Here is a 115,343-nt window from a genome sequence, read left to right as displayed (position 1 = left end):
CGCCTGGTCTGCTAAAGATCAAAAAGTGAAAATCTATTATAAATGCTGTTAAGGTACTTTAGGAGAAGTATTTAAAAGAAAATCAAATAGGTTTACTTCTGGTTTTAAATTCAATTTTTTTCTTAGTCTGTATCTGCTCACTTCTACTGCTCTTGGCGTTATGTTTAATAATTGCGAGATTTCTTTTGAAGATAAATTGAGTTTTAAATAAGCACAAAGTTTTAAATCACTTGGGCTAAGATTTGGGTACTTTTCCTTTAAGTTGCTTAAAAAATTAGCGTGAACATGATCAAAATGTATTGAGAATTGCTCCCAATCGTTATCTAATTTTTTAGCCTCGTTTAATAATCTAATTACCTTTCTCAAGTCGTTAGCAGTGTCTTTGCTTGTGGTTTGTTGTACTAAAGGCAAAAGCTCATCTCCTATTTTAGATAGTAATTTACCACGTTGAACCAAGTGCATTGTTGCCGTTGCTAATTCTTTATTCTTGAATTCTACATCCGCCTCTAGTTGCTTCTTTTGAAGCTTAGTAATCTGTTGTTCGTTTCTTTCTATTTCTAATTGATGTTTTTGGGTTAGATTATCTTGTTGCTTTTTGTGTTCCTTTTCTTGAACCTTAATCAATAGGTACAGCATATAAATAAATAACACAAAGTAAAAAACATAAGCAACATTACTTCTATACCATGCTGGCGAAATCGTAAATGCATAACTTATCGAGTTGGATTCATTACCTAAATTATTTCTAGCTTTAACTAAAAAAACGTATTTACCGTGAGATAAATTAGTGTAATCTTTTTCGCTTTTACTACTCCAAGCAGACCAATCATCATCATATCCTTGTAGTTTATAGCTAAATTCTATATTCTCTTTTTGTTCAAACAAAGTTGATGCATATTCGAAATGAAGAGAATTGTACTCAAAAGATAGTTTATGTTTTGCCTTTCTTTCTCCAGTAAAATATCCTCCAAAAAAAACGCTATCAGTTTTACCAGCAATACGAATTTGTCCTAATAATATATTTGGCTTAAAAATGTTGGCTGCATATTTTTTATAATCTATGTGGATTAAACCTTTATTTGCTCCTATAAATATATTTCTATCATTATAAGGGTAAATATTTTCAAAACCTGCAACAATTTTAGAGGTTAATTCGGGAAATTCAACAATGGTAAAATTGCCATTTCGATTTTTATTAAAATCAACCACACCTACCTTTTTTGTGGTTACAAACCAGATATTTCCATTTGGATCTTCAGTTAATAATTGAATAGATAATTTTTTAAAAATAGGTCTAAAAAACTGGCTGGGTTTAAATCTTTTCTTAGCCGAATCATATTCATAAATCCCATCAGCTGTTGCTGCAACAATTCGATTTTTCACCTTAAATATGTAATTGTACAGGGTAAACGGCAAACCATCTTTTTGAGTAAGCAATGTCGTTTTAATCATCTTTTGTTTATCAGGCGATAAATCTATCTTAAAAATTCCTCGATAAGGATGTGAAGCCCAGATGCAATTTAATTTTTCGTCTACAGCCATAAACCTTAATGGCTCATTTAGTGCCGCAATTGTTCCTCTATTACTAAACTCGTTGTTCTTAAAACTAATGTATTGTAGCCCTGTGTAGGTTCCAGCAATAACATTACTATTATCTTTTGCTATTGAAGAAAACAACCAAGTTCCCAATCCTTTATATAATTGTTTAACATTATTGCCATCAATTACAGAAGTTCCATCTTCATTTGCTAATAAAAGATGTTTATTTATTTCTGCTAATCCCCAAGTTTGCCCTTTTGTGTTAATTACTTCAGAAAATTGAGATTGAGAATTGCTTAGATCTTCTTGTTTGGTATTTATTGGAGCAGAAAAAACACCGTTGGAGGTTCCTACATAAAGTTTATCGTCAAAAATTCTACTTGCATAACTAGAAACTTGTCTTTTTCTATCTGGATAAATATGTTTTATTGCACTATTAAAGGCAATAAATGAAATCCCATCGTCCAGTCCAAGCCATAAATTTTGGTGTTGATCTAATAATATATTTCTGATATTACTATTGTATAATCCTTCGGTATAAGAAAATTGTCTGATTAAAACACCTTTACGATTAATAATTAATAATCCAGAAGAAGTAGTTCCTAAGGCATACAGCTCTTTATTAATTTGAATAGCACCATTGATCCTATCATTATAGAAAATTTTATCCTCTGCAGTTTTTTTATTAATTAATTCTCTGCCTTTCAATAAAAAAAGACCATCATTTAAAGTAGTGATTAATAAAGTATCGCCATTGTACGGTAAAACGGAAGTAACGTTTCCACTTATAATTCTTTTATCATTGCAAATAATATCCCATTTGCCTTCATTAAATATTTTTAATCCAATATTTATTTCTTGAGCATATACTTTATGCTCAACTTTCCCCATGTAAACCCAAGCAATTGGGGTAGGATAAACATCAACTTTGTTATTATTAAAGCGAATTATCTTATTAACTGTCCTAAAATAAATCTCTTTGCCATTAAATACTATATCCCATACATCTGCAAACTGTCTATCTTTAGCAGGAATTTTGTTCTTTAAAGAGTGATAAGTTAATATACCAAACTCGTTTGGTGAAAAATATCCTATTTCATCTTGACCACCAATATAAATCTTGCCACTCCCATCAATTTTAACAGATCGAATAATAGTTTTATTTGGTGTTGGATAAATTTTCCAATACGCTCCGTTGTAAGTTAATAAGCCTTCATTATTTGCAAAATATAAAATGCCGTTTTTATCTTGAGCAATTCCCCAGTTCTGAGTACCCCCTTTATATTCCAAACTAGTGTAACTACTAACCTGTGGCAAGCCGATAGGATCTTGTGCTTTTAAATAAAATGGTAGCAAAATAGCCATCAAAAAGAGCAGAAAAAAATACCTCATTTCATCAAATCCTAATTGTTAATATTTGGTTGTAATTAATTATCGTTAATTATTGTTTAAGATACAAAATTTATCAATGTTGTAGTTCAATAATGCGTTTTCATATTAATTTAAAAGAAAAAAGTCACTCTTGTATGGGTATTGTTGTGGGTCAATTTTTCATTAATGGGCAATTCAAGATATATATTTGTTACAAGACGTTTGCTAAAATTGATGGAATTCACCTAAAGGTTAGCAAATAGAATTAACCAAAATATAAACTTAAATTATTTGTTATGAAAGGAAAATCTACGTTCATTCTTTTGTTCTTTTCCCTGTTTTTTTCGCTGAGCCTCCGAGCACAGGAAATTGATGTATCGGGAAAAGTAACTTCCAAAAGTGATGGGTTACCTATACCCGGGGTATCTGTAAAAATTCAGGGAACAAACATTGGAGTAGCAACCAGCGCTGATGGAGTATTTAGAATTAAAGTTCCTAAACTAGGTTCTGTTCTAGAGTTTTCTCAAATTGGTATGACTACGCAAACGTTTGTAGTAAATAACACACAAGCAATCAATATTTCAATGACTGATTCTCAAAGCAATTTGGAAGAAGTTGTTGTAGTTGGTTATGGTACTCAAAAGAAAAGTGTCGTGACAGGAGCAATTTCTCAGGTGAAAGCTTCAGATTTAGAGAACATGCCAGTTACACGTATTGAGCAATCATTACAAGGTAGAACAGCAGGTTTAACAATTACAACAAGTTCTGGTCAACCAGGTGATGGAGCCACCTTACGTATTAGAGGTACTACTTCAATTAATAATAGTGAAGCTTTATATATTGTGGATGGAGTTCAAGTTGGTGGAGGAATTGATTATCTTAATCAAGCTGATATCGAATCTATCGAGGTTTTAAAAGATGCGGCTTCTGCTGCTATTTATGGAGCTAGAGCAGCAAATGGTGTAGTTCTCGTTACGACTAAAAAAGGCAATAAAAACGGAAAAATGAGTGTTAATTATAATACTTATTTAGGCACTCAAGCTCCATCAAGAAAATTAGATTTATTAAATGCAACTCAATATGCTACATTATATAATGAAGCAGAGTTCGCAGCAAATCCTACAGTAGGTACACCACGTTTTCCTAATCCATCTCAGTACGGTGTAGGAACTGATTGGCAATCTGCTGTTTTTAATAACAAAGCTAAAATTCAAAATCATGAGTTAAGCTTAAGTGGTGGAAATGAAAAATCTACATATTATAGCTCTTTTGGTTATTTTGACCAAGATGGTATTGTAGCATCAGATAATTCTAAATATAAAAGATTTACTGCTCGTTTTAACTCAGAACACCAATTAACTAAAGCAATTAAATTTGGTCAAACCATTGGATATACTCGTACAAATTCAGTTGGTGTTTCCACAAACACAGAATATGGTTCTCCACTAAATAGAGCAATCAATATAGATCCGATTACTCCAATTGTAGAAACAGATCCTGCGAAATACAATTTACCTTTATATACAGGCAATCCTGTTGTAAGAAATGCACAAGGTTTTCCTTATGGAATTTCTAGTTATGCACAATCAGAAATCTTAAATCCACTAGCAGCTTTAGCAGTTGCACAAGGTAAAGGCTGGTCTGATAAAATTGTAGGTAATGCAATTGTTGAAGTAGAAATTATAAAAGGTCTAAAATTAAGATCACAAGGTGGTGTTGATTTGGCTTTTTGGGGTAGTGAAAGCTTCTCTCCTATATATTACCTTAACTCTATTAATCAAACTACAATCACCTCTTACAATAGAAACAACAATAGAGGTTTATTCTGGTCATTAGAAAATACAATTAGCTACAATAAAGCAATTGAAAAACATAATTTCACAATTCTATTAGGTTATTCGGCACAAAAAAATAAAGGAGAAACCAATGGTGGATCTAAAGATGGTATCCCAGTTAATAATATTAAAGATGCCTCTTTACAATTCCCAGTTTCTAGAGCTAACGATTTATTTTATGGTGGAGAGTACCTAAATACTTTGAATTCAATGTTTGCTCGTTTAACTTATAATTATAATGAGAAATATTTGTTTACTGGTATTGTTCGTAGAGATGGTTCATCTCGTTTCGGCCCAAATAATAAATATGGTTATTTCCCTTCTGGTTCTGTAGGATGGATTGCAAGTAATGAAGACTTCTTCCCTAAAAACAAGGCACTTACTTTCTTGAAATTTAGAGGTTCTTATGGTATTACAGGTAACGATAACATCGGAGATTTCAGATATTTATCAACTGTAAGTGGTGGAAGAAATTATACTTTAGGAACATCAGCTGGTTTAAATAATGGTGTAAGTCCTGATGCTCTGTCTAATCCAGATTTAAGATGGGAAGAAACTTCATCTACAGACATTGGTATGGATGCAACGTTATTTGGCAATTTTACAGTTACTGCAGATTGGTATCACAAAAAAACAACAGGTATGTTATTGCAAATCGCAGTTCCTGGTTATGTAGGCAACACTGGTCCTATTGGTAATATTGCGGATTTATCTAACAAAGGTTTCGAACTTGAATTAGGTTATAATAAAAAAATTGGTGATTTCTCTTTCAGAGTTGCTGCTAATGCTTCTTTCTTAACAAATAATATTGACTTCTTAGGTAATGATAAAGAGTTTATAACTAGGCAAACCGTAACGCCTCAGGGTTTGGAAGTTACGCGAATAATGATTGATCATCCAGCTGATTCATTCTATGGTTATAGAAGTGATGGATTATTTCAAACACAAGCAGATGTTAATAATTACAAAAATAGTGCAGGTGGCTTAATTCAACCTAATGCAAAACCTGGGGATATTAAATTCCGTGATTTAAATAATGATGGTTTAATTAGCGATGACGATAGGGAAATTATTGGAAATTCTAATCCAAATTTCACCTATGGTTTAACTTTTAATGCTGCTTATAAAGGTTTTGATTTAGTTGTTTTAGGACAAGGAGTTGCTGGTAACCAAATTTTTAATGCATTAAGAAGATTTGATTTACCAACTGCAAATTACACCACATCAATTTTAAACAGATGGACTGGACCAGGCACTAGCAACACAACACCTAGACTTACTTTGGCAGATGATAATAAAAACTATAGCCGTGTTTCTAGCTTATTTTTAGAAGACGGTTCATATTTTAGAATTAAAACTTTGCAAGTAGGTTATTCATTACCAACAAAATTAGTTAATAAAGCAGGATTAAACAAAGTTAGATTTTATCTAATGGCTAATAACTTGTTAACCTTAACTAAATACACAGGTTATGACCCAGAAATTGGTGGTGGAAGTTACGGTGTAGATCGTGGATTCTATCCTCAAGCTAGAACGTTCTTCGCTGGTTTAAATGTTGGATTTTAATTATTAGAAATGATGAACAAAAAATATATAAAATGTACCATCGCAATAGTTGCGGTAATGCAGATTTTCGTATCATGTAAAAAAGATTTTCTGGAGCTAACACCAAAAGGAACAGCATTAGAAGACAATTTTTACAAAAATGAAACTGAAGTGATGCAGGGAATTATCTCTGTTTATGATGTAACTCAATGGGGAACAACTGGCGGATATACAATGAAAATGCCTTTATTAAGTGCAGCTTCTGATGATTGTTGGGCTGGTGGAAGTAATGCTTCAGATCAACCTAATTGGGTAGCTTATGATAATTTCAAAATGGATCCCAGAATTGGTCCACAAGGTGGATTATGGAATAAAAATTACACAGGAATTAATCGTGCAAACTTAATATTAAGTAAAATTGAAAAAGCTACCACATTAAGTGCAGCTTTTAAAACTAGAGTAACCGCTGAAGCTAAATTCTTGAGAGCATACTTCTATTTTGATCTAGTGAGATTTTTTGGAAGAGTTCCTTTAATAACTTCGGTTTTACCAACTGATGAATTATATAAACAAGTTCAATCTACTCCTGCTCAAATTTACGCTCAAATAGAAAAGGATTTAAGAGAAGCTTATCCAGGTTTACCTCCTACTATTTCTCCTGCAGAGAAAGGCAGGATTTCTCAAGGTGCTGCTAAAGCTCAATTGGGTAAAGTATTATTGTACCAAAATGATAATGCCAAATTAGCTGAAGCCATTACCTTATTTGAAGATGTAAACAAAGTTGGAAATGTATATGGTTATGCTTTATTAGGAAATTATGCGGATATTTTTAACCCTGCTAATAAATTCAATTCAGAATCAATTTTAGAAATTCCTCATTCAAACAATGCTGCATGGTCAGATTGGGGTTGGATTAATGGTGGAGAAGGTAATGTTGGTACTCAATTTATTGGAATGGATAGTTACAATGGCGATACCTACTCAAGCGGATGGGGTTTTTGTCCAGTAACTTTAGACTTAGTAAATGCATTAAAAGCAGATCCACGTTTTGCTGCTACAATTATTGATGGCGCAGCATTGAAAGCTGCAGGTGCAACTTACAATGCTCGTTATCAAAACACAGATTATTTCATTAAAAAGTATGCGCCTTTAAAAGCTTTCCGTTCTGCGAGCGGTGTTGCTGAGCAAAATTGGCCTATTAATGAAATTGAAATAAGATTAGCAGATACTTATTTAATGCAAGCAGAAGCTTTGGTTAAAGTAGGTTCAAATCCTACAAGAGCTAAAGAATTATTAGATGCTGTGAGAGGTAGAGTTGGTTTAGGCTCAGTTCCAGCTACACTAGATAATATTTACAACGAACGTAGATTAGAATTAGCTACCGAAGGACACCGTTTCTTTGATTTGGTACGTACAGGTAAAGCGGTTACAGTTTTAGGTCCAGTAGGATTTAAAGCTAATAAAAGCGAATATTTACCAATTCCTCAAACAGAAATTGATGTTACTAAAGGAGTTATTAAACAAAATCCAGGTTATATTAATTAATCATTAAAAAAATGAAATCATTAAAAAACACGATAAAAACATCAATCTGGCTTAGTTTAGGTTTGATGTTAACAATATTGGGTTCTTGTAAGAAAGACGATACTATGAAAGAACTAGGCGCTGCACCTACATCAGCCCAAGTTCAATTTACTGCAACCCCAACCTCTACTAATGCCAATATTATTAATTTTAAAAGCACGAGCCCAGGTTTTAGAGCTATTTGGGATTTCGGAAATGGAGCAACTGCAGAAGGTACAGATGCACAGGCTTCCTATCCTTTAGCAGGAACATATACTGTTAAATTGACTATTGTAACCGATGGTGGATATGCATCGAGCACTAAAACAGTGGTAGTTGCAAATACAAACCCTGCTATGCTTACAGATCCAGCTTTTACAACTCTTTCTGGAGGTTTATCAAATGCAAATGGTAAAACATGGGTAATTGATCAAACGCAGCAAGGCCATTTAGGTGTTGGTCCAATTGGCTCTCAATTCCCAGATTGGTATCAAGCTGGTCCAAATGAAAAAAATGGAACAGGATTTTACGATGATGAAATGACATTTAACATGAATTCATTGAAATACACTTATGCTAACAATGGAACTACTTTTGCCAATGCATCTAATGCACCTGGCATTGGTGGACCAACTGGAAGTAACGATCCTACAGTAAACTATACTCCTGCCACAAATTTAACTTGGTTGGTTACAACAGTAAATGGCGTTAAATACATTACAATTAGCAATAATGGTTTTATCTCTTACTATTTAGGTGTTTCTCAATATCAAATTCTTTCCCTTACTGATGATGAGATGTGGTTGAGATGCTTAGATAAATCTAATGCTGGTAATGCTTGGTATTTGAAATTAATAAGAAAAGGATATGTAAGACCAGTTGTACCTCCAGTTCAAAAACCGATGCAAGCGGCTAACCTTACTGATGATTTCCAAAATACATCTGCAATTACATGGAATGCAGAAAATATGGATTATACAAGGTCTTACGATAATCCATCTAAATTCCCTGTAAACACTTCTACTAAAGTTGGTTATTACGAAAAAAGAACAGGTTCAGACGGGCAGTATGGAAATTTAAACGTTACTATGCCTTACCGTTTCGATTTAACCACGAAAAATAAAATAAAGCTAAAAGTATTTTTCCCTGGAGGAAATGATTTTACAAAAGTTGCATCAACTGTATCTATTAAATTGCAAAACTCATTATTGGGTGGCAATGCATGGACAACTCAATTGGAAGTTGTAAAAACAATTACTCCTGCACAATACAACACTTGGGTACAATTAGAATTTGATTACTCAGGTTGGTCAGCAGAAACATTATATGATAAAATTGTGGTACAATTAGGTGGCGAAGGTCATCCAAATCCAGGAATTTTCTATATTGATGATTTCGAATTTAAATAGAAACAAAAAAGCCTGGTTGAAAAATCAGGCTTTATAAAAGAAAGCTACTATGATTTATAAAAAAATTAAAAATACATATTTCTTAATTGCACTCTCAGCTGGATCCATATTTTCTTGTCAATCGTGCTCTTCTGGTAAAGAAGTAGAAGAACCAATTATTGTTCCACCAACACCTGTTGTTGTAGTAGATAAAAATTGGGCTTTCGAAACTACACCGTTTTGGGCAGATGAATTTGATTATACTGGTTTACCTGAAACTGCAAAATGGGATTATGATCTTGGTGGCTCTGGCTGGGGAAATAACGAGAAAGAATATTATACAAATTCATTAGCAAATGCTAGCGTAGCCGATGGAAAACTTAGCATAACTGCTAAAAAAGAAAGTATGAATGGTATGGCTTATACTTCTGCTCGTTTAGTAACCAGAAACAAACTAGATGTATTGTATGGTAGAATTGAAGTTAGCGCAAAATTACCTACTGGAAAAGGTACTTGGCCAGCAATTTGGATGTTACCTACTGATAGAGCTTATGGAGATTGGCCTAAATCTGGAGAAATAGATATCATGGAACATGTTGGCTACGATCAAAATAATGTGCATTTTACCACACATACAGAAGCATATTATTTCAAAATCAATACTCAAAAAACAAGTACCAAAACTATTGCTGATGCAAGTACAGCTTTTCATAAATACAGAGTAGATTGGACTCCCTACGCTATTCGTGGATATTATGATGATGCAATGGTATTTGAATTTGCCAATGAAGGTACTGGTTACAAAGTTTGGCCTTTCGATAAAAGATTTCACTTGTTGTTGAATTTAGCCATTGGAGGCGATTGGGGCGGCGCTCAAGGAATTGATGACACCATCTTCCCACAAAAAATGGAAATTGATTATGTACGCTATTATAAAATGATTGAAAAATAGCTTCGAACTATCTTTAATTAAATGTCCAGCATAGTCTGGACATTTTTTTTTGGAGCAATTTCGGTTACTCGCTCACTATCAATCAAATAATTTATTAAACATTTAACCACTCAAATCATATATTTTTGTAACTTTGTATCCCGTACAAAAACAATTAAAAAGGTTATAAAGCCTGCTTAATTTCACAAACTCACAAACATGACTAAGTATATTTTTGTTACGGGCGGTGTTACTTCCTCATTAGGTAAGGGCATCATCTCCGCTTCATTAGCCAAACTTTTACAAGCAAGAGGTTACAGAGTAACCATTCAAAAATTCGATCCTTATATCAACATTGATCCGGGAACATTAAATCCTTATGAACATGGCGAGTGTTATGTTACAGAAGATGGAGCAGAAACAGATTTGGACTTAGGACACTACGAACGTTTTTTGAACACTCCTACTTCTCAAGCAAATAATATTACAACTGGTCGTATTTACCAAAATGTTATAAATAAAGAAAGACAGGGTGATTATTTAGGAAAAACCGTTCAAGTAGTGCCTCATATTACCGACGAAATTAAGCGTAATATGCGTATTTTAGGTGAAAGTGGTAATTACGATATCGTGATTACCGAGATTGGCGGAACAGTTGGAGACATAGAATCTTTACCATTTGTAGAGGCAGTTCGTCAGTTTAAATGGGAAGAAGGCTCTAATAACGCAATTGTTATTCACTTAACTTTAGTACCATATTTAGCTGCAGCTGGCGAATTAAAAACAAAACCAACACAACACTCTGTAAAAGCATTATTAGAGTACGGTATCCAACCGGATATTTTGGTATGCCGTACAGAACACCATATTAGTGCAGATATTCGTAAAAAAATTGCACTTTTCTGTAATGTGAATGTGAATGCTGTAATCGAGTCTATAGATGCTTCTTCTATTTATAGCGTGCCTTTATTAATGATGAAAGAACAGTTGGATAAAACAGTTTTAGCAAAACTAAAATTGCCAACTAAAAACGAACCAGACATGGAAAGCTGGAAAGATTTCTTGGGTCGTTTAAAAAATCCAACAGCCGATGTTAGAATTGGTTTAGTTGGCAAATACGTAGAATTACCCGATGCCTACAAATCTATTACAGAAGCGTTTATCCACGCTGGCGCAAAAAATGAATGTAAAGTTCGTGTAGAATATATACCTTCTGAAAGTATTTATGCTGATAATGTAAAAGAGAAATTAAGTCATTTACAAGGTGTTTTAGTTGCTCCAGGATTTGGTAGTCGTGGTATAGAAGGAAAAATAGATGCAATTAAATTCGTAAGAGAAAATGAAATTCCATTCTTTGGTATCTGTTTAGGAATGCAATGTGCCGTAATTGAATACGGACGTAACGTTTTAGGCTTAAAAAACGCAAATACCACAGAAATTGATGAAAGTTCTGAACATCCAGTGATTAATATGATGGAAGAACAGAAAAACGTCACTTTAAAAGGTGGGACAATGCGATTAGGAGCCTACCCATGTGATGTTAAAAAAGGCACAAAAGCATACTCAGCTTATGGTAAACAACATATTACCGAAAGACATAGGCATCGTTATGAGTTTAATAATAAATATTTACAGCAATATGAAGATGCTGGAATGATTGCTTCAGGTGTTAATCCAGATAGCAATTTGGTGGAGATTGTTGAGTTAAAAAACCATCCTTTTTTCGTTGGTGGACAATTTCATCCAGAATTAAAGTCAACAGTTGCAAATCCTCACCCACTTTTTGTTAAATTTGTCGCCGCTGCAATGGAGCACGCCAAAAAGAAAACAATATAATACAAGTTTAAAACAACATAATGGATAGAAATACATTTACAGGTCTGTTCCTGATCATGGTTATTTTAGGAGCAGCTGTGTTTTTTATGAAGCCTAGCGAGGCTGATATCAAAAAAGAAAGAGCTAAAATTACCGCAGACTCATTAGCAAAAGCAGGAGTAAAACCTACACCAGCTGTAGCACAACCAACAACACCAACAAAACCAGATTCTGCAACTTTATCCGGTCCTTTTGGCGGTAATATTGCTGGTACAGCACAAACCTCAGTTTTAGAAAACGATAATTTAAAATTAACGTTCAGCAATTTAGGTGGTAAAATAGTTTCAGTTGAAGTTAAAAAAGAACATACTTATGGTGGTAAACCTTTAATTTTATTTAATGGACCAGATAATAAATTTGGTTTAAACTTAAACATTGATGGTAAGATTGTAAACACGAACAATTTATATTTTACGGCTACACAAACTGCGAGCAACATTAGTATGCGTGCTAACTATAGCGCAGATAAATACATCGAATTTGTATATGGTTTAAAATCAAATGGGAATAATGTTGATTTTAACATTAACCTAAATGGTTTAAACCAAGTTGTACAGGGAAATGCAATTACTTTAAATTGGGAAACAACTTTATTAGAGCAAGAAAAATCTGCTAAAAAAGAGCAAGAACACGCTGCTCCTTATTATAAATATACAGATAAAAACCCTGATCATTTAGGTGTTGGTAAAGATGCTAAAGAAGAACTTAAAGATGGTAAAATCGAATGGTTTTCGTTTAAACAACAGTTTTTCTCAGCCGTATTAATTCCTCAAGTTCCTTTTGAAAAAGGTGATTTAGAAGTTAAAATTAGTACAGAACCTGGAAAAATTAAATGGTATGGTGCTAACATGCAATTGCCATTTAAACAATTAGCTTCGGAAAGTTATGCAATGAAATTTTACTTCGGTAATAATAAATTTGACAACTTAAAAGCGCAAGGACAAAGCATTGAAAAACAAGTTGATATGGGTTATTGGCCTTTAAAATATATCAACCGTTTTATCGTGTTACCAGTATTTCAATTTTTAGAAAGCTTTGGTTGGGGATATGGTTTGATCATTTTAGTATTAACTATTTTGTTAAAATTAGCAATGTCCCCATTAACGTATAAATCGTACATCTCAATGGCTAAAATGAGGATTTTGAAGCCAGAAATGGATGAGATTAAAGCTAAGGTTGGTGAAGATAATGCTACACTTTTACAACAAGAATATTTAAAACTCTATAAAAAAGTAGGTGTAAATCCATTAGGAGGATGTTTACCAATGTTATTGCAATTACCTTTTGTAATGGCATTCTTCTTCTTCTTCCCTAATTTATTCGAATTAAGAGGTCAAACTTTCTTATGGATGCACGATTTATCAACCTATGATGATTTTATAAAATTTGGTTTCACTGTTCCATTTATTGGTGATCACTTAAGTTTAATGTGTGTGTTGATGACGATATCAACATTGATTTATACCTATTTTAACAACCAAATTTCTGGTGCTACTGGTCAAATGAAATACATTGGTTACATTATGCCAATCATTTTCTTAGGTGTGTTAAACAGCTATCCATCAGGTTTAAATTATTATTATTTCTTAGCAAATATGTTAACCTTCTTACAACAATATCTAATTAGAAGAATGGTTAATGATGATAAAATTCATGCTATTTTGCAAGAAAACAAAGCCAAACCACAAGGTGAAAAGAAAAAATCTAAATTCCAATCTCGTTTAGATGATTATATGCGTACACAAGCACAAGCTAAAACGCAAGAGAAAAAAGGAAAATAGGTAAGTATAGATTGTAATCTAGAAACAGAAATTACAAACAATAAAGCCGCAGATGCGCAGATTTAATCTGAACATCTGCGGCTTTTGCTTTATGCATTTAGTTATTTGCAATAGCTAATGTTATTTAAACTTGATTGAAGCAACATCCTTTTGTTATGCTGAGCGAAGTGGAAGCGCAAAAAAAATTAGCGTAAAGCCAGACTTAACGTTAATAAGACTTCTGCTGTTGCTTTTCAAAAATAAAACCTTCTACTTTTGTAAAATTTGATATACACATAGTGGAATTATGCGCAAAATTTGCAATTTTTAAGGTCAGATAAGATTAACTCTCATAACTATTTATAATCATGAAAAAAAAATTAACCTTACTTTTTTTATTATTTGCTAGTGTTGTTTATGCACAAAAGAAACCATTAGACCATTCTGTTTATGATAAATGGGAAGCTGTAGGAGCAAAACAGTTTTCAAACAATGGATTATGGGCTGCTTACGTAATCAATCAGCAAGAAGGAGATGCGAATTTGTACTTCCAAAATAGTTTAACTGCACAAAAAATAGTAGTTTCGAGAGGAACCCCGCCACAATTAGGTTTCGAAGTACGTTCAAATTCTACTTTATTTAGTGCCGATTCGAAATTTGCAGCTTTTACCATTAAACCTTGGTATAAAGATACTAGAATGGCTAAAATTAAAAAGAAAAAGGCCGACGAAATGACTAAGGATACATTAGGGATTGCTAATTTGACTACGTTAGCCATTACTAAAATACCTAGAGTTAAATCTTTCAGGTTTCCAGAAAATGGAGCTGCCATATTAGCTTATAATTTAGAAAAAGCTCCTGATACCAGTAAAAAAGCAAAATCTGCTACTCAAGGTACGGAGCAAAAAAACGATAGCGAAACTGATTATTTAGCTGATGACGAGCCTGCTGGTACTGCTGCAAAAGAAGGAACAGATTTAATTGTAAAAAACTTAACGACAGGTGTAGAAAGAATTTACAAGTTTGTAAGCGATTATGCCTTTAGCAAAGATGGTAAACAATTGGTTTTTGCTTCAACAGGATCTAAAAAAGACAAAACAGCTCAACAAGGTGTTTTCTTATTAAATACTGAATCTGGCGTATTAAAAACCTTAGTAAAAGGCAAAGGAAACTTTAAGAATTTTACGTTTGATGATGAAAGTGAGCATTTAGCATTTTTAGGAGAAACTAGTCCTGAGAAAACAGAAATTAAAGATTTTAATGTTTACTATAATTCCTTAACACTTGATACTGCACAGATTTTAGTTGATAATGATATGCCAGGAATGCCAGCTAAATTTGCAGTAAGTGGAGATGGAAAAATTACTTTTAGCAAAGATGGTAATCGATTATTTTTTGGCATTGCGCCAATAAAAAAACCAAAAGACACTACTTTAGTCGATTTCGAAAATGCTAAGTTGGACATTTGGGGGTATAAAGATGATTATTTGCAACCCATGCAATTGAAAAATGCAGATCGTGAATCTAAAAGAAGTTACTTAACTGCGATTGATATTTATGGTACTGATCCTAAAATTGTGCCCTTAACTGATGCAAAACTTCCTGATGCTAACTTGGTAAATGAAGGAAATGCTGCCTTTGTATTGGCATCAACCGATTATGGCAACCGTATTCCATCGCAATGGACTGGTGGTTCGGTACGTGATTATTATTTAGTTGATGTGAAGACTGGCGCTCGCAAAAAAATTCTAGAAAATTTAGATGGAAATGCTTCGGCATCGCCTGATGGCAATTATATTTTATATTACGATAAGAAAGTTAAGCTTTGGAAAACATACCAAGTAGCTACTGGAAAAACAAGCATCATTACGGCTAATATGACAGCTAAATTCTATGATGAAGAAAATGATGTTCCAGATGATCCAAATAGTTATGGTGTTGCTGGATGGTTAGAAGAGGATAAAGCGGTTTTATTGTATGACCGTTATGATATTTGGCAATTTTCTCCTGATGGAAGTTCAAGTAAAAACTTAACAAATGGCTTTGGAAGAGCAAATAACATTACCTTCCGTGTTGAAAGAATTAATCCTGATTTTAGATTTTTCACTAAAAAAGAAGTGTTATGGTTAGATGCATTTAATAACACTACAAAAGAAAATGGTTTTTATCGTAAGGCATTGAACGATAATAAAGCCCCTGAATTAGTGATTATGGCACCTTTTAAATATTCAAATTTAGTAAAAGCGAAAGATGCCGATGTTATTCTTTTTGATAAAGGGAATTACACTATCTCTCCAGATGTTTACTTATCTAAAGACAATTTAAAAACTGCTTTAAAATTAAGTAGTACAAACCCACAACAAGCTAATTACAATTGGGGAACTGCAGAATTGGTAAAATGGACTACTCCGAAAGGGTATAAATCTGAAGGTATTTTATATAAACCAGAAAATTTCGATCCGAACAAAAAATATCCAATGATTGTGTATTTCTATGAAAAACTTTCTGAAGGATTATATACTTATAATGCCCCTGCTCCTACACCATCACGTTTAAACATTCCGTTTTTTGTAAGCAATGGTTATTTAGTTTTTGCACCAGATATTAGTTATGAAACTGGTCATCCAGGAAAATCTGCAGAAGAATTTATTAATTCTGGTGTAGAAAGCCTAAAGAAAAATGCATGGATAGATGGTACTAAAATTGGTATTCAAGGTCAGAGTTGGGGTGGTTACCAAGTTGCACATTTAATTACTGCAACAGATATGTACGCCGCGGCTTGGGCTGGGGCACCAGTAGTAAACATGACATCCGCTTATGGTGGAATTCGTTGGGAAAGCGGAATGAACAGACAGTTTCAATATGAAAAAACACAAAGTAGAATTGGTGCTACTTTATGGGAAAAACCTGAATTATACATTGAAAACTCACCATTGTTTAATTTGCCTAAAGTAAAAACACCAGTAGTAATTATGTCTAACGATGCTGACGGAGCTGTGCCTTGGTATCAAGGTATTGAAATGTTTACAGGTTTAAAACGCTTAGGCAAACCAGTTTGGTTATTAAATTATAATAATGAAGCTCATAATTTAGTTCAACGTCAAAACAGAAAAGATATTCAAATTAGAGAACAACAGTTTTTTGATTATTATTTGAAAGGTGCCAAAGCTCCTGTATGGATGACAAGCGGAGTATCTGCAATAGATAAAGGCAAAACTTGGGGCTTTGAATTAACTGATGATAAACCTTAATTAGTTTTCAGTTGGCAGTTGACATTTCGTCATTGCGAGCAAAACGAAGCAATCTTTCCTGAAAGTTAGATTGCTTCGTTGCTTTACAACTCAATTAAATCAAAAAAAATCAATGAACATAAATTCTATCATTTCTAATCACGATAGTTTTAAAGAAAAAACTTTAACAAATCGCTTTTTTAAGCACAATACTATAGTTGACTTATTAAATCAATTACCTCCAGATTTTGATGTAAAAGAATTGGGCAAATCTGTAAAGGGAAAAAGCATCAACCTTGTTAAATGCGGCAAGGGCAAAATCAAAGTAATGCTCTGGAGCCAAATGCATGGCGATGAGGCTACTGGAACAATGGCTTTATTTGATCTGTTTAATTTTTTGCAAAGCGATGCTGAATTAGCAAAACTGATATTAGAAAGCTGTGAGCTCTACATTCTCCCCATGGTCAACCCAGATGGTGCAGAAGTTTTTACCAGAAGAAATGCACAACAAATAGATATTAATCGTGATTTTTTAAAGACTGTATCGTCAGAGGCTAGGCTATTGAAACAATGTAGGGATAATATAAAACCTGATTTTGGCTTTAATTTACATGACCAACAAACTTTATGGAGTGTAACAGGAACTTTAAAACCTGCCACATTATCTTTTTTAGCTCCAGCTTTTGATCAAGCATTAAATATTAACGAAACACGAAAAAATGCAATGTTAGTTATTGCAGATATGTTTAATGATCTAGATCAACTCTTACCAAAACATATTGGATTATTTGATGATGAGTTTGAACCACGTGCTTTTGGAGATAATTTTCAAAAAGCTGGTACATCAACCATTTTAATTGAAGCAGGAGGATACACTAACGATTACGAAAAACAAGAAATTAGAAGGTATTATTTCGCTGCAATTTTAGCTGGTTTAAATTCTATCGCTACAAAAAAATATCCTCAGCAAGATTTAAAAAACTACTTTGCTATTCCTAAAAACAATAAGCAGATTTTCCATATCCTAATTCAGGGGATTTTAATAGACGGTATTGAAGTAAGTATAGGTATTAATTATGATGAATGTCCAACTAGTGATGGGTGTAGTACTTTTAAAACGTATTCCATTCAAGATATTGGAGATTTAAGTTTTTGCGATGCTTATCAAATTTTTTCAGCTTCTTCCCTTTCATTAAATGGCAAAATCGTTTTATATCAAAATGCTAATTTTGAGTTACTTGATGGAGGTACACCTATTTTATCTTTTGAGAATGGAACCATCATCTTTAAAAAAGATTAAGTTGTAGCGAAAAATTATTCTAAAAAATACTACATTCAACATCAAAATTAAAAGCAAATGGCATTAAGTAGAATTTGGTCAGGTTTTATCATTGTAGCTATCATAGTAGCCTGTATTAAATGTTTCTTTTTCGGGCAAACAGATATTTTCAGTTGGATGGTTATTGGCAAAGCCGACGACCCAACAAATTTAACAAAGGTTGATGGTGTAATACAAACTTGTTTAAACGCTGTAAATATTTGTATTGGCTTAATTGGCGTAATGGCTTTATTCATGGGCTTTATGAGCATTGCAGAAAAAGCAGGTGGTATTCGTTTATTATCTAGAATAATTGGCCCTTTCTTTTCAAAAATATTTCCTGATGTACCAAAAGGACACCCTGCTACTGGCCATATGGTGATGAATTTCTCTGCTAATTTATTAGGATTAGATAATGCCGCTACTCCTTTTGGAATTAAAGCGATGGAGAGTTTGCAAGAACTTAATCCTGATAAGGAAACAGCTTCTAATGCGCAGATTATGTTTTTGTGTTTACATGCTTCTGGCTTAACCTTAATTCCGGTTAGTATCATTGCAATTAGAGCTTCGCTGAAGTCAGTAAACCCTACCGAAATATTTATTCCTTGCATGATAGCTACGTTTGTAGCCACTATTGCCGCTATGCTAATTGTTTCTTTTAAACAGAAAATAAATGTTTTTCAGCCTGTTATTTTAGCATGGGTGCTGGGTATTTCTGCATTAATTGCGGTGATGGTGCTTTACCTAGTTAATTTAAGTACTGAGGGTTTACAATCGTTTTCTGGTTTGTTGAGTAATGGTTTATTGCTACTTATTTTTCTATCTATTGTTTTAGGCGGATTGTATAAAAAGATTGACATTTTTGATGCTTTTGTAGAAGGTGCTAAAGGCGGTTTTGATACCGCTATTCGTATTATACCTTATTTAGTTGGGATGTTAATTGCAATTAGTTTATTACGTACCAGTGGTACTTTTGATTTAGTACTTGATGGTTTTAAAAGTATATTTTCTGCTTTAGGTACTGATACTCGTTTTATTGATGGTATACCTACCGCTTTAATTAAGCCTTTAAGTGGTAGTGGTGCCAGAGGCATGATGATTAGCACAATGGAAGCTCATGGTGTAGATTCTTTTGCAGGTAAATTGTCGGCCATTTTGCAGGGCTCTTCAGATACTACATTTTATGTAATTGCAGTTTACTTTGGTGCTGTTAATGTTAAAAATAGCCGCTATTCTGTTTGGGCTATGTTACTCGCTGATTTTGTTGGCATTTGTACAGCTATTGGATTGTGTTACTTATTTTTTGGTAGTACTTTGTAGTGATTATTAACCAATAGGAACATAGGTTAAATAGTTTTGTGTAATTCTATACTTTGAGGGCACATTCTAATGGTCTGAGTGAACATTTTAATGCTTTGAGTTAATGTTCCAATGCTCTGAGTGAACATTCCAATGCTCTGAGTGAACGTTCCAATGCTCTGAGTGAACGTTCCAATGTCTGAATTAATGTTCTAATGCTCTAAGTTAGCAGTTTAATACTTGCAGTTACCTGTTTATAGGTTAATATTTTAATTAATTAAGATTGCCGCGTCATGCCGCTTCGCAATGACGAACATGGAGAAGTTGGAATTGCTTCTAATTAAAAAGCCCCATTCTAATATAGACTGGGACTTTTTAATTATTTAATTATCCTTTTAAGAGTTTTGGATGATTTTTGCGGGATTATGGTTTATCCCACCATACTCTGGCATTTAAATCATCGGCACCGCCATAAGGGAAGCCTGCTACTGCTGCATTATAATTCGCAGTGTTTATAGAACGTTCTTGTGTTCCGTAGGCTTCTCGCCTTGGAATTGGAGCGCCATTATTTGCTGGAGCTGGTGCTAGGAAATTAGGAAAACCTGTTCTTCTCCACTCTGCCCAACCTTCATAACCGTGTAAAAACAAGTGTACCCAACGTTGTGTACCTATTTTCATTAAGGCGTTTGCAGGATCGTAGGCTACGTTTGGTTGCAACAAATAAGCTGCAGCTGTACTTGTTGATCCTGTCCATTGTCTGATTGATTCTGTAATTGCATTATCGTAGTTAAGTTTAGCGGTTACATCTGCTCCGGTAATCCAATTTAGTTTAGCTGCTTCTGCCATTCCAAATAATGATTGTGCATAGGTTACTAAGGCTACTGGCGAGTTTTGTAAACGCAAGTTACTTCCCAATAAACTATAATTTGCAATAGTTACGGTGGTTGAACCTGGCAAACCATATTCTAAGCCTACATAGTTTGTTATGGCTGTGTTAGTAGGTTTATTTGCAAAGAATGGTAAACGTGGATCGTTTAACGGTTGCATATAATCTACCACAGGTTTACTTACTGCAAACCAGTTTCTGCCTAAACGAGTAAATTGGTTGTACCAATAGTTTTCGTTGTTTTGATCGGCTAAATGCGGGTAAGAAAGGTTATCGTTATTTGAACTCATCATTCCATTAGCTACAGCTTTGTTAAATTCTGCAGCGCCTTTTGTCGCATCTACCTTACTTAATCTTAATGCCATTAAGGCGTGGATGGTATTACCTAATCTTTTCCATTTTGCAACATCGCCACCATAAACAATATCATTTTTAATGTTTCCTGTTACTATTGCTGCATTGGCTTCATCTAATAAAGTAAACAAACTGTTGTAAATGGCTTGTTGTTTATCGTATTTAGGCGTGAAGTTTAGATCGCCTTTTAAAGCTTCGCTATATGGAATATCTCCCCACCTATCTGTCATGTGCCAGAAGAAGTATGCTTTTAATATTTTAGCAACAGCTATTTGATTGGCTACTGGTCCTTCTATTGCATCTAAACTTGTATTGTTAATTACATTTTCGAGATTCATTAACGGACCGGTATATAAACCAGAAAAGTTAAAGTTTACGGTTACATACCTACTGTTATCTGTAAATGAGGTGTTAGATAAATATTGTGGATAATGTACACCATAAGGTGATGAACTTAAACCTGGTAAAAACAACTCGGCGTTTGCAATTAATTGCGTACCTGATGCTTTTGTTGGGTTATTTGGATCTGTGTTTATAGATTCATCAAATTTCTTGCAACTACCTAGCATTACTATGGCTAGCAAGCAGATGTAAATTGATTTATATGTATTTTTCATATGCTTAAAAATTAAAATGTTAGGCTTAAGTTAACACCATAAGAACGTACAGTTTGTAGCTCTCCTTTTTCTATCCAGCTTATTGAGGTACTACCTGATGAGAGTTCTGATGGATCTACTCCTTTTGGTGCTTTTTGCCAAATCATAACTGGATTACGAGCTATAACTGCAAGTTTTGCTGATTTAAATGGCGTTTTAGCTAGTAATTTAGGTTCGAAATTATAGCCTAAACTTACTTCACGTAATTTGATATATGATGCACTGTAAATCCATTCATCGTAAATACGTGTTCCTAAATTTGTCCTGTAATAAGTTCTAGCATCAACATAAGCTGTAACTTCTTGACCTGTTGCTTGTGAAATACCGTTTACTTTTACACCTCCGCCTGCTGAAATCGCATCGCGAACGTTAAAGCCTTTATCATTAATGGCAGCAGTTTCTGCAGCCTGTCCAGATTTAGCGGCTAGCATTTTAGACCAGCTCATGAATTGTCCACCTTTTTGAAAATCGATGTTTGCGGCTAAATCAAACTTCCATACTTTGAAAGTATTGCTAAGACCACCTGTAAAGTCTGGCAATACGGTTCCAAAATCTTTAAGAGTATCAAACAAAGGCATGTTATCTGTACCTAACAAAACTTTTCCAGTTGCTGGATCTTTTTTATAACCCGGCCCCATTAAGTTACCAAATGATTGGCCTTGTGTTGAGTTTAAGTACACCGTTTGACTTGAATAGGTATTTAAATCATTTTGTAATACTGTAATGCCTGGATATAATTCTTCAATTTTATTTTTGTTACGAGCAAAGTTTAAACTCATATCCCATGTAAATAATTTCGATTGAATTGGTCGACCTGTTAATGCGATTTCTATTCCTTTGTTACGGATTGAACCTGCATTAACTACAGTTTGGTCGTAACCGCTTGCTCCAGAAACGGAAAGACTAATGATTTGATCTTTGTTTTGTTGGTTGTAGTAGGTAAATTCTGTTCCTAAACGATTTTTAAAAAACTTTAAATCTACTCCAATCTCAAATGAATTGGCAAATGAAGGTTTAATATTAGGATTATTTAACTTATCTGGCACTAATAACGTGTTAATGGCTGGTGTTGTACCATAGTTTGCTCCAGATCCGTAGGTAAATGCTGTTTGATAAGGGCTTAAATCTGAACCTGCGATAGCATAACTGGATCTTAATTTACCAAATGACAGGGCTTTCCAATCTGTAAGTTGGCTAAATACAAAACTTCCAGAAACTGATGGGTACCAGTATGAATTATTATTATCTGGTAAAGCCGAAGAAATATCATTACGAATGGATGCGTCTAAAAAATAAGTGTCTTTATAACCGAACGAACCCATTGCATACATACTTCTTACTTGTTTAGTTCTTAAAAAAGATGTACTAGTTGGACGATCTATAGATGCTGCTGCAGAATACCATCCTGGACTTGATAAACCTCCTACTGTTCCTTGATATTGTTGTGTGTATCTATTAGTAAATAAATTGGCTCCTAAATTGAAATTAACAGAGATATCATTAAAGGTTTTGTTATACTGAGCTAAAAACTCATAGTTATTCTCTTCGTTCTGGTATTTGCCAATTTGATAACTATCTACTAAACGACCACCTAGTGGTTCTTTGTGGGTGATGGTCTGAGTAAACATATCTGAACGTACAAAACCGCTCAACTTTAATTCTGGTAATACTTGATAGCTTGCATTTACATCACCAAATAGACGATCGCGGCTATCGTTGTTTAATACTTCGTAGGCATCAAAAAACGGATTGTTCCAATCGCTTGGTTTGTTGTTAGTCACAATACCTGTACTTGTATTTGGATTTACATTCCAATTTAAAATGGTTCCGTCTGCATATTTATAATTACGTAATTCGTTAATATCTATATTACGTTGAAACCATTGTGTTGCTCCAGTAAAAGAACCTTGATAACCTTGCGTTGGGCGCTGACCATTGTTATTTGCATAATTTACATTTGCACCTACGGTTAATTTATCAGTCACTTTTAATGATGAACTTAAGCTTAAGTTATTACGTTTTAACCAAGTATTTGGAATTACTCCATTGATATAAGCGTTGTTATAGCTTATTCTGTAGTCCATATTTTCATTACCACCCGAAATTGAAATTCCATTATTGATGTTGTGGCCAGTTTCATAAAAGTCTTTAACGTTATCTGGATGTGCAACAAACGGGGTCAATTGTCCGAAGCGAGGATCTTGTGGGTAAAAACTATAAAACTGTCTTACAGGAGTTCCATCCATAGCTGGACCCCAGCTTTCATCGTTCCCGTTCACATATTTTTGTCCACCTGTAAGAGTTTGAAAAGTTTGATTGTTACCAACACCATAGGTATTTTGTAGCTCCAAAAAGTTACCTGTTTTTTCTATTGAGAAAGCAGAATTAACACTGATGTTTACTTTTTTAGCACCTTTAGATCCCTTTTTAGTGGTAATCATGATTACGCCATATTGTCCTCTAATACCGTAAAGTGCTGATGCTGCTGGCCCTTTTAAAACGCTAACATTATCTATGTCTTCTGGGTTAATATCTTGTGCAACGTTACCGTAATCGACACCATTTTCTGAACCACCAAAATTAGCGTTAGAAATTGGTGTACCATCAACTACCATTAAGGGTTGTCCACCACCAGTAATAGAGTTTACACTTCTTAATTTAATTTTTTGTGTACCCCCTAAACTTGCGCCAGATGATCCTGTAACTTGAACGCCTGCAACTTTACCTGCCAAAGAACCAATTACATTTTGTTCTTTAGTGAGGGTCAAATTGTCGCCGTTTACTTGTTGCGTTGCATAACCAATAGATTTTTCGCTACGCTTGATGCCAAGCGCAGTTACTACTACACCTTCTAAAGTTTGCGTACTTGAAGCTAAGGAAACGTTTATTTCGGTTCTATTTCCAATTGTAATTTCTTGGGTTTGGAAGCCTAAATAGGTAAATACTAATGTTGTACCATTTGCCGGTACACTAATGGTATAAGAACCATTTGGCTGGGTTGTTGCTCCAGCCGTTGTGCCTTTTACGAGTACACTTACTCCCGGAATTCCGGTTCCATCTGTTACATCGGTTACTTTGCCACTAATTGTTTTTTGGGCATAAGTAACCATAGAAAACAGCAAGAACCCGAATAGAATTAAGATAAATTTTCTGTTCATAGTTGTATAGGTTAAGTAAATATTAATTGGAAATTAAGAAATTTTACTTACTAAACATCAATAAAACCAGGATAATAATAAATTAGATGTTTAATTTATAACAGATTAGACAAATCTAGAAAAATACAAATGCAGGTATTTGCAAAGTTTTAGAGGCTAAAAATAAATTCGAGGAAAATGTATGCAAAAGCTTGCACTGTTATTTACCTATCTACATAGGTAATGATAGTGTACCGTAAAATCAATATTATTAAGCTATTATAAAAACTAAGCTAATGCTTGTTCTTGAACACCTAATCTATTTATAATTTGATCTAAAACGCTAGGATCCAAATTTGTAAACTTGGATGAATACCATTTAGATGTTTTATCATCTAGCCAGATGCAAAATGAATGGCAATCTTCTAATATTACAGCATAGGTGAGATGAAAATCATCTTGAATTTTCATACAGAACCCAGTAAAAGTTTTACCTTTTACATCAAATTGGAGGTTTAAATAATCATTCCACATGGTAATTTTGGTTTTAGGGTTATGATATAACAAAGCTCAAGTTAAAATGTTTAGTGAAAGTTAAATTAATAACAAGAAATCTTTCTTAACCTTTATCGACCCTCTACCCTATATTTAACATATTAGAATATCCTTTAGCTATAAGTCGCTTTTTTGTTGGTAAAAAGACTTCGCATTGCAGATTAATAATTGTTTTACCTTGCTTTACGACTGTTGTTTTTGCTGTAATTTCATCGCCTTCATTAGCTGGTGCAAAATAATCTATGGAATTATTTATAGTAGTAAAACGAGCATTTAGCCCTAAAATGTAAACGGTTGCTCCGATTAAATCATCAATAATACCTGCTGTGATACCACCGTGCAATATACCATAGGGATTTGTCATTTCTTTTCTAACGATGTAACTACAGTGCAATGTTCCTTTCTCTGCACTAATTAAAGTAGGTTTTAACCAATTCATAAAATGTGAGGGTGAGTTGGTTATTTCTTTTCCTGTAAAGGATTGAAATATAATTAATCGTTGTTGGAGTTTGTTTTGTTCTTCCATTTTATGGTATGTTTATGCTAAATTTAATGATTAAATTATATATATGAGTAGTTCGAAAATTACGGCCATTACCGAGTTAGACAAATCCAATTATAGAACCAAAATTTATTCGGGTGGTCATTTTATTTATGCTGATGAACCAGAGAGTTTAGGTGGTACTGATGAAGGAATGTCGCCAGGCGCATTACTTTTAGCAAGTTTGGGTAGTTGCACTGCAATTACGATACGCATGTATGCCGACCGCAAAGAGATTGCTTTAGATTCTGTTAAAATTGAGTTAGCCATTTGCAAAGAAGATCAAATCACAAAGGAGACAACCATTTCTCGTAAAATAGAATTTATTGGAAACTTAACAAGTGAGCAACTTGAACGCTTGGAGCAAATAGCCGATAAATGCCCTATTCATAAGTTGTTGAGTAATCCAATTAAAATTATAACGAGCTAGTTCATAGTTATAGACTCTTCATTATATCAGCAAAAAGCTGATAAGAATATAATCTCGCTTCGTGATCATATATATGAGAAGTCACCATTATTTCATCTATTTTAGTTTGGTCTCTAAATGATTGCAATTGTGCAGTTAGCTTTTTTGATCCACCAATAAAGGCAACAGATAACATTTGGTTTACTGCTGCTTCTTCCATATCATTCCAAATCTCATCCATATTGTTAATTGGTGGTTGCAATAATTTACGTTGACCGGTTACAATACCCATAAATAATTGCTTTAAGGAAGTCGCTAATCGTTCTGCTTCAGCATCTGTATCTGCTGCAACTACATTTACACAAGACATTACATATGGTTCTTTTAGTGTAGCTGATGGACGGAAGTTTTGTCGGTATATATTAATGGCCTCTAAAAAATAAGCTGGGGCGAAATGACTTGCAAAAGCATAAGGTAACCCGTAAGAGGCAGCTAAATGTGCACTTTCGGTACTTGAACCTAAAATCCATATGGGCACTTCAGTTCCTTCGCCAGGTATTGCCCTAACTTTACTTTGGCTATTATCATTTGATAAATACTTTTGTAGTTTTAACACATCTTGTGGAAAACTATGCGGATCAGAAAAGCGTCCACCTCTAATTTCCATAGCTGTAAGTTGATCTGTACCTGGCGCTCTGCCTAATCCTAAATCTATCCTATTAGGATATAATGTAGCTAATGTACCAAATTGCTCTGCTACAATTAAAGGCGAGTGATTAGGTAGCATAATGCCTCCCGAACCAACTCTAATCTTTTCTGTATTTCCTGCAATGTGACCAATTAATACGGATGTTGCTGAACTGGCAACGCTTACCATATTGTGATGTTCTGCAAACCAATATCGTGTATAACCTAATTTTTCTACATGCTGCGCAAGTGCTACACTATTTTTAAAGGTATCCGCAGGGGCTTTACCTTGTATTACTGTTGCTAAATCGAGTACCGAATATGGAATTTTCATGTGCAAATATAGAGAGGCATTTTTCGATTTTTCGAGAAAAGAAAAGAGTTGACAAGAATTTGATGTTAGGGAGTTTTATAAATTTCGCTATTATTTATTCAAGCTACGCTTATCTTTTGGTAAATCTTCACTGATAGGCCCATCTGTGGGAACCGATTTGGGTTCTTCGGTATATTTTCCATCGATAATCAGATTTCCGACTTCATCTTCATCTATTTCTTCATTCGTTTTTCTAGAAACTGGATTTATTTGTTCTACTGGCACTCTTTTCTGGTTTTCCATAACAATTGATTTTATATAAAAAGTCTTGCTTAATAGAAAAGGTTTTAAAAATTTAGCATTCTCCAAACATAATAGCTATATCTTAGGTTTTAGTTGAAAAATGTTTGAACATATGGAAATGATTTTCATTTTGGCTATACCGGTTGCTTGTATTGCATGGACTGTTACTAAAGAAGAAGTGTTTAGAGAAATAAGAGAGTTTTGTGTAGATAAATCTAGTAATTGCAAAAAGTTATACCAACGAAAATTCTTCTACTTATTTACCTGCGAGTATTGTTTTAGTCATTATGTGACAATTTTGATATTGTTAATGACGAGGTATACTTTAATTTACCCTGATTGGCGTGGTTATATACTTGCTGGTTTTTCTATTGTTTGGATAGCAAATGTATATATGAGTTTATACAATTTGATACGAATAGATTTGAAAAAGCAAAAGATAATAACCCAAAAAGAAGAAAAGGATTTGCCCTCTTAGTATCTATTGGGTTTAATGGTTAGTATTTTATTAATTATCTGCGAACGAATATTTAAAATAAGAATGCGATATATCTTATTTAGTAGTGATTTAGCTTAAAGTGAAACTTGTTTATATAAACCTATTTCTGAAATAGCAGGGTTTAACCTGGATGATAAAATTCTTAATCTTACTTGTGAGGCTGTAACTTGTGGAAAACGCAATAAACGTTTAAAGCCAATTGTTGTACCTTCAGTAATTACTTTCCAACTTGCACCATCTTTATATTCGAATACAAATTGTTCTACTCTTTGTCCAATTTTTAAGTTTTCTTGTAACAACAAAACATCAAAATTTTTAGCTTTGTTCATTTTAAATTCAATAATCACATTTCCATTCTTAGTTTTGGTTGGCCAAAAAGTATTAGGTTTATTGTCTAAAACTGTATTAATATCTCTATTGTTATTTTCATTCTTTACACCTTCGGCTAATAAATTTGTCCTAAAGGTTTTATTTAATTGATACCTAAATCCGTTTAAAGATTTTATATCACTCTCACTAATTAAGCCGTCTGTAGTTGGCGGAATATTAAGTAACAACACCCCATTTCTACCAACCGAACTGTAATAAATATCAGTTAGTTTCTCGGGAGTTTTTACTTTATTATCCTCAGAAGGATGATAAAACCAACCTGGTCTGATAGAAACATCAATTTCTGCAGGATACCAAACCAAGCTTTTTGCTTTTACAATTTTCGCTCTACTGCCTAAATCTTTAGACATTAAATCTCGAGGTGCAAACTCTACTTTTTTCTGTGAGTTATCTGCAATTTTCTCTGTGCTCAATTCATTAGCAGGCACAACACTCCATTCAGTTTCTCTGCCATATCCAGTTTCAGTTCCAACCCAACGCACATCTGGACCTGATACTGCAATGGTAGCCTTTGGTTGTAGTTTACGAATAAGTTCATACCAGCGATTATATTCATACACCTGTTTTTTACCAGATGGGCCTTCTCCATTTGCACCATCAAACCAAACTTCATCAATTTGTCCGTAATTAGTTAACAACTCAGTTAATTGATTAATAAAAAAATCGTTGTATTTCATACTTCCAAAATATTCAGAATTACGATCCCATGGTGAAAGATAAACACCAAAACCAATTCCAAATTCTTTACAAGCATTAGCCACTTCTTTCACGACATCACCTTTACCACCTTTCCAAGGACTATTTTTCACAGAATGTTCGGTATATTTACTTGGCCATAAACAAAATCCATCGTGATGTTTAGCAGTAAGAATAATTTGTTTAAATCCAGCTTCCTTACAAACTTTTACCCATTGCCTAGCATCTAATTTTTTCGGATTAAATAACGAAGGATTTTCAGTTCCATCTCCCCATTCTTTATTGGTAAACGTGTTCATTCCAAAATGGATAAAAGCAGTTAATTCCAACTCTTGCCACCTCAATTGCCTTGCTGATGGTGTAATACGAGCTGCTTTATGTACAATTGCTATAGAATCATCTGATGGTTTGATTTTTATATAATTATTTTTATCGAAGATTTGTGCTTGGCTTTTTAAGGATGAGCATGCACCTATCAAAATAATAATAATCATTACCAAATTTCTCACACAACTATTCATAATAAGTTAGTTAATTGTTGGTTCATATGTTTGTTAATAAAAAATATCAATTTGCTTTTTTGGCTATTAATAGACCGCCAAAAACCAATACAACTCCTATTAAAGTATATAAACTGATTACTTCATTTGCTAATATAGCAGCAATGATAAATCCAAATAAAGGACAAAGGAATAACCATAAACCAGCTTTAACCGCGTTTGTTTTTAGTAACCATAGCCAAAGTTGTACGGCTATAATTGAAACAGGTATGGCTAACCAAGTTACAGATGACCAAAATTTCAAATTAAAGTGATTGAGTTGACTGTTATAAAGAAAGATAACAAATGGTAGTAATAATAGTCCACCAATAAAGGTCTGCCACCCATTTATAGTTAAAAGACTTAACTCATTCCACTTCTTTGCAGAAAAATAAATTGCTGCTAAAGCATAAGATAGCATACTTACTAAAAGAATTAATAAACCTTCATAAGTTACAGATGCATTTTCAAGTAACGGCCATGCGGCAGATACCACGCCAATAGTGCATATTATCAATCCTAATATAAGGGTAAGTGTTAATTTTTTATTTAGAAATATAACTGAGAAAAAGCTAATTAACACTGGATTTATCGCAACTGCAAGAGCCCCAATTCCGGCAGTTACTTTTTGCATTGCAACAACATATAAACCTAAATAAATGCTAATATTTAATATTCCATAAATGCTGATTTGAAGCCATTCTCTTCCTTTTGGTAATCTATTTTTTTGTAAAATATGCGAAACAAATAGCATTATAATTGCTGCTATGCCAAAACGAGTAACTGCAATTAATAAAGGTTGTGCAACAGTTAACCCAATTTTTGTAGCTGTTGATGCGGAGGCCCAAAATATGGCAAAAGTTAACCCCGCAAATAACCAACTATATTGTTTTTTAATCATTAATATTTTCTAAAAATTCATTTATACTTTAAGGAAACACCATTCTTTTCACATTGAATCAACCTTCAAAAAATTATTTTATTTTCTCTACCTTCTAAAGTGAATGTATATAAGGTTCTCCTATTGACACAACAAATGCTTTAGTATATAAAAAATCAGACTGTAAAACTGCAGTTAAAAAATAATATTCCTTAGTGAATATCTAAGCCAACAAAAGCATGTGAATGAAATCTTTAAACTTATCAACGTTTAAAGGTTTTGCTAGTAAATAATCAATTCCTATATCTCTTTTTAATTCTTCCTCATTTATAATTGTGGTAGATATTACGATAATAGGAACAGTTTTAGATAAAGATCTTATAATTTTAGATGCCTCAAATCCATCCATTTTAGGCATATATAAATCCATAATAACCAAATCAAACTCTTCCGCTTTAAATTTTTCTACTGCATCTAAACCGTTTACTGCCACTACCAAATCAAAGGGAAAAGGTTTTAGTATTCGCTCAATCAATAAAACGCTAATGGGCTCATCTTCTACAATCAGAATTCTCTTCTTTCTGTCTGCATTTTTTTTATAGTTGAATATCACTTGACGTATGGTTTATCTAACAAATAAAATTTCTTACTAGGAATTGATTATGGTTTAATTATACTTAATTATTACGAGAACTAAGATAAAAAAAATATGCCGAAAATGTAACTTATTCTGCATCACACAAAAAATGTAAGTATCAAATTTGTTTCAATTCTAAAAAATGAAGTTTTTGAGTAAAATTTGAAAGGATAGATTATAAAATTAGAAAAATGTTGCTAAGAATTTAGCTGAGTAAGTAATAACATTTAATGAATTAAATACTTCGAATTTATTCAAAAAGATAAATAAATAACATACAAATATAGATTTACGATGTTTTGGTTAGCTGATGATTAATTTGGGCCATAAAATCATAAATATCGAAAGGTTTTGGGATAAAGCCATCTGCTGGACATTCTTCTATTACGAATTTGCTCTGTGCATGAGCTGACATGAGTATTAAAGGAATAGATTTTAATTTATTAGACTCCTTCAATTCCTTACATTCTTCTATGCCGTTTCCGTCTGGAAGCATAATATCCATTAAAATTAGATCTGGCAATTCTTTATCAAGTAGTTTGCGAAAATCTGATATGTTAGCACTTGTGCTCACTTGCAAATCCTCTTCAGTAAGCAGAATAGTAATCATTTCACTAATGTCATTATCGTCTTCTACAACATAAATTTTCTTCTTATCCATTCGGTTAGTTTGCTTTGGTAAAGCAAGAACACTTACATAGTAAGAATTGTTTGAATGTCATTTGTTTTTAAAGGAATAGTAAATCCAAATTCAGAACCAACTCCCACCTCACTTTTTACAATGAAAGAACCTTGGTGTCTATCGATAATTTCTTTGCTGATATAGAGACCAAGCCCTAATCCAGCAATATGAGCAACTCCTTCAGCTCTAAAAAACCGCTTGAATATTCCTTTTTGCTGTTGTTTAGATAATCCAATACCATTGTCCTTCACTATTACAATCGCTTGATCCTTATTAACTTCAAGGCTAACAAAAACCTGCTGTGCATGAGGTGAATATTTAATAGCATTATTAAATAAGTTAATAATGACCTGTTCAATTCTCTGTTGGTCTCCATAAACCATCAGTTGTTCCTCAACGCCAGTAAAAGAGATAATATGTGAAGTAGTATTATATCGGAAGGTTTCTAAAATGTCTTCTATGGTTTTGTGAAGATCAAAAAAATCAAAATTAAATTGAAGCTGACCAGCCTCAACTTTAGAAACATCCAGTAAATCTCCCACTAAAGAGCCTAGTCTATCTAATTGTTTTAATGATTTTTCTACAAAAAACTCGGATGTCTTACTCCCTTTTTCTTTCTGTAACATTTGTAAATAACCTTTCAGAGAAGTAAGTGGTGTTTTAAGTTCGTGACTAGCTAAAGCGATAAACTCATCTTTTTTTTCAGATAGCGCCATTACTTCTTCAAATAATTTTGAATTATCAAGTGCTACAGCAGCTTGAGAAGCTACACTTGCTAATATTTCTTCATGTTCAGCTTTAAAAATACCAGCCTCTGGGTGACCGAAAAACAATCCACCAATAACATCGCCTGAAGATGAAATAACAGGGACTGCAAGATAACTTACTACTGCAAGATGTCCTGCTGGCATGCCATAATGTGGCGCATTTTTACCGTATCTAGGATCTTTGGTTACATCATCTAAGCGAACTATGCCCTCTCCTGAAAATGTAGAGTGAAAAATGGCGGTATTGCGAGGCATTCCAAATTTTTCAAAAACTTCTCTAGGCGCACCAGAAAGGGTGAAAAGCATAAACGACTCCCCAGTTTCATCAAAAGTATTGTAAAAAAATGCGCCAAAGGCAGCTCCAGTAATTTCTGTTGTTGCATCTGTTACTTTTTGCAAAATTTCTTTCACATCTAATTTCTCGGAAATAGTAATTCCGATAGAATTCAATAATGTTTGCCTTTTTGCAAATTGATATGCAAGTCGTTCTGCTTTTTTAAGTTCAGATATATCCCTTGCTACTTTAGAAGCTCCAGTAATATTCCCAAAAGCATCTTTAATGGGAGAAACTGTAAGAGAAATTTCAATCTCATGCCCATCTTTATGTAGCCTAACTGTATGAAAATGATCGATTTTTTTTCCGGCTTTGATATTGGAAATAATAACTTCTTCTTCACTAATTAATGCAGGAGGAATGAGTATTGTAATATGCTTACCAAGTACTTCTTCCTCTGTATATCCAAATATTTTTTGGGCACCAGCATTCCAACTTTTGATAATACCATCTAAGCCTTTACTCAAAATCGCATCGTCTGATGATTCTACAATAGCGGATAAGATTTCATGTTTCTCATCATTTGATTTTTTATCAGTTATATCTACGAGTGTATTATAAGCGCCCAACAGTATTTTTTTTTCATCGAAAACAGGTGAAGGATAAACTAACAATGAACGCAATACACCATTAGGCTGTTGGATGACGATTTCTTCACCATTAAAAGGTTTGCCATTCTTCAGTGTAAGCGCCATTGGGCAACTATCTAGTTCCATAGGCCTACCGTCTGGGTAGAAAATTTTCCATGACCCGCACCAATAATCCTTTAAGAGATCTGGTTCCCTACCCCAAAGTGTTGCTGCCGCTGCATTAAAAAATGTTACTCTACCACTTGCATCACAAGTATATATTGCAAGAGGCGACTCTTTAACAAGCTGTTCAAAAATCATAATTCGTTTACAAAAATAAAGTGTGATTGGAAGAATAACGCTTTCAAATGTAATAAAATATTTATTTTTTATCTGGATTGTATATCACTACATCACACCAATAAATTGGATAAAAGAAAAACCAATCATAACACAATTTGTTAAGCAGAAACAAGCTATCGTGAATATAAATGAAGGAAAGTATCAAAAAAGTGGCTAAAATTTTAATTGAAAAAAAGCTCACTATCGCTTTTGCTGAAAGTGCAACTGCTGGACGACTCGCAGCTGAATTTTCTATGCCAAAAAATGCGGGCAAGTATTTAAAAGGAGGATTAGTTTGCTATGATGCTGCGCTCAAAAAGAATATTCTTGGAGTAAAAAGTAAAGTTATTGAAAAACATACTCCAGAATCTAAACAAGTAACAAAAGCAATTACAACTGGTTTACAAAAACTTATTGACGCTGATATTCATGTTGGAATAACTGGTCTTCCAGCACCTGGAGGTAGCGAGACTACTAAAAAACCTGTCGGAACAATGTTTATTCATGCCATAAAAAATGGGAAAACATTTTTCAACGAACGAAAAGTATTTTCTGGCAAGCCAGAAGAGATTATAATTGGTGCTGTTAACCATACTGCTCAACTTTTGTTAAAAAATCTACAGTAAACTTTGAAAATTCTAACCATGGAAAAACAAACAACAAGTCACTCCTATTTTTACAGAAATTCATTGACCATCGTCTTTACAACATTATTTCTAATTACCCTTTTTGCTCAAGCTATTACAGGATGGCACCAAAATAATACAGAAATGCAGGAACTCGGAGCGAGTGCTTTATCGTTTAAAACTTATCTTTTTAGCGGTCATTTTATCTCTGCTACTTTTGAAAATTTCGAATCAGAATTTCTGCAAATGGCGCTCTATGTTTTATTAACAATTGGCTTACGACAAAAAGGTTCTGCTGAGTCTAAGAAAATAGGTGAGCTTGAAGACGTTGATCGTGAACCAAAGCCTGGAAAAAATGCTCCTTGGCCTGTAAAAAAGGGCGGTTGGATTCTTAAATTATATAGCATGTCACTTTCAATTTGTTTTGCAATACTCTTCCTTTTCAGTTGGGCAATGCATTTTTATGGCAGTTTAGAATCTCATAATGCCGAGCAAGTCGCAAAACATTTACCATTGGATAATATGTTAAGTTACCTAGGACAAAGCGAATTCTGGTTTGAAACTTTTCAGAATTGGCAAAGCGAATTTCTATCGGTAGCTTCTATTGTATTTTTAACAATTTACCTACGTCAAAAAGGCTCACCTGAATCAAAACCTGTGGATGCACCCCACATGGAAACGGGCAAATAATAAGTATGAAAGAATTGAAAATTACCAAAACATTTTTTTATAGACCATGTTAATATTATCAAACGTCTAATAAACATTAAATAAATACCTAAAAAACAACAAAATATGGCAACTAAAAAGAAACCTACCGGAAAGACAGGTAAAATGGAAGATTCAGAATTCCATGAATTTTTTATCGATGAATTAAAAGATATTTATTGGGCAGAGAAACATTTAGCAAAAGCTCTCCCAAAAATGCAGAAAGCTTCTACTAGTCCAGACTTAGCAGCAGCATTTGAAAAGCACACTGCTGAAACAGAGCAACACATTTCAACTTTAGAACAAGTTTTTGAACTTTTAGGAGAAAAAGCAGCTGCAAAAAAATGTGATGCCATGGCTGGTCTTCTTGAAGAGGCTAATGGTATTATAGAAGATACAGACGCCGGAACTATGATTCGCGACGCAGGATTAATTCTTGCTGCACAAAAAGTAGAGCACTATGAAATTGCTACTTATGGAACACTTCGCGTGTTTGCAGAAAACATGGGTCATACAGATGTAGTAGGCTTACTATCACAAACTTTAGAAAATGAAAAAGCTACTGATGTAGCATTAACTACAATTGCTGAAGGCTTTGTAAATGAGCAAGCTGCAACTGAGTAAAAATCAAAGATCATACTAAAAAAAAGCTATGGAAATTCCATAGCTTTTTTTGTATAAAATAAACTCGCCATACTACTTTTTTGAATATTTATAATTTAATATAATCATTAATATGTCGCATATTGTAGAAAATCCATTGGTTAAAGTAATTGGCAAATCATTCAACATCACACCATACCAGCACCAAAGTAAATTTCCTACTAACAAAACAAAAAACATTAGTGGTGAAACTGCTTGCGCTTTCTTATCCTTTAATATTTTTATAATCTGAGGAATAGATGAAATAGCAGTCAATATGCCAGCGCTAAATCCAATAATGGTTTTTACGTCCATATTTTTAATTATTTACTCGATCATCAATTCCATAACCGATGTTTACCGATATGATTTTACCTATTTTATAAACAATTTAATTTCAATTGTTGTTCATTAAAACATGGATTTTAACATAAATAAGTTTAGTGATAAACTATATACCTGGATAATTGAAAAGGGCCCTAGCTTTATACTTGGCATTGCCGTTTTATTTATTGGATTTTGGTTAATAAAAATACTTTCTAGATGGTTAACATCCAGAATGCACCAAAAAGAGATAGACCCCTCCTTAAAGCCATTCTTATTGAGCTTAGTTATTGTGGTACTACGGGTGTTGCTTATACTTGGCGTAATGCAAATCATCGGTATTCAAATGACGGTATTTGCAGCTTTAATTGGAGCAATGGGTGTTGCTTTAGGTTTAGCATTATCGGGTACCTTACAAAATTTTGCAAGTGGCATAATTATATTATTACTTAAACCCTTTGCTGTTGGTGATAATATTATTGCATCTGGAATGGAAGGCACTGTTACTTCCATACAAATATTTTATACGGTGGTTACTACATTCGATAACAGAACTGTAATTTACCCTAATAGTAAACTTTCAAACGAAGTCATAGTGAACATTAGTAGAATAGGCAGTAGAAGATTGGATATTGAACTGAAATTTATGAATTCGATTGACTTCGAAACCGTTAAACATTTAATTAATGCGGTAATAGATGAAAACAAGGATATGCTTAAAAAACCAGAGCGAAGAATAGGGATTTCATCAATAGAGCCTGATGGATATAAAGTGAGTATTAGTGTTTGGGTAAAATCACATGGATTTATGGATACCAAATTCGCTTTTCAAGAAAAATTGATTGCTGATATTAAAAATGCAGGATTAAAATTACCAGGTATGTGATAATCACTAAATAAATAAGGCAATTAAAATATGAATTTTAATTGCCTTATATCATTGTTAGCTTCATTTGTTTACAAGGCCGATCCGCCGCTTCTTTCATCTCTATCTAAACTACTTTCTCCATTTTGATCATTACGATTTTCTGAATCTGCATTATTATTAGGATCTTCTCCATTTTGCTGACCATAATTTTGCGTTTGTTGACCGCCTGACATAGAGTTTTGGTTACCTGAAGCATTTGATGCATAATCAGCATCTGAACCTTGTTGTTGTTGATTCATGCCACTCATTCCCGATTGATTGTTATTCCTGTCTTGGTTCCATGAACTATCGCTAGTATTAGAACCTTGATTTTGTTGTGAATTTGTGTTTCCTAAACCACCGTCTTGCATTTGACCTGAACCTCCTTGTGAACCGCTATTCTGATTATCAAATTGATTCTGTCCTGAATTTGATCCCCCAGAAGTTCCTGACTGATTTTGGTTCTGGTCTTGATTTTCATTTTCTTGATTCCATTGATTTCCTGATTGTGATTGATTGTTTAAATCTTCACTGTTTTGATTTTGATTTTCCATGGTATTTGATTTTATGTTAGTTATTAGTGTTACTGTTGCTGTTCATACAACATTATTTTTATTTCGAATTAAAAGCCCTCTTTTTAGTCCTCAATTTTTTCCATCTCAAATTTCTTTTTGATAGTTCTATTTAAAAAAGTGCCTTTTGAAATTGAAGCTTTAAAATTTTTATAAATCTTTTCAGGTACATCTTTATAACGATACACATCACCTGATACAAACACTACAATTAAGTCTTTCTTTTCAGGATCATATTTAATATGTTCAACAACTGATGAAGGCATTTTTATAGTTTAATTATCTTTTTAAGCCGCTCCACTATTTCATATTCCTTTTACTAGATTAACCTTCCTCAAAAAAAATGGTTTTAAAAAAATATAAAAAACGTATTAAATATTTATGAGAACCTATTTATTTAAAGATTGTTATGATATAAAAACTTAATCTTTAATTATGATTTCAAGAGATAGCACAACAGTTAGCCCATGGCAATTGAAAGATATACAAGAGAAAAAAATAAACTCGGCTAATCATGAAAAACATCAGCTATTTGATGTAATTATAATTGGCGGAGGAATTACTGGTTTAACAACTGGGTTATTATTACAACAACAAGGAAAAAAGTGCTTAATAATTGAGCGTGGCAATATCGGTTTTGGAACTACCGGAGGCACAAGTGCTCACCTAAATACTTTTTTTGATGCTACTTATCCAGAAATTGAATCAGATTTTGGTAAAGAAAATTCAAAGCTAGTAGCTAAAGCAGGAAAAGAAGCTTTTTCGTTAATAAAAAAGTTGACAAAAGACTTAAACATTGGATGTGATTTAGAAGAGAAAAATGCATATTTATTTGCTCAAGACGAAAAGCAAAGTGAAGAATTAAAAGAGATATTAGATGCTTCCAAAAGAGCTGGTGTTGAAGTTGAACAGACGGATAAAATCAATCTTCCAATACCCTTCCAATCCGCTATATTATTTAAACAACAAGGTCAATTTCACCCTATAAAATATATTCAAAAACTAGCTGAAGCTTTTGAAGAAAATGGTGGAGTAATAGTTGAACATACTTTTGTTAACGAAGTTGAAAATAAAGGAGGATTTGTATATGCTGTTTCAAATCATCAAATTTTTAAAGCTTTACATTTAGTATATGCAACACACGCTGTGCCAGGAGTAAATTCATTTAGTTTTAAATGTGCTCCCTATCGTAGTTACGTAATTGGAGTAACATTAAACGACGAAAAATATCCTAAAGAATTAGTATACGATATGATGGAACCCTATCATTATTTTAGAACTCATGTTATTGAAGGTCAAAAATATCTTTTAGTAGGTGGCGAAGATCATAAAACTGGCCAAGGGGATGCAGAGAATGCTTTTAACACTTTAGAAAGTTATGTTAAACAATACTTTGATGTTAAAGATGTCGCATTTCGATGGTCTTCACAATATTATGTTCCCGCAGATGGATTACCTTATATCGGTCAAATGCCTGGAGAAGAAAACATATATGTTGCTACAGGATTTAATGGCAATGGAATGATCTTCGGTACCCTATCCGCTATCATGATTAGTGATGAAGTTTTAGGTAAGAAAAACGAGTTTAAAGATATCTTCTCCGCTTCTAGAATTAAACCAATTGCCGGATTTACAGAGCTCGTACAAGAAAATGCAAATGTAGCTTGGCACTTTATAGCAGATAGATTTAACACTGAGGCCATTTCTACCTTAACAGAAATGGAAAGCGAAACTGGCACTGTTGCTGATTACAACGGGGAAAAGTTAGCTCTATATAAACACAAAAACGGAAAAGTTACTATCCTTAATCCTGTATGTACTCATGCTGGATGTATTGTAAATTTCAATTCTGTTGAAAAGAGCTGGGATTGTCCATGTCATGGTGGAAGATTTGACTTAGAAGGAAATGTGTTATGTGGACCTCCAAGGAAAAATTTGGAAAGAAAAAAATAAATGTTCTAAATACTGCTCACAGAGGAAATATGAATAATGATTTCCTCTTGAGCAAATGTTTTTAATATCCACTTTTTTAATTTAGACCAAAATTTGTCGTCAATCTCGGTGGCTAAGACCTCATATACAATAATATTTTCTTTAACGGTATTAGCTGTATTCTCTTTCCAAAAACCAATTACTGGAACTCTTGAATACATTGTTAATCCACCGAATTTATCAGTTAGCTTTTGATGTAGATTAGTATAGTACTTTTTAGGAAAAGGCTTGCCTTTTTTATTATAAACCGGTATAAACAGTTCAATACGTTTTGAGGGTTCGCCATTCCGTTTTGAATTTTCAATCAACTTTAAAGCTTTCTTTGCCGAAAAATGATTAAGGGGTTCAAAAACTTTACCCGCTTGTTCATTATAATTGATGAAAAATTGTTCTATTTCATGGATAACTTGTTGCGGCAAATCTTTCAATTCGTTTATTGAGACATATTGTTCTGATATTTCAGGTATAGCAAATAATCTGTCATTCCGTATCTTTTTACCATCTCTTTCTGTTTGTACAGCTTTTAAGCCGCCAATTATTCTACAATCTATTGCACAACCAGAAAAAGTTTCTATCTCTGATATGACCATCACATCTAAAGGATCTCCATCCCCACCAATAGTTCCCGGAATAAAACCAAAGTCATAAGGAAAAATTAAACCAGCAGGTAACAGCTTTTTTAGCTTCACGTATCCTTGCTCAATGTCACATTTATATTTTTTTCCCTTAGGGGTTTCAATAATAACTGTTATAGGCTCCATACATTTCACAAACACCTTTTATTGAACAAAGTTTTCACTTAAAAATTTTAATAACTGATAAATAACCTAAACAATTTTTGTTGCTAGTGGTTGTTAAATTATGGAACCATTCAATATACATATCCAAAATAACGATGAACAAGTTACGCTCACCGTTATACCAGAGAAGGATTATTTTAAACTCGTTTATTTCGGTGGAATTATTGGAGCGATAAAGGAATCGGAAGGGGAATGGGAATTACTTGAGGAAGATGAAATCGAACCTGGATTATTACCATTATTTAACTACAAAAACGGCGTAAATAATGAAGAATTAAAATTTGAATTGAGTTTACCTAAAATCAATCAAATTGCCGCTGAAATTGAGAATGCTATCTATTAATTAACTGAATTTATAATTTGAATATTTTACCATGAAAACTAGAATCTTATTTTTACTATCAATCATTTCATTCTTATTTGCTTGTGGAAATGCTGAACAAAAAGATGATAAAACAAACGCTGAACCAATAACTTCAAATGATACCAATATTATCAAAAAAAGTGATACAAAAATGAAGCAAGAGGACAAAACTACATTTTTCACTAATGCCGCTATTGGAGGAATGATGGAAGTTGAAGCGAGTTCTAGAATATTGGTTAATACCAAAAATAATCCAGCAGTGTTAGCTCATGCCAAAATGATTAGAGATGATCACATGAAAGCGAATGAGGAATTGAAAGCCATTGCAAAAAAAGAAAATTTTGCACTTCCTACCGTTTTACCTGAAGCAAAAGTTAAAATCTTAAAACAGTTGGAAAGCCTTAATGATGAAGCACAAAATGAATTTTATATTAACTTAATGGTAACCGAACATAATGAGGCAATAAATTTATTTAACATAGGTTCTACAATGCCTGTAGAATCTATTTCTGCATTTGCGACCAAAACATTACCGATTTTAAGACATCATTATGATATGACGGTGAAAATTCGTGAAGAGATTTTAAAAGAAAAAGCTAATCAAGGTGATGATCCCTTAAAAATAAGTGATAAACAGAAAAATAAAGCAGCTAAAAATCAGTAAGGTGTAGAGGTTATTGTTTTAATTCAATCCAAACAGGACAATGATCACTAGATTTTTCCCATCCACGAACTTCTTTGTCTACTTGTGCAGAAATTAATCTAGGTAATACGATATCATTCAATAAAAAGTGATCTAAACGAAGCCCTGCGTCACGACCATATGCATTCCTTAAATAATCATAAAAGGTATATATGCGTTCATTTGGATGTAAATATCGTATGGCATCTGTCCAACCTAGTTTCAATAATTTGGTATAGGCTAACCTAGATTCAGGAAAGAACAGCGCATTGGTGATATACTTTTCTGACTTGTAGGTATCAAGTTCTGTAGGAATTACATTATAATCTCCAATTAGTAAAACCGGAAGATCAAAAGACAATAATTTTTTTGCGTGTTTGTGTAATCTCTTAAACCACGAAAGTTTATAATCAAACTTAGGTCCGGGAGCTGGATTACCGTTTGGAAGATATAAACAACCAATCACCATACCATACACAAAACCTTCTATGTAACGGCTATGTAAATCATCAGGATCCCCGTCTAAATTCCGTCTTGTTTCCTTGATTTCTTCCTTTGAAAGGACCGCTACACCATTCCAACTTTTCTGCCCATGCCAAATAGAATGATACCCAGCTTTTAAAAGAGCTGCCTCAGGAAAAAGTTGATCTGGACATTTTAATTCCTGCAAGCAAACTACATCTGGCTTTGCCTCTTTAAGCCACCGCAGTAATACAGCCAATCTCCCGTTGATACCATTAACATTATAAGTCGCAATTTTCAAGATATTACTCATAAGATTTAAAACAAAAATTGGACTTCCAAACAGAAAGTCCAACCTTAATAGATTTGCAAGATTATTACAAATGATTGCCGTAATTTCTATTTCTTTTTTCCTTTGTCGGAAATGTATTTTTCAATTACTTTACGATCATTTGAGCCAGTTGCACGTTTTGCGCCAACAACTTGCTGTATGCTCACACCCATTTTGGTCGCTACATGTGAAAGCTCATAATCTTGTGATGAATTTACTTTTTTACGGTCTGAAGGTCCTTGCTTTGCCATAACATTTAATTTATAGGTAGACGATTATAGGTTAATTACTTATTAAAAATAACAGCCTAGCTTTTTTTTTGTTTCGTTAAAATCACTTTGTAAATTTCAATTTTGAAAACCTATTTAGTTATACACTTAAATACTTTTTAATTTCTTTCACCGAATTTCCATTGAGCACAATTGCAGATTTCAAATCGTCCACACTAATTTGAAACTCCTGTGCCCAGTGTATTATATCCTCTGGATCATCAGTATTTATTTCTCTATTTTCATATTCATCTACAAAAGGTTCAAGCGTATCACTATCGTCTTCAATAGGATATCGCTCCCTTATTTCTTCCGGATCAGGAACATTTTCCCCGAAGCCCGAATTATCCTCGTTCAACTGTATCATTTATGTATTAATTACGGATAAATTTCTTTTGCTTTTTTAATCGCCTTTTCTAAATCGATGCCTTTACCTAATACACCTTTAAAAATGTCTCCTTTTTTCTTCAATCGCTCAATAGCATTAAGAATGGTAAAATCTTTCATCTTTAAACCTGGTTTAACCTCATCCCATTCTAAAGGCATAGATACTGTAGCACCAAGTTTTGGACGAAGAGAATAAGGACCTGCAATAGTTGCACCTGGTCTATTTTGTAAAAAATCTAAGTACATTTTACCTTTTCTAGCAGAAACCATCCGTTCTAAAGAAGTAAAATCGGGGAGTTTTTCATTTACAATTCCAACAACAATCCTAGCAAAAAGTTGGGTTTGGTCATAAGTATATTTTGCACCCATTGGGATATAAATATGAATTCCTGTTGAACCAGAAGTTTTAGGATAACTTGGCACATCAATAGAATCTAAAACTTCTTTAACTGTTAATGCTGCTTCGATTACTTTGTCAAAATGATGTTTATCTGGGTCGAGATCTATGACACAATAATCGGGATTATCTGGCGACTGTACTCTAGAAAACCATGGATTGATTTCAATGCAACCTAAAGATGCCATCCATAAAAGCGTAGCCACATCATCTCCAACTAAGTATTCTTTTTCTTCCCCATCGCTGGTTGAATAAGGAAAAGTTTTTGCCCATTCAGGTGCTTTTCCTTTCACATCCTTCTGATAAAAACTTTGTCCATGAATGCCACCTGGAAAACGATTTAATGATTGGGGCCTGTCTTTTAAATATGGCAACATAAAATCCGCAACCTGATAATAGTAATTAAACATATCACGCTTAGTTACACCATCCTCTGGCCAATAAACTTTACTTAAGTGAGAAAACTTAAGCTCTTTCCCATTTACCTTACGTACTTGGGTTTCATCTTTTGGATTTAATAAGGTTTTTGGTATAGTAACTTTTGGCGGCCGGATAGCAGCTGCATGTTTATCAGCTTTAATTTTTGTGCTATCATCGGATTGAATATCTAACTCCTCTTCAACTTCTTTCACAACTACCTGAGTATCCGCAGCAGTCTCACGTATTACATCCTTTGGATTTTTGTCTATGCGCATGCCTTTAAAAGATGGATGTCGAAATATTCCCTCATCAGTTACTTCCGCATATGCTATTTCACAAACCAATTCAGGTTTCATCCAAGTTGCTTTAGCATTTAATTGTTTATGTTGAAAACGAGAAAGTTTATTGATATCTGGAACAACTGTAAAAGGGCTTTTATCTACAATGTACGGTGCAAATGTTTGCATCATTTTTTTCTGATCGGAATCAGAAAATCCAGTTCCTACTTTGCCAACGTAAGTCAATATTTTATTTTCCCAAACAGCTAAAATGAGTGAACTGAATAGTTTGGAAGTATCTTCATTACGTGTAAAACCTGCAATAATTACTTCTTGTCTTTTGGAAACTTTAATTTTTAGCCAATCTTTTGAGCGATTAGAAAGCACATAGGTAGAAGATTTAAGCTTGGCCATAATTCCTTCTAGTCCCATTCTTTCCGCAGCTGCAAAAAAATCAGTTCCATTTGCATCGAAGACTTTAGAAATCCGAACCCTATCATCATCTGTTGGCAGTGCTTCATTCAAAATAGCTTGTCTTTCCACAAGAGATAAGCCAGTAAGATCTTTTCCTTCGTACCAAAGTATATCGAATACGTAGAAGACTAATTCACCATCTGCTTCACTCCTCCAATTTTGAAGTGATCCAAAATTGGAAATCCCTTTATCATTTAAAACTAGAATTTCTCCATCAATTACTGCATTTATCTTCCATGAGGAAAGAATTTTATGAATTGGGTAAAATTTTTCGTTAAAAGATTTATTATTCCTCGATAGCAGTTCTACCTTTCCTTTGTTAATAAAAGCTAATGCTCTATAACCATCCCATTTTACTTCATATTGCCAGTTCGGATCATCAAAAGGCCCGTTAACTAAAGTAGCTAACATGGGTTTTATATTTTTTAATATCGCAGATTTCGGTGCAGATTTTAAAACCTTAGCTGTATCTATTTTAACAGATTCTTCAGAAATTTCCGCGTCTTCAATTACTTGTTCTTTTGTTTGCTTAGACTTTGTTTTAGCTTTTTTTTTACTTGGCTGTTTTGCTTCAATTTTTTCTTCCTTATTGCTGTGCCAAACTTTATCGCTTGATTTCTCCATTTCTTCAATGGTTTTTTCAGAAAGTATGGATTGATCTAATTTTAAAACATCTTTTTTAGTGGCAAAGTCATCATCATGTTTTATTAATAACCATGAGTTTTCTCCCATACCATGAGTTCTCACTAAAGCAAATTCGCCATTAAGTTTCTCTCCGTGTAATCGCATTTTCACGGAACCTTTTTTAAGCTCTGATAGTAAATATTTCTCTTGGGCCTTTTTTCCTTTTATCGGATCGATAGTTTCATACCAGCCTTGATCCCAAACGATTACAGTTCCTCCCCCATATTCACCTTGTGGGATAATACCTTCAAAGTTTCTATAATCAAATGGGTGATCTTCAACCATCATTGCTAGGCGTTTTACTTTCGGATCTAATGTCGGTCCTTTCGGTACAGCCCAACTTTTTAGCACACCTTCCATCTCTAAACGAAAATCATAATGTAATCTAGAGGCATCGTGCTTTTGGATCACGAACATCAGCTTATTTGGATCTTTGCTTCTTCCTGCCTTTGGTTCAGCAGTTTTAGAAAAATCTCGCTTTTGGTTATATTTATCTAGTCCCATAATGATAGCTTTGTTAAAAATTAAACAGCACAGCGATTAAAAAAGTTTCGAATAATGAGAAAGGCAGTGTTCTATGAATCTATTTTTTAAAAATTAAATATCATTTTTAACCAATCCATCTACTAATAATTTCCATTGTGGGTAAGAGAGCCCAGCTTTTGCTGTCCAACCTACCATAGTATTGCGCAATCCATCGAAAATTTTCTCTGTATTTCCATTTGGAATCTCATTTCGCCCATGCATTTCGGCCCAAACGGTTTGTCCAGTTCTACCTATTAAGAAAGTAGATGTAGCCGCATCGGAAAAAAAATGTGCTACACCCAATTCAGGATGGAATGGATTGGGACTAGGTCTCACGGTAAATCCTGTCCATTCTTCTAATTCAGTTTCATTATTTTTTCCAATCTGTTCAATTCGCACCCAGTCATATCCATCTCCAGCGGAAGTACCAGGACCAGGTATATCAATTCTAATCAAGTTGTCAATTTCTAACTTCATTGTAGGAGAACCATCTGGTAAAGTTAACTGAAAGAGTGTTGCGGAAGTTCCGCAAACCTTATCCCAATTGTTAACTTCAAATAACCTTTGTTTCACTAATTCATAAAACACAGCCGCTTGCCCAATATCTGATAATACCGTTTCGGCTCTTGCATTCATTTCACTACCTTCTACTTGATTAGGTACTAATATTTGCTCACTCATCATATTTATTACTTATTTTCTAATGTTTTAGCTATAATTTCAGCAATTGAAAACTCTGCACCACATACAAACTCATCTGCTGCACCATAATAGATTGTTAATTTATCTCCATCCACAAAATGGCCATTTGTAAAAACAACATGACCAAAGAAACCAGAAAGTTCATAACTTTCTGTCGGCACCATAATTGGTTCTACCGTTCTACCCAATAAGATAGATGGATTATTTAAATCCATTAAAAAAGCGCCTAAACAATACCTATGTTCTGCATTTGCACCATGATAAATTTCTAACCATCCTTGCGCTGTCCAAATTGGCGATCCTCCTGCTCCCACCCTTGCACTATCCCACATTCCAGATCTCGTTTTAATCAAACATTTATGATTCCCCCAACGAATACCATCTGTTGAATCACACAACCAAATGAAATTACCACCAATCTCAATAGAGCTCGGTCTATGTAAAGCATAGAATTTTCCATTTACCTTCTTTTCGAAGATTGCGCAATCTTTGTTATGTGGTGGCAACATCATTACTGGATTAGAAAAAGATTTCCAATCAACAGTTGTTCGAAGCCCAACACCAACTCCTGAGTCAGAAACTGCAGTATAGGTAAGGTAATAAACCCCATCTAGCTCTACTACCCGACAATCTTCAATTCCAAACCGTTCTTGTTCACCCATCCCAAATAATCCTGCGTATTCGGGTTCTTCTTTGAAAGAAACTCCATCAGTACTTGATAATAAACGCAAATGCGAAACTGTAGTCAAATAATCTAAACCTTTATAATTTCTTACTCTAGCATCACTTCCTACAAGGTCGGGGTCATTCAAAGGCACTTCAATAATTTCTAATTTTCCCATTTCATTCATTACGGGAAAAAAAATAAATCCTTCTTTTTGAGCAATGCTCTCTGCAACCCTCACTAACAACCATATTTTACCTTTAAAACGAAAAGCACCAGGGTTAAGTAAGCAAATCACTTGAAGCCCTTTATCACTTGGAGCAACATCTTTCGGCAATAAAATTGGATTATTTGGAAAACGTTTTGCTAAATCTGTCATGATTGAAAAAACAAGAAGGAAAACGAATAGTTCTAAATAATTTAAAAACAACTAAAAAAAATGCGTGTTTATATTAACATTCTTACAGCTAACTTTTTTTGGAAAATGAATGGAATATCACCTTGGCAAATAGCCGCAACCAATTCATTGGGCAAAGATGAGATGCCTACTTTAGTAGAGAAAACAATTGGCGATTATACTTTCACTGTTCTTCAGGCTAATGATGCACTTTACATTTATTGTAAATGGAAAACAGGTAGTATCGCTTTCAGACCTATATATTCGCCAGATCATGGTCTTGTAGTCAAAAGAAAATCATTAACAGATAATGGCATTACCATCTCATTAGAATCTGCTTTAGGTACATCTATAGTGAAGATAGAAATGATCAATGCTGAATATCCTATCTTAAAATATAATACCACCATTACACCAAAAACCAATTTACATATCCCATTTTGGCCTAAGGATATCATTTTACGCGAAAATAAACAACCTGAAAAGAACAAAGGAACTGTACATGTAAAACAAGTAGGGACAAGATCTGGTATTTTGCACTTTAGTTTGGATGAACCTAATGCGGGAAGTATATTTTATTTCCAGAACCTCACTTCCCTTGCAGATTATAATGAACAAACCAAAACTTCAGGCGGGGAAACAGTAGGTGGATTATGGCCAGATCTTGGATTTTCTTTGCCTGTAACGAAAGATGATCCATTAAAAGCAAAGACAAGCTATACTATTAGTGATGCAATTATTGCATTCGACCAAGTCAACACAAATAGTGAAAGTGAGCTCACGAAACAATATTTAAATCTACTTGCCGCTATTTATCTTGAAATTCCAAAGCCAACAACTCATTATATGAATTGGCCAGAGATTTTAGAGAAAGGACTTTATGATTTAATTGATGCACCTGGATGTTGGAACCAGGTAGAGGGAAATCAGTATTTTAATGCATATATTTCAGATTATGACACCCCTCCAGAAATTATGGTCCAGTTGGCAGTATTGCTACCCTTACTTGATTATACAGAATGGAGTGGCAAATCATTACCTGTTGTTGATAAAATAAAAAAGGGTTTACCAGAGTTTTGGGATGAGAAACTAAAAACAATTGTTCGTTGGTTACCAGCAGCACAAGATAAACTTAAGGGAGAAGAAGAACAAAAAAAACCAATGGTGATGGATTCTTGGTATTTGCATCATCCCCTTCTTAATCTATCACGATTGGCACTTAAAGGTGATAAACAAGCAGCAGAACTTTTTCTAAACTCATTGCCTTATGCCATGAAAGTTGCTAAACATTTTAAATACAATTGGCCTGTATTTTATAAAATGAATAATTTAGAAGTTTTAAAGGCAGAGACTAAGCCTGGCGAAGGCGGCCAACATGATGTGGCTGGGCTGTATGCCCATGTGATGATTCAAGCCTATGAATTGACCAAAGATAAAAAATACCTCAAAGAAGCAGAAGTTGCGGCAAACAGTTTGAAAGGAAAAGACTTTAAACTCTTCTACCAAGCTAACAATACAACCTTTTCGGCTGGAGCTTTATTGCGTTTATACAAGCTTACCAAAAATCAAGATTATCTTGATCTATCTAACTTATGTTTGGCTAATGTTTTCCAAAACGTTCAGCTTTGGGATTGTAATTATGGTTATGGTAAGAATTACCCTACCTTTTTTGCAATATTTCCATTATCTGATGCACCTTATACGGCTGTTTACGAAGAACAGGAAGTGTTTTGCGCCCTACACGATTACTTACAGCATGCAAAAGATGTAGACATTCTCCCTTCAATCAGGCTGTTAGTAAATGAATTTATTCGTTATTTAGTAAATAGAGCTGCATATTATTATCCGCCAATGTTGCCTAATGAGATGTTATCAGATGAAGTGAAAGTTGGAGAAGTCGACAATAAGCTCTGGGTAGCATTGGAAGATTTACATGACGGTTGGGAGAAATCTGGTGAAGTGGGTCAAGAAGTTTATGGCGCAGGTAACGCTTTTGGAATTCTTCCTCGTCATTATCACAACGTTGATGAAAAATTTATGCTGTATGCAGATAATCCAATTCCATTCAAACGTAAAACGAGTTCTTCTTCGCTTTCAATTCAATTGGCAGGTGATGAAAGAATTGAATGCCGTCTAAGAATTATTCCTAAGGATGTGTCTAAAACAAAATTTGAGCTATACTTAGCTGATGGCACTAAATTATCATCTAAAAAGACAAAAGAAGGTCATTTAGAATTTGTGATAAATGGAAATCAGCAGCTAAAGATTAACTGGTAATCATTCCAAAAATTAATAAAAACAAAAAAAGACCAATCAAATTTGACTGGTCTTTAAGGTAGATGTGTAGTTTTTTATACCCTCATTTCAGGTTCGACAAATTCATCGCTAACTTGTGAAGCATAGTCCTTCACTTTTTCTACGTACTCTGGCGCTTTATCCATAAAATCATCCAGTAATGATCTTCCTGTAAGTATGTCTTTTTTAGTTATATGCTTCACTGCTGCATAAACAGCGACGCCAAAAAGTGCTCCTTTAATAAATCCCATAATAGTTCTTTTTAATGTATATATGAAAAACAACCTCTACCAAGAAAAGTTTCGTAAATTTTAAAACTAAATTTAATTGGCTGAAAATCCTTTCACTCCTAGAAACTTACCCATATAGCTCAGTCTATTTTTTAACGTATCTGCCAAAAGCGAGAACCTTCTTTTCTCTTTACCTTTAACAATCAATTTTTCTGCTGTAAATAAGAGATTGTCTAAATCAAAAGGTTTGGCTATAAATTCATCGCAACCATAATCCTTTATCGACCATAGAATTTGTGGATAAGCTGAGTACAAAATTACTGGTACACCTGAAAATCGGTGATCACTTTTAACTTGAGTACATAGTTCTCCTCCATTTAAAGTTGGAAGAAAGTATTCGATTAGCACGAGGTCTGGATGAAAACTTTCCATCAAAGGAATAATATCACTACAACTCTGAACAACCTTGCATTCATAACCCGCATCAGCAAACATATCACATAAAATTTCTCCAAGCGAAGGGTCAGGTTCAACCGCTAATATTTTCAGAAAAAGATCTGCAGAATTACCTGCATTCAAAGAAGAATTATTATTAAAATTTTGAATTGACATAGGTTTTCGTTTTAAAAAGATACATCACTAAAAAATTCTCAATAACCAGATAACAATCTCTATACCAAATACTAAAATTTTAGATCTATGTTAAAAACTGAAAAAATTGCATGCTAAATCTGAAAAAAATACACATAAAAAGAAAAATTGACAGTCGTTTCTTAAAAACCATTTTAGATGAAAAATTGTTATTCAATTACAATATTTAATACTATGCCTTGGCAAAAGGAGATTATCCACCATCTTACAAAAACCTTCCAATTCCTTTAAGAGAAAAGGCAGTAGAAATTGCTAATGCCATTCTTGAAGAATCTGGGGACGAAGGTATTGCAATTGCTACTGGTCTGAAACGAGCAAGGGAAGTGATGAAAAAGAATACGAAAGAAACTGTGAAGAAAAAAAAGACTAATTAATCTAGCATGCATCCTATCAAAGTTGTTTTAGACAAAAAAGTTTATGAGTTCCAAGTTGGAGAATATCCACATCATGATGAACAAAATTGTAAGCTAAATGTATTTAAGGATGGAAAACTGGTAGCTAATTTTACTCCAGATCGTCATCATATTTTGCATTTATGCAAGAACCATGGAAAATTAAAAGAACCACTCATACATGCCATAGCCGACAGCATTGAACAAATTTTCCCTCACGGATTTCTTAAGCTAAATAAGATTTAAATATGAATTAACGATATTTATCTCTTGGTAATGCTATAACTACATAACTTAAACCAAACTATGGAACTAGAACCAGAATTACTATTGCATGCCGCTAGAATTGGCGATCTAGATGTACTTAATGAACTCATTAAAGGCGATGCAGATTTGAACATACATGACCCAAAGGGATATACGCCTTTAATTATAGCTTGTTATAATAATCAGATTGATGCAGCAAGATTATTAATTAAAAATGGAGCTGATGTGAATGCAGCAGACCTAGGTGGTAATACTGCGTTGATGGGGGTAGCTTTTAAGGGATATGCCGATATTGCAGAACTATTGATAGAAAATGGTGCCGACTTAAACTTACAACATGGAAACGGAGGTACAGCACTAATGTTTGCCGCTATGTTTGGAAGAAATGATTTGGTAAGACTTTTAATACTTCAAGGTGCTGATACATCTATTTGTGATACGAGGGGACTTAGAGCAGCTGACCTAGCTGCCCAACAAGGAAACCAAGAAGCAGTTGATTTACTCACCGCATAAAAAAAGACCTCAAATTTATTGAGGTCTTTTTTTATAAATCCGCTTTAATTAAGCAGGTACTTTACGTTGCTGTTCTCGTTCCCATACTCTGTGCCCTGCTATAGCTTTGATAAATTCGTCAGCAAGATCTTTGTCTTTTCCTGTCAATATTCCTTCATCATTCACTGGCTTTTTATCAGATACTTTACCAAAATAAGTCAACCCTAATAATGTGGATGCATCCGCATCTAGAGCAATTGCTTTGCAGTGTTTGTATGCTTCGTCTAAAAAATGGATGGCATCCGGCTCCATGCCAAGTGCATCAATACTTTTCTTTCCGCCGGGTACAAAAACCGCATCATAAAACACAGAGCATGATGTTAATAAGCTTTCGTCTAATGCGATTGCAGTTTTCTTGTCGCTTATCACATTTCCTTGCCTATTACCAATCATTTCTACCACAGCTCCTGCAGCTACTAATGCTTTTTTCATCATGTTTAGTGAGGCTTCATTCACACCATCGGCTACAAGAAAGGCAATCTTTCTTGTCTTAATGTTATCTTTTATGGTTGTCGCCATACTTAGTGCCTCCGACTTATCAAGCGATGATTCTACTTTCAAAGATTGATAATCCTTTTGTGCTGCATCAGCTGGAATTCCTTGGTTGATCACCTCTTCAGGTTTCTTGCTAAGTGCTATACCAAGTTTAGCCGCTACTTTATTTCGAAGATCCAGATCAATTTGACTAAGTACATTAAGCATACGTTCGCGTATTGCTACCGTTTTTACCTTGCCCAGCTCGAAACTAAAAGCATCTACGATGTGATTTTTTTCTGGCTGTGATTGACTGTTAAAGAAAAGTTTAGCTTGTGAGTAATGATCGAAGAAGCTTTTACTTCTCGCTCTCACTTTGCGTGCATCAATTCTCTCATTATAACTTACAAAGCCTCCCTCCGTTTCTTTTACCTGCTTAGGATCATTACCTCCAGTACTATTTGGATTGTAACTAGCCTTACCTATATTAATAGTCTGACGCATAAAGCCATCCCGTTGGTTATTATGTACTGGAACAACTGGTCTATTTATTGGAATTTCATGGAAATTTGGGCCACCTAAACGGATCAACTGTGTATCGGTATAAGAGAATAATCTTCCTTGCATTAGGGGATCATTTGTAAAATCGATACCTGGAACAATGTGTCCAACATGAAAAGCTACCTGCTCAGTTTCTGCAAAGAAATTATCTGGATTGCGATTTAATGTCAATTTACCAATTCGTTGTACTGGCACCAACTCCTCTGGAATTATCTTAGTAGGATCTAATAAATCAAAGTCAAATTTATGTTCATCTGCCTCTGGTACAACCTGAATACCAAACTCCCATTCGGGAAAGTTGCCACTTTGAATGGCTTCCCATAAATCTCGTCTATGGAAATCTGGATCTTTACCAGAAATATTTTGCGCTTCATCCCAAGCTACCGAATGCACACCCAACAAAGGTTTCCAATGGAATTTTACAAAATGTGATTCTCCTTTTGCATTGATTAGTCTGAAACTATGTACGCCAAAGCCTTCCATCATGCGGTAACTTCTTGGTATTGCCCTGTCACTCATTAACCACATGATCATATGTGCAGATTCAGGCATTAAAGAAATAAAATCCCAAAAAGTATCATGAGCAGATGCGGCCTGTGGCATTTCATTATCTGGCTCTGGTTTTACAGCATGTACTAAATCAGGAAACTTCATGGCATCCTGTATAAAAAACACTGGCATATTATTGCCCACTAAATCAAAGTTTCCTTCTTGTGTGTAAAATTTTACAGCAAAGCCACGTACATCTCTTGCTAAATCAGTCGATCCTCTAGAACCAGCCACTGTTGAAAATCTTACGAAAACAGGTGTTTCTATTTCGGTATCATTAAGAAACTGTGCTTTACTTAATTCCGGAATTGCTTTATACAACTTAAAAACTCCATGTGCACCAGATCCTCTTGCATGCACAACTCTTTCAGGAATACGTTCATGGTCAAAATGAGTAATCTTTTCACGAAGTATAAAATCTTCCAATAAGGTAGAACCACGGTCGCCAGCTTTGAGCGAATTTTGATCATCATTAATCTTTACGCCATGATCTGTAGTCATTGGCTGCGCTGTAGCATCAGCAGTATGTGGTTTAAGCTTTGCTATTTTCTGATTTTCTGGCAGTGCTGCCTGTTCTGGTGTTAATGTTTTTTTTGCCATAAATTATCCTCTTACTTCAAATGAACAATGAGCATAATTTTATGTTTCGAAAAATTGCGCTTATTTATAATAAAAGAAATTTATAACTCAACACTCTTTCAAGTTGTTAATTGTTACAATAAAATATTTCTTATTTTGCCAGTTTTAAGCCGTTTTATTTATTTTTGCATCCCTTTTACTCGTCATATGATATACCATGAAGTAGGTATATGGTACAAAATATAAATATGAATACCTTAGATACATCCCACCATTTTTTCCGCTACGCAAAAGCTAAGCTCAGATATTTGCTCATTACACCTTTATTACTTTTATCTTTTAATGTTTACTCTACGTATACAGTTATTGGGTGTGTTTCTGATGATACAGGGTATCTTTATACAGGTCCTTCTGGTGTCAATAGTCCGCGTGGATCTTGGTACGGGCCAGCTTATGAAACAAGTCCAGTGGTAACATCAGGACAAATTGGATCTACCATTTATTGTAGTCCTGCAGCTTTGGGTAATTGTGTGATTAGAACAAGATCACGCTGTACAGAATGCACTGGACCTTATGATTATAAAATTGGCGGTGGTACTGACTATTATTACGAACAATCTGGTCAATTAACAGGTTATATGACTTGCCCTCTTGATGATTATATTGGTTTTTTAATGCTTATTGTAGGTGGTATAAGTTTTTATTATTTAAGAAGGAATAAAGTAGTACTCACTACTAACTAATATAGTATCAACTAGTTTTATTATTACACCTGTTTAAACTTAAGCAGGCTCGATTTTAGTGAATGAAAAATTAAAAGATTAAGTAGAATAAGATCTAAGCCATAAAATATATCTTCAAATGGTATAGTCAATATTCTGAATCCAATAATATGCTTCGCATTATACCAAACTACTGGCTCATTTAATCCAGTACCTGTTAAAATCCCATTTACTATACAAAAAGGAATCATAAGTACAAGGTAAACAATGTAGAATTTGCCAAGCCATTCTACCTTCAACACCAACTTTGAAAGTATTAGGAGACCTATCATTAGCAATCCTGTAGAAACAGTGTAATAATTCCCCCAATAATAAATTACTCCTAAAACGCCTAAAAACATTAAGGAATAAGTAATTATATCTTCAACAGCTCTAGATAGCTTTAATTTCATTAGCAATGTTAAACAATGGTAAGTAAATACACAGGAGTACGGAATGCATAAGAAAAACAATAATTCTTCTATTGGAAGCCCCCATAATTTCCATCCGACAATGTAATTTGAATTAAAACCCCATACGCCAAGCTTGGTAAAATAAATATCCCATAACATAAATAACAAGCCTGTTAGTATTACTGCAGGGAAAAACGCCTTCCAAGTTTTATAGAATTGTAACTTCTGGTGGAATGAAAAAACAAATGGAACAACGATTGTAAAAAAATCTACCAACAGGTAAGTGTAGTTTCTCATGCTTTTTTTCTAGCTTCTAAAAAATACTTAAACGGTACCCACAACATTCCAAAACATTCTCCCTGTTCCTTTCCTAAATGTTTATGGTGCATCTTATGTGCTCGGCGAATTGCTTTCAAATACCAGTTATCCGAATTACGTAATACTTTGAACCGCTGATGAATAAAGATATCATGTACCAAGAAATAACAAGCACCATATAGCGTGATACCAATACCGATGTAAAGTGCCAATTCATTCCCATAAAAATTTCCAAGTGCAAGGCAAATAATCCCTGGTATAGCAAATATTAAAAAGAAAAAATCGTTGCGCTCTAGAAAATCGTCATGATCCTTGTTGTGGTGATCGCTATGCAAAAACCAAAAAAAACCATGCATCACATATTTATGTGTTAACCATGCCACTCCTTCCATTACAAGGAATGTTAAAAGAACAATACCTATGTTAATCAATATATCCATGGTTAAATATTTTATAATAATAGACCATCACTCTCTCTAAACAAATCTTCAGCCATTCAGTATACTCCTCTGGGTTAAGTTCAATGTCTTTTGAAAGCTCATCCATACTCATATACCTAAAAGCTGCAACCTCTAGTGGCGCTAAAATAGGTGTATCATCACTAACACCAAAATAAACATGGTCAAATTCATGTTCCAAAATGCCATCAGTTACTTCTGTTCTATAAATGAAATTAAAACCGTAATCTAATCTGCATTCCATTCCCATTTCTTCTTTTAGCCTTCTATAGGCTGCCATAATGGTATGCTCATTTTCTCTTGGATGACTACAACAAGTGTTTGTCCACTTGCCTCCAGAATGGTATTTATTTAATGCCCGTTGTTGTAACAATAGCTCTCCTTTAGAATTGAAGATAAATATTGAAAAAGCTCGGTGCAATTCACCAGAAATATGAGCCTCCATTTTTTCCATTAAACCAATTTGATTGTCGTTGCTATCAACTAATATCACTTTTTCTATCACTGTTGTAATTTTTTAATTTCTTCACTAGTACATTTTTTAGAAGCGATTAGATATGCCGTAATATTATCCTTCAATGTTTTGTCTTTAAGATTTCCAACTCCTGCAAGTAACTTCTGTTTATCCGAGCTAATATTAGTATGATATCCAAGAAAACCAGGTAAATTAGTTTGGATAGAAAATCGAATAAACCTCATCTCCATGTTACTAGGTTCTCTAGCTATGGCATGTTCAATAGCATTTTTACCTTTTGAAAATCTAGAAAGCTTACTAATAGGATTGAATGCATACTTGGCCTCCATCATATACGCTGCTCCTTTGTAACATACCAAAATAGGTTCAGCATCTAATTGAACAGACTTTAACTCTTTTGAAAGAGATACTGATGCGGCTGATTCTACTGCTGCTCTATAATAGAGTTTTCTTAAAGTTGAAAGCTCAGGAGCATCTTTATGAATCCAATTTCCCATCACTAAAAAAAGAAGTAATAACTTCATATCGCATTCATTTTATATCGGATCATGGAATCGAACATTAATCCAATTTTGTGGCCATTAGATATTCTAATCCTACTTGCTATCACTTTTTCTGCGGAAACCCTTTTAATTTTTTTAAATAGTTCGAGATAATAAATATAGGCTAAGTACACACCACTTTTTGCTTCTCTTGGCAATAATCTAATTCCCTTAAGAGCAGCTTTAAATTCAGCTTCAATTTCCTTTTCTATTTGTTTTTTCTCTGGGTTGCCAAATGCCGAAAGATTTATGCCAGGAAAATAACATCTTCCCAATTGAACATAATCTGCATTCAAGTCTCTTAAAAAATTAACCTTTTGAAAAGCTGAGCCAAGCAGCATCGCTGATTCCTTGAGATTTTCGTAATCTTTTTTATTACCAGCTGTAAAGACTCTCAAACACATCAATCCTACTACTTGCGCAGAGCCCAATATATAACGGCTATATTTATCATTAGTATATGTTTCTTCTTTAAGATCCATTTCCATGCTATCCAAAAAAAGATCTATTAACTCTCTTTCGATATTGTATTGTCTAACTACAAATTGAAAGGAATTGAGTATTGGATTTAAACTTATTCCCTGCTCTATCGCCTCGTAACAATCTGTTCTAAATTTTTTCAGCAAATAAGCTTTGTCAAAATCATGGAAACTATCCACAATTTCATCGGCTAAACGTACAAACCCATAAATTGAATAGATTGGCTGCCTTATTTTTTTGTGTAGGAAGTAAATCCCTAACGAAAAGCTAGTGCTGTAACGTGTCGTTGTGATCCTGCTGCATTTTGCAGAAAGGTTGTCAAATTTTTCTTTCATCGCTTTCCTAGGTTTTTATATAATTCTGTTGCCGCCAGTTTCCCTGAAATAATGGAGGGCGGAACTCCAGGTCCTGGAACAGTTAACTGGCCAGCATAAAATAGGTTATCAAGTTTTTTATTTTTGATAGAAGGTTTAAGGTTAGCCGTTTGCATTAGGGTATTGGCCAAGCCATAAGCATTTCCCTTGTAAGAATGATAGTCATTTACGAAATCTTTTATGCAATAACTCCGTTTATAATCTAGATGGTTTGTGATATCCTGTCCACAGAAACGCTCTAAACGCTTCATAATTAGCTTAAAATAACTTTCACGAAGTTCTTCAGTATCTTCAAGCCCTGTTGCCAATGGCATCAGCACAAAAATATTTTCATGACCTAGCGGCGCAACAGTTTCGTCGCTTTTTGAGGGACAGCAAACGTAAAACAGGGGTTTTGATGGCCACTTCGGATCTTCATAAATTTCAGTAGCATGCACTTCTAAATCTTCATCAAAGAAAAGCGTATGATGCGAAAGGTGTTCTATCTTTTTATTCACACCCAGATAAAATATCAGGCTTGATGGAGCAAGCATCCTTTTGTCCCAATATTGCTCTGAATAATTTCTAAATTCTTCACCCAACAATTTATCTTCCACATGATGATAATCTGCAGCTGCAACAATACCATCATAGTTCATAATTGAGCGCTTAGATTTTACTCCTTTAATTTTTCGTTGATTAACAATGAATCCTTCCACAGGTTCATCATTCAGTATTTTGACACCTAGTTGCTCAGCTAATTTTCGCATTCCATCTATAACAGCTACCATACCACCTTTAGGATACCAAGTGCCCAATGATAAACCTGCATAATTCATTAAACTATAAAGAGCTGGGGTATCTTTTGCGGTTGCACCCAGAAAAAGTATCGGAAATTCCATCAATGCAATCAATTTTGGATGATTGAAATATTTTTTCACGTGCTTACGGAAGGATTGTAATAATTGTAACTTGAGTGCACCTTTCATTACATCCATATCTAAAAATTCTGTAAAAGAAAGCCCTGGTTTATGTACCAGATTTTCCATACCCACCTTATATTTAAAGGCCGCACCGGATAAAAACTTTCTAAGTTTGATAGCACTTCCCTTTTCAATCTGTTCGAAAATCTCTTCCAATTTTTCCATAGATTTAGGGATGTGCATCATGTCATCCTTGCCAAATACAATGGAAAAGCCAGGATCCAGCTGAGAGAGTTGATAAAAATCTGAGGGTACATAACCAAAATCAGCAAAGAATTGTTCAAATACGCCAGGCATCCAATACCAACTAGGTCCCATATCGAAACTATAGCCGTTTTCTGTAACCAACTGTCTTGCCCTTCCGCCTACTTGCTGATTTTTCTCATATATAGTTACATCCGCACCATTTTTTGCGAGATAACAAGCAGCACTTAACCCTGCAAAACCTGACCCAATTACTGCAACCTTTGGTCTATTTAACACTTTATCCATTTTCACCATTTAAAATTTGTGTAAGTGATGAAATAGAAGAAAACCAAGTTACATTAGCTGGAAGTTGAAGTTCACCTATTAACTTTCCATTTCCTGCAAGGTAAATATTGCTTCCAGTAAAAGTTCTTGCAAGTTCAGCAAGATAATCTGCCGCTTCTTTGATGGGTCTTTGCCTCACCATAAAAAACAGTAAATTTTCTGCATGTATCGTATTCTGGGCATCTACAATAGAATCCATCGGGACACGCTCACCTAGATAAACTACTTTAACTCCATGGCTACGTAAAATGAAATTTGCAAATAATAGCGGAATATCGTGACCTTCATCCTCTGGCAAAAATAGTAGCCAGGTTGTTTCCTTTTGGTTGGCAATTGGAATAGAATTAATAGCAGACATCAGTTTTTGCCTCACGATTGCAGAAATAAAATGCTCATGTGCCGGACAAATATGATCTAATCTCCACATCAGTCCTAAACGTTGCATGAGTGGGAAGATCACCTCCTTGTAGCTGTCTAACATGCCACAATCGTTAATACAACGATCCAAAAGCGTAGTAAAAGATGGTTCATCGTATTCAACTCCAGCTTTTAGGAGTTGTGAAATATAAAATTCATGATTTGCATCCGAAGAAATAGAGGTTTTTAAGTCTTGGGCTAATAATTCATCCATCTCCTCAGCACTGAGCGAGCAAGCCTGTGATATTTTTACTCCAGCTTGCTGTAAACTAACAATGTTTAGCAATCTTTTAAGATCTTGATCAGTGTAGAAACGAGTTCCACCCGAAGACCTTTGTGGTTCCAACGCATGGTACCTACGTTCCCAAATACGAATGGTATGAATTGAAACTCCGCTAAGTTGTTCAAGGTTTGATATAGATAATTTCATTATGTCTATATTTTTATTAAAATATCTAGACAATATACGCTCTTATCAGCACAAAAGTTTTTACAAAATGATTTAATTTCACAAAATAATTGTGACATAGCATACTTAATATTACAATAAAAAACTTAAATCGTTATCTATCTGTGATTTAGAAAGATTTTATAAACTTATAGTTAGGTAAAGTCCATGCCCAAATAAATAGGATGTAAACAAAAAAAGCCCCAAGGGCTCTTTTGTTTTCAGATGAAATTGAATTGTTACTATAACAATTGAGGTCTTTAATATATTATTTAAAAAAGCCTTTTGATTTTTTACTTTTTAGCGACCACCATATTAAAGTGCCCGCCGCCGCCATAGCAAGTACTTTTATCGCTAGGCCTCTCGGGTTATATTTCATCTCCGCTTTCCAACCACGTTCTGCAAAAACATTCGGAATGTATCCTTTTTTCAAATCATCTATTACTCCTTCCACCATATTGATACGATCAGCAAGAATTAATGGAATCCAGTGTCTATATCGATCTTCACTATGTTGAAATGCATAACGCCTAATTTGACCGCTTAACCCTTTAGGGGGAACAGAAGTTCCAAAAACAACAGGAGGTTTTGGTCGTTCTGTTGATTGTAAAATCTCCACGGAAATTGGTTGCTGCGATGCCCGTTCGTAATTGCTTCGATTATGGTCGTCGCCAGTATAATTTTTCATGGGATAGGTAGGTTCATTTTCTGGATCAGAATCCATTCCCCATCCTGGTATGCTTTTATAATCTATATTATTTTTCATGACATTTACTTTGTTGAAGGAATAAGTACAGTTTTAATACAATTATCTAATTTGGAAGAAAAGATGCGATAGGCATCTGCAGCTTCCTCTAACGGAATACGATGAGTAATCAATTCACTAGGTTTTAATCTGCCAGATTGTACGTGATCAATTAGTTTAGGTAATAATCTTTTAACAGATGCTTGATTTGCTCTTATTGTAATTCCTTTATTTAATACATTACCTATAGGAACATAATTAAAAGGTGGTCCATAAACACCTACAATAGAAACTATTCCACCTTTTTTAACAGAGTTAATGGCCCATTGCAATGCTGTTGCAGATCCTGCCTGTATTAATGCTCGACCTGTTACTGTTTGAAGTGTATTCCCTACAGCTTCACAGCCTACACAATCTATGCAAACATCTGCACCATACCAATCAGTTGTTTTTTTCATAAATTCAACCGGATCTTTCATCGACTTGAAGTTATAAGCTTCACATTTTGCATAATTTTTTGCAAACTCTAAGCGATAGTCGATATGATCTATGATAATTACCCTCGAGGGACCAAAGAACCATGCACATCTTGCAGCCATTATACCAATTGGTCCTGCACCAAATACAACTACGGTATCGCCTTGTTTTATACCAGCCATCTCAGCTGCCTGGTAACCTGTAGGTACTACATCGGTAAGCAACACCGCATCATCTGGATCCATATCAGCAGGAATTACAGTTGGACCTACATTGGCATACGGAACACGCACATATTCAGCTTGCCCACCATCAAATCCACCGGCAGTATGCGAGTAACCAAATATTCCACCCACAGCTGTAGCCATAGGATTAGATTCATGGCAATTGCCGAATAAACCTTGTTTACAAAAGTTGCATCTTCCGCAAGCAATATTAAACGGAACTAAGACATGATCACCTACTTTAACTTCAGTAACTAAAGTTCCTATTTCTTCTACTATGCCCACAAACTCATGTCCAAAAGTAGACCCTACTCTGGTATCAGGCACAAATCCATGATACAAATGGAGATCGGATCCACAGATGCATGAACGCGTAACACGCACTATAGCATCTTCTGGATGAAGAATTTCTGGCATAGGTTTTTCACTCATTCGGATACGATATGGCCCTCGGTAATTTACTGCTAACATAATTTCATTTTAAGGTGATGAATATTTATAATCTTAGTAACTGTTCAAGTCACAGATGATGCTATCTTGAATAGCTACTTTATCATTCTTTACAACAACCTTAAAAAAAATATGATTTATGTTTTTTCAAAATCAAGTATTTAACGCGTTTCAGTATTTATACGCTAAAAATTTTGAGCAAAATTGAATAGCAATTAGAATATTTTAAATCAGTGCATGGATAAATACGGCACCGATTTTACCAGCAAATTTGTGTAAAACAAAAGCTTTCATACGATGTTATCAGATAAAAAAAGAGAATATCATGTTAAGACGAAGCCATTCTGCAGTTTTCCTTAATGAGTTCCTAGATTATTTTGGTGAGCATACAATAGCTACCGACTTTGATCATGAAGGACGATTAATTGTTTTCAGTAATCCCTATTTGGAGTTTGATAAATTGGTAGTTAATATTTGCGAAAACTTAGTGAATATCTTTCATTATCATGATCACATGGAAATAGTAGTTTATCCTTTCGGTAATAATAACTGCGTATTAATTTCAATCAATCCTGGATAATAGCGTGGCGATGAAAAAGATTGAATTTGCATCAACAAATTAATAACAACCTATATTCACCTTCATTCTCCTTAGGCGCTCGATGAATACAAGGTAATGCCTCTTGTTCAGGATGATCTACTGCTAATTTCCACAGATTCCCTTTTCCTAAATTTATAGGATTTGCATCGGTTTTAGGTCGATAATGCAAATCAAAAAAATATTCCTTTAAGAAAACTTCGAAATCCACTGCTGGACCATCATATAAATCCTTCAATTTTTCTCTGATTTCGGGAATTAAAATTTGCTGCTCTGCTCCATGATTAGGTAAGATATCACTGGCGGCACCGTAATAGGTACACAAATAAGTATCGACAGCAATGGGTGAACGATCTACATGATAGGAATATACATCAGTTGAGATAAAACCTAATTCTTCATCACGTTCGTAATTTTTAAGCAAATTGAGTGTAGGCAAGGCACCTGCATCGGTTAACAACTTTAAGTCATTTACAATCAATTCCCTAGCCACATTCCCTCCTTCTGATAGCTGTAATGCTAAAAGCTCTTCGAGAGAAACAATTGTAATATTTTCTCTTAATGAAAGTTTAGTAACGATTTCTTTAAAATCTCCAGCTAAATTTCTTTGCCAGCAAATTGCATTCATCGAACCTTGAAATGAAGTATGTATTAATTCATCAAATGATGAAACTAGCTTATATGGTGTGTTATCGAAAAATTCGCTGTGCATATTTTGAATAAACAAGTTTAGCCAATCGATTTTATAACAGCAAGTAGAATTGCAGTCATGTTCATGTCTTAGTCGAGTTTGCTTCGAGGAAATGTTAATTTTAGGTATAGTAACCACACCAAAAGCTCATTAAAAGGTAATGCATCTTAGGCGCAATCTCGAAGCGTACTAAAGCAAAAGTCGCGGTAAGGTCGCCGTAATGTCGCCATAACGTCGCAGTAAACAAAGGAAAGTAAAATGATATGCGGCGATTATTGCCTTTAATTAGTGGGATTGTTTAAAGATATGAATTGTAAGCGAAAAAGACAGGTATTCATTAAACTTTTAGAAAGAGTTAGCTAATTGTACGCTTACTTACCTTTTTAATACAGTTCTTATTAAAACCATAAAAAACTATAAAACGATAATTACTATCAAACATTAACTTCTCTTGAAAATTTTAATGGATTGAAATTTAATGGTTACTAAGATCATTTTTGATTAAAACACAGCCCTATTTCACAAATCCTTATTGCTTATTAAATTTTATAAGTCTTTAAAAAATCTCTTTTCGTCACATTTTTTTAGCTGTTTATCACATTTAATTTGGAAGTAAAAAAAAAGTACGTATACTTGTGTACTATTTAACTAATACACTAATTTAATAACACGCGTATGAAATATTTATTACTCTCAATTTGGTGCATTTTATTAAGCCTAACTGCAACCAGTCAAACCCCTACATCATTACAGATTAGTGGTAAAATCATTGACACAGTAGCTCAAAAACCTATCGGTTTTGCTACTATTCTACTTAAAAACGATAAAAAAATCCAAGTGAAATCAGTTGTATCAGCCCAAGATGGCTCTTTTACACTTACTGGTTTATCAGCCGGAAATTATAGCCTTGTGATTGTTATCGTAGGATATCAAACCAAAACAATTCCAGTAGTATTAAGTAACACTTCAAAAAATTTAAATCAAATTTCCTTAGTATCTTCTCCTACTCAGCTCAAGGGTATAACCATTACTGGAGATAGACCACTTATTAAACAAGAAATTGATCGTATTTCTTATGATGTAAAGGCAGATCCGGAAAGCAAAGTAAATAATGTATTAGAAATGATGCGTAAGGTACCAATGCTTTCTGTTGATGGCGATAACAATATACAACTCCAAGGAAATAGCAATTATAAGATCTTAATTAATGGAAGACCATCTGGAATGGTAGAGCGAAACCCAAAAGATATTTTAAAAAGTATGCCTGCTTCTAGTATTGAGCGTATTGAAGTAATTACTACCCCACCAGCAAAATATGATGGTGAAGGTTTAGCAGGGATTATTAATATTGTTACTTATAAAAAAGCTGATAATGGTACTAATGGTACTATTAATGTAAGTGAGCGTTTCCCTGTGGGTGGGCCTGGTATTGGTGGAACATTTACAGCAAAGACAGGAAAATTTGGTATTGCAACAAATGCAGGTGCAAGTTTAGATAGTTCGCCACAATTAACCAATAGTATCTTAAGACTTACCCAAGAAAGTAACCCAACTAAGCTATTTCAAACGGGTACGAGCGATTATTCTGGAAAAAGTGGATATGTTGGAGCTGAATTAAGTTATGAGATTGATAGCTTGAATTTAATTTCTGGTCAGATAAATTATAATGCAAACTCGAATGAAAGTTTAAGCACACAAAATTCTGTACTTAACAATACCACTTCAATGCTTCAACGTTATAACCTTAATAACAATTCAACAGGTTTTGGTGATGGTATTGATGCAGCTTTAAACTATCAATTAGGGTTTAAAAAAGACAAAAACAAGTTATTAACCTTCTCTTATCGCTACTACCAGTTTAGCAATCATCAATTTAACAATGTTGAAGTATTTAATCCTTTTGCCTATACAGAGCCTAACTATAAACAAGATAATACAGGTGGTTCTGTAGAGCAAACCATTCAGGTAGATTATGTGCATCCATTTAAAAAAGTAGTAATGGAAGCAGGTATCAAAGCTATTTTTAGAGATAACAGTAGTGATTTTGAATACTTATCTCTAAATTCTTCAGGTAGTTATATTTTAGACCCTTTAAGAACAAATGTTTTTGATAATCAACAAAATGTGTACGGGGTATACAACACTTATCAATTTAATCTCAAAAAATGGGGAGTTAAAGCTGGAGTTAGATTAGAACAAACTCAGATAGATGCCAATTCATCGGGTACTATCCTAGATAAAAACTCATTAAATTTAATTCCTTCGATTTCTGTTAACCGTAAATTTAAAGAAAGCAGTATCAATTTTGGTTTTACATCAAGAATACAACGTCCTGGTATCAATCAACTGAATCCTTTCGTTGATCGTTCTAATCCAAACTTTACTTCATCTGGAAATCCTGATTTAAAACCAATGAAAGGACATAGTATTGAGATGACTTATAGCAGATTTAAAAAATTAGCAGTCAATATTAGTGTACGTGCACTTAGAGGTACAAACATTATTATGCCAAGTGCTATAACGGTAGGCACTGTTACTCAAAATAGTTATGCAAATACGGGTACAGCTACGTTAGTAGGATTAAATCTTAATTTGAACTATCCATTTAATAGCAAATTAAGAGGTACCCTTAGTGCTATGGCGAATTATGGCATGGTAACAGCCAAAATTAACGGTGTTGAGCTTGAGAATAAAGGATTAATGAGACGTGCCTTTACCTCATTAACATACCGCCCTACTAAAACTTGGCAGACTACTGCAAGTGTGAATTATAATGGACCTAACTTATCTATTCAAGGTACTTCTAACTCTTTTGTATTCTATTCATTTAGTGTAAATAAAGACTTTTTAGACAATAAGCTTTCTCTTTCTTTTGCTGCTAATAATGCCTTTAATAAGTATAGAGATAACATTAGATACATCACAGGAACTGGCTTTACTCAAGAAAATTTTAGCCAGAATTATCAGCGAAATTTTACCACAAGTATAAATTATCGTTTCGGTAGATTGAAAGACAGTATTAAGAAAAACAAAAAAGGAATTAACAATAACGACGTTTCTCAAGGTACAAGTTTGTAGTAGAGAACTTGGGGTGTGAAGGTTAAATGAGCACTCCAAGCTCTTTTTGATTAAATACATTATGAATAATAACTATAGTATTAAGACCACTGGCTTAACGCATGTACATACTAAAGGGGTAAAAACACTTACGGACGTTAATATTGCTGTTAAAAAAGGAGAAATTTACGGATTTCTTGGCCCGAATGGGGCTGGCAAAACGACTACTTTACGTTTGATTCTGGGTTTAACAAAGTTACAGACAGGCAAGATCGAAATTTTTGGAAAAGACTTTGCAAGCAATCGGATTGAGATTTTAAGAAAAGTGGGTTCATTAATCGAAAACCCATCTTTATATGGTCATTTAAGGGCAAATGAAAACCTAGAAGTTTATAGAGAGCTATATGGCGCTACAAAGGCTAGATTAATTGAAGTATTAAAAATTGTTGGATTAGAAAATACTGGAAATAAAAAAGTACGCCAGTTTTCTTTGGGAATGAAGCAGCGTTTATCTGTTGCCCTTGCCTTATTGCCAAACCCAGAATTACTAATTTTAGATGAACCTGCAAATGGTTTAGATCCTACTGGGATTATTGAATTGAGAGAACTAGTTAAAAAATTAAACAAGGAAGAAGGGATGACGATTTTAATGTCGAGTCACCAACTTGCTGAAATAGAAAAAATGGTAACGCAAGTAGGGATCATTTCTAAAGGGCAAATTATTTTTCAAGGTTCATTACCACAGTTAGGTCAACTACAAAAGAAACAATCTCAGTTGCTTATTCATACTTCAGATGATCAATTGGCCATGCAAGTACTCCACTCCTACAAACCAGAACTTAGTGGCAATGCTATTTCAGTGAATTATACAGATGAAAAAGAAATTGCAACCATGTGTAGAACACTACACGATAAACAGTTGGACATTTACTTGCTTCATCCACAACAAAACAACCTTGAACAATTATTTATGGATTTAACAACACAACACGCATGAGTTTAGCTGTTACTTTACGATCAGAATTTACAAAAACAAAGCGATCGCCGATTTGGATATTAACTTTCGTGGCCGCAATTATAGCTCCTGCATTGTTGCTATTGGCAATTAGTGAAACACATGATGGTGGAAAACCCTCAGATGATATTGTAAAAATGGCCAAGGGAGCTTGGGACTATTATTATTATCAGGCTGCTGGAATTATTAGTTTTGTATTCCTTCCTATGTTCGTTATTTTAACGAGTACCCTATTGCCTCAAATTGAATATAGAAACCATACGTGGAAGCAAGTACTGGCTTCGCCCCAATCTTACGGAAAACTTTATTTCTCTAAATTTATCATCTTTCAGCTAATTATTATCGTTTTCATTTGTGCAAGCATTGCATTTATTGCTTTATCTGGAGTGATATCTTCCTTTTTAAATCCAAAGTTCCATTTTTATGCACATCCTTTAAATTGGGAAAAAATGTTACTCTACTTTGCAAAGGCCTATGTAGCAATTTTGGGTCTTTCAGCCATACAATTTTGGATGGGCTTACGTTTTAAAAGTTTCTTAATCCCTATGGGTGCTGGAGTGATGCTCTTTATTTTAGGAATGATCAATATGCTTGGCTACCCTGTAATTGATGCAGCTAAATTCCCGATTAACTATAGTGGTTTTATATTTATGGATCAAAACGTTGCAAAAGTACCAGGAGTTTTATGGTCTTCGGTTGCCTATTTGGTAGGCGTTTTGGTAATTGGCTTCTTTGATTTTAGGTATAAGAAATGGGATTAGAGAAGGTAAATAGGTTAAAAAAATAACTACACAGTGATGCTTGTACTTAAAATTAGGTTAATTAATAGTTAATCATCAACATCCTTCTTTTTCTTTTCTAGGATGACGAATGCACTTCTTTTAGGTACAGGCATTATTGAATTTTCTCCTTTAACTGATTTCCAAATCACTTCATTCAGATCTAAATCGGGAGCTGAATCTTCCTTGGCAAAATTGAAGAATTCTGATCGCTTACTGCTTTCGTTTACTCCAACATTTCTATTATTCAGATTTATTGAAGGTATGATTACATTATATGGTGTAAAATCGGGTTTATTGGTAAAACATTCAAACAAAGGCATTGCCGCAGCATCATATTGGCTCATTGGTGGTAAGCCTAAGATAAGTTCCATTGTTCTTAAAAAACCAGACGTAGAATACATGGTATGTATAGCCGCATTTCTTTTAACGTATGGACCAATTACATAAGCGGGCGAACGATGTGCATCAACGTGATCTGGCCCATTTTGAGCATCATCTTCCAATATAAAAACAACAGATTCTTTCCAAATTGGGCTATGTGATAATTTATCCAATATTCGACCTACCGCCAAATCATTATCTGCTACTGCAGATTGAGGAGAAATCTTCCCTTTCTTTTGCCCGCTAGTATGATCATTGGAAACTCTAAGCGTGCTAAATTGTGGAACTACGCCTGCAACTAGCAATGAATCAAAATCATGAATCCATGCATCCGCTCTAACCTGATCCGTGATATCCATATCAAAACCAGGAGACTGCGGACATATATGTCCTTGCAATGATTTGATGTTTGCCTTTCCATAATCGCCAAACTCACCATAACTACGGTAAGTAACGCCTGCTCGTTGACAATAATCCCATATAAAACCGCCTCTTGGATACGTAACTGGTCTGCCACCTTCATAATTAGTAGTACCGCCACGAGCACCATAACTAGTTGGCCATGTTTTCTCTACCACATCTGTTGCATAAGCAGCCATACTCCAATTATGTCCATCTGCACTTACTTCGGCATCCACATAAAAATTATCTAATAACACATAATTTTCTGCAAAAGCATGTTGGTTTGGTGTAATTTGTTTTCCAAAAAGTGTAAGTGTAGAATCTCCATTGCCTTTAGGCATATCCCCTAAAACCTGATCGTAGGTACGGTTTTCTTTAATAATATAAAATACGTGTTTGATAGGTGATTTTTCTCCTAATCTGCGTGGTATGGGGTTTCCTTTCTCTCCATCTGCAACAGCTACCTTCTTATCGGTAAAAGGGGTATTTGCATACACTTGTTTGGTATAAGACTTTAATTGTTCTGGATTTGGTGAAGAAATAAATGATAATGACCCCTTAAACAAGCCAGCAATATATTGTAATCTACTATTTGCGGTACTTCCCATCTGATATCCACTATTATCTGATTTAGATAAAGGTTGAGGTCCTTGAGGGTTTGCCATGGAGGTATTTCCTTTTCCATTAGTCACCAAAATTTTAGTTCCTAAAGTCTTAACGCTTGTTGGGTACCATCCTACTGGGATAAAACCTTTGCTCTGACTTGTACCAGGCTTTGTAACATCAAATACTGCTAAACAATTGTTATCCGCATTGGCGATATACAATGTTTTCTCATCTCCACTAAGCGCTAATCCATTGGTAGTAGAACCTGTAAGTTGTGTGGCATACAAAGAAGTGCCAATTGTTTCAATTACTTTATTATCTAGCGTACTAACAACAGATACTGTATTATCGTTTGCATTTGCTACAAAGAGATAATTGCCTTTTTTAGTCAATAAAAGTTCGTTGGGGTGATCTCCTACCGGGATAGTGGCATTCAATTTTTCTTCTATGGTATTCACAACTCCAATTGCCCGGCCTCCCCATAAAGAAATATATAATTTCGTTTCATCTGATGACAATACACAACTATAAGCTATTGCAGGCAGTTGAATTCTTTTTTGTATTTTCTTATCTGAAAGATTAATGATATACAGCGAGCTATCTTCTTTGGTTACTGTAAAAAGCTTCGTGTTATTTTTGTTAACCACAATACCAGCCGGACTAATTTTACGTTTTGGCCAAGCATCCCCTAATTTGATGGTATCGCTTCCTGCTAGCTTATTATTTTTAAGACTAAAATCTAATATTAGGTTATCATTTCCGCCAGATGCGTACAGGTGTTTCTCATCTTTACTGAACGCTAATCCATACCATGATTTGCTCAATACTTTTTCGTCTAGTATCTTTTCTGTTTTGGCATCAATAAGCTGAAGAGATTGTGTACTTTGACCATTGTTGGTTATGGCAATAAACTTTCCTGATGAGCTCACTTGCATATTTAATGGTAAATCTCCAAGTGATAATGAGTGACCAGCAGGGCTTAATTTCCATCCGTTTGGAAGTAGTACTTGAGCGGTGTTTTCAATTTTCCCTGGCCATTGCGCATTTACCTGTTGAAAAAGGAAAAAGCAAATAAAAAATAAGAGGTATTTTTTGATCATTGATTTTAGACTAATTATTCTATCAAAGTTAGCTGTATTGCATTAAAATCGTGTTAAACTAACATTAACGTTAATTAATAATTTTGATATACTTATCTAAGTTAATAAAATCTATATCTGTATTCAAGAGATTATGGTTATTAGCATTAATGATGCTTATCTGCTCAACTTATGTTCTGATTTTAAGATAATTATGGAAATTTTCTTTTATTAACTTTAATAACAAAATATAGTCCACAGCAACCCAAAAGAATATATAAATTAGAGTCAACAGGGCAAGGAAATGGTCCATAAGTTACTTCAGTACCACTATAAACACCGAGTCCTCTCACTAAACAGCTACGGCCTGTAGCAGTTATGCAATATGTAGAATATGGGGTTGTACTTTTTGCACCATATAAATCATAATAACCAGTTGAACCATTATAGCTCAAATACATTGTTCCATCGGACTGAAAAGGAATACCACTGGCTATACAACCAGTTTGGGCAAATAATGATAAGTTGCAAAATAAAAATAACGTAAAGAATATTGCTTTGAGATTTTTCATAACTCAAATATTATCTTGGACTGAATATCGCAGCTTTTAAAAGCTAGGATTGAAGACAAGTAAATGCCAAGGGCGAGAATATAGAAGGGTTATACTGAAATGAATAAGTTATTTTCGTCAGTTACTTAAATAACTTCTCTCTAACTGCTCTAGGAAAAGCGATGAGCGCACCCAAGAACAAAATAAAAAGGTAAAAAAGTCCAACTTTATATTGTTGCAAGATCGACACGTCATATTTTTCGTGAATACTGTCCATAAGTAGGTAGATTATTGAGTAATAGTACTTAGTATTAAGTACAAAATTCATCAATAAACGGGAGTTTTGCTGTCAACTTATAAATGAAAGGCTTGTAGTGGTTTGGTCTACAAAACTTTAAGATTATGAATAAAGGATATAAAATTTTAATATGCTTTAAAACATCGCGAACAATTTGCTTTAAATTTATTTTAAACCATACTTTCAGTGTCATTTCTTGAAGTTATCCAACATGACGATCGAGATACTTTTTTCTCCTCTTTACCGAAATATGCACTTTTTTGAGCTTTCGAAGTTGCTGGGAGAAAATAATTCTGAAAATACCGGAGAGCAAAAAACCTATTCCCGTTATGATCACCATGTTGGCAAGGCCAGCAAACGGGTCTATCAGTATCACTAATGAGGGCAGTATGAGGATGCCGCTGGTTAAAATCAGTAGAAAAAAGTCCTTTATACCAAGAGCCTGAAGAGCTATTGGGCTGCTGACAGTCATGAATGCCCTGAACATCATCCATAGACCTATTACCATAGGCATAAAAATGAGAGAAAGTAAAGGATAGTTTAAAAAATATACACCCAATATTGTGTCTATAACTCCACCAGTAAAAATCCATCCCCAATCTTTTATCCTTCTGCTATTAAATACAGAAAAAGTCGCGTCGAACAAACCTGTAAACAGCATACCGGCTGAAAGAAGCTGGCTCATAAATAGATAGGTTTTTTCTGGCGTAAGAATAATCCATGTGCCGAGGGCAATAAAAAGTATACCCCCACCCAATAGAAGCCACCAATACCTTGTATCATAGCCTAGCACACTAATTTTTTTTATCTTCATTCTCTTTTTATTTATAGATTTTTTCGCAGGGCTGAAAAATAAGTAAGGGTATTTTCGTGTACCTAGATAGCTTATGGGCGTAACTGCCATTTACGAGTTTATCAACAAGCGAATGCTGACGATGCACCATTGCTATCATATCAATCTCTTTGTTATTCCTAATCCACCTGAATCCTTCATTCATATCCGAATGCCATATGTTTTCATACCTAATCTTTTTGTAATCCAACTTGCTAACTACGTTTTTTAAAAACTGCTTATTTAGTCCCTCCTCCTCCGCTGTCTTTTGCATTTCAAAATTAGTGATGTTGTACACCACAATCTCTGCATCCATCTCTTTTGCCATGATGCACAGAAATTGCAATGGCTCAAGATCTTCGCTAGAAAGGTCTGTGGTAAAGGCGATTCTTTTAATATCTAAGAACTTGGCACTAAAAGGCACATAGAGCACCGGAAAATCTGCATCATCGATCATCTGTTTGCTGTTGCTTCCCAAAGCCCACTGCACCAATTGTCCCGCACCAGCCATTCCCATTACTACCAGCTCAATTTTTTTCAGCTTTACTATCTCAGATACTACCTCACAGACCTTGCCCTTCTCACTTTCAAATAAAAGCTTTGGGCAATAGCTATCTATAGCTTCGCAATTTGTTTTTTCTAGTTTTTTGACGAGTTCATTGAGGTTACCATTAGATTCAAGCTCCATGTCTGCCTCCTCGACCAACGGCCAAGCAACTTGAGCAGCCATTGGTGCATCAGCAGGAACTTTAAAAGCGTTACATAAAATAACGTCGGCCTTCAATTTCTTTGCAAGTCCGATTGCATAATGAGCAGCATTTTCAGCGGGTGCAGAAAAGTCGGTAGCTACCAGAATATTTTTCATGATAATTAACTTTAATATTTATGGTTGAGCGATCTGAAGTACGATACGCCCTTCTATTTCTCCTTTTTTCATCTGCTCTAGAACTTCATTTATATCTTCAAGCTTAGCAGTATGAACAGTTGCCTTAACCTTGCCGTCTACAGCAAAGCCTATCGCTTCCTGCATATCTTTTCTCGTACCAACAATAGATCCTCTCACAGTGTATCGGTTCAGTACGGTTTCAAAGATTGGTAGATCAAAACTTCCTGGTGGAAGACCATTCAATGAAATTGTACCTTTTCTTCTGAGTGCGGTAAGTGCTTGTTTGAAAGCTATTGGTGAGACAGCTGTTACCAAAACACCATGCATACCACCAGTTTTCTCTTTTAGAAAAAGACCAGGATCATTTTGCATTGCATTTACGGTTAAATCGGCTCCAAGTTGTTTTGCCAGTTCCAGCTTGTCATCCGAAACATCAATTGCAGCTACATGCATGCCCATCGCTTTTGCATATTGGACGGCAAGATGGCCAAGTCCACCTATTCCTGAAATGGCAACCCATTCTCCGGGTTTCGCTTCGGTTTCTTTTAAGCCCTTATATACTGTTACTCCAGCACAGGTAATAGGCGCCATTTCCGAAAAATCAATACCCATTGGGAACCTGGCCACATATCTGCTATCTGCAACGACATATTCTGCATAGCCTCCATCCACACTATATCCTCCATTTTGTTGGCTTTCACACAATGTCTCCCAGCCAGTAATGCAATATTCGCAGCAACCGCAGGCACTAAAAAGCCATGGAGCTCCAACGATATCTCCTTCCTTAATATTTTCAACTCCACGTCCCAATGCCACCACATAACCAACAGCCTCGTGTCCTGGTATCAAAGGAAGTTTTGGTTTAACTGGCCAGTCACCCATGCATGCATGCAGGTCTGTGTGACACACACCACTTGCGATAACTTTGATCAGGATTTGGTTTTCACCAGGCATTTTGACTTCTACTTCTTCAATTGTTAAGGGCTTACCGAACTCATGGAGCACAGCAGCTTTCATCATTTTTGGGATCATAGTAATTTATTTAGATTATTTTTTTTGCTAGCATACATCATGTCGATAAAGATTTTTCTATCAATTAACTCACACAAGGATCTTGGCATAGAAGTATATTTAGGACAAGAAAGAGCAAGAGATAAATTGAACAAAGTTTTCATGACTATTTGTTTACTTATCAAATTTGTTGAATAAGCGAAAATTAAATAGTGACTGTAGTCATTTTCAGAAATGATGTTCGGCAGTATGTAAGATTACTATCTCTGTAATTATCTCTTCAATAAGAGCAAATTAGTACCTGACCACATTAATGATTAGGTAGTTAAAGCTGAAGAGATACTAGCTTTCAAGGTGAGGACAATAGAAAATAAAAAAGCTTCTTACAAATGTGTAAGAAGCTTTTAATGGCTCACATCAAAAAGTCCAGTATTAATTTGCGATATCGTTTTTAATGACACCTACCTTGTTTTACCGGGTGGAGTGCCATAAAAATTCCTAAACGACCTTATAAAAGAGGAATCGGAAGTATAGCCTACTATCGCCGCAACTTCTCCAACCCTTAATCCACCACTTTCAAGTAGCAGCGAAGCATGATGCATCCGAAGTGAATGGATATGGCCAAAGACTGTGCTCCCGAATTGCATACGAAATCCTTTTTTTAGCTTAAACTCGTTAAGCAGAAACTTTCTAGCCAATCCTTCTAGGGATACTGGCAAAAGGTATTCTTTGTCAAGATATTCTTTGACCGCTTGAAGTTTCTCCAAATCGGCTGCACTCCATGACTCTTTTTTGGAATTATTTGTCAGCCAGCCATCCAAAGAAAGCAATACCAATTCGCTTACCTTTGACTTTAGGTATTCATTCATCAACCCATCTGAAACTGGGGATTTATGGAGCAACCTTAGGACTTCCAGCTGGGCAAGACTACTTCCTACTCCATCTGTAAATAAGCTAAATCCCTTCCTCTCAATGCTGCGCTCCAGTAACTGGCTGTACCCATCTCCGCATTTTTCTAGTATACCATTGAAAAACGAAGGTTTAAGGCCTACACAAATATATTCGTACTTCTTTTGCCTTGGAAAAACAAAAGAGCTTACTGGATCAACGCAGTTAAACACATTGAATCTCCCCTGTTGCATTGGCTTGTCCCCATCAAGTCCTGAAATGGATGCATTGGAGTAGCCGGAGAGCTGGAAATGCATGCTTACATGACTAGTGTCGATGAAATCAGTTACTTCTAGTTGTTCGTCAAAACTGGCGCTAAACCTTAAAATGTCAAAATCAGCAGCCCTAAGACTATTTGTTTTGCACTCGAAGACACTCGCCATTTCCCCAAATGATTGCTTTGATAGCACATCAGAGGTAAACTCCCTTGTAATCAATTCGCTGAAGTTGGATCCCGTGATCTGGTACATAATCCGTTAGTGCATATTTTAAATCCTTTAGTGCATATCAGTAGCCTAGACAAATCGGCAACTTGCATCAATGGAAAACACAGACAAATATAACATAGATATCAGCCAGTGGAAGCGCCAAGACCACTATAATTTTTTTAGAAACTTTCAACAGCCCTTTTTCGGTGTTACAAGCGAAATCAACTGTACCCAGGCCTATAGGTTCTGCAAGTCTTACAAGGTTCCCTTTTTAATGTACTACCTCCACAAATCCTTGGCAGCTGCTAATCTGGTAAGAGAATTCCGCTACAGGATTCAGGGTGACAACGTAATTGAATATGCGCAGATCTCAGGCTCAATTACCGTACTGAGAAATGACGAAACATTTGGCTTTGCCTATTTTAACTACCATAAGGATTTTGGAACATTTGCCAAAGAGGCGCAACTTGCTATAAATTCGGTAAGAATGGACACTGGATTGAAACTGGAAAGCACACTGGACAGCATCATTCACTATTCTATCCTACCGGGAATAAGGTTCAGCAGCATGCAGCACGCACAAATGACGGGTGTGACAGACAGCATTCCCAAGATCGTTTTCGGTAAGCTAAGCGAACTGAACGATCAGGTATTGCTTCCAGTTTCCGTTCATGTCAACCATGCACTATGCGATGGGCTACACGTAACCAAATTCTTTGAAACTTTCGCTACTCAGATGAAGATTGGCTGATCTGACAATTTCCGAGATTTAAATTCTATTAATAGAAAATCTAAGATTAAAAGTCTTCAAAAGCATCTTTCGCTGTAAAATCAAGATTTTTACTTAAAATAAAAGCCATAACCAAATATGAATTTAGTTATGGCTTAAAAACGTGTACCCCCAATAGGATTCGAACCTATGACCTACGGTTTAGAAAACCGGTGCTCTATCCAGCTGAGCTATGGAGGCATCTCCACACAGAAACAATGGATATCGTTTTTGTATGATGTTGCAAAGATATAATTTTGAAAGGATAATTTTAATAAATTTTAAAATTATCAGCTGTTAATTAGCCACAAACATTGTTTTCACATTGATTTTTAACGAATTACAAGGATAAATAGGTTATTAAATCCGTCATCAACGCTGTAAATTAGTCTACAGTTCTCTTATCCAAATGTTGCGGAAGCTAATTGGTTCACTTTTATCACCATGTGCTTGTAATTTAATTGGACATGCACCATGAGCTTTAGCATAACTTGCTTTCCCAATGTATTGTGTTGGCCCTTTAAGTTCGAAGTTGTTTTGTATTAATACTCCATTAAATAGCACAGTTACTCTTGCTGCACTTTTTAAACTTCCATCTTCATTAAATACAGGTGCCGTCCAAATTACATCATAACTTTGCCACTCTCCTGGTTTCCTATTTGCATTTACCAAGGGCGTAGTTTGCTTATAAATACTGCCTGCCTGACCATTTGTATATGTTTTATTTGCGTATGAATCTAAAATTTGCAACTCATACCCTGCATCTCCACTGCCAGTAGAGGCTAAAAACAAGCCACTATTACCTCTTGCCTGTCCTTCGCCTGTAATATTTGAAGGAATTTGCCATTCGATATGTAATTGATAGTTGGTGAATTTCCTTTTGGTTTCAATGTTACCTGTGCTTTTATCAACAGTTACTGCCCCATCCTTTACAATCCATTTGGCAGGTCCATTATCTTTAACACTTACCCATTCGTTTAAATCTTTTCCGTTGAATAAGATAATTGCATCAGAAGGTGCTGTGCTATTTGTAGACCCAGGCGTAACTATTGCCGGAACCGGTGTGTAAAACTCTGTCTCTTCTGGTTTGGTTTGCGCATGAACTGCAAAAAAAGGATGAATCGCTAAAGCTATTGTAGCGACGATAAAATAATGTTTCATTGTCTATAAATTTTTATACTAAACTAACTAATTATTAATTTAAAGCCTAAAAATATCAGCATGTATAAAAAAGCCTGTAAGTGATGTACTTACAGGCTTTTCTTGCGTATGCAAAAGTTATGCTAATAATTTCCTGTTACACCGACTTCCAAACCACGGAGTTCTGCTAAGCCGCGTAAACGCCCAATAGCTGAATAACCTGGATTTGTTATTTTATTTAAATCATCTAACATTTGATGTCCATGATCAGGTCTAAAAGGAATAGGTTCTTTTCGTTTACTGTTTTCAGCAGTAACCACTTTCATTACTTCGTACATGTTTACATCACCACCTAAATGATCTGCTTCATAAAAATTACCTTCTTCGTCTTTGGTTACGTTACGCAAATGCAAAAAGTAAACACGTTCTTTTATAGCTTCAAAAATTTCGACTAGATTATTATCCATACCTGCCCCCAACGAGCCTGTGCAATAACAAATCCCATTAAATGCTTGGTCTACGCTTTTTAAAATATAGGTCAAATCTTCTTTAGTGCTCGCAATACGAGGTAAACCCAAAATTGGATAAGGTGGATCATCTGGGTGAATGGTCATTTTAATTCCATTCTGCGTACAAGTTTCGGCTATACCGGATAAAAACCATGTTAAATTTTCTTTTAAGCCTTTGGTACCTATTACTGTATACTCGTCGATTGCCGTACGTAGTGCTTCAATTTCAATTTCCTTTTCGTTAGGGATACCCATTAGTACGTTTATGCGTAATTCATCCAGCTCTGCTGCACTCATTTTTGCATATTTAGCTCTCGCTTTCGCTAAGATATTCTCATTATAATCTGCAGCAGCACCTTCCCTTTTAAAAATATATAAATCAAAAATCGCTAAATCTGTCCAGTTAAAATACAAAGCTTTAGAGCCATCTGTCATTGTTAAATCTAACTGTGTACGCGTCCAATCTAGTACGGGCATAAAATTATAGCAAACAGTTTTTATACCACACTCTGCAAGGTTTTTTAATGATGCATTGTAGTTTGCTAAATACTTATTGGCATCCGATCTCCGTGTTTTGATAGCTTCGTGAACGGGTACACTTTCTACTACAGACCAAGTTAGGCCTGCTTCTTCTATAATTGCTTTTCTGTCCTTGATATCTGCTAAAGGCCATACTTCGCCATGCGGAATATGATGTAAGGCAGTAACAATTCCAGTAGCACCTGCTTGCTTAACGTCTTGTAGGCTTACAGGATCTGATGGACCGTACCAACGCCATGTTTGTAATAATTTATGGTTTGTACTCATTTTGTTTAATAATGGATAACCAATATTAAGAAATTAAAAAATTTGATAGTGCCGAATCCTGAAAAATAGTTACGGAAACGTTAGCGTAAAAAGTTTAATTATTTATTAGTTCATTGTGAAAGTCCAGTAGTAACCAGCTCGTAAATTTTTGCAACAACAAAACCAGTAATACTAATGGACTATTTAACTAACTTATTTCAATTCGAAGCTTGTTTCTAGCTTAATTGAATCAGAAGAACCTCCAACCATAACTTTAAAATCTCCAGATTCGGTAATCCAACCTTCTTTTTCTTTAAAAAATGCTAGTTTTTCAGGAGTTAATTCGAAGGTAATCGTTTTACTTTCTCCAGCATTTAACTTCACCTTTGCAAAATCTTTTAATTCTTTAACTGGTCTTACAATAGATGCAAATTTATCTTGCATATACAATTGAGCTACCTCTTCGCCAGCTACCTTGCCACTATTGGTTAGTGTGAAACTTATTTTAACTGTCTGTCCTTTTTGAAGAGCTGTTTTATCTAATTTTAAGTTGCTGTATGTGAAGTTTGTATAACTCAAACCATAACCAAACGCAAATTTAGGGTCGTTTGGCGAATCGATATAAGCAGATTTGTAGGTAATATCTTTAGGTTTTGTAACCGGACGACCTGTGTTGTAATGATTATAGAAAATTGGAATTTGACCAACGTTTCTAGGGAAACTAATTGGCAATTTACCAGAAGGATTGTAATCCCCACTTAACACATCAGCAATAGCATTCCCGCCTTCATCACCTAAAAACCAAGCATACACAACTGCATCTGCTTTATCAGCAATGCTATTAAAAATTAAAGGGCGACCAGCCATAATTACCACAATTACAGGCTTTCCAGTAGCTTTAACTGCATTAAATAATTCTTCCTGACGACCTGGTAAACTGATATCTGTCCGCGATTTCGATTCACCACTCATATCCCAAGTTTCACCTAAAACCATAATTACTGCATCTGCATTTTTTGCATTAGCAATAGCAGCAGCAAAACCTGCAGAACTTGTATCTGTGACACTAGTTCCTTGTGTATAACTGAATTTGGTTGTATTGCTAAATTTTGTCTGTAAGCCATCATAAACACTGGTAATATTTGCTGTATCAGCATATACTACCCAACTTCCAGCCTGATCCCGCTTTGCATTTACCATTGGCCCAATTAGCGCAATGTTTTTAAAGTTCTGCTTTAAAGGCAGGATATTACCTTCATTTTTTAATAACACAATTGATTTTCTAGCTGCTGATCTTGCAATTTCTTTGTGTTTAGGATCATTCATTACTTTAGCTTCTCTTTTTTCATCAGAGAATTTGTAAGGATTATCAAATAAACCTAGTTCAAACTTCTTGTATAATATGCGTCTTACAGCATCATCTACAAACTTAATATCAACTTTACCGCTCTTCACTAAGCTTTCTAATTCTTTTTTGTAGACTTCACTTTCCATATCCATATCGCTACCTGCTAAGATTGCTTTTTGTGCAGCTTCATTTCCATTTTTAGCATATCCCCAAGGCACCATTTCTCTCATAGAGCCCCAATCACTTACTACAAACCCTTTGTAGCCCCACTGTCCTTTTAAGATATCACGTTGTAAATAGGAATTAGCTGTTGCCGGAATACCATTTAAAGTGTTAAACGAATTCATGAAAGTAGCTACTTTAGCATCGGCTGCTGCTTTAAAGGGAGGTAAATAAATCTCATTTAATTGCTGCTCACTCATATCTACAGGATTGTAATCTCTTCCCGCAATTGCGGCACCATAAGCTGCGAAATGTTTTGCACAGGCCATAATTGCATCGACTCCTCCTAATTTATCGCCTTGAAAACCTAAAACTCGTGCTTTAGCAATTGCCGAACCTAAGTAAGTATCTTCACCTGCACCTTCCATTACCCTTCCCCAACGTGGATCGCGAGCAATATCCACCATTGGTGCAAATGTCCAATGGATGCCAGATGCTGCTGCTTCTTCTGCTGCAACATGTGCAGTTTCTCTTATCGCAGACATATCCCAAGATGCAGACTCAGCCAAAGGGATTGGAAATACCGTTTTATAGCCATGAATAACATCTAAACTAAATAATAAAGGAATTTTTAAACGAGACTGTAAAGCGATTGCTTGTATTTCCCTTGTATCTTTTACGCCTTTCACATTTAACATTGAACCTACCATACCAGTTTTGATATCGTTTAGCAAGTAATTTTTCCTATCGCTAGTCGGTCCTGTTACTTCTCTCCCAGAATATTGATTAAGCTGACCAACCTTTTCTTTTAAAGTCATCAGTTTCAATACTGAATCTACACGTTGGTCAATAGATTTTTTTTGTGCATTTAGTTTAGGTGCAAATCCGATAAAAAGTAGTAGGATTAGGCTCGAAATTTTATTCATTTTTATAGTTATGTTTTTATGCTGTTATGCTTTGCTAAAATAGTTGTATAGTTGATGTGACTGCTTTTTGCAACCACATCAAAAACACTACAACCACTGATTATTTTTATTCATGGCGATAAATAGCTTTATCTATTTCTTTTGATCAAAAAAATCTGCCAATTGATACATCTGAAAATTTAATGCTTTCATCTTTTCTAGTAAAGGCTGATAGACTTGGTAATTATTATCAATCACACCTTTATTTGCATTGGTATTTGATGGTTCAGCACCTTTTTGTAAGGGATCGTTATCCATATATTTAAACCAATGCCAACCAATACAATTTTTAGATTCAATTAAACCTAAGGTAAAGTTCTGATAAAATAAACCTCTGTCTGATTGTGTTTTAACTACCCATCCTGCTCCTGCTGTATTTCCCAATTCCGAGTCATCTCCTTTTACATACCATTCGGTAATGATAAATGGTTTACCAGACCATGCTGTCCAATTAGCCATTAATGCTTGATCGGGCGTCCATGCATTATAATAGTTCATTGAAATAGCATCTAAATATTTACCAGCAGATTTCCATAGCTCTGCAATAAAACCCTGTTGACCATGAAACCTGCATCCTAAATACATGTGATTTGGATCGTATTTTTTAATTGCTTTTGAAACGATAGAAAAGTATTTATCAGCTACTATCGATAAGAATTCACGACGATCTACATCTGTAATTTTATCTGCTGCTACTCCTTTATTGTCAATAAATTTTTTAGCGACCAAATACCCTGGATCTTGTTGATCTTTTAAAGTGAGGTAACCATCTAAATTCTTAATACCTAAAGGCATTTCGTTATCTGAGAAATAACCGAACAAATTGGCATCATTTTGATTGGCCACTAATTTCTTTGCAGCTTCATCGCAAAAAGTTTCAAATGCAGGATCAAATACAAAAATCACATTGTTAGGATAACCCTTATGTCCAGGAACAACATAAGTGCCGCCTCTCTTGTCCCCATAAGCACTCATAAAATCTAAATTGATAGTATATGCCAAGGGTTTAGTTTGTTGCAAAGGTGAGTTTTGAATTGCCTTCGTATTAGACCAAGCACCTGTTCCATTAAAACCATTTTCGATTAAAAAATCCTGTGTTTTTGTGATCCATTGATTTTCGTTACCATATAATTTAGTGAAGGCATCTTTATTTCGATCAGATGAACCCATGCTTACTGCATTTAATGCATTATGAATAAACAAATGCCCTTGTGGATCAATTGCCCACCAACGATCAGCTATTTTTTTTGTATAATAAAACCCGGTAGCATGTTCTTTTTTATCCATTCTACCACCGTATTTATCTGTCCTTATTGGCTTAGATTTAAATTTAGATAAACTACTTAATGATCTCGTTTTAAAATATTTATATGCTGTAAATGAAGCTTTATCACTTGAGTTATTTAATACTTTTCTAACCTCAACCTTTTGGTTAAAATCTAAACTATCTTGAGCTGCAACCGAATAGCTACAGGCCATAATAATCCCAAAAGAAATACCTATAATTTTCCTCATTGTTTAAACCCCTTACTTCTTAACAAAGCCTCCAAATAATAATAATCTGCGTAATTTATGGGTACGTCAATTTCAGACTTTGCAGGACGGTGGCCTGTGCTGTGTTCTAATATAAAACCATAATTTGCCCCAGGTTTACTCGTATATTTTGTACTTAAAGACGATAAAATTTTATTAGCGGCAGCCTTATATCTTTTACTTTCTTTACTGTAAGTTGCTAATTCATATAATGCAGAAGCAGTGATTGCTGCAGCTGAGGCATCTCTCGAAACATTCGGAATTTGCGGATCATTATAGTCCCAATATGGGATACCATCTTCTGGAGTAATTTTACTGCTTAGAATAAAATTAGCAATGCCATTTGCTTGCGCTAAGTAAGCTGCGTTGTGTGTATATCGATAGCATAAAGTATATCCATACAGTGCCCACGCTTGACCTCTAGCCCATGCTGATTCGTTTGAATAACCTTGAGCTGTTAGTTTATTTCGCACATTGCCAGATAAAGTATCATAATCAACCACATGCCAAGAACTAAAATCAGGTCTAAAATGATTTTTCATGGTAGTATTGGCATGAGAAATCGCGATTTTATAAAACGATGAATCGCCAGTGAATTTAGTAGCTTCAAAAAGCAATTCTAAATTCATCATATTATCAATAATTACAGGATATTTCCATTTATCGCCATTGTGATCCCAAGATTTAATCACCCCAGCTTTAGTGTTAAATCTTGTGGACAAAGATTTAGCTGCTTGTATGATTACAGCCATATAATCAGGGTCATTTGTCAGTTTATATCCATTACCAAAGGGACCATAAATCATGAAACCTAAATCATGTGTACCTTTGTTGAATTGTTCTTTTTTAATATCTTCAGTATATTTTTTAGCTAAGTCGAGCCATTTTTTATCTTTTGTATAGGCATAAAAATACCAAAGTTCTGCAGGAAAAAAGCCACTGGTCCAGTCTCTAGAATTCACCATTTTAAATTGTCCGTTTTCTACCGTTCTTGGAGATACCAATGTCGGTTTAACTAATCTAGCAGAATCAACATTTTTTACTAATACATCTGTTTGTTTTGCAGCACTTGCAAATGATTTTGCAACATCAACTTTTTGGGCTTTACAAGCACAAAAACTTAATACTAACCCTACCATTAAATTAATTTTCAATTTCATACACTGTGTTTTTGTTTTCAATTTTATCTGTTTACATCCAAATTAAGGGATGTCTAATTGGTAAATTCCGAATAACTTCTTCGTTTGTTGGTTTTAAATCCAGTTTTTTCCAGGTATTAAACCAATTTTGATTTTGATAGGCATTCGCACCAAACACTAAAAAAGGTTGTGCAACAGGCCAATTATCCCAAAACATGACATCGGGTTTTAAGACCCATTTATTTTTATCTGACACAAATGGATATAAATAATTTAATCCTTTTTGAATTGATTTTCCGTCTTCAGTTTCAAATTTCCAAAGGTTATCTTTTGAAGTGGATAGAATTTGACAGATCATCGTAAACGCATCCAAATTAAAAATAGAATATCCATAAGCTTTGGTACGAGCTAACTCTAATGGAAAACTACCATTTGTTGCCATTTGATTAGGCAATAAAACAGTTTTATAGCGTTCACGCAACGAATCTAACATCGATTGATCATTACATAATTTAGCAAATGAAGCAACCTGCATTACCCAACATGCGCTATGGTTATTTTTTGATGTTTTTTCTGCAACACCATTTTTACTGGTATTTAACCACAAAATATAGTTAGCGAACCATTTTTTAATCGTTGTTAAACTTTGTTTATCAAATGACTTAGCCTTTTCCATCACCAAAACACCTTGTGCAACTTCCATAAAATGGATAGTATCAATAATCCCCCAACTTCTACCAGTTGACGAACCTTTAACGGCTTGTGCGAACGATAAATTTGGATTCATTAAGGTTTCTGGATTTACAAACCAAGCTTTTAGATGTATAAGTGCTTGTTTTACATATTTTTCATCATGTGTAAGCTGATATGCTGATGCTAAAGCGCCAATAATTGTGCTAAACCGTATCATCGCTTTGCGGTGGGCTACAAAGTTATTTGGATTGGTCTCTCCATCACGATTAATGTATGGTCCATCCGGATTGGCTGGATTTGGCCAAAAATAATCTGCTTCTGAAAAGAAATCATGTTTTCCACCTGCACTCCTTGGTGAACTTTCTGCTGTGATGGTGATTGGACTTTGCTTCATTGTCCAATCAGCCTCTGCTAAAACCTGTTGTTTTAGTACAGCTATAGTTTGTTGCTTAATGTTCCCTTGCGCAAAACACGATAACATACACAAAAAGAATGCAAAGCTTAGACTTATTTTCTTCATTTTATTGATTTAAAAAAACAGTTGGTAATCCTTTAGATTGAACTGAAATTATACTTTTAGCATTGTTCGTTTTCATTTTGATAATTGCTCTGCCATTATACAACTGCACTTTTGCCGAACCAGTTGATGTGCCTTGATCTCTGATTAGTTCTCCATCGCCTATTAAACTGAAGGATACTAAATTGATGGCATCTAAACACAATACGTTTTTCGCATCAAAAGCTTTCACTTCAATAGTTGCAATTCCATCTTTTTCATCAATTTTTTGTAAGGTCATTTTTGCAGGTTTTCCCCACTTCTCAGTTTGATACTCCTGCGTAATTTCGTCAGTAACTACAACTTTCCCTTTCTTAGCAACTACCTTAAATGTGTAAGTACCTTTGTTCATTGGCACTTGCCAGCGTAACCCAGCAGCAGGGAAATTCTGGCTATCTCTTTTCCTTACACCAAAGCTTTTACCATTCACAAATAATTCAGCTTCGTCGCAATTAGAGTAGACTTTAACCATTTTTTCTTCTCCTGCTTCTCCCCAACGAATTGGCCAGGTATGTCCATATAAATGAACCATTGGTTCTTTTGTCCAATAAGATTGAAAAATATAAAATGCCTCTTTCTTAGTAAAATCTCTTTCAATAACGCCTTTTTGATTGACATAAGGAACTGGATTTTCTGGTCTAATTGGCGTAGAGAAATCTTTAAATGGCCAATAGGCTGTTCCACTTAGCCATGGCATTGTTTCTTGTTCTTTTAAATGCCAATCGATTAAATTTGCGATATAACTTTCGCTCCAATCACCATCTTTACTTACTCTAGCCGCACCTCCATATAGTGAAGCATCTCCTGCTCTTTCATCTGCACCGCCACCTTTCTTAATCTTACTCAACGCATTATCTGGATTTTCTGAATGTCTACGAGCATGACTATCTCCGCCCCATTCTACGTGCAAAAATCGATCAGATTTATTAAACTCCTCTAAAGAAACGTCTTTGTATTCGGTGTAAAAACCACGATACCAACCTGCCCAAATAGATGGAGAATAAACATCTACAATATCTCTGCAAAAATCACATCTCCTTATAGCAGTGCTTCTTGAAGGATCTAACTGATGTGAAAGTTGATTTAATTCTTTCATAAAAGTTCTAATCTTTTCTTGATCGAATTCTGTAAAATCTCCTGGCCAATCGTTTTCATTTCCTAAACCCCAAATAATTATTGAAGGGTGATTGTAATGTTGTTCGATCATATTGGTCAACATTCTCTTTGCTTGTTCCTGATAAATTGGTCCACCTAAACCTCCTCTGCACCACGGAATTTCTTCCCAAACTAAAATTCCTAAGCTGTCACAAAGATCAAGCACAATTCTAGATTGCTGATAATGACCTAAACGGATGAAATTTACACCCATTTCTTTCATCAATTTTATTTCTGTGGCAATCATCTCCTCTGTCATAGCGGCACCCACACCTGCATGATCTTCATGTCTATGCGTTCCACGCAACAGCAATCGCTTACCATTTAACATAAATGGACCTTTTTTAATAAATTCGAATTTCCTGAAACCTACTTTTTGTGTGATTGTAGACTTTTGACCTCCAGCAATGATGTCCATTTGAACGGTATACTGTTGAGGCACATCCGTTGACCATAATTTTGGCGCTCTTAAACTCCAGTTCCACAGTAATGAATCTCCTTTGAATGTGTTGATGTCTCTGGTAAAATCTGCAATTGCTATCCCATTAGGATCAGTTATGTAAATTTTTACCTGAGCATTTTTGATGTTGTTTGGATTATTTAAGCGAGCGGTAACCGTTAATTTCCCATAACCACCAACTTCGTTTATCGACGCTTTTACAAACATTTTGTCAACTGAAAGTTGTGGTGTATATACTAAGTTTAGGTATCTATAAATCCCACCGTAAACATTAAAATCTGATAAATTTGAAGGGATCATTTCTAAATCTCTAGAATTATCACATCGAACAACTACAGGGATTTTTCCTTTAAATTGACTTTTAAAAACATCGGTTTTCTTAAACTTTGCTACAGCATCCGTAATATCTGCAGTCCATTCATCATAACCCCCTACATGTTCTGCAACTTTAATATTGTAAATGTAAACTGCAGTTTTTTGTCCAGCACCTTCAAAATGTAACAATGTCCTTCCGTTTTCAAAAGGATTTTCAACCTCAATATTTGAACGGTACCAACCTGGACCTTGATAATAATTCACATCAGGATCTACTGCATCTGTCGCATTAAAACAATGTGGCAAATTCACTTTTTGCCAAAATGGAAGTTCTTCAGGATTACCTGTTTTAACAGGTCTTAACGCTTCCCAAACTCCACCTAAATCTTGCTTTACAAATTCCCAATTGTTAATTAATCGCTTTGAAGTTTGTGCATGAAGCAATTGGCTTAAACTCAAAAAAAACAATACAGTAACACTTACTTTTTTCAACATAATTTTAATTCTTTTGTCTTAACACTCTTTTTATCTGTTGAAGTAAATTTATTTGAAACTCTTGGTAATCTGGTCAAGTAAATACCCTTTTTTATCTGAACTATATTCCCAAAACATGACACCACCCAACTTATTTTTGAGTACGTAATCACATTTTTGGGCTACAGACCATTCATTATCGTAAGAAATGTATTGTTTTGTGGTTGGATTAAATAGATAGGGTGCTTTTGCATCTTCATCTCTATATTCTACAAATCCCTTTTTGTTAATTAAGCTGTCTTTTAAAAAAGTATATCCTTTGCCATAGCTATTTGCAGATGAAAGTATGGTATCTCCCAAACCCCTTTGCGAACTTGGAGTTAATGTTAAGTTTCTTCCATAAAAAGCAATACCCATTACTATTTTTGAAGCGGGTACACCGTCTTTAATATATGCTTTAATGGCTTTATCTGCCGAATTATCTGATAATGTTTTAGAATTATACAAATTGGTGTGGTGACCTGCTTGTTTTGAAGAATAATAATCGTAAGTCATTAAGTTAATGAAATTTAGATATTTCTGAGCTTTTCCCATTTCGGTATTGGTTAAGAAATATGGAAATCCTCCGGTAGCTGTTGTTAACCACTTCTTTTTACCAGTTTCTTTTTCTAAAACATCCAATTCTTTTCTAATCGCCTCAAACATGAGTGTAAAATTCATTTTGTCTTCCATACGGTAAACATTTCCTTCTTCTCCTTGCATACCCGGGTATTCCCAATCTATGTCTACGCCATCTAAGTTATTTTTACGGATAATATCAACTGCACTTTTTGCAAAGCCGTTTCTAAGTGAATCAGTTAAAACTGCATCAGAAAAATTCTCGCTCCAAGACCAACCGCCTATTGAAATTAATAGTTGAAGATTTGGATTTTTTATTTTTAGTGTATTTAACCTTTTGAAATTTTCTACATCTCTTTTTTCGTTATCCAAATAAGCTTTGTTATTCTTTACATTTACAAATGCGTAATTGATATGCGTGAGTTTTTCTGCAGCAATTTCATCTACATTAATTAAACCACTATATCCTGTTACGTAACCAATTACTACTGGTTTTTTGGTCTCAATTTTCATTGCCGACAGGACAGCAATAATGAGCAGTAAAAGGAAAATCCAGTTTATTTTGTTGTTTATAAATGCTACCATAATTATACTTTTAAACGAATACTTTTCTTTTCCATAAAGGCGACTATTCTAATTACTAAAAAGGCAATAAAAAATGATCTGATAATTCCACCTATACCATAATTAAAATAGTGAGGGTAGTTAAAATCTATCAAACTAAATAATGCATATAAAATATAAGGCATCAAGTAACAGGTTAATGTGCTTGTACCTGCCGGTTTAATTAAACTAAACCAGTTTTTCTTATCCTTAATATCTATTACATACACGAGCAATTCAAATACTAAAATGGTGATGCCCATACATATAAAAACCCATGCCGGCGTAGAATAGATCTTGGAGATTCCACCCGAATAAGGGCGAATAACAAAACCGAATGCGATAGCTAAAATACCAGATAAAGTCAAGGAAATCCATAACCTGCTATCCTTGCCTTTACCAATCAAACCTGTGTATAAAGTAGAAACCACGGCTCCACCCAACATTAATGTAATGGATGATGCATCCCCAATCATCCATAAATCTACATGCAGTAAATCCATATGAATAGTGATGTTTATTACTGCAAACACCATAAATGCAGGTAATAAAACAGCCATTTTTCCCTTTGAGATTAAGTAAACTAAGGCTGCAAAAAAGTATGCCCAACCAATTATACCTAAAATACCCCACCATTCTGGCTCCAAACCTTTGGGATGCTCGGTGCTACCACCTTTGTATAAATAAGCCATGGTGGCAACTATTAAAATTCCGACAGTAATTAATATATACCTCCAAGTTTTAGTCAACTGAGACGGGTAATCAAGCCAAATTAGAAAAAAACCCATCGTTAATACAATTACAAAAACTGGATAGCTGAGTAGAGCGGCATCAGCATTATAACTTTCCAAATTAACATGAAAAAAGCCCATTATAATTAAGGCCAATGCCCTTAAAACGATGTAAGTAACAATGGACAAATGGGAATCTCCTTTTTTTATTCTGCCTTGGATTGCGAAAGGTAAAGACAGGCCTACAATAAATAAGAAAGCTGGAAATATAATATCCGAAAAACCCATTCCATCAAAATCGGCAGCGGTATGTTCTATCCATTTAGGGATACGATCCACTCCGGCAACGTCATTCACAAAAATCATCAAAAACATGGTAATTGCCCTTAACACGTCAATAGATAAAATCCTTTTAGGTAATTGTTTCATGGCTCCGATTTGCGAATGCTTAATTTATTTTCTTTACCTGCAAAGCATTTAAAACAGCTTTACCTTTAATACTTTTAAATAGAATTTGTATGCCTTTATTATCAGCAACACTACACTCAAACTTTTTCTGCACACTATTCGCTACCCCATAAGTCGCTGCTAAGTTGATGTTTTTGATAACTAATTTATCATTTAAATAAACATCAAAAATACGTTGAGGTGGCACTTCCTTACTAACTGCAATTAAACTATCTAAGTTATAAGGTAAAGATGATTGAATTCCATTTCCCATTAACTCTGCGAAGTGCATGATTACTTCATATTTCCCTTTAGGCAAATCTAATTGATAGCGCTCTAAGCCAATCAATTGTGTTTGGTAGATCGGATCGTTAAAAGTTCCTCGTATGTTCTTATCAGAGCCATAACTTTGACGTCCACTATTTTTTATTTTGAAAGCTTCGCCACCAACACTGCCCCAAGAACCGGTTTTATATGGTTGACTTGGCAACCATACTTCATGTTTTTGATCGTCAATAAATTGTCTCTGGCTACCTAAGATAATATTGATAGATGAAAATGGTATTTTACTATTAAATGTTAGAGGTTGTAAATTAAAATTTATACTTGCTGCATCTTCAATTTTTATCCCACCAGCTACAGCAACTGCTTTAATATCATTTTTACCATTTTTAAATGGAGCATCCCAATTGGTAACACACTCTGTTACCCTTTTTTTACCTAAACTCTTGCCGTTTACAAATAGTTCAACTGTATCGGTATTACTAATTACTTGCAAAGGTTGACTTAGCGTTTGTTCATTTGAAGTTGCATTACCACCTCGTAATTTCCAAGAGCCATCTCCTATTTTAAGAAAAGGTTTCGTTTGAAAATTGGCTTTGTATAAATAATACGTGTTTTTAGGCTGACGATCTAATGTTAGTAAGCCTTTATTATTAATATGAGGCATCGTTTCATCACGAGTTTCGGAACTGAAATCTGCCAAATTCCACACCGCAGCACCAGCCACGAAAGGTCTTTTTAAAATAGCTGAAATATATATTTGATGATAAAGCATACCATATTCTAAACTCTTATCAAATCGGACAGGCAGAAAAGAATGTATTCTTGGATCTATATCCGCACCAAATTCTGTCACTAGGATTGGTTTATCAGGTATTTGTTGATGTATTTTATCCAAGTTCGGTCCAAAATCTTCAGACTTACCTCCATACCAACCCTGATATAAATTCCATCCCACTAACATTGGAATTTTCACTAAACCAGCTTTTATATATCCATTTACATCACCATGATTAGACATCATTGTATATCTAGTTGGATCAGTTGCTCTAGTTAAATCTTCCAGTTCTTGCGCCAAAGTTGTAACGTTAGCAATGTATTTTAACTTTCTTTCAGGCTCATTATTAAACTTCATTTTTAACAAAACCTCATTCATATATGCCCATATAATGATGCTGGGATGATTGTAATTCTGTTTGATCATTTCTACTTGCATATTTTTGCAATTGCGAGTAAAACCCTCTGATTCCGTGATTTCATTTACAATGGGAATTTCTACAGAGGCCAGAATACCCATTCTATCACATGCATCTAAAATAGCTTGGTCTTGAGGATAATGTGCCACACGCAAAAAGTTACCACCCATATCTTTCAATAATTCTACATCTTTTACCTGCAAAGCAGATGGAACGGCATTACCCATTCCTGCAAAATCTTGGTGACGACTTGTTCCAATCAATTTATAAGGCATTCCATTTAAAAAAAAGCCTTTCTCAGCGTCAAAACTAAAAAAACGTAACCCAACAGGTAATTTAACTTCATCTAACACCCTACCGTTTTTGCTTAGCAATTGTGTTGTAACTTGATATAAATATGGTCTTTCTGGCGACCATAATATGGGATGATCAACTTTTATGGGGGCAACTGTAAAAGGAATTGCTTTATTTAAAGTAGAGTGAATGGCTGTTTTCGACTCATTGATCTTTTTTCCAGTCGCATCTGTTAATGTAGTCAATATTGTTAAATCAGCATTGGCTGAGGAATTCATTAGATTGCCATTTACAATTACATCAGCAACAGTTTTAGACACATTAGTGGCATGTACATATACTCCTTTAGATGCATATTGGTCATCCTCAAAATGAATAGGATTTAAAACCACGAGAGAAACTGTACGATACATTCCACCAAAAAAGGTGAAATCAGCAGTTAATGGGGCAATATTCTCATTAAAACTATTATCAACTTTTACTATAATTTCATCTGTGCCATTAAATTTTAAACCATTTAGAGGAATTGTAAAGGCTGTATATCCACCAATGTGATTACCCACTTTTTTACCATTTAGATAAACTGTCGTTTCTTGATTGGCACCTTCAAAATAGAGCGAAAGCTTTTTGGTTTTCCACTCGGGTTTAAGCGTTAATTTTTTCTTATACCATCCAATACCACGGTAATATCCAGGCTCATCGTCCATCACATCAACCGCATTCCACGTATGTGGGACATTTACCCTTGTTACCGTTGTACTATTTCCTTTGTGAAAAGCCCAGCCCTGATTAATATTAATCACTTTTCGAACATTAAGCTGTCCAAAAGCATTTAGCATACTAACGACTGCACATACCAATAAAAGAATAGGCCTTTTTAATGAATAAGTTTTGTTTTTTGTAATTAACAGCATAGAAAAAGCCTAATAAACCTTCTTAATAAATTTGTAATGTTATTTGTAGTTGATTTGCATCTGATTATAGAAATCTCGAAGCACAAAAAATGCCTTTTTCTTTTTACCTGTTTCAGAGATCAAACCCTTGCGATTCCAGAAATTTTGATAAACTGGATGTTGTCTCCTTGGCGATCTAAAATCTGTTAAAATCCAAGGCGTCATCCCTCTTAAGGCATTAATTTTACCTAATAAAATAAGTTGGTTTTTATATAAGGCTTCTTGATATTCCTCACTCCACCTTGTATTTTCATCTGCATGAAAACCACCTAAAGCATCTCCACCAAATTCGGTAATGACAACTGGTTTATTGTATTTAATATCGAAATTATAGCTCGTAATTTCACTTGGAGTTCCACCCCAATACCAACCCGCATATTCGTTAAAACTTACTAAATCTATCTTCTCACCTAGCGGATCATTTAGAATGATTGTTTTACCATCTCTGTGAACTTCCAAAGCCGCAGCTACTAATCTTGTATCATCTAAAGATCGAGCAGTTTCAGCCAAATTCCCCATGAACTTATGACGAGGTTCGCTTAAAGGCGTTTCATTCCCAATAGACCACACGATCACACTTGCCCGATTTTTATCACGCACAATTAAATCTGTTAATTGTTGTTTTGCATTGGCATATGTAGCAGGATTTGTCCAAGAGATTGTCCAATACACAGGAACTTCTGCCCAAACCAATAAACCCATTTCATCTGCCAAGCGCACCATTTCTTCATTATGAGGATAATGAGCCAAACGAACATAGTTACAGTTCATATCTTTTGCCCATTGCAATAACATTCTCATGTCACCTTCGGATCTTAATCTTCCAGCTAACAATGGGTTTTCATCGTGGATAGAAATCCCTCTTAAAAAGACAGATTTTCCGTTTAATAAAATATTTGTTCCTTGAACGGCTATCGTTCTAAAACCTATTTTATCTTGTATATTTTCTGTTGCAGTTTTTATAGTTACTGCATATAACTTTGGATTTTCTGGCGACCATAAATTGATCTTGTTCCATGTAAATTGCTGATCAACCTTACCTTCACCATTAGTAGTAAAGGTTTTTTCAAGTTTTAACTCAGGAATTGATACCGTGATGTTTTGTCCAGCAGTAGAATCTGCAAGTTTAACCGAGAAATTTAATGTATTCGTACTTCCTTTTACCAATTGCAATTTATAATCATTAATAAAATGCTGAGGTAATTCTGTTAAGAAAACATCACGAGTAATACCCCCGTAATTCCACCAATCGGTATTAATAGTAGGAATTTCATCAGGTTTTCTAGTGTTATCTGCTTTAACAACTAATGAGTTTTCGCCAGCTTTTAATTTTCCGGTAACTTCAAATTGGAAAGGCGTAAATCCACCTTTGTGTACACCTAATTTTTTTCCATTTAAATAAACGTGGGCTTCATAATTTACTGCAGTGAAGTAAACGAAGTATCTTTTATCTTTTTCTGGCTGTGTGGTAAATTTGCGTCTTAACCAAACCGTTCCCTCGTACAGTTCTAATTTTTCAGCTTGTGAGTTCCAGTCGCCTGGCACATTCATTTGAGGAGATAAATCGAAATTATATTCAATCAATTCTGTTTTATCCTTTTGTACTTTATCATCATAAAAACCACCCGAACCTGATTTAGATTGATCAAATGGGTCGTGTCTATAATCATAAAATCCATTTTCGTAAGGATCTACAATGTAATTCCATTTACCGTTTAAACTTAATATTTTCCTCGATTGGATATTTTGTATAGAACTAACTTGTGCGTAAGCGCTAATGGATAATAAGGAAAGGCAAAGTATAAGTAGTCTATAGTTTAATTTTAACATGTTAAGGTTATTGTGTTTTCAATAGGATGATAAACAACACTACCAGTTGAATTATACCAGCCAGTAGTGTTGTTGTTTAAAATTAGTATCCCGTATTTTGACCTAGTTTAGTTGCTCTATTTAATTCGTTTTGAGATATTGGATATAAATAGTTCTTAGCAGTAAATGATCTGTTTTCTACAGTAAACTTGGTATAGGTAAATGTTGTAGCAGATGTTGGAACTATTCTCATTCCACTTACTGGACCGTTAAATGTAGTTTCTCCTTCTTTCCAACGACGAACATCAAAGAAACGGTGCTCTTCAAAAGCTAACTCTACTCTACGTTCATTATGGATACGTTTACGAAGTTCGATTTGATTTAGAGCTACATAACCATTGCCTGCCGGATTTGTAGTTTGTAAGGCTGGCATAGCTACACCTCCTCTAGCTCTAATATCATTTAATGCTTTAAGAATAAGTGTTGATGCTGCTGTTCCTTGTGCTTCATTTAAGGCTTCTGCATAGTTTAACAATACTTCTCCATACCTGAAGAAAATCCATGGTCTACGGATGGTTGTTGTTGTACCTGCCCATGATGCACTTTCACTTAGGTATTTACGCATGTAATAACCTGTTTTGGTCGCGTTAACGTTTAAACCTAATCCATCTTTACCGCCAACAAAAGTTTCTACAGGTTTGCTTTTAAAGTTATTAGCTGCAACTAGTGGTTGCACAGAAGCAGAATTAAATAAAACTGAAAACCCTAATCTAGGATCGCGATTGGTATAAGGCGCAGTTGCGCTGTAGCCAGATGCTCCATCAGTAATTGGTCTTCCTGTAGTTTTCATTTCATACGCATCAACCATTTCTTGAGTTGGGTTCGTACGACCATTTGCTGCATCATAACTTACAGGCGCATTGTTTTGCTCTATAGCAACTGTTGCTGTTGCTGATGTTGCAAAAATAACTTCATTATTAAATGCACCTGCTGTATTCCATAACCAAATATTTGGATATGAACTGTAAATACCGTGTTTACCAGTGTCCATCACTCTTTTGGCAGCATCAGCTGCTGCTTGCCATTTCGTTAAATCATTAGTTGGATTGTACTGTGGGCTAGCTGCATATAGCAATAGACGTGCTTTTAATGCCATAGCAGCAGTTTGTGTAGCTCTTCCACGATCTGTTGTTCTCCATTCTGATGGCGACAAAGGCAATCTAGAAATTGCTTCTTCACAATCCTTAGAAATTTGCGCAACACATTCATCAAATGAATTACGAGGTACGTCTAGTTCATCATTCACAGTTAATGTTTTATTTACAATTACAAAACTGCCATAGCGTTTCAGAAGCTCAAATTCAAAGAATGCTTTTAAGAAATAAGCTTGCCCAACTAAACGTGCCAATTGCAATTCATAAGTTTGATTAGCTGGAACGTTAGCTGGTAACAACTCATCCAATACAATAAATGGACTTGTTGGTGCTTTCTCAATAAACATATTCGCTTTACGGATACCCGAATACATATTGGCATAAACATCATCAAATGTTTTTACCGGACTCCAGGTGCCGTTGGTTAAAACATTTATTCCGCCATTAGCGTTAGAATTTACAGCTTCATCAGTACCTGATGCTAAAATACCGCCATCTCCATCTAAATTATATCGATCAGAAAGTGTCGCATAAATATTATTTAAAAAGTTCCTAGCATAATCTGGGTTTGCCCAAAGTTGAGCTTCAGTAACGTTATTATCGCCACTAAACGACCCATCTTGAAGAAAGCTATCTTTTTCACAGCCTTGCGAGATCAACATCGTCGCAAGGAATATATAGCATATATATTTTTTCATCTTCATCATAATTAAAATTTCAAATTAACACCGAATGAATAAATTTTCATGTACGGATATGAGGAGTTAAAACCAGACTCCGGTAATTCTGGATCAATATTTAAATCGTTCAATTTGCTAAATGTCAATAGGTTTAAACCACTCACGTAAAATCTCAACTGAGATAATTTTAACTTTTTAACAAAACGATCTGATAGCGAATAACCTAACTCTACATTTTTCAATCTCACATAATCACTAGAGCGGATCCAGAAATCAGAGTTTACCGTGTTATTACCACGATCAGCAATTAACAACCTAGGATATGGAGCTGAAGTATTGGTTGGTGTCCATCTGTCTACACTAAATTGATTTAAATAACCATTATTTGAGTTACCAGCATTTACCAATTGATTAATGGTAACCGAGCTACCTACAGTTCCTTGAAATAAGAAATTTAAATCAAAACCTTTTACTGCAACTGATGCACCAAGACCAAAAACAGAATTTGGTACAAAATTGTAATCTGTTTTTACGATATCTAAACCGTTAATGATTCCATCACCATTTTGATCTACATATCTAATATCTCCAGGTTTCACATCTTTAGACAATAATTGTTTTGGCGCTGCATCTATTTCTGCTTGAGATTGAAAAATCCCCATCGATTTATACATGCTGCTGATATAACCTGCAGCAGTATTAGCTGTTGCAGCAGGGCTGATCACACTTGTAATTGGGTGACCCACTGATTTTTGATAAGCCGGTAAATTAGCCGCCTCATTTATTTTTAAGATTTTACTTTTCTGATAAGTGTAATTTCCAAAAATATTTAAGTCAACATTACCTAACTTTTTATTGAAATTTAAACCTGTCTCAAATCCTTTATAAGAAGCTTCTCCCTCATTTACATAAACTAAAGATTGGCCTAACGTACTTGGTAATTGAGATCCTGTTGCTAAGTCTTTTCTAATTTCATAAAAATAATCAGCACTAATAGAGAAAGCTTGTTTAAATAGTTTAGCATCAAAGCCAACACTTGTTTTGTATGCTTTTTCCCATGTTAAATAAGGATTACCCAATGCCAATTGTGCAGTACCACTTACGCCCGTATAACCAGTACCAAAGGTGTAACCAGTTGTACTTCTAGAGAAGAAATCGTTAAACGCAAACCTTCTAGCATTTCCAATTGCATCGTTGCCCACTAAACCGTATGAACCTCTAATTTTTAACAGGTCAAGAAATGAGCTTGAGCCTTTCATGAAATCTTCATCAGAGATGATCCAACCTGCAGATGCGGCAGGGAAAAACCCAAAGCGCTGACCTACTGCAAAGTTTTCTGAACCTGAATAACCAGCTGTTAAATCAACAAAATAACGTTGTTTAAAACCATAGGTTAAACGGTTTGAGATACCTTCACGTTTGGTATCTAAGTTTCCAAAAACAGAATACACTTGTCTTGAAACTCTTGAACTAAACTTGATGTCATGGTTTCCAAAAGTTCTATTGTAATCTAGACCAGCCCAAAATTCACTTTTCTTAACGTTACCTGAAAATGAATTTCCTAGATAATCAACTTTTGATGCTGTTCCATATCCTGGAAGATATCCTCCACTTCCATTGGGTTCGAAGGTTGCATAAGTCTGTGTAAAACCAGAACGGTATGATCCAGCAATATCATATGCATAAAATACTTCTGCAGTCAACCCTTTTAAAATGCCATCCATTTTTTGTCTGGCACTAATTGTGGCTATCATGTTACGTACTAAATCTGTACTTGCTCCTCTAGCTTCTAACATCGCCTTTGGATTACTCGCTGGGAAAATTGAAGTTCCCCCATAAGAACCATCCGGATTAAGCACTGGAAAAGCATTTGGTGGTGTAGAATATACAGCATTCAAAAACGCTGCAGTTCCTTGATTAGGGAAAGTTAAGTTGGTAATTCTACCACCAATATCTAAGGCAACATCTAGATTTTTGTTTACGTGTAAATCAAGATTTGTTCTTAAGTTATATCTGTTAAAATTAGTATTGGCGTCATAAGTTTCATTATGACCACCTTTATAAAAACCTCCTTGTTGATAAGCGCTTAATAAGGTATAATACTTCAAAAATGCGTTACCGCCAGTTACAGTAGCTACATAACGTTGTGTTGGCGCTACATTTTTGGTAAAATCTCTAACAAAATTATTGTTTGGATATTTATAGGGATCAGAGCCATCCTGATAGGCTTGTAATGCAGCTTGACTATAAACTGCTGTTCCTCCACTATTAATTGAAGCTTCATTATACAAAGTAGCATAAGTATATGAATCTAAAGGTTGAGCAATTTGCAATGGCGCTTGTAAACCCGCTTGAGCATCAAAAGTAACTTTAGTTGATGTTGCACTACCACGTCTAGTTTTTACATAGATAACACCATTTGCAGCATACATGCCATACCAAGCTAAAGTTGCAGCATCTTTTAACACACTTACACTTTCTATCTCGCCTAAATCCATTGCAGCGAAACTACGCTCTATTCCATCTACTAAAACTAAAGGTTCTTGATTACTATTGTAAGACGAGCGACCACGAATTAAAAAACTAGATACATCGTAACCAGGTTGTTGAGAACCACTTGGATAAATTGATAATCCTGGAAGTCTTCCTGTAAATACATTAGTTAAAGAAGATGAAGGTATTTGAGGCAAGTTAAGCGCAGAAATAGTACTAATGGTGGCCGTCACCTCTCTTTTCTTTCTAACACCAAAAGGAATGTATACTAAATCCTCATCGCCTGCATCAATTAACGATTTAGTCAACGTAACAACACCATCATTTATTTCTCCTGCCGGTTTAAATGTAGTGCCATATCCAACCATTTTAAATACTAAAACATCACTAGTAGTTGTTTCAATAGTATATTCTCCATTTGCATTGGTATTCACAGTTGTATTCTTTTTATCTTCTTGTATAGAGATAGATACACCAGGCAATGGTTTTTTATCCTGATCGATTACCCGTCCTTTTACTGTAATTTGTTCATCAGGCTTTTGCCCGTAAACGTTTAGTACAGCCATCCATAAAAACAGGAGGCATACTATATATTTTGATTTTGATAATTTCATAATTGAATAAAATCTTTAGCGTTATATTGATTGACTAATTCTCCCAACCTGGGTTTTGAGTAAGCACTCCTTTACTTTTATAGATTTCCGTTCTTGGAATTGGGTAAAGGTTTTGTTTCTCATCCCATGTTTTTTGGAAATTAGTTCCCAAAACAAACGGTGTATATGTAAAGGTTCCGTTTGTGTTTTTAACCACATCCATTCCTTTCATAGGTACGCCAATGGTAGTTGAACCTATTTTCCAACGCATAATATCATACCAACGGTGATCTTCAAACGCTAGTTCAATTGCACGTTCATGTCTAATCGCGTCACGCATCTCTAGTTGTGTCATTCCAGATTTTAATCCGTAATGGCCATTTGCTCCTAATTGAATACCAGCACGTTTACGAATATCATCCAATGCTTTATATACGGTTGCGTCATCAACTTTATAATCTGCCTCATTTTGGGCTTCTGCATAATTCAATAATACTTCAGCGTAACGGAAATAGATATAGTTCAATAGTGTTGTACTTCCACCAACAGTTCTATATACTTCTGGCCAGTATTTTTTGCAATAGTAACGTGTAGCAGTATAGGTGATGTTTCCTGGGTTCCAATCTTTACCATATAAAGTAATTGGTTTACCTTGTGCATCTAGCGTTGGGAAAGCCCACATTTCTATTTTACCACCTTGCCAAGGCAAATCGTTATAAATAATGTTGTTATAAAAACGTGGTTCTCTACCCACATAAGGTTTTGTTGGGTCATAACCTGAAGTAGGATCGGTAATTGCTTTACCATTTGCCATTTCATACATGTCAACATGGTTTTGTGTAGGGTTCATTTGCCCTTGCGCACCTCCAGAACCTGGCGACATCGAGAAATCCTGCATCATTTCACCAGCTAAAGGTGTATTACCTTTGATTTTAATCATGATGTACTCTGGTGAGTTAGGTACATTTAAGATATCGCCATAAGTTGTTTGTAAGGCATATCTACCATCCATTAATACCAATGCCGCATCAGCTGCTGCTTTCCATTTAGCTTTATCACTAGATGGATTATTTAAAGGGCTTGCTGCATATAACAAAACACGAGCTTTTAAGGCTTGTGCAGCACCAACAGTTGGTCTACCATAGTTAGATGCACTATAAGTTCCTTCTTCCCCAAGCTTATTAATCGCAATCTCTAAATCGCTCAAAATAAATTTAGTTACCTGATCAAATGATGAACGTGGTAAATTGATATCATCATTTACTTCATATACTTTATCTACAATTGGAACACCACCAAATCTTTTCGTTAATTCGAAATATGACATAGCACGAAGGAAACGCATTTCACCTTCTACCCTTTTAGGATCGAAAACTGAAACCGTTGCATTTGGTGCAGGTGGTATAGTAGGTAATTTTGCAAGTACCTTATTGTTAATCGCAATACAGGCATACATTCTTTTCCAGATATCACCGATATCGTTTAAACTAGCCTGTGTAGAGTGCTCATGATACAAACCACGATTTAATGAAGTTACGGTACCTTCAGAGTTTCCAGAAACGGCTTCATCAGATGCTTGCGCTAGGCAACCGCGGTGATCGTTGAAACGAACATATTTGGTAATAGTATAGTTATAGGCATTGTCTGCAAATTTGGCTGCCAAAGCAGGATCTGCAAAAATTTCATCCTCGCTTAATGGAGTTCCTGGTGTTCTTTCCAAGAAATCTTTTTTGCAGGAAACAAAACAGAGCGTTAGTAAAACAACGGCTGTATATATTTTATAGTTTCTCATCATTTTTAAAAATTAACTTGTAAACCGATATTATAAACTCTCGAACTTGGGTAAAGTGCTTGTAATGGGAAAGCCTGATTTACCACGTTTAAATTTTCTGGATCTACATACATCTTAAACTTAGTCCATGTATACAAGTTCTGACCATTTAAATACACTCTTGCACTTGCTATCTTTAATGATTCCATCCAAGACTTAGGCAAATTATAAGACATTTCTACGTTTCTAATCTTCAAATAAGCTGCATTTTGAAGTGTAAAATCATTATTGGAATAGTTTAGTGAGGCAGTTCCTCTTGAGTGTAATGCTGGCCAAGTCGCGGTAGCTGCAGTAGTAGGTGTCCATGAGTTTAGCATAAATTCATACATCTGCTGACCGTTGTTCTGCTCGCTCAAAATTACATTTGAACTGATATGAGCTGCTCCTTGAAACATTACAGATAAACTGAAAGCTTTGTAGCTGAAACGAGGCGTAAAACTGTAGATGTACTCTGGATTGCTTGTATAGCCAATCGCTTGTTGATCTAAAGTTGTAATTATACCATCACCGTCTAAATCTTTGAATTTTAAATCTCCAGGAATTGGATTAAATCCTTGTTGTTTAGGTGAAGCTGCGATATCAGCTGCTGAAGTGTAGAATCCGTCATTTACATACCCAAAAAATTGTCCTACCGAAGTTCCTTTTCTAATTTGAGCTTTAGGTAAGCCATCTGGCTCATCATTTTCTACAATTCTATTCTTTGCATAACCTACTTGTCCATTAATTCCTAAAGTTACGTTGCCAATTTTACCTTGGTAATCTAACTCTACTTCATAACCTTTGTTATACACCACACCTCTATTCAATTTTGGATAAACGTGACCGAACAATGCCGAACCACTTAATGGATCTAATAAAATATCTTTACGTGTTTCGTCAAAAAGGTCTACAGTTAATTTTAATTGATCTTTAAGGAAACGAGCTTCCATACCAATATTTCTTTTGGTACCTGTTTCCCAAGTCAATTCTGCATTACCTAAGCTAGCATCTGGTAAATTTATGGTCGGCCAATTGGTAATAGCTAATGGATTACCAAATGGAACTGTTGGGCCAGTAGGATTATATGAAGTTAAGAATAAGAAACGCCCAATACCTTGATCGTTACCAACTAAACCATAACTTCCTCTAAATTTCAAATAGCTTACAATATTATTTTTCTTCCAAAAATGCTCATTAGATAAGGTATAACCCGCCGAGAATGCTGGGAAAAATCCATATCTCAATCCATCAGCAAAGTTTTCCGATCCATTATACGTTGCACTTGCCCCGATAAAGTAACGGTCATCGTAGTTATAATCAACATTTCCAACTACACCTTGTGCTGCTCTTGGAGGAGCGGTAAAAGTAGTAGTACCTACACCTCTAACCAATTGGCGAGTTCCCAATGCTAATGCACTAATGTTATGTTTACCAAATACTCTTGCATAAGTAAAACCTGCTTGTAAATTGGTAGTTGTAGTTCCTGTAGTTACACCACCATCTTGAATAGCACCTAAAGGCTCATCACGATTTCTGGTATCGCCAGATAAAGTTGCAGTTCCTGTTTGTGGATTATATACATACGCTGCCCAGTTTGCATTTCTTCTTTCAACGTTCAAATAGTAAGAATCATACGCGAAGTTCCCTTTAAAAGCTAACCCTTTCGTAATGAAATCTAATTTATAGTTAGCATTAAATGTACTCTCTATTGTATTTGTATCATCATTACGTGTTCCAAAGCGTGTGAGTACTGCATAAGGATTCCAAATGTTTGTACCTACGTTAGGGTTTGCGGTAATTCTACCATCTGGCAAGGTAACCGGATAAGCATAGGCCGGTACTTGCAAAATACGAGAAATCATCCCTTCAATCGTATCATAAGAAAATGCTGAAGAAGATAATAAACCTGAAGGCTGATAACGTGTAGCAAAACGACCGCCCAATTTAATACCAACTGTGAAATCTTTATTCAATGTTAAATCAACGTTCGAACGGAAGTTGTATCTATTATAATTTGGTACGGTATTGATACCATAAGGTGATGGGAACTTTTTGAAAATACCATCCTGGAAAGAATAACCTGCCGAAACAAAGTACTTCGCTATTTTAGTACCCCCATTAATTTGGATGTTGTGCTGTGTTTGAGAATAATACTTTTTAGTTAAAAAATCAAACCATTGCACATCAGGATAACCAATTGGATCTGAATGATCAGCAAATTTTTGAATAGCATCATCGGAAAATGGTGGTTTAAAAGTACCATTGGCAATAGCCACAGCATTATCATTTATATAAGCTTGATTTAGCAATTTTGCGTTCTCATAAGCAGGCAAACCAATAGCTAATCCTGTATAAGTTTGTGCGGCATAATTACCAGTGTAAGTAACTCTTGGTTTACCAATTTTACCTTGTTTAGTTGTAATTACAATTACACCGTTTGCACCTTTTAAACCATATACTGCTGTTGAAGCTGCATCTTTCAGAATCGTTACCGTCTCAATTTCGTTTGGATCTACATCTGAAAAACTAGGGCGTTCGATACCATCTACTACTACAATAGCACTAGAATTCGCACCATTTAAGGTAGAAATACCACGTACTCGAAGTAAAGAAGCATCAGCTCCAGGCTGACCGCTAGTTTGTATTGCAATTAAACCTGGCAACTTACCAATTAATGCATTTGTTGCATTTGGGGTTGGAGATTTCATTACCTCACTTGCACTAATTTGAGAAATAGCAGCTGTTACACTCGATCTTTTTTGTGATCCCCCATAAGCAGTTACAATAACTTCGTTTAGACCTTTAGAATCTTCTTGCAAAGTAACTTGAATACTCGCCTGTCCGTTGTAAACAACTTCTTGCGATTTCATGCCGATGCTGGTAAACTCTAATACCGCACCCACCGCTACATTTCTTAAAGTAAACCTACCCTCTCCGTCTGTGCTTATTGCATTTTGTGTTCCTTTCACTTTTACGCCTACACCTGGAATTGGCAAGCCGCTTGCATCTTTTACAACGCCAGAAACATCAGCAAAAGAAGCTAATGTAGTGTTGTTTAAAGTGCCGTGTGTTCGAAAATTTGTGTTTAGTGTTGAATAATTGATTGTTGTACTACTTTTTGCGTAAGTAGTCGAAGCATTAATTTGCAGAATAGAACACCAGAGTAGTGTTATAGAAATTTTCCGCAAAATTCTTTTTAGTAGAATTTTCCTCATACAGTTTACAATTGGTTTGATTTTAGTAATGACCAAAATATTTGGTGAGGTAAATATAGAGCAATACTATTCAGAATTACAAATAAATAATTGTCATAAATAGCTGATATTTAATAAGTTATAATAAATTTGATACGCTTGATGCGCACTAAGACAAATCACTAACTCACTGATTTTGTGTAAGATTATCAAACAATACATTTATGGATTGATACGCTTGATGCGCATTGAAAAAAACCAGTAATTTTTTTCAACAATCGCTGTTTAGAGCTATGAGAAGGTATTTATTAGTACTTATTTCTCTAAAATGAGTTTACTCCAGCCAGATTTGCCCACACCTTTCAAATCTTTTTTACGCTCATCCATTACTTTTTTAATTTTAGAAGCGTAGGTCCAGCAGGTACTTTGACGTATCCCCAGCTTTTCAGACAGTTTATGAGAAGAAATAGCACCTTTGTGGTTGTACATTAAGTAAACTAAGTAGAATGCCTTATTAATAGGGATGCGGTTGTTTTCGAAAATGGTTTGGTGCAATACCGATTCTTCGTAAGCACACTTTGTACACCTACGGTTAAATGGCACTTTACCATTACAATAACTGGTATTCTTGCATTTAATACAGGCATAACCATGCTCCCATTTCATGTCTGCTAAAAACTTATAACACGAATCACGATCTGGGTATTTTAAACTAAATTCATCAAAATCAAGGTCAGTTGCATTTAAACGGGCGTCCGTTACTTTTTCAATATTTGTTTTTAAGGTGATATTATCTTTTTCCAGCAGGATATTCATCCTCGAAATTTCTTCCGCCTGTTGCGCTAATAAAGAGTTAATGACTAACAATTCCTCATTCTGATGTTCGATAGTTATATTTTGTTCTTGTAGTTCTTTAGACTTAAGTTGTACTTCTTTTGTACGTTCTTCCACTTTAATTTCCAAATCTCTGTTAATGCTATCTTTTAATTCCGCATTCACTTGCATTTGCTTCATGATTTGTTTTCGTGCAGTCTCCCTCTTACGTCGTAAAATGCGCACCTGGTCGCCAATAGCAAAGGAAAGGAAAACCATTTCTAACAAAAACCCGAAACTTAAACTGTAATACCCAATTACATTCCCAATAAAAAGCCTTGACCAGCCTAAAATATGAACGATTTTAATGATAAAACCCAGGAACAAGAAAGAATAACCCAATACAAAGAACCGAGCTGGTCCATATTTCTTCTTCCACCAGATGTAAATACCTGTAGAGAAACACAATGATAGGGGAATGAATTCTAAATATTTATACTTAAACCAGTCTGGATTATAAAATAAACAGCTTAAGAAAAACAAGAAGCGAACAACCAATAATACATTAATTGCAGTGTTAATTATTGGTGCTTTAATTTTTACATGCAACAGCTCCTTGGTAAAGATTAACCCAAAAGAACTCAAAAAGAATAAGGCTACTCCATACGCATATTCATTCCATACAGGATGATTTGGCCACAAATATTGAAATGCAATGCCATCTGTAGACATCTCATACAAACCCACACTTAAAATATACAGAATATAAAAAAGGTACTGTCTCCTTCTTACAGCAAGATACATTAAGAGATTATGAAAACTAAAAATCACAATCATCCCATAGAAGAAGCCAAATACAATGTACTCCGAGAGCGCATAACCAATAAAACGTTCTACTGTTCTAAATACAATGATAACATTTACTTGATCTTTAGACTTTACCCTAAAATAATAGTAGTACTCTCCTTTTTTTGTATCGTTAATTAAAAACTCAAAGTTTTTATGATGAAATGAGCGTTCGGTAAAGGTTAAATCAGCACCAGCTACACTCTTCACATACCGGCCAGATTCATCTGGTAAATAAGATTCGATATGGTCTGTAATCTGATCAAAAAATTCAAATATAGCCGAATGACCAAGGTCTTTAGTAAACTTTACTTTTATACGATACCAGTACGCCGACGAACGATTGTAATTTTTTGGATAATAATTCTTATTTGGGATAAATTTATTGGCATAAGCTGCATTGCTTACATCATTAATAGTAAGTTTACCACTAGGATCTTCTAAACACACAATTTCTTTATTTACAAAAAAATGTTCTTTAGAAACATCACTTAATTCGACCGTTTGCTGCGCATGCAGTTGACTCGTTTGAATTAGAAATAAAAATAAAATACCAGCTTTAATTAATGCTTTTAACATCATTAACTAATTAATAGATTAGTGTTCGTTAAACTTAGTTGATTTTTAGTAAGGCTTAAATATATTAACAATAAATTAATTTTTCTATCACCGATAGGGCATTAAACGATTTAAACAATGAAAAAACTAATGTTACCACTTCTCGTTCTACTTTTTATAACTAAAGCCAGTATGGCAAGTACTTATATCGTAAAATCCGAACAAGAATTCAAAGCCATCCTTCCTAAAATTGTTCCTGGAGACCATATCATAATTGCCAATGGTACTTACAGTAATTGGAGTTTGGAAATTCCAACTAAAGGAACTAAATCAAAACCTGTGGTCGTTAGCGCAGAAACTGCCGGAAAAGTGATATTCAATGGGGAAGTTAACCAAACATTATTTAAATTAACTGGTGAGTTTACCACGCTAAGCGGCATTACTTTTAATGCTTGTACCCTACTCAAAGCGAATGGCGCAAATGGTATATTAGTAGAGTTTAAAAATACCAGCAATTGCAGACTAAACGACTGCAGATTTGTAGCCAATGTGGTGAAAGGGCAATTCATGCCATTAGTCATTATCTCTGGCAATGGCACTGCAAATCAAGTGGATGGTTGTACGTTTAATGCTAACGTAGACAACCAAGATGTACAAGTTAAAATAACTAAAGACAGTTGTCCGCAAAAAACCTTGATTGAAAACAATGTGTTCACCAATAAAAATAAAGTAAGCTGGAGCAATGGCAATGGAGGTGAATGTATTCAAATTGGTCAAGACCCTATTTTATTAGGTACAAAAGAAGCCAATTCAATCGTACGTGCTAATCGCTTTGTTCATTGCGATGGAGAAAATGAGGTGATCAGCAATAAAAGTAGCCGTAACAGCTACCTAAAGAATTATTTCGAAGCATGTGATGGTGAGTTAGTGATGCGTGGCGGGCACGATTGTATTATTTCAGAGAATGTTTTTGAAGGTGGCACTGGCGGTATTCGAATCAATGGTACTGGTCATATAATTACAAATAACAAAATCAACAACATTAAAACCGCCATCAGATTAATGTACGGCATGGCTAAAGGAAAAGAAGAAACAGGATTTTATATCGCAGCCAGCAATTCTACAATTACCAACAATCAAATTTCCAATGCCAACACAGGAATTTTAGTCGGCGATAGCAAAAATGCCGACTGGACTGGAAAATTTGATACAGTGAGATATCCTTCTCGCGTAATGCAAGATGTAGCTCCTTTCGATAATAAAATTTCAGGCAATACATTTTCGAACACCAAAAATGCTATTGTGAATCAGTAATGCTTAAGAATTAAAGTGATACAAGAATTGTACAGCACCAGTATAGGCTGGTTTCGGCAGGTCTTTAATTTCTAATTCTGCTTCAATTGAAACCTTAGTAATTCCTCTTAAATTTGCAATACTTTTTAGCTTTGCTTTTAATCGCACTTCACTATTTACAACTACTGCCTGACCGAATTTGAAACTCTCAATCCCATAGTTGATCTCCATTTTAATATTACGGATATCAGCAATTTGTTTCCATAAATATGGAATGAGTGAAAGCGTTAAATAACCGTGTGCAATAGTTCCTTTAAATGGACCTTCTGTAGCTGCTCTTTCTGGATCGGTATGAATCCATTGATGATCTAAGGTAGCATCAGAAAACAAATTGATTTGTTGTTGCGTAATGGTATGCCATTGAGAGATACCCAGTTCCTTACCTAAATGAGATTCGAATTCTTCGTAGTTGTTAACTATTAACATATAATTTAGCTTGTGTGATAGGCTAAATTAACATTTTAAATTATATTTTGTTTGTTTTCGCATCCCTTGTTTTTGGCCGCCATGCGTCATTGCCAGCTTGACTGGCAATCGTAATGCTAATTCCTATAGCTTTAGGATCCCCGCCTACGCGAGGATGACCCCTGCCACACAGTCCTATTTCATCCTGAGCCTGTCGAAGGGCATTAAACAGATTCCTCCAAAGTCGGAATGACAAGGACTTAAAAACCATTACTGATTCCCCAACAAGCCCTTTAAATCTGCAGGCGAGTAATTAACCGACTTTAAAGTCTTATGATCCCCATTCCTATACACCAAAAACAATGAATCAATTTCTTTGTAATAAGCATCCACATTTCCATTTGCTTTATAATGTGCAATGGTTTCATTCGCTTCCTCTACCGTTTTGCAAGCTTTGCTCATGTTCGAACGATGAACTTCATCAAACAAAGTCTTAAACTGTGCACCTAATCCAAATTCTAATACTGCACCTGCCAATACATATTGTAAATCGCAAAGTGCATCTGCAACCTCCACTAGGTTACCCTGATTAACCGCCTCTTGCAACTCTTCTAATTCCTCAGCAATTAAATCAATCCTTAGCTGACTTCTTTCTACAGGTGGAATGGTTGCCTGTTCTAGGATAGGGTGTTTAAAGGTTTTGTGAAATTCGGCAACTTGGCTCAATGCATTTAAATCTTCCATTTTTTGTTTTGGTTTGAGCTACGAAGTTTAAATTATTTACAGGGAAGGGCAAATTTTATTATCAACATGTAAATTGATATCAACAAAAGACTATCCTATCTATGAAGCAATATTAATTTCGTTCATTGTAAAATGAAGTACGAAATAGCGGCTGTCAGTTGACAACTATTATTTTACAAATTTCCTTAGAAAAAAGTCACAGCCTAAGAACAATCAACTGTCTTAAACTGTGGCTATATCTCTACTTGTGAGATTTATTTTTTTACGTTTTTAGCAAATTTGTAGCCCAATGACAATTCAAACTCTCCATTTACGTAAGATCTTAACGCAGCTGTTTCGGTGGTATACATCCCCATTAAGAAAAAAGATTTATAGGTTGAACCTAAACCGAAAGTAGCACTCTTTGAGCTGTGGTATATGCCAATTATGCTTACTTTATCTTCTACAAGACCCAAATTAACACCTACATCAACAATGTTGTGATAACCTTTCACCCCTCTAAAAGTAACCTTTGGCTCCAGCGATGCATTGTTTTGTGGATCAAGAGTCCAATAATAGCTCACTGCAGTAAGAAAAGTAGATTTATCTACTGATTTAAAATTCGTTTCTTTTTTTATAAACTGTTGTAAGTTGGGAATTGCACCTTGAATGGTTAGACCATTAGAGGTGTAGGCCACTCCGAAATCGCCATCAAAGTAGTTTTCCTTTCTTGCAAATTTACCAAGACTTGCGTCGGTAGGATCACCATCAATCATCTCATTTTCTACTCTCTCATACATCATGCCCAATGAAATTCCAAAGTGTAATTTCTGACTATCACTTAAAGGAAGATGATAGGCATAAGTTGCTGCAACTCTGGTGCGTTTCAATAGTCCTGCTACATCATTATTCAAATTTAAACCAAGTCCTACCTTGTTCTTGCCATATTCTGCCGTTAGCGCTTGTGTAGATGGAGCCCCTGGAACACCACTCCACTGTTGGCGATGTCCCAAATTGATATTGAGCCCCTCATCCACTCCTGCCATTGCCGGATTGCCAAGGTATTGATTACTGTAATATAACATACCCAGTGGATTGAGCTGTGCCTTTACCTTTTGACTGTTAACAGCCCATAAGAATGGAACTGTTAACAGTATAACTATGATATTTTTATTTGTTTTCATCTTAATCGTCTTTTTGAGGTTAGTCTCTTACAATGGTTATAAATCCTTTTAACTTAAGCTTAGTTGGGCCAAAATCAACAATATAGTAATACGTATCTTCTGCAAGTGGCGAACCTTGGAAGGTACCATCGAACTGATCGGTATAATTTACTTTGCTAAATAATAACCTTCCAGCACGATCGTAAATCTTAACTGTGTTATTAGGATACATATCAATGTTCTTGATCACAAAGCGATCATTCTTTCCATCACCATTTGGTGTTAAAAGGTTTGTTCCTTTAACTACTACAAAATCTTCGTTTACCGTAATGGTAATTGATTTAGTCACACTACATCCACTTGCAGAAATTACTTCTACCGTATAAGTGGTTGTAGCTTCTGGTCTAATGTTAAGCTCATTGCCATTTCTTGCTCCAACAATTCCAGGAGCATTTGTCCAGTTATAGGTTGTACCTCCACTAGCTCTAAGCGTCAAAGTTTCTCCTTTAGACAAAGTGATCTTACCACCATCAGTTGTAATATCTGCAACTGGGAGAGGATTTACCGTAATGGTGAAACTTCTGGTATAGCTATCTACACCGCCATTATTCGTTCCGCCATTGTCTTTCACGGTCACTGTTACTGTAGCTGATCCACTTCGTCCGTTTGCTGTTTTATAGGTAAGTACACCTGCATTGGTTACCGCAAGTTCACTAAATAAGGAAGCATTGGTACTTGTAACTGTTAAGCTGGTCGTTTGACTAGTTTCTGGTCCAGCACTAATACCTGTTAAATTGATCGTCTTTCTATCCCCATCAGCACACAATACTTGGCTGGTGATATCATTTAAGGTAGGCTGTTCGTTCACATCGCTCAATGCAATATTTAACACACGCTCTAAACTCAAACCATATTGCGTTGTACTGCGCACCCTTACGCTATAGCTAGCCTTTTGTTCATAATTCAATGATGAGGCAGTGTTCAGTTGTGAACCAACAATAGCAAACAAGTTATTATCAGTATCTCCAGTTCCACTTACCAAAGTATAGGCAAATATTGCATTTGGATCATCTGAAGTACTGCTTAACGTACCTGATGAAGTGCCAGCAGGTCTGTTTTCAAACAAGGTAGCCTGTGCAAGTGTAATGCTTGTTGGCGAACCAGGTGTAATGGTCAACGTACCATTCACATAACTTATGCTATAATTATTGGCAGTAGCTCCTGCTGGAACGATTGGATAATCTCCCTGCAATGAAGAAAGTGTTGCGGTAGTGGTGAATGTTGGTTGAGTTGTAAGGACAGTATTTGTTTCTGCATTTACAAAACCTGAATAGCTTGCCGTAAAGCTAGGATCTGGTGTATTCTGTACCCTAGTTTTATTATCAGCAGTAATCACCAAAGGGGCTTTGGTAATAGTACCGGTGCTTGTTGCGGTAGAGGTAGTTAAGTTGTAATTGCCCTTATCAGTTCCATTTAGTACAAAAGCGGTTGCAGTAATAGTTTTGCCCGTATTAGCCAATGCATTATCATAAGTAGTAGTTCCTGTAACGGTTACATTATCACTTCCTACCAAACCTGTTAGGTTATAGTTACCTGCCACTAAGCTAGCCGAATTATTTCCATCGTACACCTTGGTAATGATTGGTGCTGCATTTAAAGCTAAAGTAATTGGTTTAGCTGTAATAACTCCAGTAGTAGTTGCTGAGGTAGTGCTGATGCTGTAATTATCTTTATCCGCTCCAGCAAGTACAAAAGTAGTTGCCGTTACAGTTTTCCTTATTCCAGCAGTTCTCGTATCGTAAGTAGTACTTCCTGTTACGGTAACTACATCGCCCACCTGTACTCCTGTTAAGGTATAATTGCCAGCAGCCAGTGAAGCAGTGGTATTTCCATCGTAGACTTTGGTAATCACTGGTGAAGCATTTAACGCAACCGTAATTGGTTTGCCTGTGATGTCTCCAGTGGTGCTTGCTGTGGTGGTGGTTAAGTTGTAATTGTCCTTATCTGCTCCACTTACCACAAAACTACCCGCATTAACTACTTTTCCTGTTCCAACGGTTTTGTTGTTGTAGGTAGCAGTTCCTGTCACCAATACATCATCATTACCTGTTACCCCTGTTAAACTGTAATTACCTGCTAGCAACGTTGCCGAATTGGTGGCATCGTATACCTTGGTAATCGCTGGATTTGCATTTAAAGCTAAGGTAATTGGTTTAGCGGTTATTGCCCCAGTTGTCGTTGCCGTAGTGGTGGTTAAACTATAATTGTCTTTGTTTGCACCTGCTAATACGAACGTGTTCACCGAAATGGTCTTACCTGTACCAACCGTTTTGTTATCGTAAGTAGCCGTTCCTGTTACAGTAACCACATCACCAGTTTGTACCCCTGTTAAGGTATAGTTGCTTGGAACAAGTGTAGCAGTTGTTAAGCCATCGTAAACTTTTGTTACAATTGGTGCTGCATTTAAAGCTAAGGTAATTGGTTTGGCAGTAATGTTACCTGTTGTAGTTGCCGAAGCTGTAGTTAAGTTATAATTATCTTTATCTGTTCCACTTAATATCAAGCTCGTTGCAGTAATTACCTTCGCTGTTCCAACGTTAAGATTATCATAAGTTGCTGTACCAGTTACCGCAACGTCATCACCACTTTCAATACCTGCTAGCGTATAATTCTGTGCAACCAGCGTTGCTCCTGTAGTTCTATCGTACATTTTAGTTACTACTGGTGCAGCATTCAACGTAACCGTAACTGGTTTTACCAAGATCACACCAATAGCTGCATTTGCAGTAGTTGAAGCAAGTTGATAGTTGGCTTGCTGAGCACCAGCAAGCGTTAAACCAGTTACACTTACCAATTTACCAGTACCTATAGTTTTGTTGTTGTAGGTAGCCGTTACTGGAATAGCAATGCTTACCTCATCCGTTCCAACTTTACCGGTAATTGAGAAATTGTTTGCCGCTAATGTAGCTGATGTACTGTTATTATAGGTTTTGCTAACGGTTCCAGTTAATGCTACCGTTAATGTTTTAGGACTAATGGTTAAGGTCTGTTGTTTTTGAACCGCAGCGGTGTATGATGCATCTGCTGCTTGGTTTGCAGCAATCGTCACCGTACCAGCTTTTACAATATGTACCTTACCAGCTACAATCGTAGCAATTGTTGGATCACTACTTGTATAGGTAATGCCAATACTTGAATTGGTACTTGTTGCCGCAGGATCGAAATCGGCATCACCATACGTTTTGCTTGCCGAAGCCGCAAAAGTAATGGTCTGTACCGTAGGGTCTATCACAAGTGCATAAGCCTTGGTTGTGCTGTACGGACCAGTACCGATAGACGCATCGGTTGTTGTAACGGTAAAGTTAAACGTACCTCCCAGCGTTGGCGTACCGCTGATTACTCCAGCTGCTGATAGAGTTAAGCCTGAAGGCAAGGCGCCCGCTGTAACTGCATAGGTATACGGCGCTGTTCCTCCTGTAGTAGCTAGAGTTTGTGTATATGCTGTATTAACCGTTCCGTTAGGTACTGACGCAGTTAAAGCCAAGGTAGGTGCTCCTACTGTTAAACTATAGGCGTATGATGCGCTTACATTGTTTTGATCTGTCGCTGTAATTGTAAAATTAAAATTACCTCCTGCAGTTGGCGTACCACTTAACAAACCTGTTGTAGACAAGGTTAATCCAGTTGGTAATGCACCAGTTGTAACTGCAAATGCATACGGACTTGCACCCACTGTTACATTAATTTGTTGTGAATAGCCAGCAGCTACCGTTGCAGTGTTTAAGGCAGTAGTATTAAATACCAATTCGGTTACATCGTTTATCGCAATGCTGAAAACCTTATCGTAAGTTAAGCCTCCCTGATCTGTGGTACGCACTCTGATCGAGTAACTGTTCTTAATTTCAAAATCAGGAGAAGCTGAAATCCTTAAAGTGTTGCTACTAATCGTAAAGGCCGCATTATCGGTATCACCCGTTCCTGACACCAAGGTATAGGTAAAGGTATTTGCCGCATCCACATCAGTTGTACTAAATGAACCAACTGTTGAGTTGGCAGCTACATTCTCGCTAATTGATGAAGCACTTAAAGCGATATTAGTTGGCGCTTCGTTTACGTTATTAATGATTATCACAAAAGCTTCTTCGTAAGTTAAGCCATCCTGATCAGTCGTTCTAATTCTTACCGAATAACTGTTTTTCGCTTCAAAATTAGGCGAAGCCGTAATCCTTAAATTACCTGTACTAATGTTGAAGGCTGCATTATCAGTATCACCAGTTCCAGAAACAAGGCTATACGTAAACGTACTTCCTGCATCAACATCTGTGGTACTTAAAGCTCCGATTATTGAATTCGCTGTTACATTCTCGTTAATAGAAGATGCACTTAATGCGATATCAGTTGGTGCTTCGTTTAGGTTGTTAATGGTAATTACAAAAACTTTCTCAAAGGTTAAGCCACCTTGGTCCGTGGTACGAACTCTTATTGAATAGCTACTTTTGGTTTCAAAATTAGGTGAAGCTGTAATTCGTAAATTACCTGCATTAATGTTGAATGATGCATTATCGGTATCACCAGTTCCTGCAACCAAAGTGTAGGTAAAAGTATTTCCAGCATCAATATCTGTGGTGGTCAAAGTTCCAACTGTCGAATTAGCAGCCACGTTTTCATTAATAGCCGTAGCGCTCAATGCAAGATCAGTTGGTGCCTCGTTTACATTGTTAATGGTAATAACAATTACTTTCTCAAAGCTTAAGCTACCTTGATCGGTTGTTCTTATTCTTACCGAGTAACTTGATTTGGTTTCAAAATCAGGCGAAGCCGATATTTTCAAACTGTTTCCGCTAATGTTGAAAGCAGCATTATCAGTATCGCCAGTTCCTGACACTAAGGTATAGGTGAAAGTATTTGCAGCATCTACATCGGTAGTACTTAATGTACCTACTACCGAATTTGCCGTTACATTTTCATTAATCGATGATGCGCTTAAAGCAATA

91 protein-coding genes and 1 tRNA gene (2 of these 92 cut by a window edge) are annotated in these 115,343 nt (G+C 35.0%); 30 read left to right on the top strand and 62 right to left on the bottom strand.

Annotated elements, in window-relative coordinates:
* Nucleotides 1-52, top strand: the 3' portion of a protein-coding gene (locus tag HQN85_RS02985; protein WP_173268859.1) for a hypothetical protein. Its footprint begins 479 nt before the window's first position; 52 of the gene's 531 nt are visible here — the last part of the coding sequence; the start codon falls outside the window, past its left edge; the stop codon is at nt 50-52.
* On the opposite strand, the gene HQN85_RS02980 is transcribed toward HQN85_RS02985, so the two are convergent.
* Entirely contained in the window at nt 49-2,931 is a 2,883-nt protein-coding gene (locus HQN85_RS02980; protein ID WP_173268858.1) for a triple tyrosine motif-containing protein, read from the bottom strand. The two genes, HQN85_RS02985 and HQN85_RS02980, sit on opposite strands and share 4 nt — an antisense overlap.
* A 275-nt stretch (nt 2,932-3,206) precedes the next feature.
* Here HQN85_RS02980 and HQN85_RS02975 point away from each other — a divergent pair, with 275 nt between their 5' ends.
* The 9 genes from HQN85_RS02975 to HQN85_RS02935 all read left to right on the top strand — a co-directional run bounded on the left by HQN85_RS02975 (nt 3,207) and on the right by HQN85_RS02935 (nt 19,675).
* Nucleotides 3,207-6,311, top strand: coding sequence for a SusC/RagA family TonB-linked outer membrane protein (locus HQN85_RS02975; protein WP_173268857.1), 3,105 nt, complete (start codon nt 3,207-3,209; stop codon nt 6,309-6,311).
* Between the two features lie 9 nt (nt 6,312-6,320).
* On the top strand, nt 6,321-7,835 hold the full coding sequence (locus HQN85_RS02970) for a RagB/SusD family nutrient uptake outer membrane protein (RefSeq protein WP_173268856.1): 1,515 nt from the start codon (nt 6,321-6,323) through the stop codon (nt 7,833-7,835).
* Nucleotides 7,836-7,846: 11 nt separating this feature from the next.
* Nucleotides 7,847-9,262 carry a PKD domain-containing protein gene (locus HQN85_RS02965; protein WP_173268855.1) on the top strand — a complete coding sequence of 472 codons (1,416 nt, stop codon included), beginning with the start codon at nt 7,847-7,849 and terminating at the stop codon, nt 9,260-9,262.
* A 49-nt stretch (nt 9,263-9,311) separates the two neighbouring features.
* Nucleotides 9,312-10,193: a glycoside hydrolase family 16 protein gene (locus HQN85_RS02960; protein ID WP_173268854.1), complete on the top strand. Its 882-nt coding sequence runs from the start codon at nt 9,312-9,314 to the stop codon at nt 10,191-10,193.
* Between the two features lie 198 nt (nt 10,194-10,391).
* The gene (locus tag HQN85_RS02955) at nt 10,392-12,008 is read left to right on the top strand and encodes a CTP synthase (RefSeq protein WP_173268853.1); all 1,617 of its coding nucleotides are present in this window, start codon (nt 10,392-10,394) and stop codon (nt 12,006-12,008) included.
* Between the two features lie 20 nt (nt 12,009-12,028).
* The gene (gene yidC, locus HQN85_RS02950) at nt 12,029-13,828 is read left to right on the top strand and encodes a membrane protein insertase YidC (protein ID WP_173268852.1); all 1,800 of its coding nucleotides are present in this window, start codon (nt 12,029-12,031) and stop codon (nt 13,826-13,828) included.
* A gap of 347 nt (nt 13,829-14,175) precedes the next feature.
* Nucleotides 14,176-17,058, top strand: a complete 2,883-nt coding sequence (locus HQN85_RS02945; protein WP_173268851.1) for a prolyl oligopeptidase family serine peptidase — start codon at nt 14,176-14,178, stop codon at nt 17,056-17,058.
* A gap of 112 nt (nt 17,059-17,170) precedes the next feature.
* On the top strand, nt 17,171-18,337 hold the full coding sequence (locus HQN85_RS02940) for a M14 family zinc carboxypeptidase (RefSeq protein WP_173268850.1): 1,167 nt from the start codon (nt 17,171-17,173) through the stop codon (nt 18,335-18,337).
* Between the two features lie 57 nt (nt 18,338-18,394).
* Complete coding sequence (locus tag HQN85_RS02935) at nt 18,395-19,675, top strand: nucleoside recognition domain-containing protein (protein WP_173268849.1); 1,281 nt, start codon at nt 18,395-18,397, stop codon at nt 19,673-19,675.
* A gap of 402 nt (nt 19,676-20,077) precedes the next feature.
* On the opposite strand, the gene HQN85_RS02930 is transcribed toward HQN85_RS02935, so the two are convergent.
* From HQN85_RS02930 to HQN85_RS02915, 4 genes are all read right to left on the bottom strand, one after another.
* Nucleotides 20,078-21,511, bottom strand: coding sequence for a SusD/RagB family nutrient-binding outer membrane lipoprotein (locus tag HQN85_RS02930; protein ID WP_173268848.1), 1,434 nt, complete (start codon nt 21,509-21,511; stop codon nt 20,078-20,080).
* A gap of 11 nt (nt 21,512-21,522) precedes the next feature.
* Nucleotides 21,523-24,708, bottom strand: coding sequence for a SusC/RagA family TonB-linked outer membrane protein (locus tag HQN85_RS02925; RefSeq protein WP_173268847.1), 3,186 nt, complete (start codon nt 24,706-24,708; stop codon nt 21,523-21,525).
* Nucleotides 24,709-24,975: 267 nt separating this feature from the next.
* The gene (locus HQN85_RS02920; protein WP_216847211.1) at nt 24,976-25,221 is read right to left on the bottom strand and encodes a hypothetical protein; all 246 of its coding nucleotides are present in this window, start codon (nt 25,219-25,221) and stop codon (nt 24,976-24,978) included.
* A gap of 103 nt (nt 25,222-25,324) precedes the next feature.
* Nucleotides 25,325-25,768 (bottom strand): PaaI family thioesterase, encoded by a 444-nt coding sequence (locus HQN85_RS02915; protein WP_173268845.1) that lies wholly within the window; start codon nt 25,766-25,768, stop codon nt 25,325-25,327.
* Between the two features lie 43 nt (nt 25,769-25,811).
* Here HQN85_RS02915 and HQN85_RS02910 point away from each other — a divergent pair, with 43 nt between their 5' ends.
* The gene (locus HQN85_RS02910) at nt 25,812-26,213 is read left to right on the top strand and encodes an OsmC family protein (protein WP_173268844.1); all 402 of its coding nucleotides are present in this window, start codon (nt 25,812-25,814) and stop codon (nt 26,211-26,213) included.
* Between the two features lie 7 nt (nt 26,214-26,220).
* On the opposite strand, the gene HQN85_RS02905 is transcribed toward HQN85_RS02910, so the two are convergent.
* Both HQN85_RS02905 and HQN85_RS02900 read right to left on the bottom strand, forming a co-directional pair.
* Entirely contained in the window at nt 26,221-27,213 is a 993-nt protein-coding gene (locus tag HQN85_RS02905) for an LLM class flavin-dependent oxidoreductase (RefSeq protein WP_173268843.1), read from the bottom strand.
* 90 nt (nt 27,214-27,303) lie between these two features.
* Nucleotides 27,304-27,495, bottom strand: a complete 192-nt coding sequence (locus tag HQN85_RS02900) for a hypothetical protein (protein WP_173268842.1) — start codon at nt 27,493-27,495, stop codon at nt 27,304-27,306.
* 112 nt (nt 27,496-27,607) lie between these two features.
* Here HQN85_RS02900 and HQN85_RS02895 point away from each other — a divergent pair, with 112 nt between their 5' ends.
* Entirely contained in the window at nt 27,608-27,973 is a 366-nt protein-coding gene (locus HQN85_RS02895; RefSeq protein WP_246249593.1) for a hypothetical protein, read from the top strand.
* Nucleotides 27,974-28,068: 95 nt separating this feature from the next.
* Here HQN85_RS02895 and HQN85_RS02890 read toward each other — a convergent pair whose 3' ends face one another.
* From HQN85_RS02890 to HQN85_RS02870, 5 genes are all read right to left on the bottom strand, one after another.
* Nucleotides 28,069-29,574 carry an alpha-L-fucosidase gene (locus HQN85_RS02890; protein ID WP_216847210.1) on the bottom strand — a complete coding sequence of 502 codons (1,506 nt, stop codon included), beginning with the start codon at nt 29,572-29,574 and terminating at the stop codon, nt 28,069-28,071.
* A 73-nt stretch (nt 29,575-29,647) separates the two neighbouring features.
* Entirely contained in the window at nt 29,648-30,520 is an 873-nt protein-coding gene (locus HQN85_RS02885) for a DMT family transporter (RefSeq protein WP_173268839.1), read from the bottom strand.
* Nucleotides 30,521-30,722: 202 nt separating this feature from the next.
* The gene (locus HQN85_RS02880) at nt 30,723-31,112 is read right to left on the bottom strand and encodes a response regulator (protein ID WP_173268838.1); all 390 of its coding nucleotides are present in this window, start codon (nt 31,110-31,112) and stop codon (nt 30,723-30,725) included.
* Nucleotides 31,113-31,425: 313 nt separating this feature from the next.
* Nucleotides 31,426-31,797 carry a response regulator transcription factor gene (locus tag HQN85_RS02875; protein WP_173268837.1) on the bottom strand — a complete coding sequence of 124 codons (372 nt, stop codon included), beginning with the start codon at nt 31,795-31,797 and terminating at the stop codon, nt 31,426-31,428.
* Between the two features lie 32 nt (nt 31,798-31,829).
* Nucleotides 31,830-33,809, bottom strand: a complete 1,980-nt coding sequence (locus tag HQN85_RS02870; RefSeq protein ID WP_173268836.1) for a sensor histidine kinase — start codon at nt 33,807-33,809, stop codon at nt 31,830-31,832.
* Nucleotides 33,810-33,979: 170 nt separating this feature from the next.
* Here HQN85_RS02870 and HQN85_RS02865 point away from each other — a divergent pair, with 170 nt between their 5' ends.
* The 3 genes from HQN85_RS02865 to HQN85_RS02855 all read left to right on the top strand — a co-directional run bounded on the left by HQN85_RS02865 (nt 33,980) and on the right by HQN85_RS02855 (nt 35,788).
* Nucleotides 33,980-34,456 carry a CinA family protein gene (locus tag HQN85_RS02865; RefSeq protein WP_173268835.1) on the top strand — a complete coding sequence of 159 codons (477 nt, stop codon included), beginning with the start codon at nt 33,980-33,982 and terminating at the stop codon, nt 34,454-34,456.
* An 18-nt stretch (nt 34,457-34,474) separates the two neighbouring features.
* On the top strand, nt 34,475-35,146 hold the full coding sequence (locus tag HQN85_RS02860; protein WP_173268834.1) for a DUF6766 family protein: 672 nt from the start codon (nt 34,475-34,477) through the stop codon (nt 35,144-35,146).
* Nucleotides 35,147-35,251: 105 nt separating this feature from the next.
* On the top strand, nt 35,252-35,788 hold the full coding sequence (locus HQN85_RS02855; RefSeq protein WP_173268833.1) for a YciE/YciF ferroxidase family protein: 537 nt from the start codon (nt 35,252-35,254) through the stop codon (nt 35,786-35,788).
* Between the two features lie 72 nt (nt 35,789-35,860).
* Here HQN85_RS02855 and HQN85_RS02850 read toward each other — a convergent pair whose 3' ends face one another.
* Nucleotides 35,861-36,121 carry a SemiSWEET family sugar transporter gene (locus tag HQN85_RS02850; protein WP_173268832.1) on the bottom strand — a complete coding sequence of 87 codons (261 nt, stop codon included), beginning with the start codon at nt 36,119-36,121 and terminating at the stop codon, nt 35,861-35,863.
* Nucleotides 36,122-36,224: 103 nt separating this feature from the next.
* Between HQN85_RS02850 and HQN85_RS02845 the strand changes: the two genes are divergently transcribed.
* Complete coding sequence (locus HQN85_RS02845; protein ID WP_173268831.1) at nt 36,225-37,016, top strand: mechanosensitive ion channel family protein; 792 nt, start codon at nt 36,225-36,227, stop codon at nt 37,014-37,016.
* A 71-nt stretch (nt 37,017-37,087) separates the two neighbouring features.
* Here HQN85_RS02845 and HQN85_RS02840 read toward each other — a convergent pair whose 3' ends face one another.
* Together HQN85_RS02840 and HQN85_RS02835 are read right to left on the bottom strand one after the other, a co-directional pair.
* Nucleotides 37,088-37,591 carry a hypothetical protein gene (locus HQN85_RS02840; protein ID WP_173268830.1) on the bottom strand — a complete coding sequence of 168 codons (504 nt, stop codon included), beginning with the start codon at nt 37,589-37,591 and terminating at the stop codon, nt 37,088-37,090.
* 83 nt (nt 37,592-37,674) lie between these two features.
* On the bottom strand, nt 37,675-37,875 hold the full coding sequence (locus HQN85_RS02835) for a KTSC domain-containing protein (protein ID WP_173268829.1): 201 nt from the start codon (nt 37,873-37,875) through the stop codon (nt 37,675-37,677).
* Between the two features lie 169 nt (nt 37,876-38,044).
* Here HQN85_RS02835 and HQN85_RS02830 point away from each other — a divergent pair, with 169 nt between their 5' ends.
* Entirely contained in the window at nt 38,045-39,562 is a 1,518-nt protein-coding gene (locus HQN85_RS02830) for an FAD-dependent oxidoreductase (protein WP_173268828.1), read from the top strand.
* A gap of 5 nt (nt 39,563-39,567) precedes the next feature.
* Here the strand turns inward: HQN85_RS02830 and HQN85_RS02825 are convergent, their stop codons facing one another.
* Entirely contained in the window at nt 39,568-40,362 is a 795-nt protein-coding gene (locus tag HQN85_RS02825; RefSeq protein WP_173268827.1) for an inorganic diphosphatase, read from the bottom strand.
* Between the two features lie 100 nt (nt 40,363-40,462).
* On the opposite strand from HQN85_RS02825, the gene HQN85_RS02820 reads away from it, so the two are divergent.
* Nucleotides 40,463-40,744: a hypothetical protein gene (locus tag HQN85_RS02820; RefSeq protein WP_173268826.1), complete on the top strand. Its 282-nt coding sequence runs from the start codon at nt 40,463-40,465 to the stop codon at nt 40,742-40,744.
* A gap of 31 nt (nt 40,745-40,775) precedes the next feature.
* Complete coding sequence (locus HQN85_RS02815; RefSeq protein WP_173268825.1) at nt 40,776-41,429, top strand: DUF4142 domain-containing protein; 654 nt, start codon at nt 40,776-40,778, stop codon at nt 41,427-41,429.
* Nucleotides 41,430-41,439: 10 nt separating this feature from the next.
* Here the strand turns inward: HQN85_RS02815 and xth are convergent, their stop codons facing one another.
* From xth to HQN85_RS02785, 6 genes are all read right to left on the bottom strand, one after another.
* The gene (gene xth / locus HQN85_RS02810) at nt 41,440-42,222 is read right to left on the bottom strand and encodes an exodeoxyribonuclease III (protein WP_246249591.1); all 783 of its coding nucleotides are present in this window, start codon (nt 42,220-42,222) and stop codon (nt 41,440-41,442) included.
* Between the two features lie 86 nt (nt 42,223-42,308).
* Nucleotides 42,309-42,491 carry a DUF3606 domain-containing protein gene (locus HQN85_RS02805; protein ID WP_173268824.1) on the bottom strand — a complete coding sequence of 61 codons (183 nt, stop codon included), beginning with the start codon at nt 42,489-42,491 and terminating at the stop codon, nt 42,309-42,311.
* Nucleotides 42,492-42,609: 118 nt separating this feature from the next.
* Nucleotides 42,610-42,876, bottom strand: coding sequence for a DUF3606 domain-containing protein (locus HQN85_RS02800; RefSeq protein ID WP_173268823.1), 267 nt, complete (start codon nt 42,874-42,876; stop codon nt 42,610-42,612).
* 11 nt (nt 42,877-42,887) lie between these two features.
* Nucleotides 42,888-45,653, bottom strand: a complete 2,766-nt coding sequence (gene ligD, locus HQN85_RS02795) for a DNA ligase D (RefSeq protein ID WP_173268822.1) — start codon at nt 45,651-45,653, stop codon at nt 42,888-42,890.
* A 93-nt stretch (nt 45,654-45,746) separates the two neighbouring features.
* The gene (locus HQN85_RS02790; RefSeq protein ID WP_246249589.1) at nt 45,747-46,355 is read right to left on the bottom strand and encodes a hypothetical protein; all 609 of its coding nucleotides are present in this window, start codon (nt 46,353-46,355) and stop codon (nt 45,747-45,749) included.
* 8 nt (nt 46,356-46,363) lie between these two features.
* The gene (locus HQN85_RS02785; protein ID WP_173268820.1) at nt 46,364-47,419 is read right to left on the bottom strand and encodes a glycoside hydrolase family 130 protein; all 1,056 of its coding nucleotides are present in this window, start codon (nt 47,417-47,419) and stop codon (nt 46,364-46,366) included.
* A 105-nt stretch (nt 47,420-47,524) separates the two neighbouring features.
* Between HQN85_RS02785 and HQN85_RS02780 the strand changes: the two genes are divergently transcribed.
* On the top strand, nt 47,525-49,714 hold the full coding sequence (locus HQN85_RS02780) for a hypothetical protein (protein ID WP_173268819.1): 2,190 nt from the start codon (nt 47,525-47,527) through the stop codon (nt 49,712-49,714).
* A 74-nt stretch (nt 49,715-49,788) separates the two neighbouring features.
* Here HQN85_RS02780 and HQN85_RS02775 read toward each other — a convergent pair whose 3' ends face one another.
* Together HQN85_RS02775 and HQN85_RS02770 are read right to left on the bottom strand one after the other, a co-directional pair.
* The gene (locus HQN85_RS02775; protein WP_173268818.1) at nt 49,789-49,983 is read right to left on the bottom strand and encodes a YtxH domain-containing protein; all 195 of its coding nucleotides are present in this window, start codon (nt 49,981-49,983) and stop codon (nt 49,789-49,791) included.
* A gap of 72 nt (nt 49,984-50,055) precedes the next feature.
* A complete protein-coding gene (locus HQN85_RS02770; protein WP_173268817.1) occupies nt 50,056-50,574 on the bottom strand; it encodes a response regulator in 519 nt (172 codons plus the stop codon).
* A gap of 218 nt (nt 50,575-50,792) precedes the next feature.
* Here HQN85_RS02770 and HQN85_RS02765 point away from each other — a divergent pair, with 218 nt between their 5' ends.
* From HQN85_RS02765 to HQN85_RS02755, 3 genes are read left to right on the top strand one after another with little or no spacing between them, the layout of a single operon-like run.
* On the top strand, nt 50,793-50,987 hold the full coding sequence (locus HQN85_RS02765; protein WP_173268816.1) for a DUF2188 domain-containing protein: 195 nt from the start codon (nt 50,793-50,795) through the stop codon (nt 50,985-50,987).
* A 6-nt stretch (nt 50,988-50,993) separates the two neighbouring features.
* Nucleotides 50,994-51,251, top strand: coding sequence for a hypothetical protein (locus HQN85_RS02760; protein ID WP_173268815.1), 258 nt, complete (start codon nt 50,994-50,996; stop codon nt 51,249-51,251).
* 60 nt (nt 51,252-51,311) lie between these two features.
* On the top strand, nt 51,312-51,785 hold the full coding sequence (locus tag HQN85_RS02755) for an ankyrin repeat domain-containing protein (RefSeq protein WP_173268814.1): 474 nt from the start codon (nt 51,312-51,314) through the stop codon (nt 51,783-51,785).
* A gap of 48 nt (nt 51,786-51,833) precedes the next feature.
* On the opposite strand, the gene HQN85_RS02750 is transcribed toward HQN85_RS02755, so the two are convergent.
* Nucleotides 51,834-54,008 (bottom strand): catalase, encoded by a 2,175-nt coding sequence (locus HQN85_RS02750; RefSeq protein WP_173268813.1) that lies wholly within the window; start codon nt 54,006-54,008, stop codon nt 51,834-51,836.
* Between the two features lie 227 nt (nt 54,009-54,235).
* On the opposite strand from HQN85_RS02750, the gene HQN85_RS02745 reads away from it, so the two are divergent.
* The gene (locus HQN85_RS02745; protein ID WP_173268812.1) at nt 54,236-54,730 is read left to right on the top strand and encodes a hypothetical protein; all 495 of its coding nucleotides are present in this window, start codon (nt 54,236-54,238) and stop codon (nt 54,728-54,730) included.
* Between the two features lie 23 nt (nt 54,731-54,753).
* On the opposite strand, the gene HQN85_RS02740 is transcribed toward HQN85_RS02745, so the two are convergent.
* The 9 genes from HQN85_RS02740 to HQN85_RS02700 all read right to left on the bottom strand — a co-directional run bounded on the left by HQN85_RS02740 (nt 54,754) and on the right by HQN85_RS02700 (nt 62,083).
* Complete coding sequence (locus HQN85_RS02740; RefSeq protein ID WP_173268811.1) at nt 54,754-55,458, bottom strand: lycopene cyclase domain-containing protein; 705 nt, start codon at nt 55,456-55,458, stop codon at nt 54,754-54,756.
* On the bottom strand, nt 55,455-55,919 hold the full coding sequence (locus HQN85_RS02735) for a sterol desaturase family protein (RefSeq protein WP_173268810.1): 465 nt from the start codon (nt 55,917-55,919) through the stop codon (nt 55,455-55,457). The genes HQN85_RS02740 and HQN85_RS02735 overlap by 4 nt, the downstream gene beginning before the upstream one ends.
* A complete protein-coding gene (gene idi, locus HQN85_RS02730) occupies nt 55,903-56,442 on the bottom strand; it encodes an isopentenyl-diphosphate Delta-isomerase (RefSeq protein ID WP_173268809.1) in 540 nt (179 codons plus the stop codon). The genes HQN85_RS02735 and idi overlap by 17 nt, the downstream gene beginning before the upstream one ends.
* Entirely contained in the window at nt 56,439-56,936 is a 498-nt protein-coding gene (locus tag HQN85_RS02725) for a hypothetical protein (protein ID WP_173268808.1), read from the bottom strand. The genes idi and HQN85_RS02725 overlap by 4 nt, the downstream gene beginning before the upstream one ends.
* Entirely contained in the window at nt 56,933-57,769 is an 837-nt protein-coding gene (locus HQN85_RS02720; protein ID WP_173268807.1) for a phytoene/squalene synthase family protein, read from the bottom strand. Before HQN85_RS02720 ends, HQN85_RS02725 begins: the two co-directional genes overlap by 4 nt.
* Entirely contained in the window at nt 57,766-59,262 is a 1,497-nt protein-coding gene (locus HQN85_RS02715) for a phytoene desaturase family protein (RefSeq protein ID WP_173268806.1), read from the bottom strand. The genes HQN85_RS02720 and HQN85_RS02715 overlap by 4 nt, the downstream gene beginning before the upstream one ends.
* Nucleotides 59,255-60,148 (bottom strand): MerR family transcriptional regulator, encoded by an 894-nt coding sequence (locus HQN85_RS02710; RefSeq protein ID WP_173268805.1) that lies wholly within the window; start codon nt 60,146-60,148, stop codon nt 59,255-59,257. Before HQN85_RS02710 ends, HQN85_RS02715 begins: the two co-directional genes overlap by 8 nt.
* A gap of 286 nt (nt 60,149-60,434) precedes the next feature.
* Nucleotides 60,435-60,932 carry a hypothetical protein gene (locus HQN85_RS02705; RefSeq protein ID WP_173268804.1) on the bottom strand — a complete coding sequence of 166 codons (498 nt, stop codon included), beginning with the start codon at nt 60,930-60,932 and terminating at the stop codon, nt 60,435-60,437.
* A 5-nt stretch (nt 60,933-60,937) separates the two neighbouring features.
* Nucleotides 60,938-62,083, bottom strand: coding sequence for a zinc-dependent alcohol dehydrogenase (locus tag HQN85_RS02700; protein ID WP_173268803.1), 1,146 nt, complete (start codon nt 62,081-62,083; stop codon nt 60,938-60,940).
* Between the two features lie 304 nt (nt 62,084-62,387).
* On the opposite strand from HQN85_RS02700, the gene HQN85_RS02695 reads away from it, so the two are divergent.
* A complete protein-coding gene (locus tag HQN85_RS02695; RefSeq protein WP_173268802.1) occupies nt 62,388-62,642 on the top strand; it encodes a hypothetical protein in 255 nt (84 codons plus the stop codon).
* Nucleotides 62,643-62,673: 31 nt separating this feature from the next.
* On the opposite strand, the gene HQN85_RS02690 is transcribed toward HQN85_RS02695, so the two are convergent.
* On the bottom strand, nt 62,674-63,372 hold the full coding sequence (locus HQN85_RS02690) for a DUF1826 domain-containing protein (RefSeq protein WP_173268801.1): 699 nt from the start codon (nt 63,370-63,372) through the stop codon (nt 62,674-62,676).
* A 654-nt stretch (nt 63,373-64,026) separates the two neighbouring features.
* On the opposite strand from HQN85_RS02690, the gene HQN85_RS02685 reads away from it, so the two are divergent.
* From HQN85_RS02685 to HQN85_RS02675, 3 genes are all read left to right on the top strand, one after another.
* Nucleotides 64,027-66,429 (top strand): TonB-dependent receptor domain-containing protein, encoded by a 2,403-nt coding sequence (locus tag HQN85_RS02685; RefSeq protein WP_173268800.1) that lies wholly within the window; start codon nt 64,027-64,029, stop codon nt 66,427-66,429.
* Nucleotides 66,430-66,490: 61 nt separating this feature from the next.
* Complete coding sequence (locus HQN85_RS02680) at nt 66,491-67,405, top strand: ABC transporter ATP-binding protein (protein WP_173268799.1); 915 nt, start codon at nt 66,491-66,493, stop codon at nt 67,403-67,405.
* Nucleotides 67,402-68,184, top strand: a complete 783-nt coding sequence (locus tag HQN85_RS02675) for an ABC transporter permease (protein WP_173268798.1) — start codon at nt 67,402-67,404, stop codon at nt 68,182-68,184. Before HQN85_RS02680 ends, HQN85_RS02675 begins: the two co-directional genes overlap by 4 nt.
* A gap of 68 nt (nt 68,185-68,252) precedes the next feature.
* On the opposite strand, the gene HQN85_RS02670 is transcribed toward HQN85_RS02675, so the two are convergent.
* The 6 genes from HQN85_RS02670 to HQN85_RS02645 form a co-directional block, all read right to left on the bottom strand.
* Entirely contained in the window at nt 68,253-70,694 is a 2,442-nt protein-coding gene (locus HQN85_RS02670; RefSeq protein WP_173268797.1) for a bifunctional YncE family protein/alkaline phosphatase family protein, read from the bottom strand.
* A gap of 191 nt (nt 70,695-70,885) precedes the next feature.
* Nucleotides 70,886-71,245, bottom strand: a complete 360-nt coding sequence (locus HQN85_RS02665; RefSeq protein ID WP_173268796.1) for a hypothetical protein — start codon at nt 71,243-71,245, stop codon at nt 70,886-70,888.
* Nucleotides 71,246-71,724: 479 nt separating this feature from the next.
* The gene (locus HQN85_RS02660) at nt 71,725-72,336 is read right to left on the bottom strand and encodes an HdeD family acid-resistance protein (RefSeq protein WP_173268795.1); all 612 of its coding nucleotides are present in this window, start codon (nt 72,334-72,336) and stop codon (nt 71,725-71,727) included.
* A gap of 7 nt (nt 72,337-72,343) precedes the next feature.
* Complete coding sequence (locus tag HQN85_RS02655) at nt 72,344-73,219, bottom strand: universal stress protein (protein WP_173268794.1); 876 nt, start codon at nt 73,217-73,219, stop codon at nt 72,344-72,346.
* A gap of 18 nt (nt 73,220-73,237) precedes the next feature.
* Nucleotides 73,238-74,272, bottom strand: coding sequence for an alcohol dehydrogenase AdhP (gene adhP / locus HQN85_RS02650; protein ID WP_173268793.1), 1,035 nt, complete (start codon nt 74,270-74,272; stop codon nt 73,238-73,240).
* A 440-nt stretch (nt 74,273-74,712) separates the two neighbouring features.
* Complete coding sequence (locus HQN85_RS02645) at nt 74,713-75,669, bottom strand: helix-turn-helix transcriptional regulator (protein WP_173268792.1); 957 nt, start codon at nt 75,667-75,669, stop codon at nt 74,713-74,715.
* A gap of 70 nt (nt 75,670-75,739) precedes the next feature.
* Between HQN85_RS02645 and HQN85_RS02640 the strand changes: the two genes are divergently transcribed.
* The gene (locus HQN85_RS02640; protein WP_173268791.1) at nt 75,740-76,378 is read left to right on the top strand and encodes a chloramphenicol acetyltransferase; all 639 of its coding nucleotides are present in this window, start codon (nt 75,740-75,742) and stop codon (nt 76,376-76,378) included.
* A gap of 145 nt (nt 76,379-76,523) precedes the next feature.
* Here HQN85_RS02640 and HQN85_RS02635 read toward each other — a convergent pair.
* From HQN85_RS02635 to HQN85_RS02555, 17 genes are all read right to left on the bottom strand, one after another.
* Nucleotides 76,524-76,597 (bottom strand) — tRNA-Arg (locus HQN85_RS02635).
* A gap of 189 nt (nt 76,598-76,786) precedes the next feature.
* Complete coding sequence (locus tag HQN85_RS02630; RefSeq protein ID WP_173268790.1) at nt 76,787-77,557, bottom strand: 3-keto-disaccharide hydrolase; 771 nt, start codon at nt 77,555-77,557, stop codon at nt 76,787-76,789.
* Between the two features lie 122 nt (nt 77,558-77,679).
* Nucleotides 77,680-78,852, bottom strand: a complete 1,173-nt coding sequence (gene uxuA / locus HQN85_RS02625) for a mannonate dehydratase (RefSeq protein WP_173268789.1) — start codon at nt 78,850-78,852, stop codon at nt 77,680-77,682.
* A 192-nt stretch (nt 78,853-79,044) separates the two neighbouring features.
* Complete coding sequence (locus HQN85_RS02620; protein ID WP_173268788.1) at nt 79,045-81,267, bottom strand: glycoside hydrolase family 3 N-terminal domain-containing protein; 2,223 nt, start codon at nt 81,265-81,267, stop codon at nt 79,045-79,047.
* A 132-nt stretch (nt 81,268-81,399) separates the two neighbouring features.
* Nucleotides 81,400-82,821, bottom strand: a complete 1,422-nt coding sequence (locus HQN85_RS02615; protein WP_173268787.1) for an agarase — start codon at nt 82,819-82,821, stop codon at nt 81,400-81,402.
* Nucleotides 82,818-83,999, bottom strand: coding sequence for a glycoside hydrolase family 88 protein (locus HQN85_RS02610; RefSeq protein WP_173268786.1), 1,182 nt, complete (start codon nt 83,997-83,999; stop codon nt 82,818-82,820). The genes HQN85_RS02615 and HQN85_RS02610 overlap by 4 nt, the downstream gene beginning before the upstream one ends.
* Before the next feature lie 31 nt (nt 84,000-84,030).
* Nucleotides 84,031-85,191: an alginate lyase family protein gene (locus HQN85_RS02605; RefSeq protein WP_173268785.1), complete on the bottom strand. Its 1,161-nt coding sequence runs from the start codon at nt 85,189-85,191 to the stop codon at nt 84,031-84,033.
* A 1-nt stretch (nt 85,192) separates the two neighbouring features.
* The gene (locus tag HQN85_RS02600) at nt 85,193-87,652 is read right to left on the bottom strand and encodes a glycoside hydrolase family 2 protein (protein WP_173268784.1); all 2,460 of its coding nucleotides are present in this window, start codon (nt 87,650-87,652) and stop codon (nt 85,193-85,195) included.
* Between the two features lie 48 nt (nt 87,653-87,700).
* Complete coding sequence (locus HQN85_RS02595) at nt 87,701-88,834, bottom strand: glycoside hydrolase family 18 protein (protein ID WP_246249587.1); 1,134 nt, start codon at nt 88,832-88,834, stop codon at nt 87,701-87,703.
* Between the two features lie 2 nt (nt 88,835-88,836).
* Entirely contained in the window at nt 88,837-90,012 is a 1,176-nt protein-coding gene (locus HQN85_RS02590; protein WP_173268783.1) for a DUF5009 domain-containing protein, read from the bottom strand.
* A gap of 19 nt (nt 90,013-90,031) precedes the next feature.
* The gene (locus tag HQN85_RS02585) at nt 90,032-92,716 is read right to left on the bottom strand and encodes a glycoside hydrolase family 2 TIM barrel-domain containing protein (RefSeq protein ID WP_173268782.1); all 2,685 of its coding nucleotides are present in this window, start codon (nt 92,714-92,716) and stop codon (nt 90,032-90,034) included.
* A 39-nt stretch (nt 92,717-92,755) separates the two neighbouring features.
* On the bottom strand, nt 92,756-94,585 hold the full coding sequence (locus HQN85_RS02580) for a glycoside hydrolase family 2 protein (RefSeq protein ID WP_173268781.1): 1,830 nt from the start codon (nt 94,583-94,585) through the stop codon (nt 92,756-92,758).
* A gap of 82 nt (nt 94,586-94,667) precedes the next feature.
* On the bottom strand, nt 94,668-96,380 hold the full coding sequence (locus tag HQN85_RS02575) for a RagB/SusD family nutrient uptake outer membrane protein (RefSeq protein ID WP_216847209.1): 1,713 nt from the start codon (nt 96,378-96,380) through the stop codon (nt 94,668-94,670).
* A 47-nt stretch (nt 96,381-96,427) separates the two neighbouring features.
* A complete protein-coding gene (locus HQN85_RS02570) occupies nt 96,428-99,457 on the bottom strand; it encodes a SusC/RagA family TonB-linked outer membrane protein (RefSeq protein ID WP_173268780.1) in 3,030 nt (1,009 codons plus the stop codon).
* 82 nt (nt 99,458-99,539) lie between these two features.
* Nucleotides 99,540-101,279, bottom strand: a complete 1,740-nt coding sequence (locus HQN85_RS02565) for a RagB/SusD family nutrient uptake outer membrane protein (protein WP_216847208.1) — start codon at nt 101,277-101,279, stop codon at nt 99,540-99,542.
* 2 nt (nt 101,280-101,281) lie between these two features.
* Entirely contained in the window at nt 101,282-104,509 is a 3,228-nt protein-coding gene (locus HQN85_RS02560; RefSeq protein ID WP_173268779.1) for a SusC/RagA family TonB-linked outer membrane protein, read from the bottom strand.
* A 294-nt stretch (nt 104,510-104,803) separates the two neighbouring features.
* Nucleotides 104,804-106,726, bottom strand: a complete 1,923-nt coding sequence (locus HQN85_RS02555; protein WP_246249585.1) for a 7TM diverse intracellular signaling domain-containing protein — start codon at nt 106,724-106,726, stop codon at nt 104,804-104,806.
* Between the two features lie 117 nt (nt 106,727-106,843).
* Between HQN85_RS02555 and HQN85_RS02550 the strand changes: the two genes are divergently transcribed.
* Nucleotides 106,844-108,019 carry a chondroitinase-B domain-containing protein gene (locus HQN85_RS02550; RefSeq protein ID WP_173268777.1) on the top strand — a complete coding sequence of 392 codons (1,176 nt, stop codon included), beginning with the start codon at nt 106,844-106,846 and terminating at the stop codon, nt 108,017-108,019.
* A gap of 3 nt (nt 108,020-108,022) precedes the next feature.
* On the opposite strand, the gene HQN85_RS02545 is transcribed toward HQN85_RS02550, so the two are convergent.
* The 4 genes from HQN85_RS02545 to HQN85_RS02530 all read right to left on the bottom strand — a co-directional run.
* Nucleotides 108,023-108,484: a MaoC family dehydratase gene (locus tag HQN85_RS02545; protein WP_173268776.1), complete on the bottom strand. Its 462-nt coding sequence runs from the start codon at nt 108,482-108,484 to the stop codon at nt 108,023-108,025.
* Between the two features lie 249 nt (nt 108,485-108,733).
* Entirely contained in the window at nt 108,734-109,207 is a 474-nt protein-coding gene (locus HQN85_RS02540) for a pyrophosphohydrolase domain-containing protein (protein WP_173268775.1), read from the bottom strand.
* Nucleotides 109,208-109,461: 254 nt separating this feature from the next.
* The gene (locus HQN85_RS02535) at nt 109,462-110,370 is read right to left on the bottom strand and encodes a PorP/SprF family type IX secretion system membrane protein (protein WP_173268774.1); all 909 of its coding nucleotides are present in this window, start codon (nt 110,368-110,370) and stop codon (nt 109,462-109,464) included.
* A 19-nt stretch (nt 110,371-110,389) separates the two neighbouring features.
* A protein-coding gene (locus HQN85_RS02530) for a YDG domain-containing protein (RefSeq protein WP_173268773.1) crosses the window boundary here: on the bottom strand, nt 110,390-115,343 show its 3' end. Its footprint extends 5,558 nt past the window's final position; 4,954 of the gene's 10,512 nt are visible here — the last part of the coding sequence; the start codon falls outside the window, past its right edge; the stop codon is at nt 110,390-110,392.

The organism is Pedobacter boryungensis (assembly GCF_013204825.1).
GTDB lineage: Bacteria > Bacteroidota > Bacteroidia > Sphingobacteriales > Sphingobacteriaceae > Pedobacter > Pedobacter boryungensis.
The sequence above is the reverse complement of the archived record's forward strand: the minus strand, read 5'-3'. Positions and strand labels throughout refer to the sequence as shown.

Excerpts from the sequence above, each read along its gene's own strand:
- HQN85_RS02830 (WP_173268828.1), top strand. The coding sequence starts at position 38,045 with ATGATTTCAAGAGATAGCACAACAGTTAGCCCATGGCAATTGAAAGAT.
- HQN85_RS02845 (WP_173268831.1), top strand. The coding sequence starts at position 36,225 with ATGGATTTTAACATAAATAAGTTTAGTGATAAACTATATACCTGGATA.
- HQN85_RS02720 (WP_173268807.1), bottom strand. The coding sequence starts at position 57,769 with ATGAAAGAAAAATTTGACAACCTTTCTGCAAAATGCAGCAGGATCACA.
- HQN85_RS02945 (WP_173268851.1), top strand. The coding sequence starts at position 14,176 with ATGAAAAAAAAATTAACCTTACTTTTTTTATTATTTGCTAGTGTTGTT.
- HQN85_RS02645 (WP_173268792.1), bottom strand. The coding sequence starts at position 75,669 with ATGTACCAGATCACGGGATCCAACTTCAGCGAATTGATTACAAGGGAG.
- HQN85_RS02560 (WP_173268779.1), bottom strand. The coding sequence starts at position 104,509 with ATGAGGAAAATTCTACTAAAAAGAATTTTGCGGAAAATTTCTATAACA.
- HQN85_RS02680 (WP_173268799.1), top strand. The coding sequence starts at position 66,491 with ATGAATAATAACTATAGTATTAAGACCACTGGCTTAACGCATGTACAT.
- HQN85_RS02820 (WP_173268826.1), top strand. The coding sequence starts at position 40,463 with ATGGAACCATTCAATATACATATCCAAAATAACGATGAACAAGTTACG.
- HQN85_RS02785 (WP_173268820.1), bottom strand. The coding sequence starts at position 47,419 with ATGACAGATTTAGCAAAACGTTTTCCAAATAATCCAATTTTATTGCCG.
- HQN85_RS02555 (WP_246249585.1), bottom strand. The coding sequence starts at position 106,726 with ATGTTAAAAGCATTAATTAAAGCTGGTATTTTATTTTTATTTCTAATT.
- HQN85_RS02690 (WP_173268801.1), bottom strand. The coding sequence starts at position 63,372 with ATGCACAGCGAATTTTTCGATAACACACCATATAAGCTAGTTTCATCA.
- ligD (WP_173268822.1), bottom strand. The coding sequence starts at position 45,653 with ATGGGACTAGATAAATATAACCAAAAGCGAGATTTTTCTAAAACTGCT.
- HQN85_RS02940 (WP_173268850.1), top strand. The coding sequence starts at position 17,171 with ATGAACATAAATTCTATCATTTCTAATCACGATAGTTTTAAAGAAAAA.
- xth (WP_246249591.1), bottom strand. The coding sequence starts at position 42,222 with ATGAGTAATATCTTGAAAATTGCGACTTATAATGTTAATGGTATCAAC.
- HQN85_RS02615 (WP_173268787.1), bottom strand. The coding sequence starts at position 82,821 with ATGAGGAAAATTATAGGTATTTCTTTTGGGATTATTATGGCCTGTAGC.
- HQN85_RS02980 (WP_173268858.1), bottom strand. The coding sequence starts at position 2,931 with ATGAGGTATTTTTTTCTGCTCTTTTTGATGGCTATTTTGCTACCATTT.
- HQN85_RS02815 (WP_173268825.1), top strand. The coding sequence starts at position 40,776 with ATGAAAACTAGAATCTTATTTTTACTATCAATCATTTCATTCTTATTT.
- HQN85_RS02790 (WP_246249589.1), bottom strand. The coding sequence starts at position 46,355 with ATGAGTGAGCAAATATTAGTACCTAATCAAGTAGAAGGTAGTGAAATG.
- HQN85_RS02745 (WP_173268812.1), top strand. The coding sequence starts at position 54,236 with ATGAATACCTTAGATACATCCCACCATTTTTTCCGCTACGCAAAAGCT.
- HQN85_RS02535 (WP_173268774.1), bottom strand. The coding sequence starts at position 110,370 with ATGAAAACAAATAAAAATATCATAGTTATACTGTTAACAGTTCCATTC.
- HQN85_RS02725 (WP_173268808.1), bottom strand. The coding sequence starts at position 56,936 with ATGAAGTTATTACTTCTTTTTTTAGTGATGGGAAATTGGATTCATAAA.
- HQN85_RS02960 (WP_173268854.1), top strand. The coding sequence starts at position 9,312 with ATGATTTATAAAAAAATTAAAAATACATATTTCTTAATTGCACTCTCA.
- HQN85_RS02705 (WP_173268804.1), bottom strand. The coding sequence starts at position 60,932 with ATGAAAAATAATATAGATTATAAAAGCATACCAGGATGGGGAATGGAT.
- HQN85_RS02660 (WP_173268795.1), bottom strand. The coding sequence starts at position 72,336 with ATGAAGATAAAAAAAATTAGTGTGCTAGGCTATGATACAAGGTATTGG.
- uxuA (WP_173268789.1), bottom strand. The coding sequence starts at position 78,852 with ATGAGTACAAACCATAAATTATTACAAACATGGCGTTGGTACGGTCCA.
- HQN85_RS02665 (WP_173268796.1), bottom strand. The coding sequence starts at position 71,245 with ATGAAAAATCTCAAAGCAATATTCTTTACGTTATTTTTATTTTGCAAC.
- HQN85_RS02640 (WP_173268791.1), top strand. The coding sequence starts at position 75,740 with ATGGAAAACACAGACAAATATAACATAGATATCAGCCAGTGGAAGCGC.
- HQN85_RS02695 (WP_173268802.1), top strand. The coding sequence starts at position 62,388 with ATGTTAAGACGAAGCCATTCTGCAGTTTTCCTTAATGAGTTCCTAGAT.
- HQN85_RS02735 (WP_173268810.1), bottom strand. The coding sequence starts at position 55,919 with ATGGATATATTGATTAACATAGGTATTGTTCTTTTAACATTCCTTGTA.
- HQN85_RS02800 (WP_173268823.1), bottom strand. The coding sequence starts at position 42,876 with ATGATACAGTTGAACGAGGATAATTCGGGCTTCGGGGAAAATGTTCCT.
- HQN85_RS02805 (WP_173268824.1), bottom strand. The coding sequence starts at position 42,491 with ATGGCAAAGCAAGGACCTTCAGACCGTAAAAAAGTAAATTCATCACAA.
- HQN85_RS02715 (WP_173268806.1), bottom strand. The coding sequence starts at position 59,262 with ATGGATAAAGTGTTAAATAGACCAAAGGTTGCAGTAATTGGGTCAGGT.
- adhP (WP_173268793.1), bottom strand. The coding sequence starts at position 74,272 with ATGATCCCAAAAATGATGAAAGCTGCTGTGCTCCATGAGTTCGGTAAG.
- HQN85_RS02620 (WP_173268788.1), bottom strand. The coding sequence starts at position 81,267 with ATGAATAAAATTTCGAGCCTAATCCTACTACTTTTTATCGGATTTGCA.
- HQN85_RS02780 (WP_173268819.1), top strand. The coding sequence starts at position 47,525 with ATGAATGGAATATCACCTTGGCAAATAGCCGCAACCAATTCATTGGGC.
- HQN85_RS02630 (WP_173268790.1), bottom strand. The coding sequence starts at position 77,557 with ATGAAACATTATTTTATCGTCGCTACAATAGCTTTAGCGATTCATCCT.
- HQN85_RS02870 (WP_173268836.1), bottom strand. The coding sequence starts at position 33,809 with ATGATTTTTGAACAGCTTGTTAAAGAGTCGCCTCTTGCAATATATACT.
- HQN85_RS02595 (WP_246249587.1), bottom strand. The coding sequence starts at position 88,834 with ATGGTAGCATTTATAAACAACAAAATAAACTGGATTTTCCTTTTACTG.
- HQN85_RS02965 (WP_173268855.1), top strand. The coding sequence starts at position 7,847 with ATGAAATCATTAAAAAACACGATAAAAACATCAATCTGGCTTAGTTTA.
- HQN85_RS02775 (WP_173268818.1), bottom strand. The coding sequence starts at position 49,983 with ATGGGATTTATTAAAGGAGCACTTTTTGGCGTCGCTGTTTATGCAGCA.
- HQN85_RS02850 (WP_173268832.1), bottom strand. The coding sequence starts at position 36,121 with ATGGACGTAAAAACCATTATTGGATTTAGCGCTGGCATATTGACTGCT.
- HQN85_RS02935 (WP_173268849.1), top strand. The coding sequence starts at position 18,395 with ATGGCATTAAGTAGAATTTGGTCAGGTTTTATCATTGTAGCTATCATA.
- HQN85_RS02670 (WP_173268797.1), bottom strand. The coding sequence starts at position 70,694 with ATGATCAAAAAATACCTCTTATTTTTTATTTGCTTTTTCCTTTTTCAA.
- HQN85_RS02915 (WP_173268845.1), bottom strand. The coding sequence starts at position 25,768 with ATGGAAGAACAAAACAAACTCCAACAACGATTAATTATATTTCAATCC.
- HQN85_RS02750 (WP_173268813.1), bottom strand. The coding sequence starts at position 54,008 with ATGGCAAAAAAAACATTAACACCAGAACAGGCAGCACTGCCAGAAAAT.
- HQN85_RS02760 (WP_173268815.1), top strand. The coding sequence starts at position 50,994 with ATGCATCCTATCAAAGTTGTTTTAGACAAAAAAGTTTATGAGTTCCAA.
- HQN85_RS02575 (WP_216847209.1), bottom strand. The coding sequence starts at position 96,380 with ATGTTGATCTCGCAAGGCTGTGAAAAAGATAGCTTTCTTCAAGATGGG.
- HQN85_RS02740 (WP_173268811.1), bottom strand. The coding sequence starts at position 55,458 with ATGAGAAACTACACTTACCTGTTGGTAGATTTTTTTACAATCGTTGTT.
- HQN85_RS02825 (WP_173268827.1), bottom strand. The coding sequence starts at position 40,362 with ATGGAGCCTATAACAGTTATTATTGAAACCCCTAAGGGAAAAAAATAT.
- HQN85_RS02865 (WP_173268835.1), top strand. The coding sequence starts at position 33,980 with ATGAAGGAAAGTATCAAAAAAGTGGCTAAAATTTTAATTGAAAAAAAG.
- HQN85_RS02770 (WP_173268817.1), bottom strand. The coding sequence starts at position 50,574 with ATGTCAATTCAAAATTTTAATAATAATTCTTCTTTGAATGCAGGTAAT.
- HQN85_RS02565 (WP_216847208.1), bottom strand. The coding sequence starts at position 101,279 with ATGATGAGAAACTATAAAATATATACAGCCGTTGTTTTACTAACGCTC.
- HQN85_RS02590 (WP_173268783.1), bottom strand. The coding sequence starts at position 90,012 with ATGAAACAATTACCTAAAAGGATTTTATCTATTGACGTGTTAAGGGCA.
- HQN85_RS02570 (WP_173268780.1), bottom strand. The coding sequence starts at position 99,457 with ATGGCTGTACTAAACGTTTACGGGCAAAAGCCTGATGAACAAATTACA.
- HQN85_RS02675 (WP_173268798.1), top strand. The coding sequence starts at position 67,402 with ATGAGTTTAGCTGTTACTTTACGATCAGAATTTACAAAAACAAAGCGA.
- HQN85_RS02970 (WP_173268856.1), top strand. The coding sequence starts at position 6,321 with ATGATGAACAAAAAATATATAAAATGTACCATCGCAATAGTTGCGGTA.
- HQN85_RS02600 (WP_173268784.1), bottom strand. The coding sequence starts at position 87,652 with ATGTTGAAAAAAGTAAGTGTTACTGTATTGTTTTTTTTGAGTTTAAGC.
- HQN85_RS02975 (WP_173268857.1), top strand. The coding sequence starts at position 3,207 with ATGAAAGGAAAATCTACGTTCATTCTTTTGTTCTTTTCCCTGTTTTTT.
- HQN85_RS02580 (WP_173268781.1), bottom strand. The coding sequence starts at position 94,585 with ATGTTAAAATTAAACTATAGACTACTTATACTTTGCCTTTCCTTATTA.
- HQN85_RS02890 (WP_216847210.1), bottom strand. The coding sequence starts at position 29,574 with ATGATTATTATTATTTTGATAGGTGCATGCTCATCCTTAAAAAGCCAA.
- HQN85_RS02855 (WP_173268833.1), top strand. The coding sequence starts at position 35,252 with ATGGCAACTAAAAAGAAACCTACCGGAAAGACAGGTAAAATGGAAGAT.
- HQN85_RS02655 (WP_173268794.1), bottom strand. The coding sequence starts at position 73,219 with ATGAAAAATATTCTGGTAGCTACCGACTTTTCTGCACCCGCTGAAAAT.
- HQN85_RS02910 (WP_173268844.1), top strand. The coding sequence starts at position 25,812 with ATGAGTAGTTCGAAAATTACGGCCATTACCGAGTTAGACAAATCCAAT.
- HQN85_RS02895 (WP_246249593.1), top strand. The coding sequence starts at position 27,608 with ATGGAAATGATTTTCATTTTGGCTATACCGGTTGCTTGTATTGCATGG.
- HQN85_RS02700 (WP_173268803.1), bottom strand. The coding sequence starts at position 62,083 with ATGTTAGCAGTAAATTACCGAGGGCCATATCGTATCCGAATGAGTGAA.
- HQN85_RS02925 (WP_173268847.1), bottom strand. The coding sequence starts at position 24,708 with ATGAACAGAAAATTTATCTTAATTCTATTCGGGTTCTTGCTGTTTTCT.
- HQN85_RS02610 (WP_173268786.1), bottom strand. The coding sequence starts at position 83,999 with ATGAAATTGAAAATTAATTTAATGGTAGGGTTAGTATTAAGTTTTTGT.
- HQN85_RS02905 (WP_173268843.1), bottom strand. The coding sequence starts at position 27,213 with ATGAAAATTCCATATTCGGTACTCGATTTAGCAACAGTAATACAAGGT.
- HQN85_RS02585 (WP_173268782.1), bottom strand. The coding sequence starts at position 92,716 with ATGCTGTTAATTACAAAAAACAAAACTTATTCATTAAAAAGGCCTATT.
- HQN85_RS02685 (WP_173268800.1), top strand. The coding sequence starts at position 64,027 with ATGAAATATTTATTACTCTCAATTTGGTGCATTTTATTAAGCCTAACT.
- HQN85_RS02835 (WP_173268829.1), bottom strand. The coding sequence starts at position 37,875 with ATGCCTTCATCAGTTGTTGAACATATTAAATATGATCCTGAAAAGAAA.
- HQN85_RS02875 (WP_173268837.1), bottom strand. The coding sequence starts at position 31,797 with ATGGATAAGAAGAAAATTTATGTTGTAGAAGACGATAATGACATTAGT.
- HQN85_RS02540 (WP_173268775.1), bottom strand. The coding sequence starts at position 109,207 with ATGGAAGATTTAAATGCATTGAGCCAAGTTGCCGAATTTCACAAAACC.
- HQN85_RS02920 (WP_216847211.1), bottom strand. The coding sequence starts at position 25,221 with ATGTGGAATGATTATTTAAACCTCCAATTTGATGTAAAAGGTAAAACT.
- HQN85_RS02930 (WP_173268848.1), bottom strand. The coding sequence starts at position 21,511 with ATGAAAAATACATATAAATCAATTTACATCTGCTTGCTAGCCATAGTA.
- HQN85_RS02755 (WP_173268814.1), top strand. The coding sequence starts at position 51,312 with ATGGAACTAGAACCAGAATTACTATTGCATGCCGCTAGAATTGGCGAT.
- HQN85_RS02840 (WP_173268830.1), bottom strand. The coding sequence starts at position 37,591 with ATGGAAAATCAAAATCAAAACAGTGAAGATTTAAACAATCAATCACAA.
- HQN85_RS02955 (WP_173268853.1), top strand. The coding sequence starts at position 10,392 with ATGACTAAGTATATTTTTGTTACGGGCGGTGTTACTTCCTCATTAGGT.
- HQN85_RS02605 (WP_173268785.1), bottom strand. The coding sequence starts at position 85,191 with ATGAAGAAAATAAGTCTAAGCTTTGCATTCTTTTTGTGTATGTTATCG.
- HQN85_RS02900 (WP_173268842.1), bottom strand. The coding sequence starts at position 27,495 with ATGGAAAACCAGAAAAGAGTGCCAGTAGAACAAATAAATCCAGTTTCT.
- HQN85_RS02860 (WP_173268834.1), top strand. The coding sequence starts at position 34,475 with ATGGAAAAACAAACAACAAGTCACTCCTATTTTTACAGAAATTCATTG.
- HQN85_RS02550 (WP_173268777.1), top strand. The coding sequence starts at position 106,844 with ATGAAAAAACTAATGTTACCACTTCTCGTTCTACTTTTTATAACTAAA.
- yidC (WP_173268852.1), top strand. The coding sequence starts at position 12,029 with ATGGATAGAAATACATTTACAGGTCTGTTCCTGATCATGGTTATTTTA.
- HQN85_RS02710 (WP_173268805.1), bottom strand. The coding sequence starts at position 60,148 with ATGAAATTATCTATATCAAACCTTGAACAACTTAGCGGAGTTTCAATT.
- HQN85_RS02885 (WP_173268839.1), bottom strand. The coding sequence starts at position 30,520 with ATGATTAAAAAACAATATAGTTGGTTATTTGCGGGGTTAACTTTTGCC.
- HQN85_RS02545 (WP_173268776.1), bottom strand. The coding sequence starts at position 108,484 with ATGTTAATAGTTAACAACTACGAAGAATTCGAATCTCATTTAGGTAAG.